At 42.1% G+C, this 115,343-nt stretch carries 86 protein-coding genes and 1 tRNA gene (1 of these 87 running past the window's edge); 36 read left to right on the top strand and 51 right to left on the bottom strand.

Going from position 1 to position 115,343, the window contains the following annotated elements; genetic code table 11:
• The 9 genes from kdsB to rsmG all read right to left on the bottom strand — a co-directional run.
• Positions 1-714, bottom strand: partial view of a 3-deoxy-manno-octulosonate cytidylyltransferase gene (gene kdsB, locus FW759_RS08005; RefSeq protein WP_443571569.1) — the 5' portion only. 102 nt of this gene lie to the left of the window's left edge; only the first 714 of its 816 coding nucleotides appear in the window; its start codon is at positions 712-714; the stop codon falls past the left edge of the window.
• 60 nt (positions 715-774) lie between these two features.
• On the bottom strand, positions 775-1,902 hold the full coding sequence (lpxK, locus tag FW759_RS08000) for a tetraacyldisaccharide 4'-kinase (protein WP_443571568.1): 1,128 nt from the start codon (positions 1,900-1,902) through the stop codon (positions 775-777).
• 92 nt (positions 1,903-1,994) lie between these two features.
• On the bottom strand, positions 1,995-3,773 hold the full coding sequence (gene msbA / locus FW759_RS07995; RefSeq protein ID WP_062844301.1) for a lipid A export permease/ATP-binding protein MsbA: 1,779 nt from the start codon (positions 3,771-3,773) through the stop codon (positions 1,995-1,997).
• Positions 3,774-3,871: 98 nt separating this feature from the next.
• The gene (locus FW759_RS07990) at positions 3,872-4,303 is read right to left on the bottom strand and encodes an ExbD/TolR family protein (protein WP_446442667.1); all 432 of its coding nucleotides are present in this window, start codon (positions 4,301-4,303) and stop codon (positions 3,872-3,874) included.
• 100 nt (positions 4,304-4,403) lie between these two features.
• On the bottom strand, positions 4,404-5,240 hold the full coding sequence (locus FW759_RS07985; RefSeq protein WP_446442666.1) for a sulfurtransferase: 837 nt from the start codon (positions 5,238-5,240) through the stop codon (positions 4,404-4,406).
• A gap of 73 nt (positions 5,241-5,313) precedes the next feature.
• Positions 5,314-6,024, bottom strand: coding sequence for a MotA/TolQ/ExbB proton channel family protein (locus FW759_RS07980; RefSeq protein WP_446442665.1), 711 nt, complete (start codon positions 6,022-6,024; stop codon positions 5,314-5,316).
• An 84-nt stretch (positions 6,025-6,108) separates the two neighbouring features.
• Positions 6,109-7,257 carry a ParB/RepB/Spo0J family partition protein gene (locus FW759_RS07975; RefSeq protein ID WP_446442664.1) on the bottom strand — a complete coding sequence of 383 codons (1,149 nt, stop codon included), beginning with the start codon at positions 7,255-7,257 and terminating at the stop codon, positions 6,109-6,111.
• Between the two features lie 158 nt (positions 7,258-7,415).
• Positions 7,416-8,195: a ParA family protein gene (locus FW759_RS07970; RefSeq protein ID WP_446442663.1), complete on the bottom strand. Its 780-nt coding sequence runs from the start codon at positions 8,193-8,195 to the stop codon at positions 7,416-7,418.
• Between the two features lie 261 nt (positions 8,196-8,456).
• Positions 8,457-9,173 carry a 16S rRNA (guanine(527)-N(7))-methyltransferase RsmG gene (gene rsmG, locus FW759_RS07965; protein ID WP_446442662.1) on the bottom strand — a complete coding sequence of 239 codons (717 nt, stop codon included), beginning with the start codon at positions 9,171-9,173 and terminating at the stop codon, positions 8,457-8,459.
• A 440-nt stretch (positions 9,174-9,613) separates the two neighbouring features.
• Between rsmG and FW759_RS07960 the strand changes: the two genes are divergently transcribed.
• From FW759_RS07960 to FW759_RS07950, 3 genes are all read left to right on the top strand, one after another.
• On the top strand, positions 9,614-12,376 hold the full coding sequence (locus FW759_RS07960; RefSeq protein WP_446442758.1) for an AAA family ATPase: 2,763 nt from the start codon (positions 9,614-9,616) through the stop codon (positions 12,374-12,376).
• A 187-nt stretch (positions 12,377-12,563) separates the two neighbouring features.
• Positions 12,564-13,685 carry a helix-turn-helix transcriptional regulator gene (locus tag FW759_RS07955; protein WP_446442661.1) on the top strand — a complete coding sequence of 374 codons (1,122 nt, stop codon included), beginning with the start codon at positions 12,564-12,566 and terminating at the stop codon, positions 13,683-13,685.
• 82 nt (positions 13,686-13,767) lie between these two features.
• A complete protein-coding gene (locus FW759_RS07950; protein WP_446442660.1) occupies positions 13,768-14,415 on the top strand; it encodes a TerD family protein in 648 nt (215 codons plus the stop codon).
• Positions 14,416-14,518: 103 nt separating this feature from the next.
• Here the strand turns inward: FW759_RS07950 and FW759_RS07945 are convergent, their stop codons facing one another.
• Entirely contained in the window at positions 14,519-15,502 is a 984-nt protein-coding gene (locus FW759_RS07945; RefSeq protein WP_062844295.1) for an ion transporter, read from the bottom strand.
• Positions 15,503-16,298: 796 nt separating this feature from the next.
• Between FW759_RS07945 and FW759_RS07940 the strand changes: the two genes are divergently transcribed.
• A complete protein-coding gene (locus FW759_RS07940; protein WP_443571562.1) occupies positions 16,299-16,940 on the top strand; it encodes an OmpW/AlkL family protein in 642 nt (213 codons plus the stop codon).
• 167 nt (positions 16,941-17,107) lie between these two features.
• Here FW759_RS07940 and FW759_RS07935 read toward each other — a convergent pair whose 3' ends face one another.
• Positions 17,108-18,796: a 2-oxo acid dehydrogenase subunit E2 gene (locus FW759_RS07935; RefSeq protein ID WP_446442659.1), complete on the bottom strand. Its 1,689-nt coding sequence runs from the start codon at positions 18,794-18,796 to the stop codon at positions 17,108-17,110.
• Positions 18,797-18,820: 24 nt separating this feature from the next.
• Positions 18,821-21,634 carry a pyruvate dehydrogenase (acetyl-transferring), homodimeric type gene (gene aceE / locus FW759_RS07930; RefSeq protein ID WP_084387268.1) on the bottom strand — a complete coding sequence of 938 codons (2,814 nt, stop codon included), beginning with the start codon at positions 21,632-21,634 and terminating at the stop codon, positions 18,821-18,823.
• Positions 21,635-22,246: 612 nt separating this feature from the next.
• On the opposite strand from aceE, the gene FW759_RS07925 reads away from it, so the two are divergent.
• From FW759_RS07925 to FW759_RS07905, 5 genes are all read left to right on the top strand, one after another.
• On the top strand, positions 22,247-24,280 hold the full coding sequence (locus FW759_RS07925) for a hypothetical protein (protein ID WP_446442658.1): 2,034 nt from the start codon (positions 22,247-22,249) through the stop codon (positions 24,278-24,280).
• A gap of 267 nt (positions 24,281-24,547) precedes the next feature.
• Complete coding sequence (locus FW759_RS07920) at positions 24,548-25,012, top strand: hypothetical protein (RefSeq protein WP_446442657.1); 465 nt, start codon at positions 24,548-24,550, stop codon at positions 25,010-25,012.
• A gap of 45 nt (positions 25,013-25,057) precedes the next feature.
• Positions 25,058-27,202: a beta strand repeat-containing protein gene (locus FW759_RS07915; RefSeq protein WP_446442656.1), complete on the top strand. Its 2,145-nt coding sequence runs from the start codon at positions 25,058-25,060 to the stop codon at positions 27,200-27,202.
• A 132-nt stretch (positions 27,203-27,334) separates the two neighbouring features.
• A complete protein-coding gene (locus FW759_RS07910) occupies positions 27,335-32,674 on the top strand; it encodes an SdrD B-like domain-containing protein (protein WP_446442655.1) in 5,340 nt (1,779 codons plus the stop codon).
• A gap of 145 nt (positions 32,675-32,819) precedes the next feature.
• Positions 32,820-33,608 (top strand): hypothetical protein, encoded by a 789-nt coding sequence (locus tag FW759_RS07905; RefSeq protein ID WP_446442654.1) that lies wholly within the window; start codon positions 32,820-32,822, stop codon positions 33,606-33,608.
• A gap of 63 nt (positions 33,609-33,671) precedes the next feature.
• On the opposite strand, the gene FW759_RS07900 is transcribed toward FW759_RS07905, so the two are convergent.
• The 4 genes from FW759_RS07900 to glpK all read right to left on the bottom strand — a co-directional run bounded on the left by FW759_RS07900 (position 33,672) and on the right by glpK (position 38,448).
• Positions 33,672-34,364 (bottom strand): TetR/AcrR family transcriptional regulator, encoded by a 693-nt coding sequence (locus FW759_RS07900; protein WP_062844286.1) that lies wholly within the window; start codon positions 34,362-34,364, stop codon positions 33,672-33,674.
• A gap of 253 nt (positions 34,365-34,617) precedes the next feature.
• Positions 34,618-35,643, bottom strand: coding sequence for an endonuclease/exonuclease/phosphatase family protein (locus FW759_RS07895; protein WP_131392244.1), 1,026 nt, complete (start codon positions 35,641-35,643; stop codon positions 34,618-34,620).
• A 259-nt stretch (positions 35,644-35,902) separates the two neighbouring features.
• Entirely contained in the window at positions 35,903-36,418 is a 516-nt protein-coding gene (locus tag FW759_RS07890; protein ID WP_446442757.1) for a hypothetical protein, read from the bottom strand.
• Positions 36,419-36,867: 449 nt separating this feature from the next.
• Positions 36,868-38,448 carry a glycerol kinase GlpK gene (gene glpK / locus FW759_RS07885; protein ID WP_446442653.1) on the bottom strand — a complete coding sequence of 527 codons (1,581 nt, stop codon included), beginning with the start codon at positions 38,446-38,448 and terminating at the stop codon, positions 36,868-36,870.
• A gap of 548 nt (positions 38,449-38,996) precedes the next feature.
• Between glpK and FW759_RS07880 the strand changes: the two genes are divergently transcribed.
• The 5 genes from FW759_RS07880 to FW759_RS07860 all read left to right on the top strand — a co-directional run bounded on the left by FW759_RS07880 (position 38,997) and on the right by FW759_RS07860 (position 45,297).
• Positions 38,997-40,649: a TolC family protein gene (locus FW759_RS07880; protein ID WP_446442652.1), complete on the top strand. Its 1,653-nt coding sequence runs from the start codon at positions 38,997-38,999 to the stop codon at positions 40,647-40,649.
• Between the two features lie 107 nt (positions 40,650-40,756).
• Complete coding sequence (locus tag FW759_RS07875; RefSeq protein ID WP_443531081.1) at positions 40,757-41,620, top strand: YihY/virulence factor BrkB family protein; 864 nt, start codon at positions 40,757-40,759, stop codon at positions 41,618-41,620.
• Positions 41,621-41,668: 48 nt separating this feature from the next.
• Entirely contained in the window at positions 41,669-42,868 is a 1,200-nt protein-coding gene (locus FW759_RS07870) for an HlyD family secretion protein (RefSeq protein ID WP_446442651.1), read from the top strand.
• Positions 42,869-42,871: 3 nt separating this feature from the next.
• Entirely contained in the window at positions 42,872-44,098 is a 1,227-nt protein-coding gene (locus FW759_RS07865; RefSeq protein WP_446442650.1) for an ABC transporter permease, read from the top strand.
• Positions 44,098-45,297, top strand: a complete 1,200-nt coding sequence (locus FW759_RS07860; protein ID WP_062844279.1) for an ABC transporter permease — start codon at positions 44,098-44,100, stop codon at positions 45,295-45,297. Before FW759_RS07865 ends, FW759_RS07860 begins: the two co-directional genes overlap by 1 nt.
• 142 nt (positions 45,298-45,439) lie before the next feature.
• Here the strand turns inward: FW759_RS07860 and sthA are convergent, their stop codons facing one another.
• The 3 genes from sthA to ppsR all read right to left on the bottom strand — a co-directional run bounded on the left by sthA (position 45,440) and on the right by ppsR (position 48,587).
• Positions 45,440-47,089, bottom strand: a complete 1,650-nt coding sequence (sthA, locus tag FW759_RS07855; protein WP_446442756.1) for a Si-specific NAD(P)(+) transhydrogenase — start codon at positions 47,087-47,089, stop codon at positions 45,440-45,442.
• A 112-nt stretch (positions 47,090-47,201) separates the two neighbouring features.
• Positions 47,202-47,606 (bottom strand): hypothetical protein, encoded by a 405-nt coding sequence (locus tag FW759_RS07850; RefSeq protein ID WP_062844277.1) that lies wholly within the window; start codon positions 47,604-47,606, stop codon positions 47,202-47,204.
• Between the two features lie 84 nt (positions 47,607-47,690).
• Positions 47,691-48,587 carry a posphoenolpyruvate synthetase regulatory kinase/phosphorylase PpsR gene (gene ppsR / locus FW759_RS07845; RefSeq protein WP_062844276.1) on the bottom strand — a complete coding sequence of 299 codons (897 nt, stop codon included), beginning with the start codon at positions 48,585-48,587 and terminating at the stop codon, positions 47,691-47,693.
• A gap of 434 nt (positions 48,588-49,021) precedes the next feature.
• On the opposite strand from ppsR, the gene ppsA reads away from it, so the two are divergent.
• The 6 genes from ppsA to FW759_RS07815 all read left to right on the top strand — a co-directional run bounded on the left by ppsA (position 49,022) and on the right by FW759_RS07815 (position 54,560).
• The gene (ppsA, locus tag FW759_RS07840) at positions 49,022-51,406 is read left to right on the top strand and encodes a phosphoenolpyruvate synthase (protein WP_446442649.1); all 2,385 of its coding nucleotides are present in this window, start codon (positions 49,022-49,024) and stop codon (positions 51,404-51,406) included.
• 139 nt (positions 51,407-51,545) lie between these two features.
• A complete protein-coding gene (locus tag FW759_RS07835; protein WP_446442648.1) occupies positions 51,546-52,535 on the top strand; it encodes an RDD family protein in 990 nt (329 codons plus the stop codon).
• Positions 52,536-52,826: 291 nt separating this feature from the next.
• The gene (gene rpsF / locus FW759_RS07830; RefSeq protein WP_062844273.1) at positions 52,827-53,231 is read left to right on the top strand and encodes a 30S ribosomal protein S6; all 405 of its coding nucleotides are present in this window, start codon (positions 52,827-52,829) and stop codon (positions 53,229-53,231) included.
• Between the two features lie 16 nt (positions 53,232-53,247).
• The gene (gene rpsR / locus FW759_RS07825; RefSeq protein ID WP_010198808.1) at positions 53,248-53,478 is read left to right on the top strand and encodes a 30S ribosomal protein S18; all 231 of its coding nucleotides are present in this window, start codon (positions 53,248-53,250) and stop codon (positions 53,476-53,478) included.
• A 20-nt stretch (positions 53,479-53,498) separates the two neighbouring features.
• Complete coding sequence (gene rplI / locus FW759_RS07820; protein ID WP_062844272.1) at positions 53,499-54,005, top strand: 50S ribosomal protein L9; 507 nt, start codon at positions 53,499-53,501, stop codon at positions 54,003-54,005.
• Positions 54,006-54,335: 330 nt separating this feature from the next.
• Positions 54,336-54,560: a hypothetical protein gene (locus FW759_RS07815; RefSeq protein ID WP_062844271.1), complete on the top strand. Its 225-nt coding sequence runs from the start codon at positions 54,336-54,338 to the stop codon at positions 54,558-54,560.
• A gap of 96 nt (positions 54,561-54,656) precedes the next feature.
• Here FW759_RS07815 and FW759_RS07810 read toward each other — a convergent pair whose 3' ends face one another.
• Genes FW759_RS07810 through cobT form a run of 3 tightly spaced genes read right to left on the bottom strand, consistent with a single transcriptional unit; the run spans position 54,657 to position 57,154 of the window.
• Positions 54,657-55,220, bottom strand: coding sequence for a histidine phosphatase family protein (locus FW759_RS07810; protein ID WP_446442647.1), 564 nt, complete (start codon positions 55,218-55,220; stop codon positions 54,657-54,659).
• Between the two features lie 27 nt (positions 55,221-55,247).
• Complete coding sequence (cobS, locus tag FW759_RS07805; RefSeq protein ID WP_446442646.1) at positions 55,248-56,102, bottom strand: adenosylcobinamide-GDP ribazoletransferase; 855 nt, start codon at positions 56,100-56,102, stop codon at positions 55,248-55,250.
• On the bottom strand, positions 56,102-57,154 hold the full coding sequence (gene cobT / locus FW759_RS07800; RefSeq protein ID WP_446442645.1) for a nicotinate-nucleotide--dimethylbenzimidazole phosphoribosyltransferase: 1,053 nt from the start codon (positions 57,152-57,154) through the stop codon (positions 56,102-56,104). The genes cobS and cobT overlap by 1 nt, the downstream gene beginning before the upstream one ends.
• Positions 57,155-57,366: 212 nt before the next feature.
• Here cobT and FW759_RS07795 point away from each other — a divergent pair, with 212 nt between their 5' ends.
• Complete coding sequence (locus FW759_RS07795; protein WP_446442644.1) at positions 57,367-58,725, top strand: GntP family permease; 1,359 nt, start codon at positions 57,367-57,369, stop codon at positions 58,723-58,725.
• Between the two features lie 109 nt (positions 58,726-58,834).
• Complete coding sequence (locus FW759_RS07790) at positions 58,835-59,971, top strand: glycerate kinase (protein ID WP_446442643.1); 1,137 nt, start codon at positions 58,835-58,837, stop codon at positions 59,969-59,971.
• An 80-nt stretch (positions 59,972-60,051) separates the two neighbouring features.
• On the opposite strand, the gene FW759_RS07785 is transcribed toward FW759_RS07790, so the two are convergent.
• From FW759_RS07785 to FW759_RS07775, 3 genes are all read right to left on the bottom strand, one after another.
• Positions 60,052-60,390, bottom strand: coding sequence for a RidA family protein (locus FW759_RS07785; RefSeq protein WP_062845869.1), 339 nt, complete (start codon positions 60,388-60,390; stop codon positions 60,052-60,054).
• Positions 60,391-60,449: 59 nt separating this feature from the next.
• On the bottom strand, positions 60,450-61,697 hold the full coding sequence (locus FW759_RS07780; protein ID WP_062844266.1) for an NAD(P)/FAD-dependent oxidoreductase: 1,248 nt from the start codon (positions 61,695-61,697) through the stop codon (positions 60,450-60,452).
• Positions 61,698-61,902: 205 nt separating this feature from the next.
• Positions 61,903-64,068, bottom strand: a complete 2,166-nt coding sequence (locus FW759_RS07775; protein ID WP_446442642.1) for an ATP-dependent helicase — start codon at positions 64,066-64,068, stop codon at positions 61,903-61,905.
• A 268-nt stretch (positions 64,069-64,336) separates the two neighbouring features.
• Between FW759_RS07775 and ychF the strand changes: the two genes are divergently transcribed.
• The 4 genes from ychF to FW759_RS07755 all read left to right on the top strand — a co-directional run bounded on the left by ychF (position 64,337) and on the right by FW759_RS07755 (position 68,461).
• A complete protein-coding gene (ychF, locus tag FW759_RS07770; RefSeq protein WP_131392265.1) occupies positions 64,337-65,428 on the top strand; it encodes a redox-regulated ATPase YchF in 1,092 nt (363 codons plus the stop codon).
• A 135-nt stretch (positions 65,429-65,563) separates the two neighbouring features.
• Positions 65,564-66,106, top strand: coding sequence for a hypothetical protein (locus FW759_RS07765; protein ID WP_095568648.1), 543 nt, complete (start codon positions 65,564-65,566; stop codon positions 66,104-66,106).
• 155 nt (positions 66,107-66,261) lie between these two features.
• On the top strand, positions 66,262-67,680 hold the full coding sequence (locus FW759_RS07760; RefSeq protein ID WP_443504862.1) for a deoxyguanosinetriphosphate triphosphohydrolase: 1,419 nt from the start codon (positions 66,262-66,264) through the stop codon (positions 67,678-67,680).
• 100 nt (positions 67,681-67,780) lie between these two features.
• Positions 67,781-68,461, top strand: a complete 681-nt coding sequence (locus FW759_RS07755; protein WP_062844261.1) for a TetR family transcriptional regulator — start codon at positions 67,781-67,783, stop codon at positions 68,459-68,461.
• Between the two features lie 21 nt (positions 68,462-68,482).
• Here the strand turns inward: FW759_RS07755 and gspK are convergent, their stop codons facing one another.
• The 8 genes from gspK to tsaA all read right to left on the bottom strand — a co-directional run bounded on the left by gspK (position 68,483) and on the right by tsaA (position 76,589).
• Positions 68,483-69,550 carry a type II secretion system minor pseudopilin GspK gene (gene gspK, locus FW759_RS07750; RefSeq protein ID WP_446442641.1) on the bottom strand — a complete coding sequence of 356 codons (1,068 nt, stop codon included), beginning with the start codon at positions 69,548-69,550 and terminating at the stop codon, positions 68,483-68,485.
• A gap of 69 nt (positions 69,551-69,619) precedes the next feature.
• On the bottom strand, positions 69,620-70,453 hold the full coding sequence (gene gspJ, locus FW759_RS07745) for a type II secretion system minor pseudopilin GspJ (RefSeq protein ID WP_446442640.1): 834 nt from the start codon (positions 70,451-70,453) through the stop codon (positions 69,620-69,622).
• Positions 70,450-70,953, bottom strand: a complete 504-nt coding sequence (gene gspI, locus FW759_RS07740; protein WP_446442639.1) for a type II secretion system minor pseudopilin GspI — start codon at positions 70,951-70,953, stop codon at positions 70,450-70,452. Before gspI ends, gspJ begins: the two co-directional genes overlap by 4 nt.
• Positions 70,954-70,956: 3 nt before the next feature.
• Positions 70,957-71,784, bottom strand: a complete 828-nt coding sequence (locus tag FW759_RS07735) for a prepilin-type N-terminal cleavage/methylation domain-containing protein (RefSeq protein ID WP_446442638.1) — start codon at positions 71,782-71,784, stop codon at positions 70,957-70,959.
• Positions 71,785-71,942: 158 nt separating this feature from the next.
• Positions 71,943-72,626, bottom strand: a complete 684-nt coding sequence (locus FW759_RS07730) for a TetR/AcrR family transcriptional regulator (RefSeq protein ID WP_062844258.1) — start codon at positions 72,624-72,626, stop codon at positions 71,943-71,945.
• A gap of 233 nt (positions 72,627-72,859) precedes the next feature.
• Complete coding sequence (locus FW759_RS07725) at positions 72,860-73,648, bottom strand: TatD family hydrolase (RefSeq protein WP_446442637.1); 789 nt, start codon at positions 73,646-73,648, stop codon at positions 72,860-72,862.
• Between the two features lie 161 nt (positions 73,649-73,809).
• Positions 73,810-75,597 (bottom strand): GspE/PulE family protein, encoded by a 1,788-nt coding sequence (locus tag FW759_RS07720; protein ID WP_446442636.1) that lies wholly within the window; start codon positions 75,595-75,597, stop codon positions 73,810-73,812.
• 143 nt (positions 75,598-75,740) lie between these two features.
• On the bottom strand, positions 75,741-76,589 hold the full coding sequence (gene tsaA, locus FW759_RS07715; protein ID WP_446442635.1) for a tRNA (N6-threonylcarbamoyladenosine(37)-N6)-methyltransferase TrmO: 849 nt from the start codon (positions 76,587-76,589) through the stop codon (positions 75,741-75,743).
• 445 nt (positions 76,590-77,034) lie between these two features.
• On the opposite strand from tsaA, the gene FW759_RS07710 reads away from it, so the two are divergent.
• The 3 genes from FW759_RS07710 (at position 77,035) to FW759_RS07700 (ending at position 79,502) form a co-directional block, all read left to right on the top strand.
• The gene (locus tag FW759_RS07710; protein ID WP_062844254.1) at positions 77,035-77,808 is read left to right on the top strand and encodes a ferredoxin--NADP reductase; all 774 of its coding nucleotides are present in this window, start codon (positions 77,035-77,037) and stop codon (positions 77,806-77,808) included.
• 147 nt (positions 77,809-77,955) lie between these two features.
• Positions 77,956-78,042: transfer RNA gene (locus FW759_RS07705), tRNA-Leu, on the top strand.
• Between the two features lie 182 nt (positions 78,043-78,224).
• Entirely contained in the window at positions 78,225-79,502 is a 1,278-nt protein-coding gene (locus FW759_RS07700; protein WP_201508720.1) for a tyrosine-type recombinase/integrase, read from the top strand.
• Between the two features lie 574 nt (positions 79,503-80,076).
• Here FW759_RS07700 and FW759_RS07695 read toward each other — a convergent pair.
• Both FW759_RS07695 and FW759_RS07690 read right to left on the bottom strand, forming a co-directional pair.
• Positions 80,077-81,291 (bottom strand): competence protein CoiA, encoded by a 1,215-nt coding sequence (locus tag FW759_RS07695; protein WP_201508719.1) that lies wholly within the window; start codon positions 81,289-81,291, stop codon positions 80,077-80,079.
• 494 nt (positions 81,292-81,785) lie between these two features.
• The gene (locus tag FW759_RS07690) at positions 81,786-82,265 is read right to left on the bottom strand and encodes a hypothetical protein (RefSeq protein WP_201508718.1); all 480 of its coding nucleotides are present in this window, start codon (positions 82,263-82,265) and stop codon (positions 81,786-81,788) included.
• A 166-nt stretch (positions 82,266-82,431) separates the two neighbouring features.
• Between FW759_RS07690 and FW759_RS07685 the strand changes: the two genes are divergently transcribed.
• The 3 genes from FW759_RS07685 to FW759_RS07675 all read left to right on the top strand — a co-directional run bounded on the left by FW759_RS07685 (position 82,432) and on the right by FW759_RS07675 (position 88,835).
• A complete protein-coding gene (locus FW759_RS07685; protein ID WP_446442634.1) occupies positions 82,432-85,218 on the top strand; it encodes a class I SAM-dependent DNA methyltransferase in 2,787 nt (928 codons plus the stop codon).
• Between the two features lie 70 nt (positions 85,219-85,288).
• Positions 85,289-87,490, top strand: a complete 2,202-nt coding sequence (locus FW759_RS07680) for a DEAD/DEAH box helicase (protein WP_446442633.1) — start codon at positions 85,289-85,291, stop codon at positions 87,488-87,490.
• A complete protein-coding gene (locus FW759_RS07675) occupies positions 87,444-88,835 on the top strand; it encodes a GIY-YIG nuclease family protein (protein WP_446442632.1) in 1,392 nt (463 codons plus the stop codon). The genes FW759_RS07680 and FW759_RS07675 overlap by 47 nt, the downstream gene beginning before the upstream one ends.
• 240 nt (positions 88,836-89,075) lie before the next feature.
• On the opposite strand, the gene FW759_RS07670 is transcribed toward FW759_RS07675, so the two are convergent.
• The 6 genes from FW759_RS07670 to FW759_RS07645 all read right to left on the bottom strand — a co-directional run bounded on the left by FW759_RS07670 (position 89,076) and on the right by FW759_RS07645 (position 96,280).
• Positions 89,076-90,104: a phosphorylase family protein gene (locus FW759_RS07670; RefSeq protein WP_289048631.1), complete on the bottom strand. Its 1,029-nt coding sequence runs from the start codon at positions 90,102-90,104 to the stop codon at positions 89,076-89,078.
• On the bottom strand, positions 90,101-92,590 hold the full coding sequence (locus FW759_RS07665) for a GAP1-N1 domain-containing protein (RefSeq protein WP_446442631.1): 2,490 nt from the start codon (positions 92,588-92,590) through the stop codon (positions 90,101-90,103). The genes FW759_RS07670 and FW759_RS07665 overlap by 4 nt, the downstream gene beginning before the upstream one ends.
• Positions 92,587-93,414: a TRAFAC clade GTPase domain-containing protein gene (locus FW759_RS07660; RefSeq protein WP_413501511.1), complete on the bottom strand. Its 828-nt coding sequence runs from the start codon at positions 93,412-93,414 to the stop codon at positions 92,587-92,589. The genes FW759_RS07665 and FW759_RS07660 overlap by 4 nt, the downstream gene beginning before the upstream one ends.
• Positions 93,401-94,384, bottom strand: coding sequence for a TRAFAC clade GTPase domain-containing protein (locus FW759_RS07655; protein WP_289048634.1), 984 nt, complete (start codon positions 94,382-94,384; stop codon positions 93,401-93,403). The genes FW759_RS07660 and FW759_RS07655 overlap by 14 nt, the downstream gene beginning before the upstream one ends.
• 8 nt (positions 94,385-94,392) lie before the next feature.
• Entirely contained in the window at positions 94,393-95,658 is a 1,266-nt protein-coding gene (locus tag FW759_RS07650; protein WP_289048635.1) for a GTPase-associated system all-helical protein GASH, read from the bottom strand.
• A 148-nt stretch (positions 95,659-95,806) separates the two neighbouring features.
• The gene (locus tag FW759_RS07645; protein WP_289048636.1) at positions 95,807-96,280 is read right to left on the bottom strand and encodes a RipA family octameric membrane protein; all 474 of its coding nucleotides are present in this window, start codon (positions 96,278-96,280) and stop codon (positions 95,807-95,809) included.
• A 295-nt stretch (positions 96,281-96,575) separates the two neighbouring features.
• On the opposite strand from FW759_RS07645, the gene FW759_RS07640 reads away from it, so the two are divergent.
• Entirely contained in the window at positions 96,576-96,734 is a 159-nt protein-coding gene (locus tag FW759_RS07640; protein ID WP_192520107.1) for a hypothetical protein, read from the top strand.
• A gap of 429 nt (positions 96,735-97,163) precedes the next feature.
• On the opposite strand, the gene FW759_RS07635 is transcribed toward FW759_RS07640, so the two are convergent.
• The 8 genes from FW759_RS07635 to FW759_RS07600 all read right to left on the bottom strand — a co-directional run bounded on the left by FW759_RS07635 (position 97,164) and on the right by FW759_RS07600 (position 108,300).
• A complete protein-coding gene (locus FW759_RS07635) occupies positions 97,164-100,004 on the bottom strand; it encodes a site-specific integrase (RefSeq protein WP_446442630.1) in 2,841 nt (946 codons plus the stop codon).
• Positions 99,997-101,352, bottom strand: coding sequence for a hypothetical protein (locus FW759_RS07630; protein ID WP_446442629.1), 1,356 nt, complete (start codon positions 101,350-101,352; stop codon positions 99,997-99,999). Before FW759_RS07630 ends, FW759_RS07635 begins: the two co-directional genes overlap by 8 nt.
• Positions 101,319-102,047: a hypothetical protein gene (locus FW759_RS07625; protein ID WP_446442628.1), complete on the bottom strand. Its 729-nt coding sequence runs from the start codon at positions 102,045-102,047 to the stop codon at positions 101,319-101,321. Before FW759_RS07625 ends, FW759_RS07630 begins: the two co-directional genes overlap by 34 nt.
• 12 nt (positions 102,048-102,059) lie before the next feature.
• Complete coding sequence (locus FW759_RS07620) at positions 102,060-102,302, bottom strand: hypothetical protein (RefSeq protein WP_446442627.1); 243 nt, start codon at positions 102,300-102,302, stop codon at positions 102,060-102,062.
• A complete protein-coding gene (locus FW759_RS07615; protein WP_446442626.1) occupies positions 102,289-102,855 on the bottom strand; it encodes a hypothetical protein in 567 nt (188 codons plus the stop codon). The genes FW759_RS07620 and FW759_RS07615 overlap by 14 nt, the downstream gene beginning before the upstream one ends.
• 427 nt (positions 102,856-103,282) lie before the next feature.
• Positions 103,283-104,452 carry an HlyD family efflux transporter periplasmic adaptor subunit gene (locus FW759_RS07610; RefSeq protein WP_102093440.1) on the bottom strand — a complete coding sequence of 390 codons (1,170 nt, stop codon included), beginning with the start codon at positions 104,450-104,452 and terminating at the stop codon, positions 103,283-103,285.
• The gene (locus tag FW759_RS07605; RefSeq protein WP_413501513.1) at positions 104,445-106,745 is read right to left on the bottom strand and encodes a type I secretion system permease/ATPase; all 2,301 of its coding nucleotides are present in this window, start codon (positions 106,743-106,745) and stop codon (positions 104,445-104,447) included. The genes FW759_RS07610 and FW759_RS07605 overlap by 8 nt, the downstream gene beginning before the upstream one ends.
• Before the next feature lie 106 nt (positions 106,746-106,851).
• Positions 106,852-108,300, bottom strand: a complete 1,449-nt coding sequence (locus FW759_RS07600) for a TolC family protein (protein WP_446442625.1) — start codon at positions 108,298-108,300, stop codon at positions 106,852-106,854.
• Between the two features lie 749 nt (positions 108,301-109,049).
• Between FW759_RS07600 and FW759_RS07595 the strand changes: the two genes are divergently transcribed.
• On the top strand, positions 109,050-109,685 hold the full coding sequence (locus FW759_RS07595) for a hypothetical protein (RefSeq protein WP_443509648.1): 636 nt from the start codon (positions 109,050-109,052) through the stop codon (positions 109,683-109,685).
• A 270-nt stretch (positions 109,686-109,955) separates the two neighbouring features.
• Here FW759_RS07595 and FW759_RS07590 read toward each other — a convergent pair whose 3' ends face one another.
• The gene (locus tag FW759_RS07590) at positions 109,956-110,966 is read right to left on the bottom strand and encodes an IS1595 family transposase (RefSeq protein ID WP_200662268.1); all 1,011 of its coding nucleotides are present in this window, start codon (positions 110,964-110,966) and stop codon (positions 109,956-109,958) included.
• A gap of 135 nt (positions 110,967-111,101) precedes the next feature.
• On the opposite strand from FW759_RS07590, the gene FW759_RS07585 reads away from it, so the two are divergent.
• Positions 111,102-111,752, top strand: coding sequence for an IS1595-like element ISPssp3 family transposase (locus FW759_RS07585; protein ID WP_201602994.1), 651 nt, complete (start codon positions 111,102-111,104; stop codon positions 111,750-111,752).
• Between the two features lie 74 nt (positions 111,753-111,826).
• The gene (locus tag FW759_RS07580; RefSeq protein WP_173240501.1) at positions 111,827-112,573 is read left to right on the top strand and encodes a hypothetical protein; all 747 of its coding nucleotides are present in this window, start codon (positions 111,827-111,829) and stop codon (positions 112,571-112,573) included.
• Between the two features lie 139 nt (positions 112,574-112,712).
• Here the strand turns inward: FW759_RS07580 and FW759_RS07575 are convergent.
• A partial coding sequence (locus FW759_RS07575; RefSeq protein ID WP_446442624.1) for an Ig-like domain-containing protein occupies positions 112,713-115,343 on the bottom strand: 2,631 nt, incomplete at its 5' end.

Here is a 115,343-nt window from a genome sequence, read left to right as displayed (position 1 = left end):
TGCGATTGCAATATGTCCGCCATTTTCTAAAATACGTAATTGTTCTAGGCTTTCAAGACTCTCAAGTGGTGTTTGGGGCCAGTGCACAAACTGCTGTAATAAGCTGACGCGATAAGCGTATAGACCCAGATGACGATAGGCATTTTTTGGTGCTTGCTTATCCTGATTATTGGCCAAAACCACATCACGGTCACAAGGAATTGATGCTCGGCTAAAGTAAAGCGCACGCTGTCTGTTATCGGACTGCTGACTGACTACTTTTACCACAGACGGACGATGAAACGTCTCATAATCCTCTATAGGCTCACATAAGGTTGCCATTACGCTCTCATTGTCTGCTACCAAAAGTGCCTTGACCTGCTCCAGCAATAATGGCGGCACCAAAGGCTCATCACCTTGCATATTGACCACAATATCATTATCTGACCAGCCTTTGATAGCCGCTACTTCTGCTAGGCGATCTGTGCCCGATGCATGCTCGCTACTGGTCATCACCACATCAAAACCAGCTTCTATACATACGTGAGCAATGCGCTCATCATCAGTTGCAATACACATATCATCAGCAAAATGTGCAGCCTGTGCTTTTTCGGCAACCCAAAGAATCATTGGCTTGCCATGAATCATTAATAATGGCTTGCCAGGCAATCTTGTGCTTTTAAAGCGGGCAGGAATGACAATGTGGGTTTTAGCGGGCGCAGCAATGGATGACATGATTTATTCCTATGGGGTTTTATATGGTTTGAAGTATCAGCCATTGTTGTTTGTGCCATCTTAATCGTTAATATGACTGTCGGCTTGATCGTTTTGTATAGTAATACCTAATTGACTCAACTGTCGATTTAGATGCGGATAGCAGTTGTTGGACAGTACAGCGCTGACTGGTAAGACCCATAAATTATTTGCAAGCTTTTCATAATCGTCCATTAATGCTTGCTGTGCAGTATGTTCCAACAATAGGGCTCTTATTTTTACTGCATCTTTAGTGGTCACCACAATTGGATAATCGCTGTATTCAGCCAGCTCAGCCAAACTAAACGCATAATGGTCAGGATACGGATGCGCAATGACCTGATAACCAAGCGAATCTAGCGTATCAAAAAAACGCTGTGGATAACCAATGCCGCTTACTGCGTGTACTTGGCTACCTTTTTCAGGCATTTCCCTACTCATTTTACTGTCAAAGGAGGATTGCCATAAGCGCTGCATATTATCCGCTTCTAGATGCATGGTCAGACGATTGACATGATGCTGGTCATTCTCTTTGTTATCATGGTTTGATGCATCAATTGCCCTTTCATGATAAATGACATCCGCCTCTTTTAAACGTGATATTGGCTCACGTAAAAATCCAGTGGGTAACAGTTGCTTATTACCAAAACCTCGTGCCGCGTCCACCACAATCCATTCGATATCGCGCTGTAATGCATAATGCTGCAAACCATCATCTGCAATAATTAATTGTAGGTCTGGATATGTCTCCAACAGCGTAGTGATCGCTTGCTCACGGTTTGGGCATACCACCATCGCCACACCTGTCGTATTCACAATCAGACAAGGCTCGTCTCCCACCACATTGGGCAGACTGGTCTTACCGACCAACGCTGGCATCTGACTGGTATCCCCGCCATAACCACGACTAATGACACCGACGTGAATCCCTTGTTTTTGAAAATAGTCGACTAAGGTAATAATCAGCGGAGTCTTGCCACTACCACCCACACTAATGTTGCCAATCACCATGACAGGAACAGGAGCACGATAGCTTGATAAGAGGCCACTTTTGTAAGCCTGATGACGAAGCATGGTAATAAGCCCATATAGCCAGCTAAAAGGCAGCAACAGCCATAACCAAGTGGCCTGACGTTGCCACGCACGCGTCACCGTCGTCTCAATACTCATTGTTAGCCATTTATCCCACTTATTCGCATTACTCAAGCGCAAGAATTGTTTTTAACTATTGCCTGATTGACTCACGTCCTGATTTGATTGAACTACGTAAAGTCTCGAGCATACATTTGCGCATAATGACCTTGCTGTTGTATCAACTCATCATGTGTACCCAGCTCAACTATCTGACCACCATCCATGACAGCAATACGGTCGGCAGATTCGATGGTCGTCAAACGATGAGCGATCACCAATGTTGTACGGTCTTTCATCACGTTATCTAGCGCCTGCTGAATATAATATTCTGATTCGTTATCAAGGGCACTGGTGGCTTCATCTAAAATTAAAATAGGCGCATCTTTTAATAAAGCACGAGCAATAGATAAGCGTTGACGCTGTCCGCCAGAGAGCTGCAAACCTTCAGCCCCGATTTCACTTTGGTAGCCATTTGGCATTTTTACAATAAAGTCATGAGCAAAGGCATCTTTTGCTGCTTTTTCGACTTCGGCTTGGGTTCTATTGGCTAAGCTACCATAAGCGATGTTATTAAATACGGTAGTATTAAAGAGTACCACTTGCTGATTGACCATCGCAATTTGAGAACGTAAGCTTTCTAACGTGATATCTTCAATAGGCATGCCGTCTAAAGTAATCTGCCCTGAAGTCGTCGATAAAGTGCGGGTCAGCAAATTCACCAAAGATGATTTACCAGCGCCACTGCGACCGACCAATGCTACTGTCTCGCCCGCTCGTACATCCAACGTAAAATCACGCAGTGCTATGGTTGAATCTGGATACACCAAACCAACATTATCTAAACGAATCTGTCCTGATAGCTCTGGGCTCAGCACGCCTGTGTCTTTTTCTTCTGGCTCATCCAATAAGGCAAATATCGACTCACCTGCAGCAATACCTTTTTGCAATTTTTGATTGATATCAGTCAATGACCGTACTGGCTTACTAAGTAAGCCTGCAGCGGCAATATAGGAGATAAAAGCGCCCGCCGAGATATTGTCTATCACTGCTGGACGCAAGGCAAGCCATACGACGATTGACATGGCTATTGCCATCAATAGCTGTACGGCTGGCGTATTAATGCTGTTGGTAACAACAACCTTCATCCCTTGACGTAGGTTCTTTTTTGAGGTTTTATCAAAACGCTTGGCTTCATAGGCTTGTCCACCATAATTTTTGACCACTTGGTAGCCGCCGATGACCTCATTAGTGATATGACTCACATCGCCCATTGTCTCTTGAATGCCTTTAGACAGCTTGAGATATCGTTTGGAAGCCAGACGAATTAGCCATAATATAGGCGGTAACACGACAAACAAAATCAAGGTCAAACGCCAGTTGCTATAAAGCAAAAACCCAATCAATGCTACGACCGTCAAACCATCACGCAGTAAGGTTTTCATAGAGTCAGTACTGGCGGCTGTTACCTGTTCAACATCAAAAATCAATTTGGATGATATGGTACCAGCTGGATTGGCTAAATAAAATGAGCTCGGCAAGCGTAGCAATTTATTAAAAACTTCTACTCTGAGCTCATAAACCAAGTTACGTGAGACTAATGCAGAATAGTAGTTACCTAAAAAACTGCCAACACCGCGAACAAAGAACAATGCAATGATTAATAACGGGAATAAGTCCTGTTGACTTTGATCATTTTGATTAATAGCATCAGTGATATATTGCAGCAGCTTGGCAATCCAAATCTCAGTACCAGCATTGATGGCAAATCCCAAAACCGTGAGCAATAATGCCCACCAGTATGGTTTTAAATAGCTCAAAAGGCGCAATAAGGTGGCATACCTAGACACACTTGCTGGTGCTACCTTAGCAGAAGTTTTGGCAGAATCAGATTGATAAGTTTGGCTCATAAAAGCCTCAATTCGGGTATCATCATATGAATGGACTGTGCTTAACACACAGCTTTACAGGAATAGTTTTAGCAAAAACTGGCTATATGCCATAGGCATTATTGCGGTAAAGGTTGCCCAAGTGGCACAACAGTACTGATATTAAGATTTAAAAAACCAAGTTTACCAGCGATATCCATTACCCGCACGACTGACTGATGGGTGGCATTGGCATCGGCAGCAATGACAAATAGCATATCACGATTACTGCCTGCTTCTTGTTGTAGCATACTGGTCAATTCTGCTTCATTGCTACTAGCTAGGGTAATACCATTAACCAAATAACTGCCATCTTCTTGCACTGCTACTTCAAGGCTATTTTTTTGCTCTGTCAATGCGACACCTTCAGCCTCAGGAAGAATGATATTCAGGCGACTAAAATGATTGAACGATGTTGCCAACAGCAAAAATACAATTAAAAATAGCAAGCAGTCGATCATCGGGGTTAAGTTAATTTCAAGTGGCTCAACCGTTGGTTTTCTAAAGCGCATATTACTCTCTTTAATCCGCGTAGTACTAATGTCCTTGAGACATGGTTGGTTAAGCGTTAATGACGGGATTCAAACCATTAAAATACATTACGGCTCAATCTTATATAACAATCTCATTCTTTTCATCTGCCGCCCATTCAGACCATGAACCGTCATATAGAGAAGTACTCTCAAAACCAGCTATTTTTGCAGCTACTAACACGATACACGCTGTTATTCCTGACCTGCAACTAAAAACGAGCGAATCAGACTTCGCAATTCCTTTTTTGGCAAAAACGTCATCAATCTGCTTTGCGTCCAAATAAAACGCTCCGTTCAGAACATTTGCGAACGGTATGTTTAAAGATTTCGGAATGCTTCCACTGCTTAAGCCTTTTCTCGGTTCAGGGTCAGTGCCTAAAAACCTACCAGAGCTACGGGCATCAATCAATGTAAACTGCTGACTGCTCAAATTGTCTCTGATTTCTTGCGTGTTTTTTACATTTGATATTGGGTTCACATTGGGACAAAACTTTAATGCGTCAGGCGCCAAGAAATTATCATCAATGCTATATCCACTTTCAACCCACGATTTTAGTCCACCATTCAATATTAGTACGTCTTTAAAACCAGATTCGGTTAACATCCAGTAAGCCCTTGGAGATGAGTAAATACCCTTATTGTCGTAGACAACAATAGAGTCCTCAATATCAAGTCCTAATTTTTGGCAGGACTCAGCGATCATATCTCTAGAAGGCAAAGTATGAGGAAAAACACTCAAACTGTCTGAGAAGCCCTCGTCAAGGTCAAACTTTAATGCGCGAGGAATGATTCCATTTGCCATTTCGTTTGCTGTATTTGAAACCGATGACCTTAAAGACGTATCTAAAATTTTTATTTTTTTACCCATTGCCATTTGGTTGGCAAGCTCTTGTGCTGAAATCAATATTTTTTTCATAAGCGCTATACTAAGAAAGAGCAGACTTTGCTTAGACCTTCCTCCATTACACTTTAATTGCTACCATTTTATTTCAGTTTGAAGCACTCATTGGACGCTCATGTTTCAAGCCTTCACCATTTACTACCGTATGGGTACGAGACTGATTAAAACCAGCAGCATGCGTATTTTCAAGTAACTGGTAATCGTATAGCTCTTGAATCATTAGCCCTGCTTGGGTCTCAAACTGCGCATTGATATCAATGATGCGGCGCTGAAAATAACGATAAGCAACCAGCGCTGGGATAGCGACAATCATACCCGCTGCTGTGGTAATCAATGCTTGTGACACACCCGCCGCAAGCATCGTCGGATCTTGCATCGCACCATCGGTAATCGCTAAAAACGAAGAAATAATACCCAATACTGTACCCAATAGTCCGAGCAGCGGTGCAATCGCCCCTATGGTACCGAGCATATTGATGTTCTTTTCTAATTGATGAATTTGCACGCTCGCACGATTCTGCATATGCATCGTCATTGACTCTAAGCCATACTGGCGGTAGAGCAAACCCGTTGCTAGAATATCGCCAAGCGCGGTTTTTTCTTTGACATTCATCAATTGTGTTCGACCAATATCACCGTTTTCACGCAAGCGAGTGATCAGCTGTTCGCGCAGCCTAGTGGGTACAATCTTGTTAAACTGTAAAGTATGGCTACGCTCAATAATAATAACCAATGCCAAAATCGAGCACAAAACAATAGGGGTCATTAACCAACCACCTGCTTTCACCAACTCCCACATATTGACTCTCTTCTATTTTTTCTAAAAACAGTGGTTACCAAGATGATTTAAATATGGATAGGCCGTGCAAACTTATTTTAATACTCAAGCCTGCGCTTCTATGTGCTTAATGAGCGCTGCAAGCTGGTCCTGACTATGGAAGAAAATCTCAACGCTGCCCTGCCCATCTTTTTTATGCTTGAGCTTTACTTGAGCGCCTAACATATCTGTGAGTCTTTGCGTCAATTGTTCAGCATCACGAGATTGGATTTGTTCGGCACGATTGGCTTTCGGAGCAGGCTGTAAAATGGATTTGACCAATTTTTCAGCCTCGCGTACTGTCATACCACCATCGATGATTTTTTGCGCAATGATTGGCTGCTGTTCTGACGATAATGCTAAAAGTGTACGCGCATGACCCATATCTAAGGTATTGTTCGCCAAATGGTCTTTTACTGTATCATGCAACTGATTCAAACGTAGTAAGTTTGACACCGTCGTACGCGCTTTACCCACAACCTCGGCAATCATGGCATGACTCATACCAAATTCTGTATGAAAGCGCTGCAAAGCCGCAGCCTGTTCAATCACAGACAAATCTTCCCGTTGAATATTTTCAATCAGTGCCAGTGCGATAGCCAACTCATCAGATAAAGCACGCTCAATCGCTGGGATTACTGATTTTCCGGCCATTTTTGCTGCACGCCAGCGGCGCTCACCAGCAATGATTTCGTGCGTCACAAATGCTTCGCTTTTATCCTCATTCGCCAGTAACGGACGAATCACGATAGGCTGCATCACACCATGTTGCTCGATAGAAGATGCCAGCTCAGCCAAGGCCGTTTCACTCATATCACGGCGCGGTTGATATTTACCGGCTTGTAAGCGCATCACATCGATTTGTACCAAGCTGATTTGGTCTTCTGTGGCACTAGCCTCTGTCCCATTAGTACGTGGCTTATTGGCTGCTGCTTTACTCGCTGTACGTGGCAAACGTGCTTTACGATTGCTCGTATCCGTGGTTTCAGAGCCAAGCGTTTTAGCATCCGTTGGCTTTGTAGACGGTTTGTCGCTAGCCTCAGGGCTACTTAGTTTATCTAATGCACTGGTATCTGGCGTCTCAACTGGCAAAGTATTGTCGCGCACAGCCATATCATCTTGCAAGGCAGAGGCGGCAATTTGCTTTTCTTTTTTGATTGACCCTAATAAGGCATCCAAGCCTCGATTGGCAGCCAATCCTCTTTTCTTTGCCATGATTACCTATCCTCTAACGCTAAAATAAAAGCCAAATAATGATTCATGCGGCTTACTAAAAATACAATGTTAAGTGTTTTGATGTCCCACTGGATATGCTCGCTTCTGACTGGTCGGTTTCATTGATGACCACCTATTGTCGCTTAAAAGCAAAACAATTAACGACTTTGTTTCATCACTTCTGCTGCCAATTTTTGGTAAGCACGCGCACCTTTCGACCATCTTTCGTACGCAATAACTGGCAAACCGTGCGCTGGTGCTTCTGCCAAGCGAATATTTCTTGGAATATGTGTGTTATACATGATATCGCCGAAATGTGACTCCAATTCGGCAGACACATCTCGCGCCAGTGTATTACGTGCATCGAATAACGTTCTCACAACGCCACGAATATAAAGGTTGGGATTGAGTTCAGTTAAACGCTCAATGGTTTGTGACAAGTCCGCAAGACCTTCTAATGCATAATACTCACACTGCATAGGAATGATTACCCCATCTGTCGCGACTAACGCATTAATGGTTAGTAGATTCAAACTGGGTGCACAATCGATAATGACATAATCATAAGCAGGCTTTTGAGCAGTGATTTGATCGTTTATCAAATCGGCCATTGCTGTTTTAAACAACTCATGACTATCGGTCTTGCTCATTAAAGTGATGTCCATGCCAGCCAAATCGCGATTGGCACCGATGACATCAAATCCTGCTGGGCTGGTGACAATAGCATCTGTCAGAGACACGCCATCAAGCAGCACATCGGCTATCGTCAACGCCAATTCATTTTTGTCTACACCAGTGCCACTGGTCGCATTGCCCTGTGGGTCTAAGTCAATCAGTAGTACATGCTTGTGCTTAGCAGCCAAGCTGGCGGTCAAATTTACCGCCGTTGTGGTTTTGCCCACGCCGCCTTTTTGATTCGCAATTGCTATGATTTCCATACACTCACTCAATTTTATTAGGGTCTATTACCGTTATTCTTGTTTGTTATCTACTTCGTCATTGCCTGCGCCAAGACTGTATCGTCACCATGCCTCAAAGCGCATGCATCATACTTGGATATTGAAGCGACATAAACCATTCATTAGATAAATAGCGCACTTTTTTCAGCGCATTTTCCATACTATGCCATTTAAATACAGGCGTAAACTATGTTTCACAAAAAAATCATTGCTGTTTCATGGTCAAAAGCTATTGGTAGCTTAGACATTTTTGATAGATAATTCAATTAAATGACGGCTATCGTGTAAATATGGCACATGAAGTTTGATGGTCTTGATGTTCCACTCACTCTCAAGCGCTTGCAGCTCTTCCTCGCTTGGCGCTTTCCCTTTCATAGCACACAGATAACCATTATCTGCCAGTCTAGGTTGTGCCACTTCAACAAAATCTATCAAGCTGGCAAATGCTCTTGAGGTGACCACGTCATAGCTGGCCTCATGAGCTTCAATGCGAGAAGCAATCGGCTGCATATTACTCAAATCAAGCTCACTACTGATTTGCTTAATAAAACGGATTTTTTTCTGGTTACTATCAAGTGCCGTACACTGACGTTCTGGCTGACAAATAGCAATAATAACAGCAGGTAAACCCGCGCCAGTACCAATATCGAGCAAAGATCCTGCTGGTAAATGCGTTATAATAGCCAAACAATCAATCACATGCTTGATCAAGGCTTCTTCTGGATCAGTGATTGCGGTCAGATTATACGCTTTATTCCATAATAAGAGCTGGTCTAAGTACAATAATAACGTGCGTTGCTGCATCTCGCTTAGAGGTAGATTCAGCTTGTCTACTGCTTGCGACAAAGTCTTAGCAAGTGCTGGTAATTGTGAACCAAGCTTTACAAAGCCAGTCGAATCCATATGTACACTACCTGTACTAGCAGAAGATAAAGAGGTTTTAGCGGAAGCTGACATACAACAAGTTATCCAGTTTTGACATGTGAACCGTCTATTTTATCATGCAGCCTGCTCATTGAATAGTTGCAGATTGCGCCAATGTGAGACATCTTATACTATCTTCCCCTATATGAAGTGCGTTATTCTTCTTTAATGACTTTAAATTGACTATTCTTTTATACCTATTTCTTTCATTTTACTTACCCATTTACTTTATCATGATACAAAACTGCATTTAATGACTTGTCTCAAGTGCAGCCATATCTTGTAATATGCTTTAGCGGTTTGTCAAAATGGTATGAAAAAATCAGGCTTATAAAAACAAATACAGAAAATAAGAACCTAGCTAAACATTAAAAAATCAATAATGATTCAACGCTTTTAAGACGATCTATCATACGCTTATGACTGAACAACTTCACAACCTTCATTATCAAGTACTAAAAGACACCAATAATATGGCAACATCCCTCTCTGAGTTAAAAGATACCGAGCAAACAGCACCAACTACCCCGCATCCTGTTTTTATTGAGGTCGAGCAACGTTGCCTGATCAGCGCCGAGCAACTCAAGCGTTATAGCAATCCCGATGAGCTACCGACTGACACGCGCACAGCGCCTGACTTAGATGTTGGCTTTGGTCAACAGCGTGCCCTCAAAGCTTTGCAAACGGCCCTAGATATCAAAGCCAGTGGCTATCATGTATTTGCCGCTGGAGAAAATGGTTTAGGCAAGCGCACGATTATCAGCCGTTTGCTCACGCGCATCGCATCTGATGCACAGACACCAGATGATTGGGTATACATACATAATTTTACTGATCCTCGTACCCCTTTGGCTTTGCGACTGCCAGCAGGTCATGCGGATCTTTTACAGCAGCAAGTCAATCATCTGTGGCAACAAGCCAAAAAACGTTTGAGTCAGCGTTTTCGTAGCGATCAATATCAAAGCAAAATCGAAGCCATCAAAAACAATACGCATCAAAAAGAAAGTCAAGCGTATGAAGTACTAAATGCTGAAGGTAAGCAATATGACTTGGCGCTGACGTTTCGATCGTTTGATAATAAAGCCGTTTTTGTGCATCCTAGCCAGCTACAAACTGACAATGAAGATAATGAAAACACCGATCAGCCCGTAAATAACGCCAATAAAAAAGTAGACGTAGAAGATAGCAAAGAAACTTCTGTTAATGGTGCAGAAGACAACGATACTGAATACGGTAATAGTGAATACGAGACTGAACTGAATAATTTTGTACAAAAGAACCATATGCAAAAAAGGCTCAGTCAGTTGACCATCGCTTTGGAGCAGTTGGAAGACGAAGCCAACGATGCGATAGAAGCGCTGCATAGAAACATTGCACAGCGAGCATTACAGCCTTTGTTTGCCCCTGTTTATGAACAATTTACCGCTCACCCACTTGTCGTTGATTATCTCAAAGCGGTGTTTGCCGACATGGTCACTCATGTAGAACGCATCGTCAATGGGGACGATGAAGAATTCGTGACAGCAGTTTTGGCCACCACGCCAAGTCGTTATGCGGTCAATGTGATTGTCAGTCATGCACCTGACAGTGGTGCGCCAGTTATCTTCGAAGACCTACCAACTCATTTAAACTTATTGGGTCATGTTGAGCAGATCACACAGTTGGGCACAGTGACCACCGACGTCAGCATGATTCGAGCAGGCGCGCTACACCGTGCCAACGGTGGCTATTTACTATTAGAAGCCAGTCACTTACTAGAGCACCCTTATGCTTGGCAAGGGCTCAAGCGAGCCTTGCAATCTCGCAAAATCAAGCTCTCAAGCCTTGAGCAGATGCTGACCTTAACAGGTAGCTTATCGTTATCACCTGCACCCATTGATTTGGACATCAAGGTTATCTTGTTGGGCGAAGCAGACTTGTATTATGAGCTGCTGGAGCTTGAACCTGAGTTTGACGCGGTTTTTAAGGTTCGCGCTGACTTTCATGACGACGTGGTTCGTACCAGCGAGCATGAACTAGCACTGGTCGCGAAGATGGCTGACATCATCGACTATGCCAACCTTTATCCCTTCGATCGTCACGCCCAAGCCACTTTGCTTGAGCATTTGAGCTTACAAGCGGAAGAACAAGACCGCTTGAGCCTACATAGCGATCTTTTAATCAAACTGCTTCATGAATCAAACCGCCATGCACGCTTGGATGATGAAAACATTGTTACTGCCACGCATGTTACTCAAGCCATTAGTGATATGGATGAGCGCTCAGGATACTTAAGAGATCTGTATTGGGATGAGCTGAAAAACGGTCAGCAATTGATTCAAACACAAGGGCACGCCGTCGGACAGGTAAATGCTTTAACGGTGGTTAGCTATGCGGATAGTGAGTTTGGCATGCCAGCACGTCTCACCGCAGTCATCCAACCAAATATAGGCGCTGGGGAAATTCTAGATATTGAGCGCGACGTGGATTTAGGCGGTAGCTTACATGCCAAAGGTATGCTTATCATGACCAGCTACTTACGGGCACTTTTTAGTCAGCATCATGCCTTAAACTTTAGCGCGTCACTCGCTTTTGAACAAAGCTACGCCCACATAGATGGCGATAGTGCCACCGTCAGCGAAGGTTGCGCCCTATTGTCCGCACTAGCCAACGTACCTATTGACCAATCTTTTGCCATCACAGGCTCCATGAATCAGCTCGGCGAAGTACAGGCCGTGGGCGGTATCAATGCAAAAATCGCAGGTTTTTTTGATGCGTGCCGTGAGCAAGAATTGACAGGGCAGCAAGGCGTTGTGATCCCTATGGCCAATGTCAAACAACTGATGCTACGCGACGATATTATTGAAGCCGTCAAAGCTGGCAGTTTTCATATTTATGGTGTTCATACATTAAGCGAAGCCCTAACACTGATGACAGGCCTTCCTATCGATACCATGAATAAAAAGGGCCGCTACCGCAAAGACACTCTATTTGGCAAAGTATTGAGTCGTCTGATGCTATGGGATGAGAATCAGAACGAAGAAGAGGATATTGACGATAAGAAGTCAAAAAAGAAGGACAAGAAAAAGCGGAAAGCTAAACGTCAAAAAAAAGAAGACCCTAGAAGAAAAGACACTGCTAAACATCAAAGAAATGAGAGTGAAGTGGTGGACACAATGAATGGTCGTAAAGAGGTTATTGATGACGAAAAGAGCATCGATAGTGATGAAAATGCAAAACCACTTGATAGTATTTAATACAAATTATAGTAGGGTGTAATAACGTGATGCTTCACTATATGCGGTATTGGCTTAGCAACACTTGGCGGACGTACACAGTGGCGAACGTCCCTAGACGCTACGATATTTTTCTGCGATGATAAATAGCTCTTGGTGCGCTAACACGTATAAAAACTGACTATAACTTTATAAAGGTTATCTCTTAATGACTGTACATCCTACTGATGCTAACTCTCTTCAAAGACAGACAGATTCTGATGAGCAGACTAACATACCAGTCGCAACGGACAGTCAGGTCTTGAACGATACAAGCGACAATCGCCACGGCGCAGCCACAACAGCGCGGCAATGGCAAGTGCTATCTCAGCTACAGCGTAATCGCTGGGTAGGCACAACCCATATATTTGAACAGCTTATCATGGCAGGTTTTGACATCAGTCTGCGTACTGTGCAGCGTGATTTAAATGCACTGGCCAAACGCTTTCCTATTGAAAAAAACAATGCCAATCCACAAGGTTGGCGCTGGTGCGATGACGCACCATTGCAGAGTTTGCCACATATGAATCTATCGCAAGCCGTTGCTTTTAATATGGTAGAAGCCAATCTGACTCAGCTACTGCCCCCTGTTATTTTGGATGAATTGTTTCCTTGGTTTGACTTGGCCAGACGACAATTAAAAAACAGCAAAGTCACGCATTCATGGATAGATAGAGTCCGTATTGAACCTGCAACTCAGCCCTTGATTGCGCCACATATCAACTTAGAAAGTAAAGACAACATTTATCATGCTTTGTTTTATCAATTACAAATCAAAGCCAGCTATACTCGTGGTGATAAATCTCAGGCCAGTGAATATACTCTAAATCCAATTGCTATTATTCAACGCGGTGTCATCATATATTTGGTCGCCACTCGTACCGACGACACAGAATCCATCATTCGTACGTTTGCTTTGCACCGTTTTGCCAGTGTCGAAATTCTCGACAGCACCGCAAAAACGCCAGAGAATTTCCAGCTTGATACGTATTTGGACGCAGGTGGCATGGGCTTTAGTCACCCATTATTTAGCGAGCTGCCCAACCGTGGTAAAAATACATCCATTGAGCTACAATTTACCAAGCAAGCCGGTAAAAGCCTAACCGAAAGTAAGCTGAGCGATGATCAAATTGTCATGTCAAACGACGATGACACCTTGACCATCCAAGCCACTGTAAATCTGACGTCACAGCTGGTTTGGTGGTTGCGCGGTTTTGGCAATGGTTTATTAAATGCCAAACCTGAGCTGCTATATCAAGCTGTATTAGATAAATCGCTAAATAATGAATAATGCCTAACTATAACAACACTCAAATTTAACTGTATTTACATGGATACAGGCATTTAAAAACTAAGAATTAAAAAGGAATGTTATGTCGACCACTGCCCCATCACCACTACTTTCAGAAAGCTTAAAAGGGCTGGGCATAGATGCGGGAACCTTGTTTTTTGCACTAAATTATGACTTTACTAAAATTGAATCAAAAGGTTTACTCAAACGCTTTAAGAAGAATAAAGAAGCAATTGATATCGATTTGGCGTGCGTCCTATATGATACTCATTGCACCATTCACGACATTGTTTGGTTCAAACAGTTGCGTGATAGAGCTGAGTCGGTCAAACATCAAGGTGATAGCTTAAATGGTAAAGATCGTGGCGAACAAGCCATGTATTTGGCGCCACTTGACCAAGAGCAAATCAGACTATCCTTAGAAAAAGTGCCACTCAATGTTACCCATATTGCCCTGATTGCCAACTCTTATCATGGCCATCCGTTTTCTAGAGTGAAAAAAGGCGAGATTCATCTTAGTGATGATGAAGGCAATCGGTGCTTTGAGGTCAACTTAAAGCAGCTTCCGCGTGATTGCACCACGCTTTGGGTAGCGCATTTGCGCCGAGAAATAGAGGACTGGCATTTAACATTACATAATTTACCACTTTCTGCCGAAGACATGGTGGAAGCAGCGCAAGGCGTGTCCCATGAACTTGCACGCGCGCTTCCTATTCCACAAGGCATATAGAACTCTCACAACACCTATTCAATTGCTATATAAAAAGGGGCTACGTTATCAAAACGCAGCCCCTTTTTTAGCTTTATACTCGCCGTTTTTACTGTTTTGTTTTCTATAATGCCTCGCCGCAGTTCGGACAAAAATTCTTTTGTTTGACTTCCACTTCTCTCTCGCGGCGCTCAAGTTCTTGTTCACGTAATACTTGTAGCACGATGCCTTGCGCCTGCTCTTTATCCAAACCAAGCTCACGTCGAATCTTATCTATCATTATCTGATTCTGTATCAAATCAAAATCGCTATCAATCAGTTGCTCTCGAAAATGCTGCTCTAGCTCTTCACGACGCTGAGCAAGCTCATTTGCCAACCCTGTCGCCAAAATACCAGCTGGTAACGCTGCCAGCCCGACACCTAATATCGTGATAATTGCACCCAGTATCTTGCCAGCAGTTGTAATTGGTATGACGTCGCCATAACCAACCGTAGTTAGCGTAACCACCGCCCACCACATAGCTTTGGGTATCGACTCAAACACCTGTGGCTGGGCATGGTTTTCAACCAAATAAATACCACTAGAAGCAGTGACAATCATAATGATCAAAATAAAAATCACCGCTTGAAATGAGCCTTTTTCTTTATTAATGACCACCAGTAGAATACGTAAAGAGGCGAAATATCGTGTCAATTTGAGGATACGGAATAGACGCAAAATGCGTAAGAAGCGCAAATCAATATTCACAAAGAAGTTAAGAAACGCAGGTGCTATCGCCACCAAGTCTATCAACGCTGAAGGACTTTTTAACCATTGCCAACGTTGATGCCAAGTCGTGTTCGTTGGCTTCGCCTCAGCCACACTCCACAATCGCAGCAAATACTCGATAGAAAATATCACAATAGAGAAATTCTCAAACCAAGTAAAATAGGTTTGATAGCCGTAATACCATTGATCAACAGACTCTGCAATGACCGCTGCTACATTGGTCATAATCAAAAATATTAAAAAATAATCAACGCAGCGGCTAAAGAACGTGTCATGGTCATCGTTCTGCAAGATATTGTAGACAAAAAGACGCAAGCGCCGTATAGATTGGAGTAGCATGACGTCCCTAATTGGTAAAACACTGGTCTTATATTAATAAAACATACATCGTAAATATATTTTTTGGATTTTAGCGCAGTCATCGCTGATGACAAGTATTCGGTACTACGTTAAAGAACGTTAGTGACACATAGCTCTATTTACTTGAGCCAAACGTCATTGATTATACAAAATTTGAATAATAAATATAGGCAGATGTGAGTAATATAAATGTGATGAGCAAAATAGCAAACTGTAACACCTTTTCCTCTAAGCGTAATTGCTGGCTTATATTTTGAGCAGGCAGTAAAAATAGATGACATTCAGGACAACACGAATCTACCTGATTCAATGTTTCCATAGAACGTGCTTTTGCACAGCGTAGAGGAGAATTACTACAGTAGCCGAGCATAATATATACGCCTTTTTTATAACATGATTATCAATCCAAAAAGTGTTAGGTAAATATGACCAAATTTGAAATCAGGACTTTAGTTTTGAGGTTTTATAGATAAAGCATATATGAAGACAGTTTTATTTCATGTGGTCACGATATAAAAAACGACTATCATCTCATCATGATAACCAATTCTCTCAAAACTCCCAATTTTTTGACTAAAACGTTAGTTGTCATAATCTATCGTATAAAACCGTCTCATATACATTTAAAAAACCTTACAGTTAGCATGGTTTTATACTATAATATAATCTCAATGTTACTCTTTAGTGAATAATCATAACATTGTGTATCGGTAGCTAATGTCATCCCTCATTAGATCTCTACCAAAAACCATCTATCATGTTGAGGAATAAAACGATGAAACTACAATCCCTAGTTTTAGCTGCTATCACTGCATTGACTGTGAATACTGCTTTTGCAGTCCCTGCAGGTACTTGGTCAGTTGCTGCTGGTGCCCATATGGTCGATCCTAAGAATAACAATGGCACCCTTGCAAATGGAGCGATAGATGTTGATGTAGATAGTGATATCCGTCCAACCATCAGTGGCGAGTACTTCATTGCCGACAACGTAGGAGTCGAGCTATTAGCAGCAATTCCTTTTCATCATGACATCACTTTAACAGCTGGTGACACCACAATTGATGCAAAGACTCAGCATCTACCGCCTACCCTATCTCTACAATATCACTTTGACGGCTACAATATGCCTATGAATGTAAAACCTTTTATTGGCGTAGGTGTGAACTACACAACCTTTTTTAAAGAAAAAATTTATAGCGATACATACGAAAACTTAAAGCTGGATGACAGTGTTGGCGTTGCTGGTCATATCGGGCTTGATATTCCTTTTACCCCCACTGAATACTTTCGTATCGATGCTCGCTATATGGACATCAAGACCGACGCAAGTGTAGACGTTGCTGGTAAAACGCTAGATATTGGTGAAGTTGATATCAGCCCTTGGGTATATGGCGTGGCATTTGTTAAACAATTCTAATATATCAAAGATAGCACAGATGAAATAGCGTAAATAAAGAAGTCAGTTTGATAACTGACTTTTTTATTGCTGGTAATGATTGTTTTCCAAAAACTTCCAAGCATAAAAAAGACCATCCGTAGACAGTCTTTTTTTAAATCAATTATGTTAAGAGCTGATAATCAAACCTAGAGTAAAATACGGCGTGGATCAGCCAATAAGGTAGCGACATAGCGGGTAAATACCGCTGCATCAGCACCGTTGATGACACGGTGGTCATAAGACAATGAAAGTGGCAGCATTAAGCGCGGCTCAAAAGTCTGCTTTGCAGCATTCCAAACAGGCTGCATGGTCGCTTCTGATGCTCCCAAGATACCTACTTGTGGCCAGTTAACAAGTGGTGTAAACGCCGTACCGCCTAAGATACCTTGACTTGAGATAGTAAAACTTGCACCTTGCATGTCTTTCGTGGTGAGCTTTTTATCACGTGCCTTGCCTGCTAACTCACCGATTTCGATGGCGATCTGCTTGATGCCTTTATCCTGTGCGTTTTTGATCACTGGCACCACTAGACCGTCATCAGTCGCAACCGCAATACCCATATTGACGCTCTTACGCAAAATCACTTGGGTGTTGTCATCACTTAAATGACTGTTAAAACGTGGGTGCTGTGTGAGGGCATATGCCGTTGCCTTAACAATGAAGGCCAAGATAGTCAGGCCAATACCTTCAGCTTTCATACCGCCTTTTAGCTCACCGCGCAGTTTTTCAGTCTCGGTGATGTCTGACAAATCAAACTGAGTAACCTGTGGCAATAACGTATTATAGTTAAGCTGAGGTATCGAGACCTTTTGGAGACGGCTGAGGTCTTGCGTTTCCGTCTCACCCCAAATCTCAGTTTTACTCATGTCAGGTAGCTTTGGCAGTCCTGAGCTAACAGCGCCCTGAGCAGCTGACGCGGCTTGCTGGGTGGTCAAACGGTTTTTGACATGCGCAAACAGATCTTCTTTTAGAATACGATCGTTTAGTGCTGAGCCATTTACCTGTGTAATATCAACACCTAGTTGACGCGCCAGTTTACGTACAGCAGGGCCTGCGTATACATCTGCAAGCTTTTCATTGACTTGTGCTTCGGTCAATTTTTTATCCGTAGAGACCGCAGTTGAGGTCGGCGCAGGTGCTTGCTTTGGCTCGCCTGTTGGAGCTGGCTGCGGTTTATCTCCAGCTTTTGGTGCAGGCTTATCCGCTTTTGGTGCAGTATCCGCTTTTGGTTTTGCTTTAGAACTACCTACCGCTTTAATGACGATAAAGTCTTGCCCATTAGCAACAGTGTCACCAGCATTTACCAAGATTTTTTCGACCACACCGGCTTCTGGTGCAGGCACTTCAACTGAGGCTTTATCTGACTCAATCAGTAAGATAGACTCATCAGCACTGACCGTATCACCTACACTCACCATAATTTCAGCCACTTGCGCTTCGTCAACGCCTATATCTGGTAGTGCATGGGTGGTCGATGCGCCTTCACTAGTATCCTCAGTCGATTCTTCTACGTCTGTATCCTCTTCAGCAGGTGCGTCTTCAGTACTCTCGTCTGCTTGTTCTGAATCAGTTACTTCTTCGGCATTGTCGTCAGCATCGTCACTTGCCTCAGCACTCTCTAGTTCAATCAATACCATGCCTTCGCTGACTTGATCACCAACAGCAACACTGATTTTGGTGACTTTACCAGCGGCAGAGCTTGGTACTTCAACTGAGGCTTTGTCTGACTCTAGCAAAACGATGTTGTCATCTTTTTCGATAACATCACCCACTGCTACCATAATCTCGCTGACTTCGGCGCTATCGACACCCAAATCGGGGGCTTTAATATCCATGTTTATCTCCTAGTCTTATGATTATTATTCTTTGACATCACCGTCATTGAGTAAAGTTGCATCTGCTTGATCTTCAGCACGACCTTCATTGCTGATTTCTTCATCGTCTTCAGCGACAAACTCAGGTACAGGGCTTGGGTTTACTTTGCCTGGTGCTGGTGCATCTGGAGAATGATCATAATAAGACTGTTGGTGCCATGCAGGTGGCTGATCCACATCGATACCTAAACTTGAAATAGCATCTTTAACCAAACGCATTTCCACTTCGCCTTCATCTGCTAAGCGCTTAAGCGTTGCAACAACGATGTGAGCTGCATCAACATTGAAGAAACTACGTAAGTTTTCACGAGTATCAGAACGGCCATAACCATCCGTTCCTAAAGTGGTATAAGGACGGTTGTCCGGTAACCAAGCACGGATTTGTTCTGAGTAGTTACGCATATAATCGGTTGCTGCTACTACAATACCTTCGTGCGGTGCTAATTGCTCAGTAACCCATGGCACTTTCTCTTCATCCATTGGGTGTAGACGGTTGTAGTCGTCACAAACCATACCATCACGAGTCAACTCGTTAAAGCTAGTAACACTCCAAACGTTTGAGGTGATATTAAACTCATCTTTTAGGATCTTAGCGGCTTTTTGTACTTCACGTAAGATCACACCTGAGCCCAATAGCTGCACCTGAGTTGAACCATTGTCTTCAAGCAGATACATACCACGCTTGATACCTTCTTCGGCACCTTCAGGCATAGCAGGTTGATCGTAGTTTTCGTTCATCAAAGTCAAGTAATAATAAACGCGCTCACCTTCTCCATACATACGGCGTAGGCCATCATGTACGACAACTGCTAGCTCATAACCATAGCAAGGATCATAAGTCACGCAGTTTGGTACGACGTTAAATAAAATTTGTGAATGACCATCTTGATGCTGCAAACCTTCACCATTCAAAGTCGTACGACCCGCAGTGGCACCTAGTAAGAAGCCTTGTGCTTGACAGTCGCCTGCCGCCCAAGCCAAGTCACCGATGCGCTGGAAACCGAACATTGAGTAGTATATGTACATCGGAATCATTGGTAGCGCGTTCACAGAATAACTGGTTGCTAAGGCAATCCATGTACTCATTGCACCCGCTTCGTTGATACCTTCTTCTAACATATGACCATCGATGGCTTCTTTATAGCCCATCAAGGCTTCGCTATCTTCTGGCGTATATTTTTGACCAACCGCAGAGTAAATGCCGAGTTGACGGAACATACCTTCCAAACCAAAAGTACGCGCTTCGTCTGGTACGATTGGCACGACGCGATCTTGGATGTCTTTATTTTTCAGCATGGCTGATAGTAGACGTACAAATACCATCGTCGTTGATTGCTCTTTACCATTACTACCTTTCAACACTCGATCGAATATTGACAGTTCAGGAATATTCAATGGAATGTGACCACTGCGACGATTTGGTAGGTGACCGCCTAATGCTTCGCGGCGACCTTTCAAGTATTTCATTTCTGCCGAATCTTCTTCAGGACGGTAGAACGGTAGCGTTTCTAGCTGCTCATCGGTAAATGGCAAATCAAAACGATCACGGAAATAGACGAGCGCCTCTTGATCAAGTTTCTTGATTTGATGCGATTTATTGACCGCTTGTGTTGTGCTGGACAAACCATAGCCTTTAACAGTTTTGACCAGTACGACCGTTGGCTGACCTTTGGTTTTCATCGCTTCGCTAAACGCAGCATACACTTTTTGTGGATCATGACCACCACGGTTTAGACGGGCAATATCCTCATCAGTCAATGCATCTGCCATTTCTTTTAATTCAGGATATTTACCAAAGAACTCTTTGCGAGTAAATTCAGGCGTACGCGCTTCGTATAGCTGGTACTCACCATCGACCACTTCTTCCATACGATGTTTGAGAACGCCAGTATCATCATTGGCAAGCAGGCTATCCCATTTACCACCCCAGATAACCTTAATCACACGCCAGCCCGCACCGCGGAATACCGACTCTAGCTCTTGGATAATTTTACCATTACCACGTACTGGACCATCAAGACGCTGTAAGTTACAGTTAACAACCCAAATCAGATTGTCTAACTTCTCACGACCAGCAAGAGAGATTGCACCCAAGCTTTCTGGCTCATCCGTCTCACCATCACCTAAGAATGCCCAAATTTTACGACCTTCTTTCTCTAACAGTTTGCGGTTTTCCATGTAGCGATGCACATGAGCATGATAGATCGACATGATCGGACCTAGGCCCATTGAAACGGTTGGGAATTGCCAATAATCAGGCATCAGGTACGGATGCGGATAACTTGATAAGCCTTTACCACCGACTTCACGGCGGAAGTTATCAAGCTGATCTTCAGTCAAACGACCTTCTAAATAAGAGCGCGCGTAGATACCTGGTGCTGAGTGACCTTGATAATAAATCATGTCACCACCGAAGTGATCACTTGCCGCGCGGAAAAAATGGTTAAAACCCGTTTCATAAAGCGTTGCGCTAGAAGCAAATGAAGCTAGGTGACCACCCAAATCATCATCATTTTTATTAGCACGCATGACCATCGCCAAAGCGTTATAGCGAATCAACGCACGGATCTTACGCTCCATACCCAAATCACCTGGGTACATTGGCTCATCTTCAACAGCAATACTATTGATATAGGCTGTATCGAGGCGGTTAAATGGTAACCCCTCTTGAACCGCCATGTTGTATAGCGCTTTTAATAAAAACTGAGCACGATCCTTGTCTGCATGCTTGAGAACAGACTCAAAGGCTTGAAGCCATTCTTGGGTTTCGGTGCTATCAGCATCCTTATAATAATTCATCATTACTGTCCTTTTCTGTCAGTCAGCCCTGCCTAAAAACAGGATGTTGTTAAGTCAAAGTATTGTTCAATACTGTCTTAAGGGAATGGTTTGCTCAATGACTTCCTTGTTAATTCAAGAAATTACATTCAGTATTCTGCATGTATACGGCTGCATTTGATCATTTCATAATCTTGGGCATCCAACGTAATTAAAGTAGAAACGGTACTACTGTGCATCTATATATCGTATGCTAACTGAATAATCAGATAGTAAAATACGCTCTCAGCCTAGCTCCTATAATCAACCATCAAACGATAATAACCCTTTATTATAGGCGTTTATGCCACAGTTGTTTATAGCTATAAAGAAATGGTGATATGACAAGTATTTTTGAAATAAATATTGATTAGTGATTAGGTAAATATTTACAGTCTTACCAAATTATTTTAGTTTTTCATTATAATGGAATTGATAATCATATGGTTACTCATCGCACTAAATGAACCTTTCATCCTCTTTAAAAAGCTTTTAGTAATGATCTTAGATATATTGAGTTAATAAAAATTACTAATCTTTACTTTTCTTACACAGTAATTTTCATTTGATACAAACTTGGATCGAGGTGGTTAGATGTGTATCGATAGATATCCAATCTTGGGTAAATACCTTAACGTCAGTCAAATGCTAAATTTTATTATATCTGCTCTATTCTTGAGTTTGATACTTACTATTAATAGTGCTCGTGCTGATTTTGTATCAAATGAAACCTCTACGACTGGTATGTGTCCTGCCAATCATAAAATGTACTATATTGGTGCCAATCCTCCTGCTTCTACTTCGTCGTCTCTTGTCGTTTCCCAGACGTTGACCTGGACAGCTGGACAAACAACCAAAAGTTTTACTTTCACAGAGGCATCTGGAAATAAAACATTTACGATTGCCTTTTCTAACATACTAGACAAAACCACTACTGCCATTAGCACACCGTCAAATGCTGAATCCCCTTTTTACGATAGCTTGAGCGGTGTAACCACTTCAGCTATAAACTTGGTTCATAACTCTCCTGTGTCAGCAACCTCTAAAACCAACCATGTTTTAGATGTCAAAGTGAGTCAATCTACGAGTAAAACTGGATATAAAATTCAAGATCTAGACTCAACTGGCGCTACTGGGCAAGTACCTTATATTGAACAAGTGGATGTCTCTTCTAGCAAAGGACAACTAACCGCTAATAATAACTTCCATACAATAAATGCTTCTCGCGATATTGTAACAGCTCGTTCAGGGCTGAATTGTGGTGCCGGAGGATGTACTATAGATGCCGCTTGGAACTACAATATTGCAAATATTGCTCTAAACCTTAAGCACAACAATACACTTTCACAAGTAAATAGCCCACACGCTGTAGGCTACTCTGACTTTTATTTTTGCTTAGCACCGCCTAAACTGATAATCAAAAAGGCACTCAATGGCAACCGCGTGAATGACAGTGACACTAAACGAGATCAATTTGAGATAACTGCTACTGGAGGCTCAATAGCGACAAACAGCTTTACCACAACTGGCACAGGCTCAACCATTACAAACGGTACTAGCGCTACACTGACCTTAGCGGAGAACACAAGCTATACCATTACAGAACGAGCCATCAATGGTACAGCACTTGGTGATATAGCGAGCTACAACGCTACCTATACCTGCACCAACGCCACGACTGGTAGCACCACCGTTATGCCGACTGCTGCAATGACTTACAACGCCACCGCTAAAACTCGCTCGTTTACACTTACTAATACGACATATGGCGATGAGATAACTTGTACTATCACTAACTCGATAAACAATTATAACTTCTCTGGCACTGTGTTCAATGACAATGGCGGCATCACTAGTGCCAATGCCTCTAATGCCGATATTGCGACTGGTCCTTACGCCAATAATGCTAATTACTTTAATGGCGTATTCGATAACACTGCACCCAATGCCGAAACTGTTATTTCCGATAACGATAGTACGGTCGAGCTGACCAATTGCTCAGGGACAATTATTGCTTCACAACCAGTCGCAGTTAATGGATTGTATTCGATCAATGTTTCTGCAGCACAATTGGCAGGATATTCCAATCTATGTTTAGTGGAAAAAAGAAAGGAAGGTTCTACTTCTTTTCCAATACGCACTACTTTAGGCAGTAGGTCCATTAATTTTCAATCGTCTACTTATAACTATCCAAACAATAACTTTGGTAGAGTTATTGTTGAGAACTCAGCTTTAGTACTAGAAAAAGAACAAGCAGCAAATAAGTGCGACATCATCTCCTTTACAGATACCTCGCTCAAATACAGCAAAGACGCTTTGAATGAAAAAGGTGACAACCCAGATATACGTCCAGGTCAATGCATTGCTTATAGAATTACAGCGACCAATCGCGCCAATATCCCTATTGATAATTTTATCATGCAAGACATTTTACAGAAAAAAGGGGTCAATAATGCGACTGTAACTTCAGTCTTGACTACCCCTACTCGTGAAGCAAATGTATTTAACGATGGCCTGAACAATGGACAAAATGGCACGATTAGAACCATATCTCAAACATTGCCTAAAAGGGATAAACGCATATTTTATTTCAACACTAAATACGGTACTACCGTAGACACTCAGTAGCGATCAATCATTACTTCTCACCTACTCTACTAGCCTTCCTTTTTACGCTAAAAAGCCCTATCTGCCAAGATAGGGCTTTTGCCGTTTGGTCACCTTAATAAACCCTTTGTCGTCTTTATAGTGATTATTTGTATCGTTTACGTGAAAATTAACAAAGAGGAAACTACCTATTTTTTATGCGTACTTTCTATAACAGATTCAGGTTAATTATTCCGCGATTTGTAAGTTAACACCTTATTAGCATTACGATCGAGACAAGGATTCTATATGAAACGATTTAAGCTTGTACCCAATATTTTATTAGTAGCATTGGCTTCTACCTGTCTATTAGGTACCGCTCATGCTGATGATGCATTGAAAATGGATTTAACTGCTAATCAAGTTATCAAAAATGCAGAAGGTAAAACGGTTTATTCGCCAGTACGCACAGCACCAAAGGGTACTGTTATTCAATACAAAGCAACTTATACCAATACTATCAATAAAGATATTAACGACTTGATGGTAGCACTACCAATTCCTACCAACATGGTATTTACAGGTGACGCCATGCCTGCCAGCGCTCAAGCCAGTACTGATGGTCAGAACTATGCTGACATGCCTTTGATGCGTAAAGTAAACGGCAAAGTAGTAAAAGTGCCATTTTCTGAATACCGTAGCCTTCGTTGGAATATCAAGCTACTACCAGCCATGAAATCCGCCACCGTATCACTCAACACGGTAGTCAACTAATACTTACACAATGCTTTTATCTTAAACCTTCTGGAGATTGACCGCATGAAACCTAATTTATTCCAATACTCAGTGTTGACCGTTGGTGTCGTTGCTGCTATGGGTATTACTACTGCCAATGCAGCTACCCCAACAGGTGGTACGTCCGGCTCATTTAATGTAAATAACAAAGCGACAGCTTCTTATACTGTCGCTGGTAATACGACTGTTCAAACTGCTGAATCAAATGTCGTCACCGTTAATGTTTCTGAGACGGGTTCTTTTAGTTTGATTTCTACTGTTGTTGATGCCAATCCTAACGATGATTTTGGTAGAGATCGCGCTATTAATGCACAAGCCGTTTCGACCGTAGATTTTACCCATACCTTGGCTAACGCCGGTAACATTAATGATACTTATACCGTCAATATTGCCAATGCCACTGGCGATGATTTTGATTACAACCTAGGTAGTAGTGTTATTAAGTACCAAAAAGTCGATGCTAGCGGCGCTAATACTGGTGGTTTGGTGACCATTGCTAACGGCGGTACGATTGCATTAGCACCAGGCGAAAAAGCGTTAATCACTGTGACAGCCCAAGCCGATACTAAACGGGTTGCAGATGCTAATGGTATCCTAACCGTAACTGCTCAAAGTGCCTACCTAAAATCGAAACCTAGCAACAGCGCTGTTGCTACTTATACTGCTACTAACACTGATAATGCGTTAACCAAAACGCCACTTTACGCTATCACAAAATCGGCTATTACCAATCTTGGTAATAGTAATTTAGATTTAAATAGTAGCACTGCTTATGTCGATTATACGATTACCGTAAAAAACGAAGGTAATATCGCTGGTACTGCAATCAGTATCTCAGATGATCTACCATCAGGCTTGGTAGCAATAGCGTCAGGAGAAGCTAACTATGTAGCGCCTACTGTTACTGCCTCTAATGGTAGTGCAACAGGTACAGCTGTACTATCAGCCGCTAACAAAACCATCACGGTAGCTGGTCAAAATATCAAAGTTGGCGAAACGATCACCGTCACTTTCCGTGCCAAAAAAGCAACTGGCGCAACCGCTACTAGCTCATTCGTCAACTATGCAGTCGTCAGAGACAATACCAAAGACGATGCTACTGCGAATACGCCTGATATCATCGATAGATCTGATAATGGCACTAATCCAGGCGGTCCTACTGAAAGCACTTATGAAGATCCTGCTAAACCTCTAGTAGGTAAAGACGATAATACCAATGCAACCGTAAACACGACCAATCAAACGCGTGCTATTGCCATCACTCCTGGTGCCAATAAAGAAATTGCGCTTGTTACCCCTAACACTATTAATGACGTGACTAACAATTACACTTATACCATCACTAACAATGGTACTGACGTTATAGAAGCAGAAGGAACAGGCAATAATGCCAGTGCTGTCAAACTGTCTATAAAACCAACGGCTACTCAAGATAACGGCATCATTGATAATCCTAATATCAGTATTGCACGTGTCTATGTAGACGCTAACAACAATGGTAAGTTTGACACTGGTGAAATTGAACTTACTGGTGTAAATGGTATCTACGATCTTAATGCTGCCACTCCTTTTGTAACAGGTAGTACGACCACTCGCAAAGGGTTAGCGCCTGGCGAGAGCGTCAAAATTGGCGTACAGGTTGCTTCAACAGGTAAAGGTAGCAACGATCCAAACTCTACAACAGATAATGTAAACAACATAGGTGACTTTGAGACTTTAACAGTCGCTGTACAGCCTAATGGTGCCGTTAGCGGTACTGCCGCGCCTACTAGCACTGCTGGCAACCCATTATCTACAACCTCTACGACGACCTTGCAAGGTATTAATCTGAAGAAATACCAAATAGCGGCTAATTGTGACGCTGATCCTACTGTTACTGCTGCTGCGTGGTCGACTGGTAATGTAACTGCTAATGCTGATCAATGTGTCTTCTATAAATTAGAAGCTAAAAACACATTCATGGATGTGGCCAAAATTGTTAACAACCTTGTGGTTTCAGATACGTTAGACAGCAAACTTACTTATCAAACCAATAGCTTCTCAGCGTCCCCAACAGCAACGACTCAAACGCTCGGTCAGTCAATCCAAGTGACATTTGCGAGTATCGCTGCTAATACGACAGCCAACGTTGTGTTTGCTGCAAAACCTTCGCAAACAGGCACTAATTGATAATCAAGTAACCTATAAGCGCCATAAGGTGCTTATAGAACAAATCTCTAGCTTGAACAGTTAAAAATGATTGGTTCAAGCTAGAGATGTTCCACCCTGTTACCTCTTTATGTTTTATTGGATAAGCGACATATGACTCTATCTATCATGACACCGTCTAATCGTACCGCATTGTGTACAGCGAAGATCTCGGCGCTGTCATTGGCAATGTTGCTTATGCAATCAAATATGGCATTCGCTGCGCCTGAATCACTTGTGCAGATAATCAACAATACTGCTCAAGCCACCTACAATGTCAACAAACAAAATGACATAGCTATTACTAGTGCCTCAAACAAAGTACAAGTTAAAGTCTCAAACCTACCGGAATACGGTATCAGCTTGACTCAGCAGCCATTACTTACTGTCATGCCAAATGCCTTGGTAAACTGGGTCAATGTTCTCACCAATACCAGCTACAGCGATGAGACGGTCAAGCTGACATTAGACGTATCGCCAACGCTATCGAACTTAAAGGTTTATCAAGACCTTAATAAAAACGGCATTGTTGACAGTGCTGATAGTGAAATACTTTTTGATAACTTAAGCGCCCAGATCAAGCTTGGGCATAACGAAAGCCTTCAGCTTATTGTGCAAGCTTTGTCAGATGCAAATGGTAAAAGCGGCGATACGGCTGATATCAAAATTGGCGCGGTGGTCTTAGAAGATCCGTCTGTATCAAAAGCTCATGCTACTGATGAGTTAATCATTGTTGAGCCTGATATAGCTTTTACTACTCCTAAGTTCGATGAAAACAAAACCACCTCTCAGCTCAATGAAAACATCTATATCGATGCCAGCTACGCCCAGTGTAATGTTCAGCCTGAAAAACCAGATCAAGTATGGGTGACAATTATATCTTCACTAACAGGTGACAAATACTCATTAAAAGCGATTGAGACAGGCAATAACACAGGTAAATACCAGCTGTCGGCACCAACGCAAAACAATGCCAATGCTATTGATGACAAAATTATTCAGACATTAGTAAACGATACCTTAACTGCCAGCTTAGACGCTTGTATTGCTCCTTCTGTCGGTACGGGTGTAAATGAGCTACCAAATGATAGCGACTTTACGGTACGTATTGACGACTTAGATACGCAAATCAATATTATCGATGATACTCCAAGCCTTATTGTGACCAAAGAGAGTGATGTCAAAAGTGCCGAGCTTGGTGATTACGTCAGTTACACCATCAATGTCACCAATAGCAGCACCTCTACCGCTTTTGACGTGCAGCTAAAAGATGCGTTGCCGCGTGGTTTTGATTACGTTAATGGTAGCGTGCGCGTTGGCCAAAGCGCTGAGATCAATAAAGCACAAACGACCGAATTTAAGACTGACGGCAAGTATCAGGTGCTAAGCTTGGGTAACATGCCAAGCGGTGAAAGTAAAAAAATCACTTACCGTGTGTTAGTCGGTGCAGCCTCATTGGGCGGTGATGGTATCAATCGTGCGACGGCGGTAGCGAATAACGGCCAAGGTCAAAGCGTGTCGTCAAGAGAAGCACAATGGAAAATTGAGGTAGAGCGCGGCACAATAAACACCGATGGTATCATTGTAGGCAAGGTCTACCATGATATTAATCGTGATGGTATTCAACAAAAAGAAGATGGCGAGCTGGGTGTCGCAGGCGTACGTATTTACATGGAAAATGGCAATTTTGTCGTAACCGATCCTGAAGGTAAATATAATTTTTATGGTGTGAGTGCCAAGACTCATGTTTTAAAAGTTGATCGTACAACGCTTCCTAACGCAACTGAAATGGTCACTCAAAGCAATCGTAATGCTGGTGATGCGGGTAGCCGATTTGTTGATTTAAAATATGGTGAATTGCATCGTGCTGACTTCGGTATCGTAGGCGGTATGGATGATAGTACTGATCGCTTAAACGCAGAGCTGGTAGCTCGTAGCAAATCAGTGGGCACTAAAAACGATGCCCTTGAGCAAGCCGTAAAAACAGAACTGACGTTAGACCCTGACTACAATCGCAGCTACAAAGATAATATTCAAGCCAGCGGCTGTAACATCAATGGCGAACTAGACTTAGGCAGTAACTGCGACTCCGCTATCGTCAATGACATGGTTCATCCAGTAGCCAGTCGTGTAGATATGGCGGTTACTACTATAGCGCCACCAGCAGAAAAAGAGCTAGAAGAATATTTAAAAGAAGTGGCAAACAATGAGGTTGGTTTTATCAATCTCAACGAAGGCCAACAGCTCAGTACTTATAAGCAAATGGTACAAGTCCAAGCACCGCTTGGCTCATTATTTACCTTATACGCCAATGGCAAAGCGGTATCAGAACAACAAATTGGTAAAACTGCTGAACAGAAAAAACAAAGTGTCGTAGCATTTGATTATTACGCGGTTGACTTACAACGCGGTGGCAATACCTTACGCGGCGTGGCGACCGATGTGAATGGTAAGGTTATTTCTGAGCAAACCATCAAGGTATGGACACCAGAAAAACTACAAACGATTGATTATCGCACTCAAGAGCAAATGGTTACCGCTGATGGTATAAGTGAATATCAAGTCGTTATCAGCCTAAAAGATCGTGATGGTCGTCCTTATATTGCTTCAACGCCAGTCACTATCGATACCAACATTGGCCGTATCAATCTTAGTGATAGCAGCAAAGATCAAGCGGGCACTCAAGTCGTCTTATCAGGTGGCGAGCTGTTGATACCAGTCACCGCGCCGAGCGTACCAGGTAAAGGTGAGCTGGTAATCGATACTGGTAGCAGCAAACAGACCATTCCATTACAGTTCACAGCCAAACTGCGTCCACTGATTGCCGTTGGTATCGTCGAAGGTGCTATTTCGCTCAAAGACTTTGATGGTAGTAGTATCACTGATGCTCAAGGTGCATTTGAGCAAGAGCTGAATGATTTTGCTGGAAACGACGACTATACCGCATCAGGTCGTGCAGCCATGTTCCTCAAAGGCAAAGTACGCGGCGACTATTTATTGACCCTAGCTTACGATAGTGACAAAAAAGGCGAGCGCCTTTTCCGTGATATTGATCCTGGTGAGTACTATCCGGTCTATGGCGATTCATCTGCAAAAGGCTTTGATGCGCAATCAACTAGCAAGCTCTATGTGCGTCTGGACAAAGGCCGCTCGTTTGCTATGTATGGCGATCTAAAAACCCAAATTGACAATGATGAAGGTATCAAACTTGGACAGTACAACCGTACGTTGACTGGTCTAAAAGCGCAGTTTGAAGACAATAATACTCGCGTAACTGCATTTTTGGCAGAGACCAGCACTAGCCAGCGTGTGAACGAGACTCGCGGTTTGGGTATTTCTGGGCCATATCCACTTGCTGAAGATTTTGATGCGGTACTAGAAAATTCTGAAACGGTTGAAGTAATCACCCGTGACGCCAATAACCCTGGACTCATCATTAATCGTGAAACTCTGACTCGCTTTGCTGATTATGAAATTGACCCGATTAGCCGTAGCTTATTTTTAAAATCACCAATTGCCAGCCAAGATATTGAAGGCAATCCTATTTATATTCGTGTCACTGTAGAAGTGGATGAAGGTGGTGAGGACTATTTAGTTGGCGGTATCGCTGCTAAACAACAGCTTACTAACAAAATCTCTATCGGTGGTAGCTATATCAATAGCGATGACCCACTGAACAAAGAAGAGCTTGCTAGTATCAATAGCGTTATCAAATTCAATGACAAATTAAAGCTGGTTGCTGAATACGCGATGAATAAAGCTGAGAACCCAAATTTTCAGGCAAGCAATCAGATCAATACGACAGAGTTAGACGACAACAATGTGAAAGGTGATGCATTACGTGTCGAGCTTGACTTTGACAATAAGAAAAACACGCGTGCCAAGGCTTATTATAATGATGCTGACGAAGGGTTTGTCACTGGTGCGTCACCGCTTACCGCTGGACGTACGGAGTCTGGCGTAGAAGTTATCCATAAGCTAAACAATAAAAAAACTGCCCTGAAGTTAGAAGGTATATATACCGAAGACCATACTACCAAAGCGAGTCGTGAAGGCGTACAAGCCAGTATCGAGCAACGCCTGAGCGAAAATGTCGTTGGCGAAATCGGTGTCCGCTACTATAAGCAAGACGCCACTGCTGCCTCGCGTAATACGCAAGCCGCCACAGATGTTGTAGATATCACTGATGACACACTGTTTAACGATGACATTATCAACCAGTCTGCATTAAGTAGCGTGAGTAATGCTGATAAAGACATCGAAGGCACGACCGTTCGTGCTCGTGTTACCTCTCGCCTGCCTAAGTTAAATAATAGCTTAGTATTTGCAGAATATGAGCAGGATATCGACCACAGCTCACGCAACGCCACCTCTATCGGCGGCGAAACGCCTATTGGAAACTTAGGTCGATTGTACGCGCGTCATGACTTGATCAATAGCCTATCTGGCACTTATGGTCTTGATGATACGGATGAGCGTCAACGCACCGTGGTTGGTTTTGATGCCAACTATATGAAAGATGGTAAAGTCTATAGCGAATATCGTATGCGTGATGCTATTAGCGCACGTGAAGCTGAAGCCGCTCTCGGTCTAAAAAACAAATGGTATGTACAAGAAGGTTTGACGGTAAACACGTTACTTGAGCGTGTTGAATCACTCGAAGGTGAAGAAAACAACACCGCAACAGCGGCAGGTTTTGGCGTCGAATACCTTGCCAAGCAAAATTACAAAGCGTCAGGTCGTGTCGAAAAACGTTGGGGTGAAACGAGCGACACGTTACTTGGTAGCGCCGGCATTGCTTATCGTTATACTGATGAGATTACCTTACTTGCCAAAGATACCTATTCACGCATTGACTATAATGATGGCGATCGCACAATCAATCGCTTCCAATTAGGCGCGGCTTATCGTGATTACGATAGCAATCAGCTAGACATGCTTGCAAAGCTTGAGTATCGCTTGGATGATAATAATACGGGTGATGACAATTATCAAAAAGACACGACCGTTTGGTCATGGAATGGTAACTATCATCCAACGCGTCCGCTGACACTGTCTGGTCGCTACGCCGGTAAATATACAGAATACGAGGCAGATGGTCTGACCAGTGATAACACAGCTCATGCTGTTTACGGTCGTGGACTGTATGACATCAGCGAGCGCTGGGATGTTGGGTTGCAAGCTGGCACGTACTGGAACAATCAAGCAAATGACTTGGCTTATATGCTTGGCGCTGAAGTTGGCTATAGCCCAATGACCAATCTTTGGTTGTCTCTTGGCTACAACTTTATGGGATTCGAGGACGAAGACATTGCTTATGATGATAGTACGCAAGAAGGTGCTTACTTTAGACTGCGCTTCAAGTTTGATGAAAACCTATTCAAACGTGAAGACCCACGCAAAAACAAGCGTCTAAGTAGTGACTCTACTCAAATCAGCGATATTAGCTTATAGTGTTGCTGATGATGCCTTAAATCATGCCTGATAACAATGTCACCCTGATGGTTTTGGCATTATGATTTGCTAGACCAGAGACAACAAAATCAGCGCTAATAATGGTAAATACCAACACTTATTACCTTCACATAAGGTTTGCATCATGCTTAAAGCTGCCATTAATACCATTGCCCATACCCAACCAATACGGGCTACGCTCTCAGCATTATTACTTTTGAGTGTGGCCTCACTTGCGTCAGCGGCAGATAACATCGCTACCGATACGGTTCAAACCGTTAACACAAAGAGTACTGTAGACTGTCGCACTGATATCGAGACACACACCCCTTCTTATAAATACAAAAGTGAGCAGCAACGTGTGCTTAACTGTATGATAAAGCAGCTACAGCCCTATCAGCAAAAAGACAAAACAGCGCGTCAGCAATATCTGGCCTATAAAGCGCAAGCATGGCTGAATTATGCGATTCATCAAGACAGTATGAATAGCCGCTCACCTGCTGGCTCTGTGGCGGTAGACATGGCAGAGTCTATATTGCACGCGCTAAAAAATGATACCGCACAAGACATTACTCTACAGCAAGACATTCCGACTACCTCTGCTCTAATGCGTCCCGATTTATGGGCAACGCTGAGCGCGCTCAAAGACAGTGATGGTATAGAGTCAGCACCACGTAAGATGGCCTTTAGCGAAGTGGCTTTGATTTGGGCTGCAACCAATCAGTGCGAGCGAGGTTGGCGCGAGTCCGGTATACATTTTCGTATGGCAGATCGCTGGCTTGAGCAAGCACGCGAAGCTTATATCAATGTCCATGATTCTCAGACTAACGTCGCTTTGGAAAAACGAATCGTCGATTACTATAAGCAGTATGCACCTTTAGATGCCAGCGATGACGTCTGCCGTGGACAAATATTGACGCCCTCGGGACAATAACAAAAAAGCCGACATTTAATGTCGGCTTTTTTATCGCTATTCAATAGTATTTAACCAGCTGTCTTAGCGATTTTTACGCGGTAACTTCTCTGGCAAGTAACAACGTAAATAAGCAATGAACGCTGTATTCGCTTCTTGGATGTATTCATCCGTAATACTCTGATGACGACGATAAGACAACGTGAATATCGCATTCACAATGCTATAAGCAATTAACAGGGTATCTTGCACGTCTTCAAAGTTTGGCATCTCATAACGCTCTGACAAACGCTTATAAACCAAATCGACGATTTGATGATCCATGTCTTCACCAAAACTGTCACCTTCAAAATCAGGTGTATTGGTATCATAAATAAGCTTGGCTTTGGTCTTGTCGTTATGGAAGATCATCACACATTGGTCAATCAGAGCCGTTAAATACCCCTGCCATCTGTCGTAATTTCCCACATCAACCGTTTCTACGATTTCTAATATCTCGATCGCATTCAAAAAACGCAATGCTAAAAAGATTGCTTCGATATTAGGGAAGAAATGATAGGCAGAAGCTCTTGGAATACCTGCCTCTTCACACACAGCCGCCAACGTAATATCGTTAATCGCTTGTGTTTCACTTAACTTCTTGGCACCCGCCAAAAGTTTTTGACGACGTGCACGGCCTTGCTGGCTGGTAAACTTGAACTTATTTGGAACAAGTTTTTTTGCCAGTTCCGAATCTACCAACACATCTTCAATTTTTTCGTCTTTGTTTTCGCTCATTGTAAGTCTCTTAAAATTACACCCTAATTTATAAAAGTAGTCTTCATTGGAAGATATTCCTCCTAATTAAAGAAATATTTCCTATCAGTCAATAATATAATGCTAGTATCAGCGCTATAAGACTCATTGGAAAGGCATCATAAACGCTTGTACACTATCAAGCAAGGGAGATGAATGGGTTAAAATAATGTACAGATCAACAATTTAGTCAAGCTGACCATGAATTGTAATAAAATTAATCGTTCAATTAAAACTAATCATTAAGTTTGATTTTCGCCCTTATAATACCATGATCAATGACTCTATCTGCATAATCCCACTTCAAATGGTCATTAAAATAGTCTACTCGCTCCACTTGACCAAGTGAAAACTTGCTATCAGGCAAAAACTCTTCTGATACAAACAATTGATCGATTACTTCGGGCATACCCTGATATATATGAGTATAGGCCACATCTCTCATCCAATCATAGCGTGACTGAATGCGAGCTGCATCAAATAAGGCAACATCACGCATACTCTTATCATAGTTAACTTCGCCAGTCTCAGCCATTAACTGCGTGGTAACGCTACCAGTGACATCGTTCATGTCCCCTAACAAGATTAGCGGCTCGCGAGTATGGTGTAAGCGCTCTATGATAGACATACGAATAGAGGCTGCCTCTGCAGCACGCATACATAAACTACGAAGTTTGGCACGGACTCGAATATTTGGATCATCCGTATCTTCTAATAAATGACCATTTTCATCACGCAAGAAAAAAGCACGTTTACTTTTTAAATGGGTCGTCACAATCGTTATTGGCTGACCATATGCATTGACACGTAACATCAGTGGTGGACGATTAAAACGTTTATATAGTCCAATGTCAGGTATATCAATCACAGCTTTTGGCAAAATGTCTTCTAGTAAACTGCATTCTAATTGCTCGAAACGACTGATAATACCAACAGCAGGCGTATTTTGTGCTCCTCTACCTTGAGTATATGCACTGGCACTATCATTACTCGCCAGTGGTGCTACAACATGCTTAGGCTCAAACCCTAAAGATACAGCCAGCTCTTCAAGTGCCTGACTGTCCCATACCTCTTGTACTGCAATAATATCGGCATGCGCCTTTGCTAGTAAATCAGTAATACCGCGCAATTTATGCTGATATTGGCGCTGACTATAGGCGGGCGCATTTTCATAATAAATACGATCAGGATTGGCAAAATTGAGTAAATTGGCTGTCGCAATATAAAACTGTTTCTGACCACTATCTTCCATATTACTCATCCTAAATGATCTATTATATTTATTGAAAACTTATATTGTAGAGTTTAATTTATTACAAATTTATTTGCAGCAAAAAAGCCTCCAAAGATTACTTTGGAAGCTTTAAATTAGCACAAATCTCACTGGTTTTGTTTGGTAAAAGAACCAACTCTACAATCAAACTAACTCTTGTTATATGAGAGTAATATAATAGGTTGTTCAATTACGCAAGGTAGTTAAGCGCCTAAAAATATTATCCTTTTTCGAATCTGTAATGATATTAGGAAATACGGTTCCAAGCATCAGCTGATGCTCTACGGGCTTCATTCCATTCCATACGAGACTCACCCTTTACTTCATGCCATGAGCGTTCTAAATCTGCTTCGTGATCTTCAAAACGAGCATCGGCAGGATAACGGGCGCGGTTAGCATAACCTACTGCGTATGCTGGGTGTAAATCGCGGTCAAAATCATAACCTTCTTTATAATAATCTGCATTTGCATGCTCAGCGCGCCAGTAGGCTTCTTCATGCGTTGGGTCAATGGCTTCTGCTGCTGCATGTCCTGCACCGCCACCAACGATAGCACCAATAGCACCACCAATTAGAGTACCTAATGGACCTGCCATCGTACCAATAGCTGCACCTGCTGCTGCTCCGCCTACGCCACCAATACCTGTACCCACTGGATGAGAACCTGGTTCACCTGTGATGATATCAGCATTTAGGTCTTTTTTTGTCTCTTTAGACATGTGTTTTACTTCGCTACTATCGATAGCGTCATGATTGTCTATCATATTGTCATTGTCATGTAAGACACCTCTATTACCGTCTAACATAGGATCAGCACCAGCTACTCTACGCTGATTGTCATCAATAATTCGTTCTCTATCACCGACTTCTAAGTAATCATCATCAGCAACTACACGGTTATTAGGGTCTGTAATGCGGCCATCGTTATTCATAATATCTTCCTTAAATTCGTTTTTATATATTAGTATTTATTGGTTACTAACTTATCTTCAAATAATAAATTAGTGGTCTTACTTAATTCTTCTAAAGTATAGAAACTTATAGGGGAAGACAGATAGACGGATTATGTAAACTATGTCCTACTTGCGATTGTCTTGCGTTACAGCCTGTATCTTTATAACTATTTTGTAGAGTGGCAGAGCACTTTACGTAATATCTCATTATCTAGTTATTGTGTTTTCATGTATACAGTCGTTCATTGATAGAGTATTTTTTATAAGACAATCAACGCTCTATCAATGGCTTGCTGCCATTTGCTTAGATGTTGCTCACGCATATCGTTCGACATCTGAGGTTCAAAAATTCGATCAACTTGCCAAGAAGCTTGTATCGTAGCTTCATCGTACAAGCCAGTTTTTAGACCAGCAAGTAACGCTACACCTTTAGCCGTGACCTCTGTGTCTTTTGGACGTAATACTGGTACATTAAGCAAATCTGCTTGAAACTGCATTAACAAGTCATTATTCGCGGCCCCACCATCTACTCTTAATTCAGTAAGCGGATGAGGACTGTCTTTTTGCATTGCTATCAGCACGTCGTAAGTTTGATAAGCGACTGCTTCTAATGCTGCACGTGCGATATGGGCCTTGGTCGTACCGCGACTAATTCCAGTAATGCTAGCACTGACATCTGAACGCCAGTAGGGTGCACCAAGTCCCGTAAAAGCTGGTAATAACACCACATCTTCACTACTATCGACCTGCCTTGCCAACTGCTCAATCTCATCACTTTTTTGAATCATACCCAGATTATCACGCAGCCATTGGACGATTGCCCCTGCCATAAACACACTGCCTTCGAGCGCATAAGTGACTTCTTTTTTGGGCGGTTGCAACATGCGTCGGCCTGACTTTACAATTTGCTCAAGTGATAGACTGTCAGAGCGAAACGATGCCGATTTTTTTTGCCAAGCAATGGTAGTCAATAGCTTATGTTCACTAAGCTTAGGTTTTGTCCCAATGTTCATTAATAAAAAACACCCTGTACCATACGTATTTTTTGCCATGCCAGCATCTAGGCAGCCTTGTCCAAAAAGTGCGGCATGCTGGTCACCCAACACTGCGTGTATAGGGATTTGTTTGGCAAAGAGGCCTTTTTTAGTTTTACCGAAGTCACCATCAGATGGCAAAACTTTGGGCAACAAATTCATAGGTATGGCAAAACGTGCACACAACTCCTCTGACCACTCCATTTTATTGATGTCATATAGTAGAGTGCGAGAAGCGTTGGTGACATCAATGACATGCTCACCGCCTGTTAGCTTATATATGAGCCAACTGTCTATCGTACCGACAGCTATTTCGTCGTTGTCAATGCGCGCCCGCCATTTAGGATTGTGCTCTAACAGCCAAGCAATCTTACTGGCGCTAAAATACGGATCCAAGCGCAGGCCTGTTATACGTTGCACATCGCTTGATATATCGCTTTGGCTATCATGAGAGGTGTTAGTAGTCAGCTTTTTGCAATAGCTTGCTGTACGTCTGTCTTGCCAAATAATTGCTGGCGCTAATGGTTTACCAGTTTTTTTGTCCCAAACCACGATAGACTCGCGCTGATTGGTAATCGCAATACTGGTGACATCAGTGGCAAGCAGTCCTGCCTGATTGATAACATCATGCGCGCAACTAATTTGCGTCTGCCAGATTTGTTGTGCATCTTGTTCAACAAATCCTGCCTGCGGCGTTTTAAGGATCGTTGGCTGCTGTACCATTTTGATTGGACGCGCATGATCGTCGTACAATATTGCCCGACTTGAGGTTGTCCCTTGATCTAAAGCCAAAATATATCCTGACATCACTCACACCCTATCTTATCTCAGTCATTTATCATTGATATTTTATAGTCATTTATCTGTTACTTGCACATATTTATAGTCTTTCACATGATCAGTCATTAAAATATGGTTAGTTAAGCATGAAGGCTCTTAGCGGTTATATGTGGTAGTCAGACAAATAATTCAGATTTTTGGAATATAACATACATCAGCACCGGCGACGCTTAATAGCTCTTTAATCGACACACAATAATATGAACGCCTCTGCAACTTATCCCTTAACTGTTTGATAAACCTTTTATTGTGGTTAAATAAGCGATGTGGTTGCCTTTTTTGAACTCAAACAGCTAACATAAAACCATTGTGCATTCAACGCAAAATAGACAAATACTGAGCATTGACCCGTCACCATTGTGCCACTACAGTGTACGTTTTATCATGAGTAACAAAATTCTAGTTTCTGATACTGGTTTTCATTGATGATCTTTAGCACTCCTTGCTTTTGATAATATTCATGCTTTACACAATTTTAAAATATCTTGCTTTCTAATTAATGGCTTACATGACTTATGAAATTTGCCTTATCGATGCTGTCTACTGCTGTGATAACGACTATGCTGATGGGTTTGGCTACTCCAGCCATCGCGCAAGCTCAAGACACTGATCTTGCGCAACAAGATGACGTCATGCCAATCACTGTGACCCAAATTGTTGACGCTGATGATCCAAGCAATGTCCAAAATGAAAAAGCCACCGTTACGAATAGTAAGCCGTATCCAGTAGAACCACCGACTGGCTTGACCACCCTTATCGATCCTATTACTCATAAAAGCGTTGATAACAGCTATCCATTAGAAGTGTCTAGCTTATTGAGCCTTGAACAAGCTCAAAATATTCTATTGCAAGTTTCACCAAAAATTGCCGCCAATCAAGCAGCGATTGCCGCTAGTGAGTATCAAACGGACGCGCTTAAAACCATAGACAACCCTTTGGTGTTTGCGCGAGTATCAGCCAGTGCTTATAACTTGGATACAGATCTTGATTTATCCACGCTAAAAAGTGGCCTTATCAATGAGGTGAATGACGGTGTTACCCCTTCTCTTCCTACGCTACCTGACTTGCCAAATTTTGGAGAGTTAATCGGTGAACGTATCCCTGATTCATACGAATTAAAGCGCTCAGGTTCAACAACAGGAGCAGGCCTTGGCGTTGTATGGCCAATTTATACTGCTGGACGTACCGCGGCGTTAACAGGGGCATCTGATGCTCGAACCCAAGAAGCGCGAGCAGACAGTTTGTTAGATAAAAACGAGCTGTATAACACGTTAATTGAGCGTTATTTTAAGGCACAGCTGGCCATTATTGCTGCCTACTTACGTGACGATGCTTATGACACATTGCAGAAGACCGACCATATGGCGCAGCGACTTTTTGAAGAAGGGTTTATCTCACGCGTTGATCGCTTAGAAGCACAGTCAGCACTAGCGGATGCACAAAGTGAATCCGTCAATGCCAACAATGACGCAAGGCTTGCCATGATGGCTTTACAGCGTCTGTTGCGTACTGACTATCGTATCAAACCCTCAACACCACTATTTGTCTCCAGCCGACCTTTGCGAGACGTTACCTATTTTCAGGATTTGGCGCTTAATAATCATCCAGGTCTACAAAAAGTGGCTGCCAAACGCGCACAGGCGCAGCAATTACATGCGTTATCAGATACAGGTTATAAACCCACTGTTTTACTATATGGTTATGGGCAAGTTGAAAAAGATCCCAGCTGGGTCGCTGGGGTTTCTGCAAGCTGGAAACTGTGGGGTGGACTCGATAAAACCGCTTCATTGGCATCCAGCAATGCCAAAATACGTCAAGCAGATTTGTCCGAGATTGAAGTCAGTGACAATCTGTTGTTATTGGTCGAAAAGAACTGGCACGATGTCAACAATGCCCAATCACGTTATCAGGCACTACAAAGTAATGTTGATTTGGCCGCTGAGGTCTTGCGTCTACGACAATTGGGACTCCAAGAAGGCGTGAATACACCTATCGACGTCGTGCAAGCACAGACGCAGTCACTCAAAGCACGTACGGAACAAGCACAAGCAGCAAACAGTTATGTACAATCATTGGCGGCGCTGATGCAAAGCTGCGGCACGCCGCTGGCTTTCAATACTTATCTCAATGCCGCCGACATTCAATTGCCGACTTTGTATACTGAATGATGATTTTATATTAAAAATCGTAGGGTACGTAGATAAGCGCTTATACTGACTATCATACAACCACTCATCACCCTACTATTATTAATCTTATTGCGAATAACTGTCTTATGAAAAAAATAACTTCCAACTTGACCAGTGGACTGCACCCTTTATTAGAAACATGGCGTATTGCGAATAACTCCAATATTTGGGCACATTGTGCGAGTGTCGGGTATTTTGGCTTTTTGTCTATTTTTCCAGTCATGGCGGTATTTGTACTGATTTATGGTCTTGCGTTTTCGCCCGCTGAGATGCAAGAACAAATCTCACTGTTGCGTGCCTTTATACCAGATACTGTCTATGACGTTCTTAATATGCGCTTGAGTGAGTTGGTCTCTAACACCACGTCCACACTAACTTTTAGTCTTTTATTATCGAGCTTTCTCGCCCTTTATGCAGGCTCAAAAGGCATAAAATCTTTGATTATTTTGATCAATCTTGCCTTTCATATCACCCAAGAACGCAGTTTCATTCAGGGTACGATTCGAGCGGTTGGTTTAACTTTCGGGGCAGTAGTAGTCTTGATTATAGCCATCTCCTCTATCGCTATCATTCCTTTGGGGGCAGACTATTTTCCCTTCCCTCAAGTAGCTAAGACCATTGCGCTTTGGAGCAGATGGCCGATATTGGCTGGTATTATTTTCTTAAGCTTTTTAGGCCTATATCGCCTAGCCCCAAATCGTGACGCTATCGTGCTAAAACAGTTGATGCCAGGAGCGGCTTTGGCGACTGTGCTTTGGATCGTATTGTCTCTGCTGTTTTCGGTTTATGTGCAAAACTTTAATAACTATAGCGCTGAGTTTGGTGCCCTATCAGCGGCTGTGGTCATTATGCTATGGCTTTATTACTCAGCATTTATCATCGCCTTTGGTGCTATTTTTAACTCTCAAGTCATAGAAAACGGCAAACCTTATGCCATTCGTGTGTATTAATTATAAAACCTTTACTCTCAATCTTGTCGCTTTAGGAACCCTTCTGTCATGACTGAATTACCACACGAATCAGACAACTCACACAAACCAACTGATTCGACCGAGTCAGTGACCTCTCAAAATGAGCAAGCTTCAATGGATTCGACAGAAGATGTGCTTGAAGCTAAAGCCGATCAGCCCACACCCGCCTATAATCGTAGTAACGCCAAATCCAAAAGAGCTGCCTTGATAAAAAAAGGCATTCTCGCTTTAGTGTTTTTGATAGTAGTGGGCGTCATTGCTTACGGTTTGTATAAGAGCAATCAGCACAGCAAGCCTGAAATTGTCACCTTACAAGGTCAGATGCAAATGCAGCAAACCTCCATTGCAGCAAAAGTATCTGGACGTATTGCTCAAATATTAGTGACAGAGGGCGATACTGTGACGGTGGGTCAGCAGCTAATTGAAATGGATTCACCTGAGATTAATGCCAAAATCAACCAAGCACGCGCTGGCAAACAGATGGCACAAAGTCAGTTAGATAAAGCAGAAAACGGGGCGCGTCCACAAGAAATCGCTCAAGCAAAAGCAGCATGGCAGGCCAATAAAGCTGCTTCTGATTTGGCAGAAAATACGTATCAGCGTGTCAATCGCCTGTATGAAGAAGGGCTCATGGCGCGGCAAAAACGCGACGAAGCCTATGCACAATATTTGGCCACTCAAGACCAGACCGAAGCGTCGCGCTTACAATACGATTTGGCGATGGAAGGCACACGCAGTGAAGACAAGTCTGCTGCCAGCGCGCAAGTCGCCCAAGTCGATGCTCAACTAGACGAAGCTTTAGTCGCAAAAGAAGAGGCGAATCTAAAAAGTCCCATTTCTGGTATCGTCGATAATATTATTGTCAATGCGGGTGAAGTTATTGGGCAAGGCGTGCCAATCTTAACGCTCGTTAATACCAACGATCAGTGGGTAGTACTCAACGTCACCGAAGCGCATTTGAATCAGTTTGCGATTGGTCAGCAATTTAACGGTACGATTCCAGCACTATCATCAACCAATAAGCCTTATACCAAGCAGTTTACGGTTTATGCCACTTCGACGTTATCTGACTTTGCCACTTGGCGCTCAACCAATAATGATGATGGCTTTGATGTGCGTACGTTTGAAGTGAAAGCACGTCCGAGCACGCCTGACGCCCGTATACGCTCAGGTATGAGCGTTGTGGTACGTATTGATCCTACTACTGTTCGTCAGACCCAAGAGTAAGTCATGAGTTTAACTAAGCTGAATGGGGCTTTTATACGCAGCGCTGCCTATGAACGGCGGTTTTTAACCAAAAACCCATGGGATCTTAGTATGGTGGTTTGGCTACCGCTAATAACCGTACTCATGATCTGGTGGATATTCTCACAGACTCAGATTACCGACTTGCCCATTGGCGTGATGGATCAAGACAATGGCCCTGTTGCCAATACTGCTGTACGTTATTTGGAAGCCAGTCCTACTTTGACCGTAAGACAGCTTTATTACTCAGATACTGAGGCACAGGCGGCAATCTTACAGCGCGATGTGTATGCCACCGTGGTTATTCCTGAGAACTTTTCTCGCAATATTTTGTCTGGTAAGTCGGCTCCGCTAATATTGCATGTCAATGCGCAGTATGGCACGCATTCAGGCATTATTCAGACCAGTGTTCAGGCGGTTGCTGGTACGTTATCAGCAGGGGTTGAGATACAGCGTTTGGTCAAAAAAGGCATGTCACCAGCACAAGCAGCCATTGCCTACTCGCCTATTAAAATACAGCGTATCAGCTTGTTTAACGCCGCCACCAATTACCAACAGTTTTTGGCATCAACCGTTATCCCTGCTTTATTACATATTTTGGCGATGGTCATTGGTGCAACCACGATTGGTCGTGAATTACGCGATAAAAACCTTGGTCATTGGTATCATTTTATCAATAAGCATCAGCTAGGCCATAAAATCGATGAACCAGCCAGCGTTTTGGTCATATTATTTGGGTTGTTGGGCAAATATTTCTGGCCTACAGTGGCGTATAGTGTTTGGGCAATGCTGGCATTATGGCTCGCCACACCTCAAACATCGGTCGCCATTGACTCAATTGTTATCACTTACATCGGTTTGATACTACTGATGATGCTGTCTTTTTGGCTGGGCGCTATCTTTACCTTGGGTGCATTCTCATTGCGTATGGGATTGTCTTCTACTGCCTTTATCTCAGCACCTTCATACGCTTTTGCTGGGGTGACTTTTCCTTATATTGCCATTAGTGAGAGTGCCAAACATTGGTCAGATGCATTGCCACTCACTCATTATTTAAAGTTGCACATTGCGCAATTACAGATGCAGGCGCCTGTAGCCGTGTCGCTACCGATTGTTTATGGCCTGACCCTTGCCACAGTGATTGCTATGGTTTTAACTGCGCTACTGACCAAACGTGCGCTTGCGCATCCTGAGCGTTGGGGAGCACGCTAATGTCATTAACATCGAAAAACCACTCATCTACCACGGCAGATGATTCCAGCGAGTACTCCTCACAACATTTTTTAGGCAGTTTTTTACAGACGCTTAAAGACGTATTTTCTGATAAGGGGGTGCTTTTATTACTCATGATTGCGCCAATTATTTATGGATTCTTTTATCCTTGGCCTTATTCAACAGAGGTGGTTAATCATGTGCCTGTGGGTATCGTTGATAACGACAACAGCAACTTATCACGAACCATCGTTCGTTATGCAAGCGCCAGCCCGCAACTAGATACACAGCGTTTTCTTAGTGAACAAGAAGCCAAAGCGGCTATGTGGTCAGATGACATTGCTGGCTATATGGTGATTCCCAGTGGACTTGAGCAGCAGGTAATGTCCGGAAAAGAAGCCAGTGTCAGTGTTCTGGGTAATGGTGGTTACTTTTTATTGAATAAAAACGTACAAACTGGATTTTTAAAAGCCGTTAGCACGGTGTCTGCTGGCATTGAAATCAAAAAAAATGTGGCTCAAGGCGCTTATCTCGCAACTGCTGCCGCTAATACCCAAGCGGTACCATTAAAAATCATCCCTTTATACAATCAAACTGAAGGTTATGGCGCTTACGTTGTGCCAGCAGTGTCTATTCTTATTTTGCAACAGACGCTTTTAATGTCAACCGCTATGCTGGTCGGTACGTGGTATGAACAGCGACGTCATAGAGCCAGTGTAAGGGGCTGGCTTGGTCGTATTGCAGCTCTAAGCACTTTTGGTTTTATGACTGGCTGCTTTTATTATGGTTGGGCCTTTGAGCTACATCATTATGCGCGCGGACAGAATATGATCGGTAGCCTGCTATTTTTACTACTATTTTGTCCTACAGTGGCGACGCTTGGCTGTGTGCTTGGACTGTGGTTCCGTCAACGTGAGCGCAGTATGCAGCTTTTGATTTTTAGCTCACTACCGATGTTCTTTGTCAGCGGCTACCCTTGGCCTGCCTATCAACTTCCAGAGTTTTTACAAATCATCCGCTGGCTCATACCAACCACGCCTGCCATCAATACTTCTGTCCAGCTGAACCAAATGGGCGCCAGTCTCTCTCAAGTTGCACTGGGATTCTATGCATTGGCAGGACTGTGGGTACTTTATTTTATGTTGCTGATGCTGATACGTTGGTACGACTGCGTACAGCAGCGTAAAGCTCTGCTATAACCTATCCTACCCTTTATAAACAGTGAAGCTGCTTTTTAATTAATGCTTTTATTAATACAAAGATGAAAAAAAGCGCCTACTTGTTCGGTAGACGCTTTTTTATTTGTACTATTTGCAAGACCTTACGATCAATAACGACACATTAAAAGATTCGATTCAAACCATTCAATGCTGCAACGCGATAGGCTTCTGCCATCGTTGGATAGTTAAAGGTAGTATTTACAAAGTACTCAAGCGTGTTATTGCTCTTACACTTCATAACAGCTTGACCGATATGGATAATCTCTGAAGCATGGTTGCCATAGCAATGAATACCAAGAATCTCTAACGTCTCACGGTGGAACAATATCTTGAGTACCCCACTACGCTCCCCGATGATTTGTGCGCGTGCTAAGTGCTTAAAGAAGGCCTGTCCTACTTCATAAGGCACTTTTTCATCCGTCAGCTCTTGTTCTGTTTTACCAATACATGAGACTTCAGGAATCGTATAAATCCCTGTTGGGACACTAGATACTGGTTCAGCATCACTATCACCAACCATAAAGGCTGCCGCACAGCGGCCTTGGTCATAAGCCGCAGAAGCCAGCGATGGCCAACCGATGACATCACCAGCTGCATAGATGTTTTTGACTTCGGTACAATAGGTATCGTCAACTTTTAATTGGCCGCGACTGTTGGCTTTGAGGCCAATGGCTTCCAAATTCAGACCCTCTGTATTACCCGAACGTCCGTTTGACCATAGAATGGCATCAGATTTGATTTTTTTACCACTTTTTAAGTGTAAAATCACACAGTCATCGTGCGTTTCTAAATGGTCAATTTCTTCATTACTACGAATAAGCACGCCGAACTGTCTAAAATCGTGTGCGATAGCATCACTAATTTCGCTATCCAAATAGCTGAGTAATTGATCTTGGTTATTAATCAAATCAACTTTATAGCCAAGACCGGTAAAGATAGAGGCGTACTCACAGCCAATAACACCTGCGCCATAGATAATGATTTTTTTGACGATATAATCCATTTGTAAAATTTTATCAGAGTCAAAAACCCGTGGATGATTAAAATCTAGAATGTCTGGACGATATGGACGGCTACCAACAGTCACGATGGCTTTATTAAAGGTAATGGTCTCAAACATATTGTCATCAATTTCGATGCGCAACGTATGGGTGTCAACAAAACTTGCCCAACCTTGAATCACTTCAATGCGGTTACGCTCATAAAACCGTGTGTGCGTATTTACCTGACGACGTATGACTTGACGAGCATTAGCCAGTACGCTATTTAAAGGTACCTGCTTGTACTCCATCGCCTTAGTAAACATAGGGTCACGGCGAAAGTTAATTAAGTTGAATACCGATTGACGTAAGGCTTTACTTGGAATCGTGCCCACATGAGTAGAGTTGCCACCCACTTGGTCACGCGGGTCTACAACCACCACTTTTTTGCCTGATTTTGTCAGCTTCATAGCAGCCGCTTCACCAGCTGGCCCTGCTCCTAAAATGACCACATCGTATTCATACTCATGATCATCGCCTTTTATGCGATTCAAATCTTTGGCAAAACCAGATTTGATATCAATACGCGTGTCATCGAGTGGGTTCACAAGATGCGGATGGTGCATGATATCATCCGTCACCTGCTCGTGGGTCTGCTCAATCTTTTGTTTTTTATCTTTACCTTCTGTATGTTCAGAATCAGGAGTAAGGTTGCTTTCTTTGTTTGAGACTTCAGTCTGAGTATCTTCGCCGACTTCATTGGTCGCGTCGTTTGCTTTTTTACTTACCATCATGTCCTCTTCATATTTACTTATTTATGTGGTGGTTAGACCATGAGTAAATCAATACTTGGTTGAGTCAAGTTCATCGTACCAAGCTCAAATACTGCATCAAGCTCAAGTGCTAAGGCATGGTCACCATACGTTGTGACACTATATTTTGCAATGTCCAATACCCCGTCGGGCTTTGTTTGGCTTGATCAATCTGTGGGCGGGCACTGATCACATACTCTGTGCCAAGGGTTGGTTTGAAGTCATCAACCCAGTCATAAGGAATTTGAAACACGCTGCCATCTTTATTTGATTTGGCGAGTAAGCATTGCATGGGTAAGGCTGAGGCGCAGGCAACTCGGTTTGGCATAATGGTTAGCGTTTGTGCTTCGCCCAAGACTATGGTTGGGATATAACGCGGCTCAGGAACTGGCTCACGTGAGAATGGTGATGTTTGACAGGCACTTAGCAAGGTCGCCACACTCAGTAAACTGGTCAATAATAAAGGCGTTTTACTCGATTTATAGGATGAGATCATAATATTCTCTGTATGATAATGACATTATAGTGAATGGCGTATACTAATAATTTTTTAGCGCTTATTTTTATAATACCTATGGCATCAGCCAATGCGGCGTTTAAGACCAGTCATCTGCAAAATACGGGTGGCAATCTCTTCCACAGACATCTCAGACACATCTAAGCTTGGGATACCATGAGTAATATAGATGCCTTGTATCGCACGTTGTTCTTGCTGGCATTGTTGATAGCTAGAATAACGACTACCCGCACGACGTTCTTGGCGGATTTTTACTAAACGGTCAGTATCGATTAATAGGCCAAATAGCTTGTCTTTGTGATCACGTAAGGCTTTTGGTAATTGATTGTCATACAGGTCATCCTCAGTCAAAGGATAGTTAGCAGCGCGAATACCAAACTGTAAAGCTAGGTATAGTGACGTTGGTGTTTTGCCTGAACGTGATACCCCAATCAGAATAATATCAGCGGCATTATAATGACGAGTACGTGCGCCATCGTCATTGTCTAAGGCAAAGTGAACCGCATCAATGCGTTCTTTATAAGTCTCAGAGTCCACATCGTCATGGGCATGACCTGAATGTCCATCTGGCTCTACCCCTGTTTCTTCAGCAACGCGTCCAATTAGCCCTTCATACATGTCCAGATTACAGCTTTCGGCGGCGTTGATTTTTTCACGTATCTCAGGATTTACAATCGTATCAAACACTAATGGTAACAAACCATCTCGTTGATAGGCCATATTGATTTGTTCAACCGCATCATCAGCGCGCTCTAAGCTATCTACGTAAGGCAATACTCGCGTCTCAAAAGGTACCGAGGCAAATTGACTCAAAATAGCACGTCCCAGCGTCTCAGCAGTAATCGCTGTACCATCTGAGATAAAAAATGCCGTTCTAACGGCTTGTGAGCTGTCTAAATTTAGCGCATTTCGATTTTGAATAGTGGGTTTCACTTGTTCAGCGGGATTGCTTGAGTACATAACGTTGGCACCTCGATTGATAACACAATAGTAACCTTCATGTAGCGCTTGATTCTCATCTGTCTTCGACTGCTCTGATATAGCACGTAATTCGGTACTTGATATTGAACACCTATATAATGATAAGCCTCTACTATTTATGCTCTCCATTATACGCATATTAAAGAACTAATAGAAATCAATGTTACAGGCGTTCACTTAGAAACCAACATCACTTCCAGTCTTTGAAGGCAGATACTACCTCATTTTTTTCTAAAAGTTTTTAGCCCGATTATTAGCAAAAGCTCGGAGCAACATCGGAAATTATGTAGTAAACCTGACAATTTGTATTTTTTTACCAAGTTTTTTAATTTACCCCCTCGAAATTCTCAGAATATAGCGGTATAATCCACCATTATAATCTTTACTAAATAACCTTATTTTCTGGAGTTATCATGGCAGCTCAATCTACAGCACTTGTAATCAATCTTGATCAGCTAGGAAAAGACGACATTGAAGTGGTCGGTGGTAAGAATGCCTCACTTGGCGAGATGATCAGCCATCTTTCTGATTTGGGTGTCAGTGTTCCAGGCGGTTTTGCCACAACTTCAAATGCGTTTAATCGTTTTTTGACAGAAACAGGCTTGCTGGACAAAATCAATGATGAGCTAAAAACATTAGACGTCAATGATGTCAACAAACTTGCTGCTACTGGTAAAAAAATCCGTACGTGGATTATTGAGCAAGAGCTGCCAAAAGATCTTGAGCAAGAAGTTCGCCTAGCATTTGAAACCATGAGTGGCGGCGAAGACATCGCGGTTGCGGTACGCTCTTCTGCCACTGCTGAAGATTTGCCAGATGCGTCATTTGCTGGTCAGCAAGAAACTTTCCTAAACATTCGCGGCATCGATAATATCCTTATTGCTATTAAAGAAGTATTCGCTTCTCTTTATAATGACCGTGCTATCTCTTACCGTGTACACAAAGGTTTTGAGCACGAGGGCGTTGCTTTATCTGCTGCCGTACAGCGTATGGTACGTTCAGAGACTGGCGCAGCTGGCGTTATGTTCACGCTAGATACAGAAAGTGGCTTTGATCAAGTGGTGTTTATCACATCAAGCTATGGTCTTGGCGAAATGGTTGTACAGGGTGCGGTAAACCCAGACGAATTCTACATCTCAAAACGCTTGCTAGAAAATGGTAAGCCTGCGGTTATTCGCCGTAACCTTGGTAGCAAGCACAAGAAAATGATCTACGGTGATGAAGGCAGTACGGCAAAATCAGTCAAAACCGTTGATGTTGAAAAACAAGATCGTATGCAGTTCTCATTATCTACAGAAGAGCTAACCTCACTTGCCAAGCAAGCCATGACCATCGAAAAGCATTATGGTCAAGCGATGGATATCGAGTGGGCAAAAGACGGTGACACTAACGAGATCTTTATCGTTCAGGCGCGTCCTGAAACTGTTAAGAGTCGTCAAGACAGCAACGTTATGGAACGTTACATCATTGATACGAGTAATGCCAAAATATTGTGTGAAGGTCGTTCAATCGGTCAACGTATTGGTTCAGGTAAAGTCCGTATCGTGACCAACCTAAACGAGATGGACAAAGTAGAAGAAGGCGATGTATTGGTATCAGATATGACTGATCCTGATTGGGAGCCGGTCATGAAGCGTGCTTCTGCCATCATCACCAACCGTGGTGGTCGTACGTGTCACGCTGCTATTATTGCACGCGAGCTTGGTGTACCAGCCATCGTTGGTTGTGGTAATGCCACTGAATTATTAGTCGATGGTCAAGAAGTGACTGCTTCTTGTGCCGAAGGTGACACAGGATTCATTTATGAAAGCCAAATTGATTTTGAAGTCCAGACCAACTCTGTCGAGTCTATGCCAGAGCTTGCATTCAAAGTAATGATGAACGTCGGTAACCCAGATCGCGCCTTCTCATTCACCCAAATGCCAAACGAAGGTATTGGTCTTGCGCGTCTTGAATTCATCATCAACCGTATGATTGGTGTGCATCCAAAAGCACTGCTAAACATGAACAGCTTGCCACGTGAAATCTCACAAGCAATCCAAGAGCGTATTGCAGGTTATGCCTCACCTGTTGACTTCTATGTTGATAAATTGGTTGAAGGTATTTCAACCCTAGCCGTTGCTTTCATGGATCAGCCAGTGATCGTTCGTATGTCAGATTTTAAATCAAACGAATATGCTAACCTGCTTGGTGGTAAGTTATACGAGCCATCAGAAGAGAACCCAATGCTTGGTTTCCGCGGTGCTAGTCGCTATGTGTCTGACAACTTCCGTGATTGCTTTGAGCTTGAGTGTAAAGCGCTAAAGCGTGTACGTGACGAGATGGGCTTGACCAATGTTGAGATTATGATTCCATTCGTTCGTACCACGGGCGAAGCGGCACAAGTCATTGAACTGCTTGAGAAAAACGGTCTAAAACGTGGTGAGAATGGTCTACGCGTCATCATGATGTGTGAACTACCAACCAACGCGCTACTGGCAGAAGAATTCCTAGAATATTTCGACGGTTTCTCAATCGGCTCTAACGATTTGACTCAGCTAACATTAGGTCTCGATCGTGACTCAGGTATCGTCTCACATCTATTTGATGAGCGTGACCCTGCTGTTAAGAAATTGTTAACTATGGCAATCGACGCCTGTCGTAAGCAAAACAAATACGTTGGTATCTGTGGTCAGGGCCCATCAGACCATCCAGATCTAGCATTCTGGCTCATGGAGCAAGGTATTAGCTCTGTGTCATTGAACCCAGACTCAGTACTTGATACTTGGTTCTTCTTAGCGGGTGAAGAAGCAAAATAAGCCATCACGTTAAGTCACAACATTAAGTTACTATGTTAAATTACTACGGTAATTCACACAGTCATTAAAGATATAGCATCTAGGGTCTATTTGATTTTTTCAGATAGACCCTAATATAATGACTTAGATATGACTAACTATGCAGGCAATTATGCAGATTTTCCTTGCTCGAAATAACGTACAAGCTGGCCCATACACGTTGGAGCAGCTCAATATCATGTTGGCATCTGGTGAAGTATTACTGGATGACTTGATATGGCATGAAGGCTTAGATCAATGGCAACGTGTTGGTAACCTAACCAACAATCAAACTGTTTATAGAACCAATAATGTCCCTACTTCAGATGTTAACGATTCTATTGTCAATAACGTCACCATCTTTCCTGAAAACAATGCCAATAATGCTCAAGGTGATAAGTCCGTATCGTTAGACAGATTATATGGCAAGCCTGAACGTTCAAAAGACTCAAGCAAAAATGCAAAGATGGACATGACAGCCAACCGTCATCAAACACCGCATCATAATGTGTCTTTGAATAAGTCTGCCCTTAACAAATCTAGCAAAGACAAAGTCGTCGGTGACCTTGTGCTTGCGCCTATTATGTCGCGTATATTAGCGACGGCCATTAATGGTCTGCTGTATATATTGGCTATTATTCCACTTGTCTTGGCTTTGACTAAGATGGATGTGGATTATAGTAAATTCCAAAATATTCAAAACATGGATGTTGCTTATCAATATTCAATGACGTTGATGGAAAGTCTTCCCAGCAGCACATTGATGATGTCGCAAGTCATGGTTTTTGGATTATTTGCCTTACAATTGATCTTTATCACACTACGTGGTCAGTCACTTGGTAAATTGCTAACGGGTATTCGTGTGGTAGATCAGACCACGCATCGTTTGCCATCATTTACCAAACTGGTTGGTATGCGTACGCTGTTTTTGTTTATCATATATAATCTGTTGTTTTCATTCACCAGCTTCTTAGGTTTTGTCATTGTTGCTATCCACTATTATATGGCAGCGAAAAGCCCTGAAAACATTGGTTGGCACGACAAACTTGCCAAAACATTAGTGGTAAAAGCAGATAGTAGTCAATTGGTAAAAGAACCTAAGATCAAATAGTCAATTTTTGAGTCAGTGGTTTTTGGTTCAAGCTCAACTACCGATTTTATTAGTTAGATAAAAAAGCAACGTCTTACCGTTGCTTTTTTGTTGATGGAAAAAGAGTCATTTTTATATCTTATTCTTAGTGCTAAGCGATTAACCTTTGTGTTAATGCTGAAGTACTGTTATAATACGGCGCTTTATAAACTAAGCTTATTCCTTACCGTATTGGCTAAGAGTCAGGCTTACTTTATAAATCTCCTTGCTATTAACATAGGGTTAATAGCTACTAATCCGTAAGGAGTCATAATGCGACATTACGAACTGGTGTTACTTGTACACCCAGACCAAAGCGACCAAGTGGTTGGCATGGTTGAGCGTTACATCAAGTTAGTTCAAGACAACAATGGTGTTATCCATCGTTTAGAAGATTGGGGCCGTCGTCAACTGGCTTACCCAATCAACAAGATTCACAAAGCTCATTACGTTCTTTTCAACATTGAAACTGACGGTGAAACTTTGGCTGAACTTGAAGAATTATTCCGTTATAACGACGCGATCATTCGTAGTCTAGTTATGCGCCGTGACGAAGCTGTCACTGAAGAGTCGCAGTTAGCCAAGAATGCCGATGAAAAACGCGCACGCAAAGCAACTACTCGTCGTCCAGACAATCGTGAAAACGATCATGACGACAACGACAACAGTGAAGACTAATTAAAGGAGAATACTCATGGCACGTTTCTATCGCCGTCGCAAATTCTGCCGTTTCACTGCTGAAGGCATCACTCACATCGACTATAAAGATGTTGAATTGCTAAAACAGTACATCAGTGATAATGGTAAAATCGTACCAAGCCGCATTACCGGTACATCTACTAAATATCAGCGTCAGTTGGCCACTGCTATCAAGCAAGCTCGCTATCTTTCGCTACTTCCATACACTGATAACCATCAAGGTTAACCGTTAACTAGGAATGACTCATGCAAATTATTTTGTTACAGCGTATCGTCAACCTTGGTAAACTCGGTGAGACTGTCGATGTAAAACCAGGTTACGGACGTAACTTTCTTATCCCTCAGGGCAAAGCACTACCTGCTACTAAAGCTAACATTGAAAAGTTCGAAGCACGTCGTGCTGAACTTGAAGCTGAAGAAGCAAAAGAAGTAGCGGTTGCTCAAGAACGTGCTGATGCGTTAACTGACGTTAATGTTATCATGCGTGCTAAATCAGGTGATGAAGGCAAGCTATTTGGCTCTATCGGTACTCGCGATATCGCTGAAGCATTGACTAACTCAGGTCTAGAAGTAGACCGTGCTGAAATCAAGCTTCCTGAAGGCACTTTACGTCAAGTTGGCGAATATAATGTTGATATTCAGCTACATCACGACGTTACTGCTAGCATCTTAGTTACTATCCTATCTGAAGATGGTAATGACGAAGAGCAAGAAGAAGCTGCAGACGAGAGCGAAGACTATTCTGAAGAGTAATCTTTTGAATATCTAAGTTCAGTTTACACGAAAACCAGTGGCGTTAAGTCACTGGTTTTTTTATATCTGTATTTTGGCAGAGTGCCACTACGTTAATGAAATAAATATATTGAGCAACGACAGTTTTGACTGTATGCGGCACTGTATACTCTACGCAAGTTTGCTACTATCTCATTATTTTCTTTTCTAACGCACCCTAGCAATTACTTGCAATAAATCTGTTAAAAAACTTATACTTAATAATAAGATTATGTATATAAAGTCATCTACAAGGTTACTTAGTAAGTTGATATTCTACGTGCCTCTTAATTACTGACAAGGTGTACTAATATGATAAACACTGATGATAAATTATTATGTATACGGGGTAATGATTTTTACTCAGAAGGTGAGATTTACACAGTCGGTAGAATTGTGAATAATAAATACTTCCAGCTATTAACTGGCAATAATGAAGATCATTGGTACGCTACTCTGGATGATCAAGGTATCTATGTGAGCTTTGATTCTATTACCGCCAAAAACAGTAAAGCTTGGTTCGACAAAATCGCTTAGCTCTTAGCTGACTATTGGTAGTAGCGCGCTCTACAATAAATATTAGTACGTCTTATTTTTGAAATGAATGGTCATGATAATTGGCTATTTTTTTGGTCAAAAATCCAGTTGGCTATGCTCTAGATAATCTACAGGACGTAGCCACTCATTGGCTGTAGTTGGCACACTCTTTCCTTCAGCAATCATTTTTGCTGCGTTAATCCAGCCTGCATGCCCGACAGCCATTATCGGTACGCTAGCACCGCTAATACCTTTCTCAATAGTCATGGTATTCAGCCAACGCTCGATCCGTACAAATAGTTGATACAAGCTTTCACCGTCAGTAGGAGAAAAATGTGCAAAATCATTGCACCAGTTATCAATGTCTTGCTTAGCAATCTGCTCCCAAGAGCGACCTTCCCAGATACCAAAATCAATCTCAGCAAGCTCCGGTACAATGTAATACTGGAAACCACGCTCCTCCAATATCTGTCCCACAGCTAGAGAGCGCCTTAATGGACTTACTAAAATGACTTTGGGCAATTGATGCAAACGAACAAAACGCTCAATTTTGTTCGCAAGACGTTTTATTTTACGCACATCTACCGCTATGTCTGTCTGCCCAATGCACAAACCTTTTGCCTCGATGGGTTTAGGGTGACGCCAAATATAGAGAATCATAAACGGTTATTTTAATGAGTTTGAGTATTAGATAAATGGCATAGATGCTGCCAGCCCTATATAGATTGCCACTTCGCTCACCTGTTGCGTCGCGCCTAATCCATCACCTGTATAGCCTTCTAGTCGCCTATACAGCAATCGTCGCATATAATCTGTTGCAATCAAAGCCAATAATAATGTCAGCAGCCATTGACCAAGACCAATTTGATGCATCGTATTAGGAAAGATGATAGTGACTAATACGCCAGCTAATATCAACCAACCACTACTGAGCATTCCTTGTAATGGTGTTAATTGTTGTGCCATCGGTTTGGCTTTGGCATGCTCAATCTCACCACCATAGGGCAATAAAGCGAGTAAGCTGATGCATAGCAAGCGCGAAGCCGTATGACCGATAATGAGGGCAATAATGGCAACTGACAGTGGCATAGATGCCAATAAGGTAACTTTTAGCAGCAGTGCTGACACCAAGCCCAGAACACCGTAAGTCCCTAAGCGCGAGTCTTTCATAATGGTTAGTGTGCGCTCGCGTGTCAGACCGCCGCCCAAACCATCACAACTGTCAGCCAAACCGTCTTCATGAAAACCACCAGTAAGTCTAATACCAAATACTGTGCTTATTACCGCAGCCACCAGCGGTGTAAATAAAATGCTGCCGAGCCAAAACACACCTGCACAAAGCAATCCAACCAGTAATCCTACAGCCGGAAAATGACGACTGCTCTGATGCAACCATTGCGGATTGTAATAAGCAAATGGCGGTACTGGCAATCGCGTCAAAAACTGTATAGCAACTAGCAATAGTCGGTATTCATAACTTATAAATTGTATGACAGTAGGTCTAGATGAAGACGGCTTTGGATGTTTTAATGGTGATAGCATCAGCTGTTTTGCTCACTAATACCTGCTTCACTAAAACTCGCCATCTCATTAATAATGGCACAAGCTGATTGTAGTAGCGGATAGGCAAGCGCAGCACCGCTTCCTTCTCCTAAGCGCATACCCATATCAAGTAATGGTTGCGCATTCAATAACTTTAACAAATGTATATGACCTGGCTCAACTGAATGATGGGCGAATATAGCATATTGTATGACACCAGGCGCTAAGTGCTCAGCTACCAGTAGAGCGCTACTGGCAATAAAACCATCGATTAGGAGAATACGACGCTCGCTAGCTGCTTGAATCAACGCGCCTGCCATCATAGCAACTTCCAAACCACCTAAGGCAGCAAGTGCGGATAAAGGCTCTTTTGCGTCTTTATGTCGTGTTAACACTTGCTTTAAAATCTCTGTCTTATGCTGTAATCCTTTATCATTCAGCCCCGTGCCACGACCAATACAATCAGCAATTGGTACATTACCTAACCTTGCTAATAACAAACTGGCGGCTGAGGTATTACCAATACCCATCTCTCCTACAATCAGTAAGTTACCGGGTAACTCTCTAACCACTGTCATACCGCGTTCTAACGCTGCCAAGCACTCCTCTTCTGTCATGGCAGGCTCTACGAGCGCATCACGACTACCATGACGGATTTTATGATTCAGCAATTGTGGATGTGGCTCAAAATCTGTATCCACGCCCGCATCAACTACCTTTAACTCGATATTATGTTGACGTGCCAATACATTAATCGCGGCCCCACCTTGCAAAAAGTTATATACCATTTGTGCAGTCACAGCACTCGGATAAGCGGATGTACCGTGCTTGGTTAAACCATGGTCGGCTGCAAATACTCGAATTTGTGGTTGCTCAATCTGCGGCTTGGTGGTGCCTTGAATCATACCCAATTGCAATGCCAATGTCTCTAATCGTCCTAGTGCACCAAGTGGCTTAGTTTTCAGATCTATAATCTGCTGGAGTTGCTGTCGAAGTACCTTGTTTTCTATACTGGCTATCGTAGGCGCGGTGAATGTGGTCAAAGCAAGCATCCTGATGTTGTGACATATAAAATAAAAAACCAATATTAGCAGAATACGAAATTTTTACCATTAACAACGTCATATCTGCGTTGAATAGATTTCCTAGGAGCGCGTATTTAAGATAGAATATGCCCCTTTAAAAACACATATCGCTATTGATGCCCAGCTCAGTGACAGCTGCATGGATAATTCACAAAGATATCAACTATATAGAGGCTGTAATGATCGTATTTTGGCTGGTGCTGACCATTCTTTTTATTATTTTTGCCACAGCAAAATTAAAGTGGCATCCTTTTTTAGTGTTAATATTATCAGCTTTTTTGGTCGCACTTTTTTACCAAGTACCGCTTAACACTGTCGCTAAGACGATCTCCGATGGCTTTGGTGGTATCTTAGGTTACATTGGTCTGGTCATTGTATTCGGTACTATTATCGGTTTAATTCTTGAAAAAACCGGCGCTGCCATTGTGATGGCAGAGTTTGTGATCAAAGTATTGGGGCCACGCTTCCCTACTTTAACCATGTCTATCGTTGGTGCTGTGGTATCAGTCCCTGTCTTTTGTGACTCAGGCTACATTATTTTGAACTCTTTAAAAGAGTCTTTGGCCGAGCGCTTAAAGGTATCGAGCGTGGCGATGAGTATTGCATTGGCAACAGGTCTATATGCAACCCACACCTTTGTACCACCAACACCTGGTCCGATTGCTGCCGCAGGAAACTTAGGACTGGAGTCAAATCTAGGCTTGGTTATTATGGTTGGTGTGGTTGTGACAGCAGTTGCCGTATTGGCAGGCTGGTGGTGGTCGAACCGTTTTCTTAATGCCACGCCTGACAACATAGATGCCGCAGACGCGCCTGCAGCGGTAATGCCTGATGGCATGAAAACGCGCGATGACTATAGTCAGCTGCCTTCAGCAACGATGGCATTTTTACCTATTATTGTCCCTATTTTACTCATCTGCTTGTCGTCTGTTGCCAATCTTCCAAGCACCCCTTTTGGTAGTGGCATGTTGACAGATATTCTCATATTTATTGGCAATCCTTTAACTGCCCTACTCATTGGTTTATTTTTGTCATTTTTACTTATCAATACTGACCAAAAAACGCAGCAGATTAGTGACAGCATCTCTCAAGGCTTGGTAGTGGCGGCACCTATTCTATTAATCACGGGTGCTGGTGGTGCGTTTGGTGCCATGCTAAAAGTGACGCCTATCGGTGACTATTTGGGTACAACGTTATCCGCATTGGGTTTAGGCGTCTTTATGCCGTTTATCGTTTCTGCTGCGCTAAAAACAGCACAAGGCTCAACCACGGTTGCTTTGGTTACCACCTCTGCAATGGTTGCGCCTTTACTGGATCAAATTGGTCTTGATAGTGAGCTTGGTCGTGTATTCTGTGTGATGGCTATTGGTGCAGGCGCAATGACCGTTTCACATGCTAATGACAGTTTCTTCTGGATTGTCAGTCAGTTTAGCCGTATGAGTGTGGCTCAGGCTTACAAAGCGCATTCGATGGCCACTGGTATTCAGGGTGTCACCAGTATCGTATTTATCTGGCTATTAACCTTGGTATTTATTTAACATATTAGATTCGACTTGCAATGACAAATGCACCAAAAGGTAATTGGTCGATGATTGTATTTGGCCAATCTTGCCTAAATGCCTTTACTGAAATACTCAAAGGATTTTCATGAAAATTTTAATCGCCCCCGACTCGTTCAAAGAAAGCTTAGAGGCATTGGATGTTTGCCATGCCATTCAGTCTGGATTTAGTCAGGTGTTTCCAGACGCTGATTATACGTTGCTGCCTATGGCTGATGGCGGTGAAGGCACGTCAGCGGTGTTGTCATACGTATTGGGCGGACGATGGAAAGAAGTGCGTGTACATGATCCTCTGATGAGACCCATTACCGCAAAATACTTGCTATTACCAGATGCAACTGCAGTGATTGAAATTGCTCAGGCTTGCGGATTACATCTACTAACTGTCGCGGAGCGAAATCCTGTTATTGCCAGTAGTTATGGTGTTGGTGAGCTGATTGCAGATGCTTTGGGTGAAGGTTCCAAACGCATTATCATCGGTTTGGGCGGTAGTGCGACCAATGATGCAGGACTTGGTATGCTAACCGCGCTCGGTATGACGTTTCATGGCGCTAATGACAATGTACTGGGTCAAGGTGGCGGTGAGCTTGCCAACTTACAGCGACTGGATAATACTCGTTTTCATGCAGACATCTTAAACACGGTGTTTGAAGTGGCTTGTGATGTGACCAATCCTTTATGTGGTGAATCTGGTGCCAGTGCTATTTTTGGCCCTCAAAAAGGCGCTTGTCCTCAGCAAGTCATCGACTTAGACAATGCGCTTGGTCATTTTGCCACTATATGTAATGAACATGGCTATGAGAGATGTCAAGAAGTTGCTGGTGCTGGTGCCGCTGGTGGGCTTGGGTATGCGTTGATGAGCTTTTGCCGCGCTCAATTAAAATCAGGTTTTGATACGGTAGCAGAAGTTGCCAACTTATCACAGCATATCGCTGATGCTGATCTTGTCATCACAGGCGAAGGTAAGCTTGATGAGCAAACAGCCATGGGTAAAGTCGCGGGCGGTATCAGCCAACTTGCCAAAGCCACTCATACGCCAGTTATCGCTATTTGCGGTAGTGTTGATGGGCTAAAACCTGCTCAAACCACTCAGTTCGATGTGGTTATGCCTAGTATTCAAAGGATAGACTCCATTGACAATGTGTTAAGTGCCGCTTACCACAATATTGAAACCACCGCTGTCAATATTGCCGCAGCCATGCGATTGGGTCAAAGTGTGAAATAACTGATTTTAATGATTTAAAAAAAGGACATGATATCGATATCATGTCCTTTTTTGTTTAATACAGGTACTACAATCCGCTATTATTCAGCAGCGATGGCAATCATCTCAACCAATAATTCAGGACGTGCCAATGCAGACTCACCACACGCACGCGCTGGCGGCTCTATGCCTTCAAACCATTTGTCATAGACTTCATTCATAGCGGCAAAGTCTGCCATATCTTTGATCCAAACCGTGACAGATAATAGCTTCGACTTATCGCTACCCACTTCTTCTAATAACGTTTGGATTTTTTCCAAACAAGTCAATGTTTGCGCTTTGATATCGTCTTCTGCATTACCGACCTGACCACATAAGTATACGGTCTTGTTATGGACGACAATTCTGCTCATGCGTGGAGTACTATGTAGCTTTTTTATCATGTCATATACCTTCAATTTATAAATTTAAGTCTGTGCTAAATATGCTGAACGCGCGTTTAGTTAGAAAAACGCTGGGCACTAAATGGTGCAAGATCGACCAGTAAAGGCTTCTCATGAATCATCTCTTCAACAAGACGCCCTGTCATCGGCCCTAAAGTGAAGCCTTGATGACTGTGACCAAATGCAAACCAGAGCTTGTCATGCTTATCAGCAGGACCAATGACTGGCTTCATATCCGGCATACAAGGACGTGATCCTGCCCATGCTTCACTCTCGACCGCATCTTCTAGCGGCAAGATTTTTTTGGCAAGCTTCAATACGGTTTGTAATTGACCAAAGTTCTTTGGTGCATTCATGGTGGTCATCTCAGCACCCGTCGTAATACGGATACCTTGCTGCATTGGACCCATCACAAACCCTTTGTCCATATCAAACATACTATGATGGATGGTATTTTTTTCCGTCACTTTGAAATGCTGATGATAGCCACGCATTGGGAACAATGGCAGATTATAACCAAGTGGTTTGATCAAATCATTAGACCATGGGCCTGCAGCGATGACCAATTTATCACTATAATAAGTATCTTTATCAGTGATGATTTTCCAGCCTTCTGCATCTTGAACGATTTCTTTGACATCAGTCTCTTTGATCGTGCCCTGCATCTCTTGGAAGTTTTTCGCATAGGCTTTTACAAGCGAGCTTGGGTTTGATACTTGCCATGAATTCAACCAATGGATAGCACCAACGAAACCGTCAAAGTTGGCGCGCGGCTCCATGGCTTTTAGCTGTTCGAGATTGAGTACATTATGCTCAACGCCTTGGTTACGAGCATCAATGGCTGATGCTTGTGCTTCTTTAAACGTCTCTTCCGAGCGATGTAGTTGCAACCAACCATCGCGAGTAATCAGCTCATCAGCACCAGATGCACTAATCATGGTCTGATGCTCACTGGTACAATGCTCAATCAACGTTTGCCACTCAGATTCAATTTTTTTAACTGATGCAGGCGTCGAGTATTTCCAGTACTGAAGCAGCGCTTGGTGATAACGCAAAATGGCTGGAATACGATAGCGAATATCCGTACCTTGATTGGGCAATACTCGAATCATCTCAGTCAGCTGACGGGGAAAAGGATGCGTATGAATGGCTTCACGCTGAATCAATCCAGCATTACCATATGACGTCTCTGATCCTGGTAGCTTCTTATCTAATAACAATACGTTTGAATTGTTTTTTTGCAAATGCCACGCAATTGAGGTACCAACCATACCTGCACCGATAACGATCACTTCATAGCGCATAATCTGTCCTTCTCATAGGATATTAATACAGTGTGTCAAAATATAGGAGTGTAAAAATAGAGGGTCTAAATTATAAGGTGGTAATATAACGCATTGCGCTGAATATTAAACCCTTATCTAAAAAATATTTTCACGACGACATATCTTTGGTTATACATTTAACAAAAAGCCATTTTTAAACGGAATAAGATTGCTGAATCAATACTCACCACCACACTGGCTCATCACTTTCTATCACTGGCTGTTTCATCGTTTCTACCTTGACCTTGTCTATGGACAGCTCAGCGATAAACCGTGAGGCTTTGTCAAAGTATCCTGAGTAACTCGAAAAATAATCCGGCGCGGTTAAAAACAATCGATGCTTGGCACGACTACAAGCAACATAAAACAATTTACGCTCCTCCTCCAACTCTGCAAAATCACTCAATGAGCGGTAATGTGGCGTAATACCATCAACCAATGCATTCACAAATACCACAGGCCATTCCAGCCCCTTAGCACTATGAATCGTAGAGATGGTTAGTTTATCAGTGTCCGCATCGCCTTGTTCAAACTTGCCTGCGATGGCAACTGAGTCATTGGGTGGATCGAGTGCAAGATTTTCTAAAAAACTATCAAGACTGTCATGCTCATTCGCTAAGTTTGTGAGGACACGGAAATCCTCACTACGCTCCCGCCAATTGTCTTCATTGATTTTTAAGACAGGTATATAAAATTCAAGAATCAGCGTAATAATTTTTTCAACTGAGTCCGCTTGATTGGCTTGGCTTAGCATCTTGTATAATGGCATCAGTTGATCGCTCTTTTTGGCAAATCTTGCGGTCAGTAATGGCTCAAAAGAATTGTTATCCGCTGTGATTGCTTGGGTTAGACGCGTTGCAGTGACTGATCCAACCCCTTTAAACAAGGTCAAGATACGATGCCAAGATATGGTATCGTTGGGGTTATAGAGGATTTTGACAAATGCCAGTACATCTTTGATATGACGCCTCTCAATGAACTTAATACCGCCGACGACAATGAATGGAATATGACGATCCATAAATTCCAGCTGTATATAATTAGACTGAAAAGACGTTCGGCACAATACCGCAAAATCTTGATAATCATATTCTGACTTTAGCGCGATGATTTTATCAGCGATATATTTGGCTTCTTTGGTTTCGTTACTCAAGCGGCAAAAAACAGGCTTCACCCCCTCTACTTGAGAGCCTGAATACAGCTGTTTTTGATAGCCTAATGTAATTTCATCTGATAAGGCATTAATATAATTTAAGACAGCAGGCGTACTACGATAATTCTGCTCAAGCTTAATAAGCTTGGCATCAGGATACGTCTCACCAAATAAAAGAATATTCTCATAATTGGCACCGCGAAAGGCGTAGATGCTTTGGTTATCATCACCGACCACCATCAGTGAAACCGATTCAGGAGTACAAATAAGATCAATCAGCTCTTTTTGCGGAATATTGGTGTCTTGATATTCATCAACCATAACATAACGATAATGCGTTTGGAGCAGCTGACGGAATTTGTCATTGGTTTTTAGATGACGTACCACTTGGCCGATAATGTCATCGAAGTCGTATAAATGATTGGCGCGTTTGTATTCGTGAAAGTCAATCGCCAATTGTTCTATAGCAGAAATATGGGTAGCAATATCGGGATAGCCACTTTCAATTAATTCACGGATATGGATACGCCGATTTCTAGACGTGGAAAATATTTTTTGCAACGTCTTTTTGCGCGGAAAAGCTTGGCTAGTGATATTGGTTGCGTATTTTTTCTCTTTATTAATCAAGTCGATTGCATCTTCGCTATCGCCTGTATCCAAAATGGTAAACCTTGGATTGATACCAAGCAGTCCTGAATATTGGCGCAGCAGAAGGATACAAAATGAGTGAAAAGTACCGCTGGTAATCGCATTGAGCGCTTGACTGTCTTTTTGATTCTCACCATCACCCGTGAGGCTACTTGCCAGCAAGGTCTTGGCGCGACCTTTGATTTCATTGGCGGCTTTACGGGTAAAGGTTAGTAGCAAAATCTCTTTGGGCGACACGCCATTTTCTATCAAATAACTGGTTCTATAAGTGAGTGTTTTGGTTTTACCAGAGCCTGCACCCGCGATAACCAAAACCTTCCCTTCAATGGTCGTGGCAGCCAAGAGCTGATTAGCGTTTAGCTCACTGGCATAGTCAATCTCTAGTCCTAAATCATCGGCAAGCCGTTGCTGCAACAAGTCAGTATCTGCGGTCATCAAGTTGGCTTCAAGCTTCTCAATCGCTTTTTTAAGACGCGCAAGCTTGGGTTTCATCTCAATGAAGTTTTGTGGATAGTTATAATGATGTGTGTCAAAAATCGTGGGTTTCATGATACGGTCTTGCCTTTGATGGGGTTTGCAGCGCGCTCGATAGTTAGAGTAACGCCACTGAATAATCGTTTAACGTAAGCAATAAGTCCTAGCTTATCATAATAGTGCGAGTAGCTAACCTGACAGATGCTGTGTCATGAAAATCCATTTATCCAATATAACAACCTCACCCCTATTGAGTGAAATTTGCTACAATATGCGCAATTTTGATTTACTATTTGAGCAAGTTGTACATCAACTGATTTTATTAATACAATGAGAGAACGTTATGGGTTTTAATTGCGGCATCGTCGGCCTACCAAACGTGGGTAAATCCACCCTGTTTAATGCCTTGACCAAAGCGGGTATCGCCGCTGAAAACTTTCCATTTTGTACCAAAGATCCCAACACAGGTATCGTACCTGTACCAGACCCACGTCTAAAAAAACTGGCTGACATCGTCAATCCTGAGCGTGTATTGCCAACGACGATGGAGTTTGTGGATATCGCAGGTTTGGTCGCGGGCGCGTCTAAAGGCGAAGGCATGGGCAACCAGTTCCTAGCCAATATTCGTGAGACCGATGCGATTGCCCATGTGGTACGCTGTTTTGATGACGACAACGTCGTGCACGTTGATGGCCGTGTCAGCCCGATTGATGATATCGAAACCATCAATACCGAATTGGCATTGGCAGATTTGGAAGCCGTTGAGCGTGCAATCCACAACCAAACTAAAAAAGCTAAAGGTGGTGATAAAGACGCGCAAGCATTGCTTGATGTATTTAAAAAAGTTGAGCCATTATTAGCAGAAGGTAAAGCAGCACGCGCGGCAAACCTTGATAGCGATGAGAAGAAACTCATCAGAAGCTATGGCTTGATTACGCTAAAGCCAACCATGTACATCGCCAACGTCTCTGAAGATGGCTTTGAAAATAATCCATATCTAGATGCCGTCCGTAACTATGCCACGGGTGAAGACTCTATTGTCATCGCTCTATGTAATCAAATTGAATCTGAAATTGCCCAACTCGACGAAGACGACAAAAAAGACTTCTTGGCTGAGATGGACATGGAAGAGGCTGGCCTTGATCAAGTAATTCGTGGCGGCTATGACCTGCTTGATATGCAGACTTATTTTACCGCTGGTGTCAAAGAAGTACGCGCGTGGACAGTAGCCGTAGGTGCCACAGCGCCGCAAGCCGCTGGCGTAATTCATACGGACTTTGAGCGCGGATTCATTCGTGCTGAAGTCATTGCTTATGATGACTTTATTGAATATAACGGTGAAAAAGGTGCGGCTGCCGCTGGTAAGTCACGCCTAGAAGGCAAAACCTATATCGTACAAGATGGTGATGTGATGCACTTTAGATTTAACGTGTAATATACCTTGTCTTAAACGTAAAAACCAATGTAGAGCAATCTATGTTGGTTTTTTTTATGGTTTATATGTTATATTATAACGTAACAAACTAGTAACTTTCATCCACCTACTTTTATATCTGTAAAGGCATTTTCCATGATAGCGCTTACCCCTACTCACTCTAAAACGGCTCTACTTTGCGTGGCTTTTCTATTGGCAGGCGCAGGCTGTGAACAAAAGACCGAGTCTTCGCAAGCTCCTAGTGAAGCGACAACGACAGAGGACGTCCATGCTGAGCACGAAGACCACGACCATGAAGAGCATGATCACGAACACAGCCACGACGAGCACGATCATGCAGGACATCATCATGACCATGCAGACATGACAACCTATAACTGCCAGCCTGAACAAACCATTGAAGCTCACTACGATCCTGAAGATAGTGCACAGCCTGCCACCAGCGCCCACTTATTGATCGATGGGGTTGAGTACGATCTAACCGCAATGACCTTACCTCAAAATAATAGTACTGGTGCTGCGTATGAGACCGATATTGGTATTGCGAATGATGCTGGTATGACATGGCAGTTGAATGCTGACGCCACCAAAGCGGTATTGAGAAATAAAACGTTGGATGGCAGTGTCGCTACAGAGGCTGAAGCCGTGTTGTTTGATTGCCAAAAAGCAGACAGCTAAGGTGTATTCTTAAACATATAGAACTAAACCCTTAAAATGCGTCGTTGTCTGGTTAAAATCAGGCAGCGACAACAGATGAACCCGTGCGACTATTTTGCTATGCTAAGAAGCAATAGAACAAATACTGTCCGTTCATCACTGGGATTATAATAATAATGTCTAACCACCTATCGTTCTCATCTACCACCACACAATGGTCACACTTACTCAGCGCTCAACGACTTGGTTCAACCAAAACGCCTAAAGCTGGTGAAACCACCCGCTCCCACTTTCATAAAGATTACGACAGACTGGTTTTTTCTCACTCTTTTCGCCAGCTCAATCAAAAAACCCAAGTTCATCCATTGACCAATCAGCTTGGCATTCATACTCGCTTGACCCATTCACTTGAAGTCTCTTGTATCGGACGCTCTTTAGGTATGATGGCGGCAGAAAAACTACATGACCAATTAAGCAGTGGTCTCCCTGCTGGAGTCTCCCCTGCTGACGTTGGCGTTATTGTACAAGCCGCCTGTCTTGCTCACGACATCGGTAACCCGCCCTTTGGTCATGCGGGAGAATACGCCATTCGTGATTGGTTTCGACAACCCAATCCTCAAGCCATTTTGCAAAACCTAAGCACAAATGAGCAACTGGATCTATTGGCATACGAAGGCAATGCACAGGGGTTTCGACTATTGGTGCGCAACGAGCATCATCCTGATAAAGATGGCATGCGGCTGACTTGTGCCACACTAGGTGCTTTTATGAAGTACCCTTGGCTTGCCACTCACAGCAACGATGTTAATAACCCCAATATGGCCAGTAACGTACAAAAATTTGGCTGTTTTAATAGCGAGTCAGCACAGTTAGAAGTACTGGCTGCAACGTTACACTTACCTCGCTCAGAGCAGCACGATGGCTTTGCCCGTCATCCGCTGGCGTATTTGCTAGAAGCAGCTGATGATATTTGTTACGCCTTGATTGATTTAGAAGATGGCATCAATTTGAATATGCTCACCTATACCGATGTGGCCAGTATCTTTTATGAGTTAATCGGCGAACGCCCTAGCGATATTCAACTACCAGCCCATATGTCGGTCAGACAAAGTTTGGCTTCATTACGTGCGCGCGCCATGATGCGTCTGGTCAATACCGTGACCGATGCTTTTGTCGATAATAATGACGCTTTGCTCGCTGGCAAGCTGCACGGTAGTTTGTTCGATCATTGTGAAGCAAGCGTGCAAAATGGCATCCATCAAGCCAAACAACTGGCACGTGAGCAGATATTTAATCACCCAAGCAAAGTCAGAATGGAGTTAATGGCAAATAAATGCTTACATCGTCTACTAGATGCCTTTATGCCACTTGCTTGGACAAGCAATCAAACGGCACCCACATCATTCTCTATGTCCTTTGAACAACAGCGCCTACTTAGATTACTCCAACCCCATCTTGATGAGCATCACCGCGAACTTACAGACAATCATTATCATAATATCTTAAATATATTGGATTTTGTTACAGGTATGAATGATCATGAAGCGTATCGTTTGGCGCAAGAGCTACAAGGGCATTGGGGAACCATGGTGTAGTGCGTACCAGTTGAACGGATTAAAACAATTTGCGTATTTCAGTCGTATTTGTGCGCTGAAATGAGTATGATAAACCCCTATCGGATAATTTTGAACCATTATGAGCAGTCGCGAACAAAAGAAACTTCAGACTCGGCACGCCTTTTTTAATGCAGTGCTCGATCTGTGTATGACAGGACAGTCTTTTAGCTCTATTAGCCTCAGGCAGGTAACCCGTGAGGTAGGGGTTGTGCCAACTGCATTTTATCGACATTTTGATGATATGGAGTCGCTAGGTCGTGCGCTTGTGGTAGAAGAGCTGGGCGGTACGTTGGCCATATTGAGCGACAGCTTACAAATAGGCCGCAAACGCAGCTTTGATCGCCAAATTGCAAAAAGTATTCAGCTGTTTTTGTATATGGTCAGCGATCAGCCTTATTACTGGCAATTTTTAGTCAGTGAGCGTTATGGCGGCTCAGAAGCCGTGCGCAAAGCCATCAATGAGCTGGTTAAAAAACACGCACACAGTTTAGCGGAAGATTTGGCGCTGCAGCCAGCCTTTACTCACATCAATGGGTATGACCGTCGCTTATTGGCTGAAGCGGGTGTCAATATGTTCTTTTCTTGGATCATCGACTGGCTAGAGCTGACCTATACAGAAGATCATGACGATGAGGTCGATTTGAATGAGATTGAAGAGAATAAGCATCTCATGCTACATAACTGTACTCGCCAAGCGCAGATGCTGTTTTATGGTGCTTATAACTGGAAGTCGAGTGAAGAGACTCGTTTGAAAGATTAATCATTGGCTTTTTGATACCTGTCAAAAACTGGGTCTAAAAGCCCAAAGGCGCTGTGTCACTATCTCAATGGTCTTGGCTTTTTCCTTGTTATCAGTACCACTATTATTATTAGCGCTATCGGCACCGCCATTATTAGCATTGCCATTACTACTTTCTGCAGCGCTGACGTCAGTTGGCGTTTTGCTAATCAGTACGGTTGCGAAGCGTTGTCTGGTTTGACCGATACTGCCACTATCGGTGGCCGTAATCAGCGCCAAAAATGCCTGACTGTCTACTGCTAATAAGGTCGAAAGATCTTTACGCTGCGCGTCATCCAAACTGCTCAACACGGGTAATTGCCACAGATCATCGATGGTTGCGATTGCCTGCTTCGATCTCATATCGACCAGCCCTTGCATCTGCTCACTTGTGCCACCGTCCATTAAGGCAGCTAGCAACACAGGGTTGGCTGTATTCACATTCACTGGTACAAAGTAAGGTACCGCCGTAATATACGGACGCAGTGTCTTTAATGCCTCAGCGGTGACGCCTCGTACCTCTTGCAACTGATCGATACTTACAAAAGACTGATTTGGTAAGGTCATATTCGATTGCTGCGTATACACCGCATCCTCAGCACCGCCATCTTTATATACCTCACTGTCGCTGTCTTGATAATCAAGTACCGCAATAGCAATATCAGGCTCTAGATTTAATTGAGTCAACAGTCTTTGAAACATGGCGACAGCAGCTGTATCAACCGCGCCATTTTGATACAAATTATTAATATTAAAGCGGCTGGCCTCATCACGCACTTCAATACCAATACTATGACCACCCAAGGCGTATGGCGGTATCGGCTGTGCCCAAATGTCCTGTGCGCTGTCCGTATCATTCAGCTTATTATCAGCACGAATCATGGTAAGCGCTAATTGCTGACCAGCACTAATGTCTTGTAGTAATTGATTTTGATCAAACAACAAACCACTGCGCCTAATAGCAATTTTTTGACTGGCAAGCATGGCACCTGCGACCACAGTGATACTGACGACCAATAGTAAGATAGTCAAGAGCGCTACGCCGCGCTGAGAATGCGCTGTCATTGACATAAGTGGTCGCCTTGGTTATTGATCCTGTGGTACATTTTTAACGTTACCTTCTCAATTGATATTATCTTCTCAATCACTGTTCTCTACGCCATCGTTGGAGCCACTTTGAGCGTCGTTGCCAGTACGGTCGCTGTTATTATTTTGGTCGTCAGGAAGGTTTTGGTCATTAGAAGGGTTTTGATTGTTACTGGCACTTTTATAACTACGTGGTATCGGCTGAGGGGCAAGCGCCCATTGCCAAGTGATTGGCATATCTTGATAAGTGAAACTAACAGCCGTGCCTTTTGGTAGTAAAGGCAATTCAGACTTCGCGCTGCCATCAGTATTTATCTGCGTAGCACTACTATTCACACTACTATTACTGTTGTTTTCATTAGGGAATTTGGTGCTTAACTCTGGTACATAGGCTTGCCAACGTCCATCAGTCACGCCTTCAAGCAACACGCTATCTAAGCTGATACTGTCACGTTCACCGCCTAGGCTGGTGTATTGACGGCGAATCAAGCGCTCATCTACAAAAACGTATTCGACATGCTGGATACTGGCACTACTTTGATAACGCGGATCAGGATCGGCATAGCGTACAAAGCTGACATGCTCACCATCCAAACTCATAAAAGGCTCTGGCGCTTTCTCGTTGGCTTGGCTATCCGCGTTGAGACTGTTATTTGCAATATTATCTGATTGAGTATCAACTGCTTGGTAAGGGATGATCTGACTCATGTCTTGCTGCAACTGCAAATAGGCATATTGCAACACAGCCAAATTATCGGCATGAAATTGTGCCCGCTCACGAGCGCGATTGACACTACTAAACACTTGCCATCCTGCTACCGCTAGCATGGCAAATATAGCCATAGCAACCATGAGCTCAAGCAGAGTGAATCCATGCTGATGCTTCATAGGCTGTCCCCTATTTGTCCTGACGTACCTGCGCTCTGACTACTCATATTACCCAGATCCAAACTGCCCATGTCTTGCTCAGGATTGCTTAAGATCACATCAATATCTGTCACGACGTTACGCGTCTGTCCTTCCACCATAGGGGCAACAGCAATATTTACTTTTTTTAATGCAGGCGTGATGGCATTACTGACTGTCATCACCACTTGCCAATCACGACCTTGAGCATTGATTATCTGTGTACGATTTGCGGTTAGCCATGTCTTTTGAATATGTAAATCGGCCGCAGCATTTTGTGCGACGAAGTGGGCCAGCGTGCGAGTACGCAATGTATCGACAGAGCTGAGATACGCACTACTTGCACGGCTCGCAGCAACAGCAACCACTGCCAAAATGGCTAAGGCAACCATGACTTCGATCAAAGTAAAGCCATGCTCGTGTTTGGATTTAGAAGATGCTTTCTTGATAACAGCAGGAGATGATTTGGATAAAGGAGACATCAATTATAACTCCTGCCCGATCATCATACTACCATCAGGCATAATCGTAATCACCTCCCCCACCAAGCGCGAATTATGAATCACTTCAATGGTCACTGGTGTCGCTTGCCCAGTACCAAACCATAATATCTGTGGTACGGCTTGACTGGCAAACCAAGGTTGTAGTGTCTGATTTTGATTCGTATTTGGTACGTTACCAGAGTCCAAACTCTGTATCCGCAGACTGACGCCAGTAGGCAACTCAGGCAAGCTGACCTCTGGCTCAACTTCCCAGCTTGGCGTAGGCTGTTGTTCACCAGTCGTACCAGACATACCTGTCAGGTACGACGATAACTCCATTGCGTTTTTAGGACGACTGTCCATACTATTGGAGGTGATTTCAGGTGTTTGATAAGCAATATAAGCGTTTGATAAAGTGACAATCACAGGCGCAACCTGACCTTGCTTATCAGCTTGCAAGCTTAGACCCATTGGTTGCATACGCTCCGCCGATAACAGTCGAACATAGCTTAATGAATCGGTAAGATGTTCATAAAATGCGCGGTTTTTGCGAGATTCACTACTACCAACGGATAAGCTCATCATGCCAGCAAAGATGGATAAAATAACGACGACAACGACAATCTCAACCAAAGTAAACCCTGATTGTGAACGTGGCAAGTAAAGCATGTGAGTGGTGGGTGAAACAAGATTTTTTAGCGAAGCGTGTTCATTAAGATGAGGGTAATCCAACGCATTGATACCTGTTGTATCATATGACAGACTTTCATGGATTAAGGCAGTATAGTCACTGGTCGCTGAGCTGGACTGGGTCTTGGCAGTGACCGTCATATTGCACCTATAAGCCCATAATAAGCAGGTTGTTGTGTATACAATGGTATGAGTAGCAGTACGCTAAAAGAACAAGGTAGCAGGTGTCGCCATAGCCTGTACGACGACACAGATTCTTGCACGCGCTCATTTATATGATTAACGCGTTGAAAAAGATATTAGTAACTGGTGTTGCGGTGCTCTTCTGACTCAGTATCGATTTGCTCTACCAGCTCTTGCATGTCCTCATCCATCACTTCATCCTCATGAGCAGGATAGTGGCTCGGCAGTTCAAGCATTTGCTGCACAAAAGCATAACGTAGGGTATCACGGCGACCCAAATAGCGCTGATAGAAGCTCGAGTTCAACAATCCTGCCCCACCTTGACCCATTGCCCAAATAGAAGATAAATAATCACGAGTACTTAGGCTACTGTGTTCGTCTTTTAGATAAGCACTAATGATGTCAATCAAACGCTTCATACGTTGACGACGAATATCATATAACTCGCCAAACAAGCGATTGAGACCCGTCACCGATGCCGCCAAGCGTTCTTCAATTTGATTGAGTAACATCGCTTTTTGTGGATTAAATAGCTGCTGAAAAATCATTCGTGCTACGCCTGCCGATGGACAGTCGTCAATACGGTTAATCGCAAACAGCTGCTCCTCATAACGAATAATAATACGCAAATAAAGCTCATCTTTACTGGAAAAATGCTTATATAGTGTGCCTTTAGCCAAATCAAGCTGGTCTGCCAAACTGTCTAAAGTGATATCACCATCGCCCGACTCAAGTAGCAGTTGCTCTGCCATCGCTAAGATATTCTCTTCTCGTGCTTTGAATTGGTGCTGACGACTCATAACATCTCCTAAAACCTGACAAGATTGGACATACGACCGTTGTGTGGATTAGAGCATGGGCAATGCAAGTATGAATCCATGCAAAAACGGCTCAAAAACGACAACAGAGGATATGCTTATATTTGCGAAATAGTGACTAACAACCATAGGGTTATACTTGTCATTTGAATGGCTTAGCACTTGAGGTTTCAAGGCTAGCTGATAAATGACTGATTGGTCATAGCATAACGATTTTAATGATACTGTGCCAGTAAATTTTCAAAGTTTTTTGCAGTTAGTTTGCCTACCTCTTCGGCACTACAGCCATACATATCTGCGATATAAGCTGCCACATAGGGTACATAAGCGGGTTCATTCGGTCTACCACGTTTGGGTACGGGCGCTAGATAAGGGCTGTCCGTTTCGATAAGTACTCTGTCTTTAGGCATTTTTCGTGCCGCGTCTTGAATCATTTGAGCACTCTTAAAGCTTACAATACCTGAAAATGAGATATAAAACCCCAAATCCAATGCCTGTTTTGCGGTTTCCCAATCTTCAGTAAAGCAGTGAATAATGCCATGTTCAGCGCCCTCACTTTTTAGGATATCGATGGTGTCTTCTTTGGCATCACGCATATGTATCACGAGTGGTTTCTTTAAATGTTGGCTGGCATGAATATGACGAGCAAGGCTGGCTTGTTGCTCTTTTTTGTTTTCAATCGACCAGTAATAATCGAGCCCTGTCTCTCCTATAGCCCATACGTAATCGTTGCTGGCCGTCTCTATCAATCGCTCAACGGTCGCTGATTGCAAGACCTGAATATCTTCACAAGGATGGATACCCACACTCATACCCAGATTGAGCGTCTCATTGTTATAGGTGCTAACAATCTTGGCAATATCTTCATATTCATTAAAATCACACATGATCGCCATCGCACGAGTGACATTAGCGGCTTTCATCGCATCTATTGCGCCAGACAATTGACCATCGTATTTGGTTAAATCTAAACGATTCAGATGGCAATGGGTATCAGTAAACATATACTCTCTCGTTAATAAAAATGGATAAATAGCAAAATTGAGTTAAAAATTAAAAATGTTATGGGTATGTATTGCCCTAAAGACGGCTGTTTTCAAGTAAATTAAAAGTACCTTATTTATCAAGCCTATTTATAACTACTTAAATTCATAACTACTTGAAATCAGTGCAATGGTACGACGCGCATCACCTCTTCTATGGTGGTCACTCCTTCGCTAATACGTTTTGCGCCAGACAAACGCAGTGGTTGTACGCCTTCTCGGTAGGCTTGCTGTTTGAGTACGTCTAAATTGGCATCAGCCGCGACCAGTTTTTTTAACTCATTGGATAAGGGCATGATTTCGTACAGACCCACACGACCCTGATAACCGGTGTGACGGCAGTGCTCGCAACCTTGCGCCGTATAGATTTGAGTAGGTAATGACGAACGCCAAGGCTGAACTAACTCTTGCCACTGAATGGCAATCTCGCTATCAGGCGCCACGTCTACTGCTTGCTTACAGTGTGGACATAGCGTCCGTAATAAACGCTGAGCCATCACTCCTAAAATAGTCGCTGACGTTAAAAACGGCTGGATGCCCAAATCGTGTAGACGAGTAATCGAGCTTGGCGCATCATTGGTATGTAATGTCGATAGTACCAAATGACCAGTCAGAGAGGCTTGTACTGCCATATTTGCCGTTTCGGCATCACGAATCTCACCCACCATAATGATATCAGGATCTTGACGCATTAATGATCGAATACCATCTGCAAAATGCAACTCGACGCCAGGATTGACCTGCATTTGGTTAAAGGCTGGTTCAATCATCTCAATCGGGTCTTCAATTGTACAGACGTTGACTTGCTCAGTGGCTAGCTGCTTGAGCGTACTGTATAAAGTGGTGGTTTTTCCTGAGCCTGTCGGACCTGTAACCAAGATAATACCGTTAGGATTGGCAGTCAACTCATGCCATGTTTCAAGCTGCTTGCCAGATAACCCAAGCTGAGCAAATGAGCGTACCAATACTTCAGGATCAAACACGCGCATGACCAGTTTTTCACCGAAAGCTGTTGGCATGGTCGATAAACGTAGCTCAGTCTCCAACCCCTTTGGTGTACGGGTTTTAAGGCGACCATCTTGCGGTTTACGCTTTTCAGCAACATTAAGTCGCCCTAAGATTTTAATACGTGCTGTCACTGCCACTATAATTGCCAGCGGCATCTCATAAACGGTATGTAGCACACCATCAATACGAAAACGTACCTTACCTGTCTCACGACGCGGCTCTAGATGAATATCACTGGCGCGTTGCTCAAAAGCGTACTGCAATAGCCAATCAACCACTCTAACGATATGCTGATCATTGGCATCGGGGTTGGTGTTGTCACCCAGTTGCAATAATGCCTCGACATTGGTGACGTCCGCTGCCGCCCGTTTATGGACACTATTTGCCCCTGCAATCGCTTGGGTTACTTGATAGAACTCTCGTCGATAGCGATGAATCTGGTCAGGACTGATATAAACCGTGCGATAGTTTCTAGACTTAACGAGCTTTTCAATATTTGCTTGCCAGTCCGTATAAAATGGCTGATCTGTCCCAATGACCACTTCATCATTCTTCACTTCAATCGGTAAGATATGCTGCGAGCGTGCATATTCAAAGGACATCAACTGAGTCGCAGCAGGAACATCCACTTTTAAGGGATCAATACGAACCAGTGTCATACCTGCTTTGCTGGCCAACCACTGATTCAACCACGCAAGGGTCAATTTGGTCTCAGCGTTTGGTTCAAGGGCATGACCATTTGGTAAACCAAACTCACTGATGGTAATCAATGGATGCTGCGCTTTATCACGACGACTGGTAATAACTAGGTTGTAACCGCGCTGATCAATGACTTTATCTGCCAACAACTCATCGAGACACCAACGCAGATCAATCACTATCGAATAATTTTGAACAGACATATTTTTCTTCTTGTATTATTAGCAACGAATTTCGGTAAAGATATGAATGTAATTAGAGACAAATGTCAGTTTAAATCTTTATCAATCACTACTCTATCATTCACAAGCGACTAATAAGTAAGTGCGACGAGTCGATTCTAGCGCTACACACTCACCTCTACCACATCAGTTATTTGTAAATGCTTTGATTCTATCAACCGAAACATCACATCGATAGACTTATAACGCATCACAAACGCCGTTTTTGTATCATCACGGCGGTAGGCTGGACGTGGGTCTTGAGCGATAAGCGCTTTAATCGCATCCATATCAGAGACCAGCAACTGGTTCTGTATTTGATGAATATGCGCGGCGACTGTATTAAGCTCTGCCCCAGTGGCGTTATCGGTACATTGTTTGTTCTGCTCGATATTCACCAAACCCATGAACTGCTCGTGAGCAGATTCAGTGATCATCACTTCCGACAGTATAGGGGCTGATGGGGCAAAGCCACTTTCTGCGTGAACAATGGTATCACTATAAGCGACATAAGGTTTGATATCGATGATTGGCGTGGCATCGATCATATCGGCTCCGCTAATAACCAGTAATACGCGTCCTTCTACGATCTCAATACGTTCAAGCTTCACCACAGACAATCCTAAGGCAGAAGGCCGATACATACTACGACTGGCGAATACACCTATTTTTTGATTACCACCGAGCCTAGGAGGACGTACTTGCGGGCGAAAACGGGTGTCTGTTTTATCACGACTATTGTTTTTATTAATATAGTTGTGATGAAAATGCCAACTGATCCAAATATGACTAAACGCCTCCATACCAATAAAAGCGGCCGGATCATCATAAGGCGCTAACATTTCAATAATACTGGTCAGTGCTACCAAGTTTGGCTGTCTTGGCGCACCAAATTTTTGCGGCAGCGGCGCACGATGATAGCCAATAATTGGTGCGTGATAACCATCACTTTGAGACGCATTTTCACTAGACATAAACCTCCTCCGTAAATAACCGTGCTCTTTTATCAAGCAAAACTGCCCAATCTTACAAAATTACTCGCTAACGATATTCCATTTTATCATGCTGCATTGCTGCTACTGGACGGATTTTTATTTTAAAGTTTGGTATTATGAGCGAGCGCTTCGATGACAGCCGTTTAATTGCTTACCTTTCTATAGACCTTCAAGCCACCTCTACATACTGACAACATCACATAAAATGTTAGAATAGCGCTCAGATTTTGGTCAATGAATATGTGATATTAGTGAACGCTTGCAAAATTGATGTTTTAAAAACAACAATTTATACCGTCATCAAGGCTCGATACCTTTTTATCATTTTAATATCATTTATCATTTTTAATGTAACATTGAAAAAAATACATTTCATACTCATTTAATTTAACGACACAGATAGCAACTTATTGACGAGGACTTTATGTCAAAACTTCGCACCGAAACGGTCACTGAGGTTCATCATTGGAATGACTCTCTATTTAGTATCAAAACCACTCGTGACGACGGCTTACGTTTTCGTAATGGCGAGTTTGCGATGATTGGAATCGTTGTCGATGGCAGACCGCTATTACGCGCTTACTCAATTGCCAGCCCTAACTACGAAGATCATTTGGAATTCTTTTCTATTAAGGTTCCAGACGGCCCTCTGACCTCACGCTTACAGCATATCAAGGTTGGCGATGAGTTATTGGTCAGTAAAAAGCCGACAGGTACGCTGGTACTAGACGATTTGCTACCTGGCAAACACTTATACATGCTTTCAACAGGAACGGGCATGGCACCGTTTTTAGCATTGGCGCGTGATCCTGAAGTCTATGAGCGTTTTGAAAAAATAATTTTGGTACATGGGGTACGTAACGCAGAAGACTTGGCTTATCGCGACATGTTCGAAAACGAGCTTCCTAATGACGAAATCTTTGGCGAATGGTATCGCGAAAAATTCATCTACTACCCTACCGTTACTCGTGAAGAATTTAGAAATCAAGGTCGTGTGACGGATTTGATGAAATCAGGCAAGCTTTTTGAAGATATTGGATTGCCACCAATCAATAAAGAGGATGACCGTGTTTTGATATGCGGCAGCATGCCATTTAACGCAGATGTTTCAACCATTTTGGATGATTTTGGTTTGACCGTATCACCACGTATGGGTGTACAAGCAGACTATGCTGTTGAACGTGCGTTTGTTGGATAATAGGTATTTTGGTAAATCAGTCGAAAATAATTTAAAATAATTCTTGACGGCTAAAAATAGGCTGCTATAATACGCAGCCTATACAGAGTTAACCCTGTAACCCAATTCGATAATCTCTATTCTACATTAGATGTTATCTCCTTATATGCCAGTGTGATGGAATTGGTAGACATGACGGATTCAAAATCCGTTGCCTTTAAAAGCGTGTCGGTTCGAGTCCGACCACTGGTACCAATATACGAAACCCTTACAGTCTATGGATTGTGAGGGTTTTTTATTGCGTGAATTATTTATAAATTATTCGAGTAATAATAGTATCAAATAAAATTTTGATACTATCTTGATACTTTGATGCATCTGTTATTTAACGTATTATAGTATTATTAACACGATAAATAATGCGGTACGGATGAGATATGAAAGTTAAGCTTAGTAAGAAGTTTGTTGATTCAGTAGCATACACCTCAAGCGGCACAGATATTTACATGGATGAAGTATTAACAGGCTTCGCACTTCGTGTGGGTAAACAATCTAAGCGATACACACTTCACAAACGCATTAACGGTAAGCTCTATCGTGACGAAGTTGAAGAAACACACCTTATCACTTTGACTGAAGCTCGTGAAAAAGCCAGCACAATGATGGTCAACATAAAGAAGGGACTTGATGTATATGATAGCTATCACGCTACTCCAAAAATAAAAGATACACCAGATTTTAACGTGCCAACACTAAATGAAGCTTATATCTACTTTAAATCTATGAAACCTAATCTTGCCAGCCGTACTGTTGAGACTTACGACCAACAGATACTTGGTCGACTTGATGATTGGCTTGAAGTGTCTTTAAACGATATAACTAAAACTATGATAAGTGAAAAACATAAGCAAATAAGTAAGTCTAGTCCAGCTCAGGCAAATGCCACTATGCGAGCTCTTCGATCAGTATGGAATTATTGTCAAGATAGCTTCTTAGATGATGATGAAGAGTACATAATAAAGGACCAACCCATTCGAATACTGAATGCCAAAAATGATTGGAACAAAATTAAACCTCGTACTCACCATGTTGAGGAGGAATATTTGGGAGTATATTTTAAAACTTTGATAGAGCACCGAGACGGTAGTTCATTTAAACAAGCACCTTATAGTAATAACGCTCGCGATATTTTATTGCTTTTTATGTTTGCTGGTGTTCGTTTAAATGAAGCGCAATCACTAAGATGGGAAGATGTAGACCTTGACGCTGCTCGCATTGTCTTTAAAGCCACTAAAAATGGTTCTGATTACCATATGCCAACTGGAAAAATACTTCAAGCCATACTCAGTGAACGATTTAGATTGAGCTATGGAGAGCATTGGGTATTTCCGAGTGATTTGCAGAGAAATGATGACCATGTCAAGGATTTGAGCGGTAGTTACCGTTCGATATCAAATAAGGCTAGCATGCATATTACCCCTCACGATTTACGCCGTACATTTGGCACTGTCGCCAATAGTCTCAATGTAAGCTACCCTGTGCTCAAGAGACTGCTAAATCATCGTGAGGCTAAATCTAGTGATGATGTGACATTACAATACATACAAGTATCACAGCGACAATTGCGTGAAGCTTTAGACGAGATTGAAGATTCTTATTGCAAGCGTATTGGAATGACTCAAGATGAGGTAATTAAGAGCCTCTTGCAGACATAACTTCATATAATTTTTTAAAGTTCTGTACAACTAACTAATCGATAGAACATATAACGACATTTTGATTAGGAGATATATTATGGGTATTAAGCTTGAACTGAGTATGACACAGAATATTAGAGACGAAAGAATCTGTGTCGACTATTGGGCATATGATCATAAGGAGGATTATCTTGAACATGTACGAATGCTATGTCATAAATATAGAATCAGCTCAAATCTATTGTTTGAGACGATTGCTCAATGTTACGCTTGTTTAGATGATGTGCTCTGTGAGTACTGCGCAAGTGCTTGCCCGGTAGAGATGCCAGCAGATATCCTATATATGCGTGCTCAAGATAGTTGGTGTTGTATGGTTTGCAAAGACGCAGTATGGCAAAAGGATTACGTTTGATTGCTTTCAAACTTATATAGTAGATCTCTTGCAAAAGTACCAGTTCATTGACTTCCACTGACGGAGTTACGAAGGCTAGCAATGACTTATGCAAGAGATCTAGTAATTATTGCAAAATCTACAGTAGTAAATTACATTTTATGATTTTTTATAAACAATCATATATGCCAATTATCCTGATTAAACTGGTTCACTATCTCTAGTAACCCATTTACCAAACTCAAAACTCTCGTTATATTTGATTTTAAAACTGTTGTTTACACGGTAGACACATTCCGTATTAAGAGTTGTATTCGAAGTATAGAATTTTTCTGTATTAAGACCTAAATGCTTTATAAAAAGCGGCTTAGTGAAATTTTTTTTTAAATAGGTACTATACTGACCATCTCTATCTATGACAAAACCACATTCAACACAAGTGTTGACTATAAAAACTTTGTTCAGTATTTCACTACGCACCTTTTTTATGGGTGAAAAAACATAATGCTTAGAAAAATGCGTATTAATAATTCTAAGCTCTTTATCGCTACAATTTTTTATTTTCTTAGAACGTACTTTATAGTCTTCTTTATATCTCACCTCAGAAATTATCGGATTGGAGTAACCACATTTAGCGCAAGAGTCTTTACTCACCCCTAAAGTCATCTCAGTGATACCATTGGATTTAAATCTAAACTTTGTAGAGGTGAATCGCTCATAAGGTATAAAAACTAGGCCTTGTGACACCAATCTTTGTATAAAACTCTCTAATGGTAGCGTAATAGGCTTAAATGAACGGTGGTTGTACCGACTACTGTTGCTGTCTAGCCTATTCACGTTATAGATCATATAAGCTTGATTGTCCTGCGTCTTATTTCTATAAATAGAGAATACAGGTATGTCTTTCGTACTATAGGCATAATCGCCTGTAATTGCATTAGTATCTTTAACTGAGCCACTTCTAAGCAACCACGCACACCTTACGCCTGATTGAGCATATTTTTCTTGTCTGCGTTTTGTTTCTATAAAAGCTTGAGGGCTCCATTGCACTTCAATGGCAATCTTAGCTTTGCCTTTCTCTGCATAAATATCAGCAATCCACTCCTCACCACTTGGGGTAAGCCCCGCTTTTTCAACTTCTACAACCCAACCGTTTCTATCCAATTCTTTCATAACAAGATATTTGATATGCATGTGTTCGGCAGTTTCACCACCAGTCGAGCAGTTAGAGTCTTTAGGTTTTGCCTTATGAGCGAAGAACTTCGTACCTAGCTTACTTGTCTTTAGTATTGCCTGATTACCACAGCAAGCCATATTGAAACTGGACGATTTATCTTCTTTTAAAACTATCCAATCTTTTAAGCTATATATAAAACTATAGATTTTTTCATCATTTTTTATGCAAATAAAAGCCATGTTGACCCTTAATTATTTTGACTCTTGAGCTAGCAATTCATTCTTACATATGCTCATGCTTTCTATAGTGAATACGCTTTAAAAATAACATAGCGCTACTGGGATGAATTTTGCGCAGCCTCTAGGAACGCAGCACGCAAGTAAAATTTATACCAGTAGCGTGTCTAAACTTATAACAGTTTTATTTTCAGAGGACTATAAGATAATTGCACGTAATTAGGGTTTATCTTCTCCTAAGCCTTCATCTGATTTAGTATTTTACTTAGGTAACGTTGTGAATACTGGGGTTTGATCTCAAAGCGTTTCTGTTAATGCTTTTCTTGCAATAACTTGTATTTTTAGTAGCGACTCAATAGATGCGGTATTGTAACTATTACTTATAGCTTATCCAATTGAAGACACGCTAGCCCTAGACTAAAGATGAAAAAATAGTTTATAAAACTAATAAATATGAACTAAAAGTTAGTATATGATTTTAACGGATAAACACTTATCTATTCTAATTCAGGATATAGAATCTTGGTTAATCTATAAATCTCGTCCTCTGCATCTGATCCCTTGGGATTAGGATTAGGATAGGCAGCAGCGGTAAGTATCAATCTAGGTAGCTCTAAATGATTAGCAAATACTTTCGCCAGCTCTCTTCTTAGAAAGTCAAACCAAAAAGTAGTAATTTCTGCGGGTGTATGAGGATCGGGTATCACATAAGTGAATAAATCTGCATTAAGACAATACTCCATACGGAACGCGGCTGCCATACGGTCATGAAGCCACTGCAGAGGCCTATGATCATTAAAACTACTAGGTTCATCACGTAAGTCGCTCAGTTCAGTGCGAACAGCAACTACCCTTTCAGCTTCACGATGTTTTTGAACAGAAAAATTAAATATGACACGCAATGCTTCTCCATAGCAATCATGCTGAATCTTTGCAATACGAGTAGAATCACCCTGAAACTTAGTACCAACTATCATCATTAACCCTTGTTAATAAGCTTGTAGCGTATCGACTACATAAGCAATAAGATACTATATACCCCCTATTTTTCAGAACACTTAAGCCTTCAAATACGATAAGATAGCGCTATAATTGCACATTAGCCCACTTATTTAAACTAGTAATTTATCTACAGAGATTTCCATGGCATTTAACCAAACTCAGTTTTTTGAAGGTTTAGAAAAATTAACCACCAAAGTCATTGATAAGAATAAAAAAGACGACTTTATATATGATTTTCTAATGCTGCTAGATGTTTCAAAATCTACGATAACCTCACTTAAAAAGAATGACGGTCGTTTTAACGTCGCAGCCAATCCTGAGGCTGGCGAGGTTGCCAATAAGCATCGTATCTACTTTAAGCCTGTAGAGGAAGGTCAAGACCTTGCTAAAGCACTAAGTGAGGTAATGAACAGCCCAATCATCAATCAGCACAAAATCCGTATGGTGATGGTAACGGACTTCAACACCGTACTGATTAACGATACTAAATATGATGAGACGCTTGACTGCGACTTTACCGATCTTTATAAGAACTACCACTTCCTATTGCCACTTGCCGGCCTAGAGCGTGCGCGCGAGTATTCAGAGCACCCTGCTGATGTACAAGCGTCAGAGAAAATGGGTCGCTTGTTTGACCACATCCGCAAGCTCAATGAGTTTAATACTGCTGATGACTTACATGCGCTCAATATATTTTTAACACGATTACTATTTTGCTTTTATGCCGAAGATACTGGTATTTTTAAAGCAGATCAGTTCTATGATGTGATTGATAGAACCACCAATATAGATGGCAGTGACGTCGATAGCGTCTTGTATGAGCTGTTTGAGGTTTTAGACTTACCTGAGTCTAGTGCAGAACGTCATGCCAAGCCCACTCATCTAAGTGCATTCCCCTATGTGAACGGCAGCTTATTTGAATATCAGTTCGCCATCCCGGAGTTTGATGCGCGTACCCGCCGTATCTTGCTTGAGTGCGCACGTTTGAGCTGGGCCGAGATTAACCCCGATATTTTCGGCTCGATGTTTCAAGCGGTGATTGACCCTGAGCAGCGTGGCAGCTTAGGACAGCATTACACCAGCGTTAGTAATATTATGAAGGTCATACAGCCATTATTCTTAGATGAGCTACATGAAGAGCTAGATACAGTCATAGCATTGAGTCATGACAATCGCCATAAGAATAATAAAGCCGAACGCCTAGATGCCCTGCTTACCCGTATCAGCCAAATCAAAGTATTTGACCCGGCTTGCGGTTCAGGCAACTTTCTGATCATTGCGTATAAAGAGCTACGTAAGCTAGAAATCGATATATTAAAGGCACAACGCGATTTACTAGGCTCTAATGACAATCTATTAGGTCTAGGCTTTCAAAGCGCGATCAGCTTAGATAACCTGTACGGTATTGAGTATGACGACTTTGCCAGTCAAATAGCGCGTTTGTCACTATGGCTCGCTGAGCATCAAATGAATGTGCTGTGCGAGCAGGAGTTCGGTGTATCCCAGCCAATGCTGCCGCTGAAAGACAGTGGGCATATCATTCATGGCAATAGCTTACGTATTGATTGGAATGAGGTCTGTCCAAATAACGGCAGTGATGAGATTTATATTATTGGTAATCCGCCGTTTGGTGGTACTGGGAGTCGTAATGATGAACAGTCAAAAGATATGGAAAAGGTGTTTGAAGAGCTTAAAAACTTTAAATCGCTTGACTATGTGACTTCATGGTTTTGGAAAGGCTCACAATATATTGCTAACTCTAATGCTGAGCTTGCCTTGGTATCAACCAACTCAATTGCGCAAGGTGAGCAAGTGGCAATGTTATTTCCATATATATTTGATTTGGGCATTCATATTAGCTTTGCTTATCAAACATTTCCATGGCGTAATAACGCCAAACATAATGCGGCTGTACACGTAGTGATTATTGGCTTATCCGCAAAACCTAATAGCAAAAAATTAATCTTTAAATTAATTGATAAAACTTGGCATAGTGAAGTTGTTTCTAATATTAGCCCTTATTTAATTAAAGGGTCAAATATCGCTGTTCAAAGCCAACGAGCTCCCATCCATGATGGTTCAAAAATGGTTTATGGTAATAAGCCAGTTGATGGAGGAAATTTAATATTAAGTTCTGAAGAAAAAGATGAATTAATCAGTAAAGAACCAGCATCTGAAAAATGGATAAAAAAGCTACTTGGCTCTGCTGAGTTTTTAAATGCTAAAGAACGTTATTGCCTTTGGTTAGTTAATATATCAGACGAAGAACTAGATAATTTACCACTGGTGAAAAACAGAGTGAATAAAACCGAGGAAATGCGCCTAGCAAGCAAGGATGGAGGGGCAAATAAACTGGCTGAAAGACCTCACGAGTTTAGAGATACAAGAAATCCTAAAAACTATATTCTTGTTCCTAGAGTATCCTCAGAACGCCGACGTTATATTCCTGTTGGCTTTCTTAATAAATCCACAATATCCTCTGATGGAAATCAGATAATTCCTGATGGCAATATTTTTGATTTCGGTATGCTCACTTCGTTAGCACATAACGACTGGATGCGCCTAGTTGCTGGCCGCCTAAAAAGCGACTATAGATACTCTGGAACCATCGTCTACAATACCTTCCCTTTCCCTGATGCGACTGACGAACAGAAACAGCACATTGAAAGTCTTGCCGAAGAAATCCTACTTGCTCGAGCCAGCAATGCTGGCATGACTTTAGCTGAGTTGTACGATCCAGATAAGATGCCAGAAGATTTAAAGCAAGCGCATAGCAATCTCGATGAAGCAGTGGACAAGCTGTATCGCCCGCAAGGCTTTGCCAATACCGAAGAGCGCTTGGCACATTTGCTGGCACGTTATGAGCAGCTAATCGAAGCTGAAAAGCAGAGTAAGGGTAAAAAGAAAACCCAAAAGAAAGTTAAGTAGCTTTTAGCTTATAAACCATAGCAGTAAAACCCAAAATTAAGCTTTTTGCATATAGTAAGTAGAGTAAACCATGTCTCAAACGGTCAATATTTTAAACCAAAATTACGCTCGTACTGGTCAAAGTAAAAAGAACAACGAGCTTGGCATGCGTGAGATGCAGGCACGTGCGTTCGAGAAGCGTAATAGCCAGTATTTGCTGATAAAGTCGCCACCCGCCTCTGGTAAGTCACGTGCCATGATGTTTTTGGCACTCGACAAGCTAATCAATCAAGGTATCAAAAAGGTCATTATTGCCGTCCCAGAGATGAGTATCGGTAAATCCTTTAAATCAACGCCGCTGAGCGACTTTGGTTTCTTTGCCGATTGGGAGGTGGCAGACCGCTATAACTTATGCTTAAGTCTTGCTCAAAGTGATACGCGCAAGACTGCGATATTCTCAGAGTTTATCAACGGGAATAGCGATCACGACTCCCTACCCCAAGTATTAGTCTGTACCCATCATAGCTTTCGATATGGCTTTGATAAGGTTATCGAAGATGGCGGCAGTATTGAGCTATTTAACGATGTACTTATCGGTATTGATGAATTCCATCACGTCTCTGCAGATGACTCAAATCGCTTGGGTGCCATACTCGATGGCATTATGACGCAATCAAGCGCACACATTGTGGCGATGACTGGTTCTTATTTCCGTGGCGACTCCGTACCTATCTTGTCAGATAGCGATGAAGAAAAGTTCGATAAAGTCACTTATACCTACTATGAACAGCTAAACGGTTATGAACACTTAAAGTCACTGGGACTTGGCTATCACTTTTATAAAAAATCCTTCTTTGATGCCTTAGATGAATGCTTGGACACCAGTAAAAAGACCATTATTCATATCCCGAACGTCAATAGCTTAACTGCTGAGACAGACAAGTATGAAACTGTTGGCCGCATTATCGACATCATAGGTGAGGTTGAGTCTCGCGATGAAGAGACTGGGGTCATCACCGTACGCACACATGATAATAAGCAATTACTACTCGCAGACTTAGTCACTGATGATGCCATAAGGGTCAATACACAGGCTTACTTAGCGGATATTACCTCTCGTGATCAGATGGATATCATCATCGCTCTTGGTATGGCAAAAGAAGGCTTTGACTGGGAATATTGTGAGCATGTATTAACGATTGGCTATCGCGGTTCCTTAACTGAGGTGGTGCAGATCATTGGGCGCTCAACACGCGATAGCGCGGGCAAACACCATGCCCAATTTACCAACCTGATCGCTGAACCGGAAGCGGATAAGTCAACCGTGACAAGCTCTGTTAATGACTTATTAAAAGCCATTACTCTATCGCTACTCATGGAGCAAGTGCTCAAACCTAACATCAACTTTAAACGCCGCAGTGAGATAGATCTATTAGGGACGCAGGACTTGCCGGCAGGTACGGTTATCATTGATGACAGCGTAAACCCTCCTTCTGATCGAGTCATGGATATACTAAACCAAGACCGCGATGAGATATTGGCCCAGCTCACTCAGAACACTGAGACAGTCAAAAAGTATATTGCCGCCGAAACCAATAATGTCGAGACTGAAGCGGTATCAGACTCCGTCATCCCTAGTATTATTCGTAGTAAGTATCCAGCGCTAGACACTGATGAGGTACGGCAAGTACAAGAAGGCGTCATGCAGTATATGGCCATCAACCGCCAAGGCGGCTTGGTTGAAGGTAAGGATATTCCTGAAGATGCCATCATCGAAAATGAACGCTGTTTCATTAAGCAAGGCACTGAGTATGTAGATATCGCTACTCTAAATGCTGAACGAAAAAGTCAGCTCAATGAAAACGACATTATTAAAGAGCGCCACCTGCCAGCTGACGCAAAAATATATAACCCTAAAACCAAATCAAGCAGTAGCAATGACTCAAATCCTAGCAACGGCTTTGTGAAGGTTGGCAGTAAGTTTGTCAATGTAAACAACCTTCCCATTGATCTTGTTAAATCGGTTAACCCCTTTCATGATGCTTATGAAGTTCTCTCTAGAACCGTCGATAAAGAAGTCTTACAGACCATCAATGACGTCGTGCATGCCAGCCGTTCTACCGTAACCGAGGCCGAAGCGGTACTAATGTGGCCAAAGATAGTTGCGTTTATCAAGAATAAAGGACGTGAGCCTAATAGAAACTCAGAGGATGCTATCGAACGACGCATGACTGAAGTTATCTCCTATGTCAGAAACCAAAAAGCCAAGCGAGAAGCCAATAGTCATGATTAAACTTGATGAGATCTATCAAAGTCGTGAGTACAAGACACTAGAAGATATCTTTTCTAATGACAGTACTGGCCTACTAGATGATATAAAGCCTGTCACCAAAAGCTCGGCGAATAACAGCGTTTTAGCGCAGCAGTTTGACACTATCAACCTTTTTATCGATCAACAGGGACGCGTGCCTAGTAGCAGTGCCAACGATATCAGTGAAAAGATAAATGCTCGCCTCCTAGCTACCATACAAACCAACCACGCAAAATCGCAAGAACTGCTAGCTTTAGATAAGCATGATTTACTAGCTACTCAAAGTACGGCGTCTACCCTATCTGACGACAAACCGACACTCTCAGACAAAAGCGTGAGCAATAAGGAGGATGGGTCTGAAAACGCAATCAGCGATAGCACTAAAGAAGCTGAACCGGTAACCGAGGCTGTTAGCGAGCCAGCTGTTATTAATAGTCTAGATGATATTTTCAACAGTGATGACCTAGGGATTTTTGACAACATTCATTCTGAAATCTTAGTCAGTGATAGTCAGCTCAATTCTCGCAATACTTATGACCAGTACGATGATGAAGAAATAGCAACTCGCTTTGAATGTAAGGACTTTTATAAGTTTGAGGCAACCTTTGAGCGTATATCTCAAGCCATTCAAACGGGGTCTTTTACTAAAACCAACTTTTCATCAGTGAAAGATATCAATATTGGCAGCGTCTTCGTTTTAAATGGGATTTTGTGTTATGTGGCGGATATATACCAAGCAGAGAACCGAAAGAATGAGCGTAACCAGCAGCGACTTCGTCTGGTGTTTGCTAACGGTACTGAGTCGAACATGCTCATTCGCTCTTTAGCTACTGCTCAATATAAATATGAAAACAGCTATCAGTTGCTAATTACTGATCCTGACTGGATGGATGATGAATTGGCCAAAAACTTCGGAGATGATCGACAGCTTACTGGTGTCATTTATGTTGCTAAGCTGACTGATACGCCAAACAACTTAGCGCACTATAAACACCTGCATAAAGTTGGTTTCTCAACACTTACAGGAGAGGCGCGTACTAAGCACTCGATTAGAGATACTGCCTTCTTGCAACAGCCCGTAGATATCATTGCTGAGTGGCAGGTATATGATGCTAATGCTCGTAGTGTGGAAGGTGTACTGCATGCCTTCTTCTATGATCAAAGAGTCAAAGTATCCTTAAAAGCAGCAAACGATAATCTCTACAAGGCAACAGAGTGGTTCAACGTTCCCCTTGATGAGATTGAGAAAGCCATTAACCTGGTCATCGCCGGGGACATTAAAAACTATCGAATGGATGGTGCGGCTGGCAAGGTGGTTTTGAAGTAATGAGCGTTTTTAGAATTAACTTACATCCATAACTCAAAATTGTTAGATGTGATTTCCTATAACATTGCGGGTCTGCAAATCGCATTTATAGATGTACTGATTACTTACCAAAATGTGAAAATGCTATATCACTAGTTCATCTGAGCCTTTCCATACAAGGATTTCACTACAAATGGCTAATAATAAGATTTCTCAGGTGGCTTTGTTAAGCTCGGGGTTTGTGGAATACTTCGGTCTAAGCTACAGTAATTCTTTAACATCTTTATTATCTCTATATTCTTCTGCAACATTTTTAATCAAACTTTCCATATTCACTTTACCTCCCCCACCTAACTTTAATGTTCGAATCGCTTCAACCCATTGTCCTCTGCCTGATTGGCCTAGATTAACTAAAGATAAATCACCACCTGCTGCTATCCAGATTTGGTTGTCTCTCAATCCCGCTGGATAAAGCTTACACATAATTTCAACTAGCTTTTGCTCTCGAGTTAGTTCGGTTGTTATATCTGAAAAATCCAGTTGTTCCAGTAGACCAAACAAAAAGGCAGCTACGTTTGCAGAAGCGTAGAACTGAGATCCCTTACCGTCCATATCACTTTTGCCATCTACTAGGTCGGAGATGCTGCGAAGCAGTAAGGTTTTGATAAGCGGGCGCATGCGACAGACTTCCAGAAAGCCGAGGCCTTCCATTTCTATACCAAGGGCATGACTAGCGTTTTGTTTAAGAAACTTATGAAGATCTGAATTAATGGAGGCATCTATCTTTTCACCTGAAGCAATCGTTCCGGTGAAAGTTCGAATGACGGGAGCAAAATTCGAGTTCAGTAGATTTTCAACTTGTTGATTCCAAGCAGTACTTTTTGCGTACTGACTGGCCAACCGCTCCAGAGCATATGAAGAAGCACCAAACTGTGGACGTGGTTTAAAATTGTTATCACCTGTCTTTCCTCGCTCAAAACCGTAAACGTCCCGACCAATAATAATATCTCCAACTTCTACATCTTTCAGACCACCTGCCACACCTGCGAAAAAGACATATTCCGGTTCGAAATGAGCTATGGCACGTTCAGTTTCTATAGCTGCATTAACGTTGGTTTGATCAGTACGTGCAACGATCACATCAAGGTTTCGATCGTTACAGCGGTAGGTGCCTTTGGTGTAGTCGGTGCCAATTGTAGGATGTAGTATAGGCTCGATGTCTTTTAAATGCTGTTCGACTGCCGATCTCTCTACTTCAAGAGCAGTGAGAATTAAAATAGGTTTGTTCATAAAGTCTCTTGTAGTTTTCCGAGTATTTCGTTATCAGTATAAATAGCGCTCATCTTACTTAGAAGTTTCTTTACTTTTGGTTTTCCATTGTTACGTAAGATTTGTACAGCAAAACTCCACTTTTCCCGGCCCGTACCTGTTGTTTGAAGTTGTGACAAGTCACCCCCCGAACTAACCCACAATCCATTTTCATCTGGCCCGCTTGGGAATAGCACAAGTGTGGTTCTTAAAAACTCATCCCACCATTCCTCTGAACTGATTGCATCTACTTTTAATCCACTGGAAGAAAGTGCAAAGCGTTGCCAAAGCCCAAGTAAGTGGCTGCTTCGTAATAAAGTCGGTAACAGATCGTTTCTATGAATGCGATTATCATACAGCTCTTCAACTACCGCTATCCAACGGTTTTTAGAAATAAGCCGACCAAATTCTTCAGCTTCTGCTGGTAAAAAGTGATTATTCCGTATCAACTGCTGTGCGTGGTGTTCTCCCAAACCCGGTAACATATCGAACAGGTTTAGTTTCTTGGCAAGAGGAATGGTTTTACTACTCATGACAAAATTTTGCAATTTTTGCGATTGTAACTCCTTCTTTAACTCAGATTCGAGATCTTTATAGTTAAATTTGCTGGTAGCACACTCAATGATTAGCTCGACAAGCGTTGTACTAACGAACTCTGAACGTGCTTTTTCAGGCAGTACAGGCCAGATAGATGCCCGCTGTGGATAGTCCTTTAGACTATTAAACTTTCCAATACTTATTGCATTTAATAGAGTTTTGTTAAACGAATTTCCGGCCAGCATATGATCAAGAATTTCGAATAAGATGTACTGTGGATTGGAAATACCTAGCCAAACTTCACTGCCTTGCTCAATAGCGGCTTGCCAACAATTCTGCCAACCTTCACTGGTAATATCGATACCTTTCATTAAATTGCTGTTTTCGGTAATTAACTTTCCAGCGATGTGGTGCAAGCGAGCATCGGTGTGACCGGCAGCTTCGGATACAAATGAGCTACTCTTGATACATTCGGAAAGAGCTTGGAACGCTCGAGTATGATTTTCATCAGTATCGATACGCAACTGAACCTCGATAGCGTTTTTTGCAGAATAAAGCTGTGCAGCCACTTTTGCGTGTAACACAAGCCAGTCCTTTTGTTCAGCCATATTCAAGACCGCTTCCGCAACAGCTGTTTCTAACTGTGGAAGTTTTTTGATCAGTTCGCTTTCAGCATCATTTGGCAACCAGTAAGTGTGTTGGGCAATCAACGTAGGTTCTTTTCCAATCCATTGCCAAAAAATTTGGGCATCGCTAGATTGTCTTTTTTTTAGACGGTTGCGTGTATAGCCCAAAACCGTGCTGGCCCACCAGTTTGTCGAATCAGCTTCCAGTGCACTTACCAACACCGCTCCATACTCCTTTGCTTTCTTGCCTTTAAGAAGGTGGTGGTTGAGCAAATCGTTCAGTGCATCCGTAATAGGACGTATTGCATTTGGAAAGCCTGCCCAATTCTGGTATTGGAGAGCTATGATCAAATTTATAGGTGCATTGGGAATTGCTTGAATAATAGCATTCATTAGCTTATTTTTTCCTTTGACCCCAACCTTTTCACTGAGACTAACTTTCGAAATAAAATTAGCCAAGACCAATAAACGGTTAAGTTCAGGGTCACTATCAAGCTTATGGTAGACTTCACCATAATAGGCAAGTCTATTGAGCGCTTCTATGGAATCAATTTTTGGACTGAAATCATCGAATAACATTTCAAAGGAAGCTGTATTTTCAGCATCTTCTACCAGCCAGCTTGCGGCTAAGGATTGTAGGCTTTGTGATTCATGTTTATCTATTACACGAAAAGAATTCCTTTCCCATAAAGTTTCGGCATCTTCTGGAATGTATAGTAGATTGAGGCAGTCGTTTTTCACATAAGAAGGGCCAAATGCCGCTCCAATTTTTAGGTTTTGCTTTTCTCTGGTTGGTAACTTATCCCAAATTCGGTCTATCCATTCCCAGTAACCTTCCTCACCTAGCCAAACAAATGGCTGATTTTCCAACAAAGCATTGGTGGCGGCGGTTTCCCTTCCGTCCACGGTTTTCATAATCGTATTAGCTTCTTGCGAGACGTATTCAAATGAGTGCATTTTCACTTCTTTTTGAATACTATTTAGGTGGTATTTAAAAAGGTTACTGAGATTACTTACTTGATGCAGGTCTGTTTTTGGTATGAATAGAGCATGCGAAAAAACTCGTCCAGAACGCAGCCCAGGGCTTCTATCGGGAAACGTCTTAATCAGCAGAAAGTGATCTTCAACAAATAAACCACGTACCACAAAGCTGGATAAAACTCCGTCTTCAGGTCGATCGGCCAGATCAGTGTAGCCGCTTGCCCGACTGAATAGTTTATTTTTTTCATCGGATGCAGCCAACAAACCATGCCCGGAGGTTTTCCCTAGCACTTCTCCGTATATAGCTTGGTGGATAATACTCATAAGGTCAGAGCTTTTTCGATGAGGCGGGTCAGATCTTTTTCCCTCGGGTTGTCGTCCAACACCAGATAACCGAAATTTTCAGGCATATCGTCCAAGTATTTGTCGCGGTCCTCTTCCGTTTTCAGCGGAAATTCCTGTGCGGATACACCCATGATATTGAAGGCTCTTGGCAACCAGTTAGCCACAATGAACTGCGTGAACAGCGGCATCTTCTGCTGCAAGATTTCTTCTGGTGTCAAATCAGTCCCCAGCTCGTCCCAGCAGGTCAATGCAATAACCAACCGGGGTGTATCAATAGGATCTTTCATTCCTGTGCGACGTGCATGCAGTAGTATCTGCACTAGCTCGATGAATTGGGATTGATTGGAAGTACCGAGTACTGATAAATCCGATTCTTTCTGATTTTTTTCGGCATACCCCTTCTTACTTAAGTCGAAGCGTTGTTCAATTTCTGAGGGGCGAATAAAGAGAATCCAACGGTCGTTTGTTTTCGCTCGCTCAATCCATGTTTTGTCATACTCCATTAATGCTACGAGGTCACGTACCTGTTCCCCACCATAATCTTTGCAATGTAACACGAACTCCTGCCTTTCGTATATGACAGGTATTTTGACCTCCAAGTTATCTGTTGATGGAGTTGGCTCTGTTTCTTTCCCATCAGCAAGTTTATTATAAGCACTTTTTATACCATCTATATTCTCAGGTGCTGAAGCCAATTGTAGCTTTCCTTTCTTCTCCAATAATCGACCGTATAGTTGTGCTAGGAAGGTAGTTTTTCCTGTTCCAGGCGGCCCAATAATCAATATTTCGTTATTTACTGCCATAGCTGCCTCGATATAAAAAGAAAAAATCATTTGTTTGAATAGATGCAGGTGCGATACGCAGTGGTTGCGGGTTGGTCAGTAGGTTAAGCACCGTCTCTGCAACGCTTATATTATTAACATGGCATAACTGGTCGGAGTCAGATTTCGAATAATTACTAATTTCCAGTGAGGTAGCCTCAGGAAAGGTTTCGGACAGGCTTTGTTCAATGGCATCTACAATATTTTCACGCATATTCTTGGCTAGGTCAGCTTTCGACCATATGATCACCACTGGCCTACCTCGAACCCTGCTTTTGACCTGTTCCGCTAATTGAATGATGTCACGTTTCGCCTTACCCCGCTGCTCAACAATTGCCTCGCAATCAACAAAAAACAGGAAGGCATGAGCGTTACCATAAATCCAACGGGCATTTTCAGCAGCAGGGTCGTTCACATTATCTGCCCATTTTGAAAATACTTCGCCTGATGAGTCAGCAAACAAGATATCGTGTAAAAAACCATCGTGGCGTAGTGCCAGGTGGTAGAGGCTGTAGAAATCTTTATTGGAAGGCGTGGCATCTGGATTTCGAACCGTGCCATCTTCCTGAACTTGCAATGTTTTAGCCTGTAATTCCCACCCGTTCAGCGTATAGCTACCGGCAAAGTCCCAGTTTTCAATGAGCTTACCGTTGAATAGCAGCGAATACAGCATGGCCAGGTAGGTAGTTTTACCTGCCCCAGACGATCCTACCAAACCAATAATCTTGGGTTTTCCCCTATGTGCTAGAAGGTCGAGTTGTTCAGGATGCAACCATTCTCCCGTCCATGGAATGGATGTAGCAGCAACCGTACTTTTTATAGTTTTAGCTGATATTTCCGTGACTTCTTCTTTTAGGAAAAACTCACATAGTTCGTGCAGAGGGCCCGCGAGTTCAATACATATATCGTCAGGTGCATAGCAACCTTTTTTAGTACATCTCCGCTTTGCCATGTCTCGCCTTATTTATCTGTTGCCAATTTTTGCGCTTGTAACCCATGAAACAACCACACTGCTAGATCGGACGCCGTCAGTTTGGCATCTTCGTCAATACCAGTTTCTGTAAAAAAATGAGAAGTTTCATTGGAATATAAAACATTGGCCCATGCGTTAAGCAAGGGCTTGCGTTGTTCCTCTTGTGCTGTATATATTTTCAATGCTGATTGGATTTCCTCGTGCAGGTTAAGGCTATCTTCTAACCAGTCTATAAGTGGGCGTTCTTCGGCTACCTGCTCTCTGTGAACATCTTTCAGCGTTTCTCGCAGTAAATAATCTAAGCTTTCTGGGTAAATAGGCTCCACTTGTTCGGCAAGATCGTACGCCATGCAAACGGTTGCGTTTAACAGATCAAGGCTACGGTAACTAGCATTCAAAGAACGGGAATAAAGCGATTGTTTCCACCACAGAAGCTCACTACGCTTGTTGTTGGCGGTGATGTTGTTGACGATAGAATTATCCAACTCTTCGAAAAACGGTTTGAGTTGGACAAAAAGGGATTGGGCTTGTTGGGATAAAGCTGAATTAACAACTTGAATAATTCCTGTAGCTGAGTGTTCAGCCATAAACTTAGGCCATTCCCAGGAATTTTGACCATGATGGTGAGGGTTCTTTCCTCCTCCAGCTTGCTGACTCCATGCTGAATGGACCATCGCATCGAGTAACTGTTCCTTTAGAGACTTCTCATCTATTTCAGTCGCTTTAACTGCTGGAATAGAAATCTCAACTTCATTAAATTCTCTGACCTGAAGCTTATGACCGACTCCCCATCTCGCTTGCCCGCTCTCCTCCGCTCGGTCGGCCAACTCCTGAAAAAGCCCACGAATCGAACTCTCCTCCGCACCAAGCTGGTAATGCTCGATCACATCACGGACGGTTAGCCAAACTAACGTAGCCGTAGCTGAATCCTTTCTCGATAGCTGGGATAGCGCTTCTAGAATCACTGCCCGTACGTAGGTGGTGGATGTATCATTAGTAGCTGTCACACCATTCTTAAAAGTAGGCCACTTTTTAATAATAATCTTTTCCACTTGTTGCACTACCGGATCGTTGCCTTTTACCTTTGGGTCGAGCGCAACTAGGGTATACGGAATGATATCCGATTTTACTTTTTTCCTTGTTAGGTTTTTTTCAAGTTCTTTTACCGCCTTCTTCAGGTTTTCAATGTTTTCCGTAACATCAGTTTTGATATGCTGTTCGTTAAGATAGGTTTGAAGTATTGACTCAGTCATTCAAATTGTCCTTTTTTCTTGTTCAATAAATAGAACATCAAAGATTACTATATATTTTAACCGCTTACTTTGTCCCATTTTAGTGGTTTATAACACCCCAAGTATGAAGTTTAATCTTCCCGAGTGAATTTGTTAATATTGCGGTTTGTTAAGTCAAGCAGCCTAATATTTTTATTACGAATAGAATAACCAAACCAATTCCTACAAAACTTGTAACCCTAAAGGTAAATCTGAATACAGCTCCATAAGTTAATATTTTGCTAAAATGATTTCGATTCTTATTTTCTTCAATTAAGTTTGCATTCTCATTTATGAATATACCAATGGCGCTGTCTGAATTATTTTCTAGTGTTTCTAATATTGACTCTGACTGCTTAATTAAAAATGAAGTTCTCTGGTCTAGCTTCCAAAAAACAATAGATACTAAAACAACGAATATACTTAAAAATGTACCCATGTACAGAAGATCATTGGACGCTTGAAGAGTTGCTCCAATACCCGCACCCAAACCCGCTATAATAAATAAAAAATAATTAAATAAAGTTGTTCTTTGGCTAGAATGCAATTCAAAATACTTCCATGCGTGCTCAAAAGCTTGCTCAGAACTTATCCTATTGGTCATAGATATCTCTACTTTATAGTTCTTGATTTAATCATAAAACAGGCTAATTACTTATCTACAGTGTGATTTTACTCTAAGCTATGTCTTATAGACTCCTTCAATATGTATGTATGCTAATCTAAATAAGGTTAGCCCTGTTTAAAGCAGCTCTATTTTAACAAAATATGACAATAAGTTCTCAAGTAAAGCTCACCGTTTATTAGTAATTTATCTAAGCACTATCCTAATATTTTTTGTTGGTATAATAAAAAATATATTTAAATAAATTATTCTAAATCAATAATTTAAGATTAATATGTGGTTTATACTGGGCCCAGCACACATTGCAAAAAACAAAAACCCTTACAGTAATTACAGTATGCTTTATTATGTGGCGGATATCTATCATGCGGAGCAGCGCGAAAATGAGCGTAACCAGCAGCGACTACGCTTAATATTTGCTAACGGTATTTAGTCCAATATGCTTATTCGCTCTTTAGCTACTGCTCAATATAAATATGAAAACAGCTACCAGCTAATTATTACTGATCTTGACTGGATGAATGATGAGCTCGCCAAAAAACTTGGAGACGAGCGACAACCTATATAAGGTGATAGAGTGGTTCAAAGTTCCCTTTGATGAAATAGAAAAAGTCATTAATCTGGTTATCACTGGGGACATTTAAAACTATCGCATGAATGGTGCGGCTGGCAAGGTGGTTATGAGATAGTAAGCTTTTGCAAACGAAATTCATATCTATATTTTAAAATAGTTAGATGTGATTACCTATAATATTGCGGGTTTGCAAATCGCATTTATAGAAATACTTATTATCAGCCAAAACTTGAATATGCTATAGCGATATTTCATCTAAGCTAGGATTGATAAGGCCTACACTATAAATTATGAATAATAAGATTTGTCAGGTGGCTTTGTGAAAGTCGGGGTTTCTACAAATGATTCAAGTCTAACAGGGTCATCAATTGACATCTGATACGCGCGATCAAATGCTTTAACTAAAATTTCTTGATTTTTATGTCCCGTTGTCGCACCTAAAAGTAACTTGCCATTGGCAGAAAACTGACTGGCTCTATCATAAATCTGTCTAGCGTTATTAACAGTAATACCATGCCGAAGTGCGACCTCTGCCAAATGTCCTGCTCGTTTATTAATATTTAATGTCTGTAGTTCCTCTAGTAGCGCAATCACATCGTACATTTTTGGATGAATAAATATAGATGGCTGAGTATCTACCGCATCATTTTTTATGTTTTGCGGGCAAGTTGCATTAACTGATGTGCTGTTATCGATAAATAGAGACTCTTTGCTTGCAACTTTGCCAATTAAATAGCCACGCACCTTATTCAGACAAACCTGTTTAGTAATAGCATCATACGCCATGCCATCTTGTCTATTTATCGTTTGATAACCAATACCTGTCAACATCTCAAATACAGTTATAGGCATACTAATTTTAGCTTGACTCATCTGCCAACCCGCCAGCAGATGTGCGGTATGAATATAATGCTCAAACGTAGTATCTGGCGTTAGATGCCCTGCAAGGCTTGCCAGCCCAAACCACATCCCTTTTTCTTTATTATTAGCAAGGAGCGCTTTAACAATAGCATCGCTATGGGCTGTATCATAATCTGTCATCACCTGCGCAAGTGGTGAGCCGCTTAACACCAATGCCAGCTGACTAATCGCAGTATGCCGAAAGCTGTGAAAGGTAAAGTCATGGGTAATTAGCAATCGATCCCATATTATTTTCATCATATTACTGAAAAACACAGATGGTAGTGGTTGATCGCCTGACCCTTGTGAGAATAAATAACGGCGCTTTAACCTTTTTTGTTGATAATAGAGTGCGATGAAGGGCTTTAACTCATCATCCTTGAAAAGACTATCTATCGGTATCACCCGTTTGGCACTACTGCTTTTGAGCCTACGATAGCGATTGGGTTTGAGGATTATTTTAGGCACTTCAATCACTTGACCATTGATAACACCTATATCTGTAATGTCTTTAACCTTAATACCAATGATCTCATTAATACGCATGCCAGTGCGATAAGCGAGTGTTAATACAATCAAGCAAAGCCGCTTTTGATCAACCTCCAACTCTGATAACTGCACATACTCTTTCATCGCATGATAGACACGCGGTGATATCATATTGGCTTTAACGACTTGCCTATTACTACCCCATGGAAAATAGACATAAGGAGCATCAAAGTGCATACGCTGATGATCGTGAAAAGCCTTTAGGCGACCATAAGTAAATTTCTGACTGTCTTTTAGGCGATCAAGATAGGAGAGCTGTTGACCAGCATTATTATCATTATCTATACCACTAGAAATATCATCATCAAACTCTGATAACTTGCTCAGCACAGATACCCTGCGGCCATCTTTTACCTTACTTTGAATAACCTGCTCGTAAACTTCCTCAAAGTCACTACCCTCCCACTGATCAATGTCCTCATCCATTGTCAGCATCAGCCAGTCGCGGCCAATGCAGCCGATATATTTACTGATGGTATTGAGCCGAAGGCTATGATCATCCAGTAATGATAACACCCAACTAAGCAAGCGTTGTGCATTAGGCTGGCTAGCATCTGTTTTTAATATTGTGATAGTGGAAATAGCGGTGTTTCTGGTCAGTTTGAGCGTATCTTGCAGCTCTTTGATTAGATTTTTACTAAAACTAGGATAGTTTATGGTACTACTTTGGCTATTCGATTTTATCGATGATTGATAGCTGGCATCAAACAGCTCAAACCACCCTAACGGCTCAGGGTTTTGATTGATGAGCTCTCGGTTATAATGGATTAGCTTATCCGTAGACAAACCAGTGGTTTTAATATCACCTTGCTTCACCACAGAGAGCGCCCCATCAATCAGGCTACTCTCTAGCTGTCGCCATTGGTAGTTGGCATATTTGATAAGCAGTGAATGCTGCGGGCGATCGATATCTTTATTGGTAAGTTTAAGTGTTTTTGAGATATCGTTGATGATGGTATTAAATGGCTTTATCTTGGCAGTGTTTAACTCTTTATCCTTTAGAGCATATAGAAAACACAGGCCCATATCATCGGGAACATAATCAACAAAACGGTATAAGCTTTCGCTGTCATCTAGCGTAGTTCCATAATTATCATCACGCACTCTAAGCGGTATTACGGCTAACTGCTCTACACAACTCTTTTCATTATTTTCCGCCATGTTAATTTTATACATACGGCGCTCACCAAACAGCCAATCATAGAGCGCTCTTAGCACCTCAATGTCGTTAATACCGCCATACATGATGCTGCAATACAGTAATCCCTCAACCAAGTCATTGACTGAGAAACGCCGTTTTCGTTGCCAAACCTCTATCATTGTCGCGCTACTGTCTGCTACAGCGCGTCCATTGACGAACCAGTCATAGTTAATGGTCAAGCGCTCACGAGTCGCCAGTATTGGTACCACAGGCTCATTAAGGTATATCTGGTGAGCTTTATTATAATCACGAACAAACTCTAAAAACCCGCGCCGCGCCAATTGAAAGTTTTGAGCGGTGTCGAACTCCTCTTCTAGCAATTGGTTAATTGCTTCGTAATGATGCTGCAGCTCACAAGGCGATTGCATAGGATATTGATTGATATATTCTTTAATTAGGGCTTTAGCATCATGCTTGATACTTTTTTTAGATTCTTCTCTATTCAGCTGTCGCAGTTTATGAGCGCTAATATTATCCATATAGACGAACCTCAATTTGTTTTAAGTGAAGGTCTGTAGCAATCGCATCTAAATGGGGACTGAGCTGGTGCAGCTGATTGATAGAGCTTGATGACATCGGATGCATAAATTCTTGATCAGGATGCTCATGACCGTAAAGCGCGCAAATCAGATAGTCAGACACGCGCCCTGTGAGCATAGACCTCAGCTGATGACGCAGCCAGTTATACTGATGACTAAAAAAGTCTTGCAACTGGTAGCGAACTTGGCTTGGCGTAATGCTAGTAAAGCCCTTTGGGTTCTTTTTATAGAGCTGAATTAGAGGACGCTCAGATTGCAAGATGTCATTAATGGGATAAGACGCTGCTGGACATAATGGATTATAGATGGCGGCAAATTGCTCAATATAGGTCATATAGTTTTGTATAGCCGTTATCAAAAACTTGCTAAGAGGAATGAGCCTGCCATCAGATTGGCCATGACGTTCTTCTTTGTCAGACACCCATAATGTACGCCGCTTAAAATCAAACTGGTGCAGCAACCCTGGTGCGTGCTTGACTGGGCGGATACCCGTTTGGATCATGACAATATGCCACAACCAAATACTATAGCTATTAAACTGTGCAATATAGCGATCCATGTGGGACTTTAGCTTGCCATTAAAGCTCTCGGCACTGAAAGCCAGTTGATTAAAGAACTGCTGGCACATTGTGGTCTTTAGTGCCATATCACTACCAATATGGCTTCTATGCCCGTTAATCGGTACGCTACACTCATCTATTAAAAGCGCTTTTTTCTCGTCATTGCAGTATTCAGTTATCAGCTCTACCGCTTTTATATAGGTTTTCTCTAGCTCTACCGTTTTAGTGCTGGTGTAATACAGCGCAGAGCTATGCCTTACATCAACGCCTGTGATCAGGTCGGCATGTAAGGGCTTATTAAGTTCGTTTTTGATAAGTATAAATAGCCCTGCTTCAATATGCTGGGGACTCAATGCTGGCAGGTTCAATATATTTTTAGCGTCAGAGATAGCGGATTTAACAGTATCGGATGAAACGGTAATTTTATCCTCAAGCATAATCTGTAAAGCTTCAGGCAGTGCGCGATAAAAGGTACTGCCATAGCTTTGTCTGTGCGCAAGCAGATGACTTCGAGTATTGGTGGTCACATTAATCGTGATAGCGATACTACTGATTTTACGAACACGGTCATAGACCAAATACTGCCGTTGACTGCGACTGCATTGCCAATCAGCAATGATGCTATCAACGCTAAGTCCACTTAACAGTGACAGTAGCAGTACTGCATACCCAGTGCTACTCTCTTTATCAACACTCATAAAGCGTTGCCAAAGCGTGGCAAATAGCATCTGGTAATGCTTAGCTGACGATGATTGGTTGGGAAATGAAATTGATTACGGCGGGCGTGTTGATGGTTGTTGTTTAATTGCCATTGCTGCAGCTCAGAGGATTTAGCAATTTGTGTAGCTGGCTTAAAGTCATTGTCTAGCAATGGTACTTCGTCGTCATCGGCAATATTTTCAGCGATTGCCACGTTACTGTGCTTTTTTGATTGTTTCGTACCAAACACTATTCTTTGTAGTGGCTCATTATCAGTACTCACCACTATCTTGATTACTGTTTTTGTCGGCTTTAAGCGTTTAGTATTTTCAGTATAGGTTTTACTAATAAAAGTTTTATTATGAATCGCTACCTCATAAGCCAACCTAATTTGACCGATTTTACTACCAAGATATTGGTTCGCTGTTTCACCTGTTGCCTCTTCCTGTTTGACGCTCGCTTCATATTGTCTGATATAAGGTAAACATGAGGACAAGCTATCACACTGAGCGTGAATGCTAATTAACTGGTCGAGAATGCCACGTTGTGGATCAGTAGGTCTTAGCGCCATACGAACACGCACACCAAGCTTATCAATTTTGGCAAAGTGTTTGTCGTGGCGTACTGTGATCATAATCATCACTTTTAAGTAACCGCTCATAAACCGCCAAGCATTATCATTGATATCAACTTCGCCATACATCTGATAAAAGACCATTAGCATATAGCTGACCGCCTACTCTACTGTTTTACCTTGTCGAATAGTTTGTTCAATCGCATCTTCACAGTCTATCCCAGTAAAGTCTACAGAATTAGATTCTAGTATTGAGTGTAATAAATCAATATCACCATCTGGCACTAGACTGATTACATCAATCACGAGCTGACGCATTTGTATGTGGTGTGGTGAATCTATTGGGATAAGCTTATCCAAAGCTCGTTTGTCGATCACATCATTAAGTAACTTAGTGTGACCCATAAGATGTGTCCATCCAATTCAGGTTTTTGGGCAGCCCCAGCATCGCCTCATCATTGGCTACCTTACACTGCTGATACTCATAAGCACTTTGGTTGATACCAGCGAACTGACAATAACTGGCGACCGTTAAGCGGTTCACGCCCATTAGCTCACATATAAGCTGCTTTGGCGAATTCTGATATATCGCTTTAAACAGCATGGGATGATCCACACCATTAAATCTAGATAAACTAAGCACCTCACACCATGCTAGCCGTTTAATGTCATGACTGCTCTCAGGTGCAATTAAGCATGGCTGTCGATATCTAGTCTCGAGCTTCATTACCTCATCAATACGCGCAAAGGTATTAAAAAACTGATAGCTATCTTCTACAGCACACAATCGTAGTGGTTGACGATAATAGTCATCTAAACTTGCCAGCTGTGGTCGCAGTAGAGGTAATCGATGCTGCTGCCAAACCATAAAGGCAGATTTTGCACCAGGATGAACCCGTAGATTTTGTGAGGTAAGCACTACCAATTTTTGGGTCGCTTTAAGGCTTTTATTTTTCATTATAGAACGCCATAACAATTATCATGTTTTTTATGATACGTTATAACATAACAATTATCAAGTGGCTGATTTTATTAAATAATTAGTTGTTGAGGCAATAGACAACAAGAATAAAAAGCCCTAAATATATGAGTATTAAAGTCACTTATTTAGAGCTTAAAACGTACTCACTCTAACTTAATCAGAGTGCAAAACTTAAATTCTACTCATAAAGAACAAGTATCCTGACGACATAGCTCTTACTTCTTAGGTAGCAATACCATGGTTATTAAGGGTCTAGTATTATCAACGATAAGCATTGCAAATATTAGAGTAATGAGCTGCCTTGCGTATAAAAGACCCGCTAAGCTTTTGCTGGCATGTCTTAGCAAGTTCTTACTGCTTTTAGGAGTACTCAGGTGGCTTGATTGATATCGGGGTTTGAACGCTAACGCTCACCTAGTCCTTCAGAGAAAGTCTTAGTAATGGGCTTAGTTAAGTATGATAGTACCGAGCGCTGCTGTGCCTTAATATCGACGGAAGCTGTCATCCCAGGCTTAATGACAATCTCATCACTGCGCCCAGAAAATTCAGCACCAGTAATTTTTATCTGTACACGATAATAGGGCTCTTCCCCTTTCGGAGTTTGCTCCATTAATGTGTCTGGACTAATATAGATCACAGTACCATTCATAGCACCAAAGATAGAATAATCATAAGCATCAAGCTTTACAGTGGCATCCTGCTGCTCTTTGACATAAGCAATGTCTACGGGCTTTATTTTAGCCTCGACGATCAAATCACTACTGGTTGGCAATATTTTCATGATGATTTCGCCAGGCTTAACCACGCCGCCGATAGTAGTCACTAGGATATTGTTTACTTTACCGTCTGTTGGCGCAAATAGATTTTTTTCTTCTAATACTTGTGAGTGATCGCGTAATTGTTCAAGTTCAGTATCTAAATCTTCTTGCGCTTTGGTCATCTCTGACTGTGCTTCTTCAAAATACTTATTACGCTTGTTAGTAATTTGAGCTTGAATTTCAGCAACTTGCCGACGCAACTTGATGATATCAGCCTGACTCACATCACCATACGATAATAACGGCTCATTCATACTCAGCTCTTGCTGGGCTAATACCATCATCTTTTGTAGTGAGCTGACATCTTGGTCAATTGCTTGCTTACGACGATTATAGAGTTGGGTTTGATTTTCTATATATTCACTATAGTTTTTGATGCCTTCTGGAAACACCAATGGTCGCTCAAATATCTCCGCCTCTAGGCGTGCAATCTTAGCTTTGAGTGCTGCTATTTTGGAGCCTGAGTTGGCGACCGCTGCTTGCGCACGTTCTTCCTCTAAAGTAACTATTAACTGTCCTTTAGTGACATCCTCGCCTTCTTTGACCAATATCTCGGTCAAGACGCCACCCTCTACGGCTTGTATATCTTGTGTACGAGCGCTAGCAATGATAGTTCCCGTCGCTCGCGTGACTTGATCAATTTGGGCAAAATAAGCCCAGACAACGAGTGCAATTATTCCGACCAATGAGCCCCAAATGATAATGCGCGTGCGCCCCACTTTAGGATCATGAAACTTATGTTTATAATTATCCATTATCCTGCCCTGAATTATCACGTTTATCGTCGTTTTTTGGTGAGATACTCGAAGTCTTATTACTAATTACTGTCACTCTAGGCGAGCTTACTTTAATTGATGGTTTGCTAGCTTTTTTCTGATCATCATTGCCTTTTAATTGCTCAAGAACTTGTGCCTTCGGACCATCCATTACGATTTTTTGATTGTCCATAATAATGATGCGATCGACCAGTTGTAGGAGTGGCATTTTATGAGTGGACACAATAAGCGTTTGCCCTTGTCCAAACTCTTTTTTGAGTACGTCAATACATTGTAGTTCTTGCCGATTATCCATAGAAGCGGTTGGCTCATCCATCAATAATATGGAAGGTTTTGTCAGCAGCAACCGAGTAAATGCTACCAGTTGTTTTTGACCCCCTGATAATCCTTTACCTCCCTCACTAATTGGCAAATCCAAACCACTAGAATGACTGGCTACCAATTTAATCAGTCCCGTCTTAACGAGGGCGTCGCGCATTACATCATCACTGGGCGCTGGTAGACCAATCAATAAGTTTTCTCGCAGTGTGCCTTCGAACAAACGATGGTCTTGTTGCAGATAGCCGACTTGCTCACTCATAGATTCACGACTAATCTGCTGAATATCTAATCCATCTAATAATATCCGGCCTTGGGTAGGAGCATACAGCCCTGACAGTACTTTTAATAAAGTCGATTTACCTGAGCCAATAGGGCCCAATACTGCAATACGCTCACCTGCTGTTATATTCAGACTACTAATTGCCAATGCGGGTTGATCATTATTTTGGTAATTAAAAATAACTTTGTCTACATTAAAATTACCAGCGATTTTGCTAGGCGACAAGGGATGACTGACACCATGATTGTCTTGTTCTAATGAGAATAGTTTTTCGATATTTAGCTTAGCAGCTTTGGCATGTGAATGTTGTACTAACAGGTTAGGAATACCCATTATTGGCGCTAAGATACGACCACCTAGGATTGAGCATGCAATAAGTCCACCCATTGTCATATCACCTGACATCACTACAAACGAGCCAATAATTACGATGCCAACATAGCTGGTCTGCTGAATCATTTGCGACAGATAGCTCAAATTGTCATTGGCATGTTTCATATCAAGATCATTCTTAGTGGTGATGCTCATCACATCGAGCCAACGTGATAAGAACTTCCAATTCCCTGATCCTGCTTTGATAGTCTCAACACCTTCCACAGTCTCCACAAGGATACCTGTTTTGCGATAAGACGCTGCTGCTCCAATTGCCGCAATACTGTCGATTTTTCTACGTGCGCCGAACCCAAGTATGATGGCTATAACGGCGGCCACAATAGGTACCAAAGCCACTAAAGGATTACCAATGATGACAATCAGGGTTACAAATATAATAGCCATTGGAATGTCAACAAGACCGAATAGCGTACTTGCAGTATAAAAACCGCGAACTTGCTCATAACCACGTAGCTGCGCTGCCATCGAACCGACTGATCCTGGCATTTGATCAATGCGCACGTTTAGCAGACGCTGGAAAACTTCACGCGATAAATATTGATCAAGATTGACCACTACTTTATCCATAATCTTGGAGCGGGCGAACTTCATAAAAGTTTCAAATAAAATGACCAGTCCCACACCACTTGCCAGAATAATCAGCGTGTATTCGCTACGCGTTGGGATGACACGGTCATAAACTTGCATTGAGAATAGTGACACAGCAAGTGCTAACATATTAATCAAAAATGAGGCGACTACGGCCTCAACGACGATACCTCGATAGTTCCTTAAGTCCTTTTTGAGCAGTTGATCGAACGAGAACTGTCTACGCTTGCTTGGCTCATCCCCTAAGCGCACGCGCAATAGGTGTAAAAACGCGTCACTACGGTGAGCACTCGTCTGTCCTAGTTGACTGAACTGCCATAATCCTTGCGGATTTTGTTGATTGATCACACCCCAACCCTGCGTAGGATGCAAAGCCAATAAGGGTAAAAATGCAGCATCTGGTGCCGGTAACACTTCTGGTAGTTGCTCAATCCCTAATTGATTAAGCACACCAATAATACTAGGCAGTGCTAGTAAATCCTGCTGCTGATAAATCACGCCATTGAGCCGCACATTATCAATAGGATACCCTTGCTCAGTTAGCAGGGTGTGAAGCGCCGCTGCTAGTTGGACCGCTTGCTCATTGGGTAGTTCATCTGATTCCGACATCATCAACGGTTGTAAATTAGAACTCACTACCAACTCACCGTCAGATGTGCGGATATTTAGATCTGGAACAGGTGTACTCATGATGGACATATCCTACTGATTAGCCATATTGTAATAATCACACAACGTGAATAAGAATATAACTTTATATTTACAATGATGTATTCATATTTACTTGACTGTATATTTAAGGTTCGTCTGATAATAATAAGTCATTATCATAGCTAGTCCCAGTAACGTCATAGCTAGTATCAGTAATGTCATAGCTAACACCCTCATTAATAGGATATGTATTCATGTCGTTATCTTGACTAACTACCGTTTGTGGTCTAGCATCACTTTGGTTATTCAACCAGTTTTTGACGGGATCTAGCGGACGAAAGAGTTGAGTTGGCTGACGACTTTTATCGAACTGTTGCCACGACATCATGCCAAAATCAACTTGCAGCTTATAGTAGGCTGCAATAACGGCGGTTCGACTCTCGACCAGCTGTATCTCATATTGTGAATGCTCACGTACGGCATTAAGTACTTCAAGCCAAGATTTACGCCCAGCAATGAACTGACGGCGATAGGAGCTGACGACAATCTGAGCTCCTGCAACTGCGGCAATCAATGAACGCTCTTGGTCTTGAGCGCTAGCAAATTGCTGATACTGCGTTTGTATGGTTTCAAGTACCAGACGTCTTGAGGCTTCTTTTGATTGTACTAAGCTATTAACGCGTGACTCTGATGCCTTTGCTAACGCTAAATTAGAAAGCCCTGCACCTGGGTCGTAGCTAAGCCCTACTGAGAAACCACTACCATTGTCATTGTTATTCTTGTCATCATAATAATAGTCATATTCGTATTGCGCGTACAAAGTTGGATAGCGCGATGACTGTATCGATTTAACCTCTTGTTTGGCGGCTTCAACACGATAATGCTCTTTTACCACTGTAGGGTTATAAAAGCTGGCTTGGTCAAATGCCATTTTCTCAAAGGCTTTTGAGTAGCCTTTAGCACGATTGACGATTTCGCTCAAGTTGGGTGCTGGTAACTCAGCCGCTGTTATCCGACGTCCAGCAATCTGTTCTAGGCGAGCAATAGCAATACGCTGCTGTTCAACAGCCCCTTGATAAGCGTTTTGCTCCTGCAAAATGCGGTTGGTGACTAGGTCTAATTCGATACGAGCGGATACGCCTTGATTCACACGGCGCTGCATCATCGATTCAAACTCTGCTAGCAGTTGCAAATTATCGTAATAGACACTTTGTTTAGACACAGCGGTAATATAGCTTTGCCACGCTTCAATGGTGGTTTTGGCCACTTGATTTTGTTGCTCATAGACATATTCTGTCGCTGCTTTGTCATCAAATATGGCTTGATTCACATTTGCCGTCAACTTACCGCCAGTCCACAGCGACTGCCTAATCTGTAGCTGTGATACCATACCATCCTCTGGATCATAGCCTGTAGACAGTGTAGGAGCCGGTAGCATATTAAGCTTAGCAGCTCGAATGCTTTCAGTAGTAGCCTGTTGTTCTGCTCGCGCTGAACCAACCAAAGGATGGCTTTGAATCGCTTGGTTAATAAGCGTATTCATATAAGTGTCCGCATTGGCAAATGCTGTACCTGATGATGCTATGAATAGCATACTCCAAGCTATGCTATGCCACGCTCGCTTCGTAGCGAACAATTTATTCAGTGACCTTTTTATGGGTAAATTGTACTGGTAAACATTCATTCAGTTCGGCTCAGTTATGCTTTAAACAAAGGGAAAATACAAATACTATAAAACAAGCTACCTATAAAAATAAGGTTCATATGACTGTCTCGTTGAAAATTTTTGATAAAAATGCGAGTCTGTTACTTGTTATATAGGCCAATACTTAAACTTTTTACGTTTGAAACTTTATTTACCGCCTAAAATTAATACTCTAAGAGGCATAATAGTAGAATAACAATATACAGTACAGCAAGGAATTATAATAATTATTGGCTGTGTTTTAATAATGTGTTGATAAAAGCATGGCCAAGTTTTAAACTTGAGCCTAGTGACTAGGCTAATTGACTGTCTGTAATATCACCATAACAACCGTCTGTTTTTTACGTGGGTTTGAAATAATAAGTATGGGTTTTTCTGATATACGATAAGAATAGCTTGTATTAAAGTCTTAATAATCGGGTAAATATCTAATGTAAGGTTTATATTGAACAACTAATACGATAAGATAAACTCAAGCAACAAAACTATTTAATCTGATCTCCATCTTAGGGTATAAAAACTCATGATTAGTTTTAATAAAATTATCGCTTTGACTACTGTAACCTTCTAAGCTTTCTCGACAGCTAAAATTACTTTTTAAGGAGCTAACAATCATTAATTTTTTTAAAAAACCTCTTATGACTTTAATTGCACTGGGGTTACCACTTGGTGCGATTGCAACTCCATATAATAATGCAGCCACTGAACTTGCTATGGCACAACTAGAGATAGAAAGAGCATCATCTCAAACACCGCCTGTATCTGAAAAGCTGGAAGTACTTCGTCAAGCCAAAAACTATGCGAAATCCACAGCCTGTATTACTACTTTCGAACGTGACAGCGAAGATAACCGTACTGATGTAACTGACGTTCATTTAGTTGAGTCACAATCTTCATTTGACAGTAACAATATATTTGGCACTAGATATATTGTTTATTGGCGCGGAGATAACGCTTGTGCTGGTGGTAGTGGTACATACATGGGCTTCATAACTTCTTTTGAAAGAGATAGGGAGAAAGGTGAGTTTGTTGCTCGTGAGCGCGATATTGTAGACACTATAGATTCTGGTAATAATAACTATGATATAAACTCACGTTTCATGGAAGCTGTTTCTTACAATGATGGCATTCTGTCTGTTATATCATCTGACTACGGTAATGACGGTAGTAATTCTCCACGCTACAAGTATCTTTATACCGTTGTATATAAGGACTTTGGTTGGCAGCTTGTTGGCAGAGAAATGATCGCTGATCTTTATGAAGAATATCGTTAACTTTCTATACCAGATAGCTATTTAATAATCTAAGTAATCTCTGATTAGACGCTTGCAAAACTGTGAAGCGTCTTTTTTAAGATGGTTAATCACCTCAAACTCCCATCCTGACTGCGACTATCCAGCAGCGCTTACTAAATGAGGTGGTGTTCTAAAAAGTACGCTGGCATCAGGCACAGCCATAATCGACATAAAAGAACACCACCAAAAAATCTTCTGCACCATCAATCCGACTAATGCTATTAACCACAACAAGGGTAAAAACTAAAGTTATAATGGAATAACTGGTCGAGTAGATATATCAATCGTTTTGCTCGTACATAGAGTATTGCGAATAAAATCAAGCAATATAGACTCTTTACTCTCTGATGAACCTTTAGCAAAGTTGACAAAATTATGGTACACAAGGTAGTTATTCAAATACTTGGTAGCCACACCCTTAAAACGGTGGGTTATAAGGTCCTTAAGTCTACGGTGATAGCTATTGACAGTCTGAATGTTAAACAAGCCATTGCTACGTTTCTTAGTGGTAATACGGATATGATTTAACTCCATATCCAGTGATAGTTTTTGATAAGGACATAATGAGTCGGTAACAAATACTGAGTTTTTAGATATATTACCATTCAATACTTTTTGCAAATTCTTTAGTGATGGTTTGCCTAGGTTTGATATTTTAGCAACGGATAGACCGTCTAAATTGACCGCACAAGGAATACAAACCTTTTCTGTTGATAAGCCACGCTTACTCGCCTTAGTTCCTCTCTTGTAGGCTGTACGTGGCAACTTAAAAGACTTATGATTGCCTTTGTATGATACGGCTGTAAAAGTTTCATCAGCTTGCACAACACCATCAAGTTCAACATCAGTCATCATGCTTTGTAGCGCATCGAGTATCTTGTGTCTCCATGCAAATGCAGTGGCTAAGTTGATACCGCATATTTTGGCACATTTGCGTAAGGGGTACTTCTCAATCATACAGTGGATATACTTTTCCCAAACCTCAATGCCTTTTTGCGAGTTGTATAATATAGTGCCTGTTTGCTCAACAAATGATTTTTTGCAGTCACGGCACAAGTAGCGTTGGTTGTTGCATTTAGTGCCATTTTTGACGAAATTGGTAGAGTCGCAATGAGGGCATTTTGATACCTCTTTAGGTGCAATAACTTTTTCAAGAGAATTTTGACCTGAAATATCACCAAGAAAGAGCTGTTTTTCTTTCTCAGAGAGGTTGTTGAATAACTGTTTGAGGATATCGATATTTTTTGTAGTGGTTGACATGGTTAAGCCCTTACAGATTAAAGCTTGTAGAGTTATTTTACCATTTACTAAGAAACCCTATCAACACATTATTAAAACACAGCCTAATTATTTAAGGGGCTGTCCTAGATAAGTAAAATTATTTAGGATAGTACTATGAGAAAGAGTAAACTAAGTTGGTATAAACAAAACAGACTCATCGAGTTATTTGTTGCCGGTTCTACCGCCAGAACAGCAGCAAGCCTAATTGGTGTTAATAAAACCACAGCCAGTTATTACTTTCATAGGCTACGAGTGCTTATTTACGAGAATAGTCAAGACCCTGGTCTATTTGAAGGCGAAATCGAAGTAGACGAATCATACTTTGGTGGCACTCGTAAAGGCAAGCGAGGGCGAGGTGCTGGTAGCAAAGTGCCCGTGTTTGGCCTATTAAAGCGTAATGGCAAGGTTTACGCTTGTATTATACCCAATGCTAAAGCAGATACTTTGATCCCCATCATAAGAGAAAAAGTGAAGCCTGATAGCATTGTTTATACTGACTCATTTAAAAGCTATAACGCATTAGATGTCAGTGAGTTTACTCATTATCGTATCAACCACTCTAAAACCTTTGTTAATGACAAGAATCACATTAACGGTATAGAGAACTTTTGGAACCAAGCTAAACGGCATCTACGTAAGTTTAACGGAGTTCCAAAAGAGCATTTTCACCTCTATTTAAAGGAATGTGAGTGGCGTTTTAATCACAGTGACCCAAAGTCGCAATTACTACAATTAAAACAATGGGTTAAACAGGGTTTGAACTAGTTATCTAGGACAGCCCCTTATTTAATATAAACTGCCTATTAAATCCCTATTTTTGACGTATGGATCATAACCTTATGACTCAACTCTTACCACCCTCTAATCGCCTAAAAAAATCAAAAGACCGATCATCAATAGCTATTATACTGGCAGTGTCAATTCATGTTTTGGTTGCAGTGGTCATCTATTTTACGGTCTTTAATGATAAAAAATCATCAACAGAAGAACCACTACTTAATAACAATGGCTTAATATCAGCTTCTGTTATAGAAGAGAACGAGCTAACACCATTAGATAGTGAAAAAGACATGGCTACCCAATCCAGTGACCTGCAAAAGGATGGGACGAATACTGCTGACATTAATATGACCGCCAATACTGAAAAAAACTTAGCAGATAAGAATGTGGTCACCACTCAAAAGACAAAGTCCATTGTTCAAAACGAAGGACAAAAAGATAGCAGTGCCTCAATTGAGCAAGCATCAAGACTTAATGCTAACAACAATCTAAAACCCAATACCGATTTAGTCCTCGATACTCAACAAGAGCCGCCTGAGTATACCCTTAAACAGACTAAAGAATATCAACAATTAGATGCTGACATCGATAAGGATGCTGATCAACTTTCTAAACTCATCGGCGAAGTTAAAAAATACAATCAAAGCCAGATACAACAGTATCAAACAGACACACCTTCCAATAAGAGTGCAACGGCAACGCCTTCAGTAAAATATGACTATCCTATAACTCCTATAACATCTCCGCCTTCCTCATCTGCAAATAAAAATCAGACGATACCTGAGTCATCAGAAAGTGATAGATAACCGCTATACTTAAACTATTGTCATAACTTATTAATCAAAAAGCCACAACAAGTTATGGCTTTTTGAATGACGATAGCTGTATTTGTTAGTTGGTATAAGATGCGCTATAGCAGCCGCATCTCATCCTTATTGAATACTACTAAATAACATTATCAATGATATCAGTTTGGATGTATAACTGCGCTATACTACCGGCGTCTTGGTACAGATCATAACCTGCTTGATCAGAAGTACCAGACTTAGTCATACCAGATACATTGACGGTATCAACGCTATCACCTTTGATAAATAACTGATTATTACCATCAGTCATACTAATAACATCACTCAAGTTTAGATTTAGTGTTTGAGCAGTATTATTCGTCAAATCAAGAGTTTCAAAGTTAGTAACGTTATTCATATCATTGCTAGCAATAATACTCGTGTCGGTAATCACTAAGGTGTCATTCTCTTGACTACCGTCTAAGTTTGTGCCGCCATCAATAGAAACATCATTTTTATCAAATACTATAGTATCGCTACCCTCGCCGCCTAGCAAAGTATCTGCACCGCTCAGACCAACTAAAGTATCATTTCCTGCACCGCCGTTCAATGTTTCCGCTTGGTTTGTACCTAATAAGTAATCATTATTATCAGTGCCACGTGGAGCAAGATTATCTATTGAGTTAGGATTTTGAGGCGTTGCATACTCATTATAGTTCAGTGTCACTGTTGAGGTGGCCGTATCACCATCAGCATCTTTATATGTAAAGGAGAACACATCAATATCATCTTGACCAGGCGACACAATCTCTGAGATATTTTTAGCTGCACTGAATTTATAACTACCATTGGCATAACCAACAAACACACCATAGTCTGTTTTGAACTCATAGTTAGTCATATCACTATCTGTATCGATAATGGCTATTCCATTAGCACCAGTGGTCGATGTGCCTGACCAGACAATACCAGTGCCAGTCGGGTTAGTGTAATCAACAGCATCTGCACCCACCGCTACTTGTCCTGTAATCACAACGTTATCGGCTAATTCAGGCAATGGATTTAACGGCGTTAGCTTACCAATGATGTCATAAGTATTTTCCTTACCTTCTTCACTGTTTACCACAAAGGTACCTTCATCGTCCAATGCTGGATCGTAAGAACCATTAATTTTAGTTTGATAAGCTTTCAGGAACGTTTTGTTTCTATCAGAGTCAACAGCTGCATTTGGATCTTTATTTACAAGCTCCAAATCAAGCTTATATTGCTGACCAGCAATCGTTATAACTCGGGATGCATTCGGTATGATGATGAAGTCACTAGCCACAAAGGTAGCATCATATTCTGCTGAAGTTAAACCATAAAACTCAGCCGTATTACCATTGGGAGTTTCATTATGCTTAAGCAAATAATCAACTGAAATTGGCTCAGAATTGCCATTCACATCAATTGTAAAGTCGACGTTAAGACTCGTCTCAATCAACGTACCGCCATCTCCATAGATACCAAAGTTGATATGTGAAAAATTACCTAAATCAATATCAGTCTCGAACTTAACTCCTTGACCAGCACCTTGATAGTTGGTATTTTCATAAGTGGTATACCCTGCAGGAGGAGTCGTTCCTGCTGGTCTACCCCAATAAATACCCTCATCCAAAGAGTCTACATAAGTGTTACCATCACCTGCTTGGTACGTAGCATCTTGCTCAGCAGACAATATTCCAATTGTACCGCCATAGTTCCGTGATTCAACAGTGGTTCCTGTGCTACCAGCAGCGACATTATCTGCATCAGCAATCAAATAGCCTGCACGTGTTGGTCGAGTGAACAATGTCTCATCGAAACCTGTTTGTAAGCCATTGATAGTGATGGTCTCTTGCTGAACATCAATATTCCAAACCACAGGTTGAGGTAAAGGAGAGTCGTCTTCAACTATCACTAGTAACTCATCAGATTTAGCTAATGACTCAGTGGCAGTAGCATTTTCAAAGACTTCGATACCAAAACTAACAGGTAATACACCTTCAGTATTGTCACCTAGTATGTGGTCTACAGGCGCGCCTAATACCACATCATATCCAAACTGATAACCATCAGTTATGGCTTCTTTATTACCATTTAAACTTATAGTCAGAACATTCTGAACTTGAGGAGCACCAGCACTGTCTGTATAGGTATATTCACCAACAATATTACCTGTCGCCGAATCAATACGGAAATCTACTGGATTGCCTTGGCTAGTAATGTTCTGTACAGCAGTTGGTAGGACAAAGTTGACCACCGAATTTGACAAATCTGTATCAGTATCAGTTACTCTAATCCAATTATTATCAGTATCCGTTGCTGAATCAGTGGTATCTAAAGTTGAATCTGGATTGGTATCTGGATTACCTCCAGCCAAACCTTCTTCAGAAACACGGGCAGGCGACGATACTGAGATGTTAGTTGGTTGATCGTAATCGATGGTGACAGTCGCTTCATTCGAGGTCTTACCTGTAAGGTCATCAACGGTATAGCTGATTGGCGTTGGATCACCTGTGAAGCCTGTCTCTGGGGTAAAGGTGATGTCACCAGTGGTTGGATTAACTGTCCAAACGCCTTCGCCTGATACGTCAACCGATTTGCCATCAGCAGCAATGGTGCTACCTGCTGGTGACACAGTGATCATGACAGTGGTCGGATCTAGGTCGCCTTCAGCATCGGTGTCATTGCCAACCACAGCCACAGTCACAGGAGAACCTACTAAACCTGTTTCGAGGTCATCGACAGCAACTGGCGCGGTTGAACG

The sequence above is a fragment of the Psychrobacter sp. 1176_08 genome (assembly GCF_052850615.1).
Note: the sequence above shows the minus strand (reverse complement) of the source record. Positions and strands in the feature narration are given on the sequence as shown.

Bases quoted from the DNA above. Each gene is read 5' to 3' on its own strand.
- FW759_RS07700 (WP_201508720.1), top strand. From the start codon at position 78,225: ATGAAAGTTAAGCTTAGTAAGAAGTTTGTTGATTCAGTAGCATACACC.
- FW759_RS07945 (WP_062844295.1), bottom strand. From the start codon at position 15,502: ATGCTACTCCAATCTATACGGCGCTTGCGTCTTTTTGTCTACAATATC.
- gspK (WP_446442641.1), bottom strand. From the start codon at position 69,550: ATGTCAATGACAGCGCATTCTCAGCGCGGCGTAGCGCTCTTGACTATC.
- FW759_RS07680 (WP_446442633.1), top strand. From the start codon at position 85,289: ATGTCTCAAACGGTCAATATTTTAAACCAAAATTACGCTCGTACTGGT.
- FW759_RS07720 (WP_446442636.1), bottom strand. From the start codon at position 75,597: ATGTCTGTTCAAAATTATTCGATAGTGATTGATCTGCGTTGGTGTCTC.
- FW759_RS07835 (WP_446442648.1), top strand. From the start codon at position 51,546: ATGCAGGCAATTATGCAGATTTTCCTTGCTCGAAATAACGTACAAGCT.
- FW759_RS07865 (WP_446442650.1), top strand. From the start codon at position 42,872: ATGAGTTTAACTAAGCTGAATGGGGCTTTTATACGCAGCGCTGCCTAT.
- rplI (WP_062844272.1), top strand. From the start codon at position 53,499: ATGCAAATTATTTTGTTACAGCGTATCGTCAACCTTGGTAAACTCGGT.
- FW759_RS07780 (WP_062844266.1), bottom strand. From the start codon at position 61,697: ATGCGCTATGAAGTGATCGTTATCGGTGCAGGTATGGTTGGTACCTCA.
- cobT (WP_446442645.1), bottom strand. From the start codon at position 57,154: ATGCTTGCTTTGACCACATTCACCGCGCCTACGATAGCCAGTATAGAA.
- FW759_RS07640 (WP_192520107.1), top strand. From the start codon at position 96,576: ATGTGGTTTATACTGGGCCCAGCACACATTGCAAAAAACAAAAACCCT.
- FW759_RS07620 (WP_446442627.1), bottom strand. From the start codon at position 102,302: ATGGGTCACACTAAGTTACTTAATGATGTGATCGACAAACGAGCTTTG.
- FW759_RS07790 (WP_446442643.1), top strand. From the start codon at position 58,835: ATGAAAATTTTAATCGCCCCCGACTCGTTCAAAGAAAGCTTAGAGGCA.
- sthA (WP_446442756.1), bottom strand. From the start codon at position 47,089: ATGGTAAGTAAAAAAGCAAACGACGCGACCAATGAAGTCGGCGAAGAT.
- FW759_RS07975 (WP_446442664.1), bottom strand. From the start codon at position 7,257: ATGGCAAAGAAAAGAGGATTGGCTGCCAATCGAGGCTTGGATGCCTTA.
- FW759_RS07940 (WP_443571562.1), top strand. From the start codon at position 16,299: ATGAAACTACAATCCCTAGTTTTAGCTGCTATCACTGCATTGACTGTG.
- FW759_RS07660 (WP_413501511.1), bottom strand. From the start codon at position 93,414: ATGGCAGTAAATAACGAAATATTGATTATTGGGCCGCCTGGAACAGGA.
- FW759_RS07815 (WP_062844271.1), top strand. From the start codon at position 54,336: ATGATAAACACTGATGATAAATTATTATGTATACGGGGTAATGATTTT.
- tsaA (WP_446442635.1), bottom strand. From the start codon at position 76,589: ATGTCTAGTGAAAATGCGTCTCAAAGTGATGGTTATCACGCACCAATT.
- FW759_RS07895 (WP_131392244.1), bottom strand. From the start codon at position 35,643: ATGAGTAATATGGAAGATAGTGGTCAGAAACAGTTTTATATTGCGACA.
- FW759_RS07755 (WP_062844261.1), top strand. From the start codon at position 67,781: ATGAGCAGTCGCGAACAAAAGAAACTTCAGACTCGGCACGCCTTTTTT.
- FW759_RS07795 (WP_446442644.1), top strand. From the start codon at position 57,367: ATGATCGTATTTTGGCTGGTGCTGACCATTCTTTTTATTATTTTTGCC.
- FW759_RS07595 (WP_443509648.1), top strand. From the start codon at position 109,050: ATGACTTTAATTGCACTGGGGTTACCACTTGGTGCGATTGCAACTCCA.
- FW759_RS07950 (WP_446442660.1), top strand. From the start codon at position 13,768: ATGTCGACCACTGCCCCATCACCACTACTTTCAGAAAGCTTAAAAGGG.
- FW759_RS07645 (WP_289048636.1), bottom strand. From the start codon at position 96,280: ATGACCAATAGGATAAGTTCTGAGCAAGCTTTTGAGCACGCATGGAAG.
- FW759_RS07605 (WP_413501513.1), bottom strand. From the start codon at position 106,745: ATGAGTACACCTGTTCCAGATCTAAATATCCGCACATCTGACGGTGAG.
- ppsA (WP_446442649.1), top strand. From the start codon at position 49,022: ATGGCAGCTCAATCTACAGCACTTGTAATCAATCTTGATCAGCTAGGA.
- FW759_RS07970 (WP_446442663.1), bottom strand. From the start codon at position 8,195: ATGGAAATCATAGCAATTGCGAATCAAAAAGGCGGCGTGGGCAAAACC.
- glpK (WP_446442653.1), bottom strand. From the start codon at position 38,448: ATGTCAGGATATATTTTGGCTTTAGATCAAGGGACAACCTCAAGTCGG.
- FW759_RS07615 (WP_446442626.1), bottom strand. From the start codon at position 102,855: ATGAAAAATAAAAGCCTTAAAGCGACCCAAAAATTGGTAGTGCTTACC.
- FW759_RS07655 (WP_289048634.1), bottom strand. From the start codon at position 94,384: ATGGCAAAGCGGAGATGTACTAAAAAAGGTTGCTATGCACCTGACGAT.
- gspJ (WP_446442640.1), bottom strand. From the start codon at position 70,453: ATGAAGCATCAGCATGGATTCACTCTGCTTGAGCTCATGGTTGCTATG.
- FW759_RS07685 (WP_446442634.1), top strand. From the start codon at position 82,432: ATGGCATTTAACCAAACTCAGTTTTTTGAAGGTTTAGAAAAATTAACC.
- FW759_RS07690 (WP_201508718.1), bottom strand. From the start codon at position 82,265: ATGATAGTTGGTACTAAGTTTCAGGGTGATTCTACTCGTATTGCAAAG.
- FW759_RS07775 (WP_446442642.1), bottom strand. From the start codon at position 64,068: ATGAAACCCACGATTTTTGACACACATCATTATAACTATCCACAAAAC.
- FW759_RS07670 (WP_289048631.1), bottom strand. From the start codon at position 90,104: ATGAACAAACCTATTTTAATTCTCACTGCTCTTGAAGTAGAGAGATCG.
- FW759_RS07985 (WP_446442666.1), bottom strand. From the start codon at position 5,240: ATGAAAAAAATATTGATTTCAGCACAAGAGCTTGCCAACCAAATGGCA.
- ppsR (WP_062844276.1), bottom strand. From the start codon at position 48,587: ATGTACTCAAGCAATCCCGCTGAACAAGTGAAACCCACTATTCAAAAT.
- cobS (WP_446442646.1), bottom strand. From the start codon at position 56,102: ATGCTATCACCATTAAAACATCCAAAGCCGTCTTCATCTAGACCTACT.
- FW759_RS07960 (WP_446442758.1), top strand. From the start codon at position 9,614: ATGGCAACATCCCTCTCTGAGTTAAAAGATACCGAGCAAACAGCACCA.
- lpxK (WP_443571568.1), bottom strand. From the start codon at position 1,902: ATGAGTATTGAGACGACGGTGACGCGTGCGTGGCAACGTCAGGCCACT.
- rpsF (WP_062844273.1), top strand. From the start codon at position 52,827: ATGCGACATTACGAACTGGTGTTACTTGTACACCCAGACCAAAGCGAC.
- FW759_RS07955 (WP_446442661.1), top strand. From the start codon at position 12,564: ATGACTGTACATCCTACTGATGCTAACTCTCTTCAAAGACAGACAGAT.
- FW759_RS07875 (WP_443531081.1), top strand. From the start codon at position 40,757: ATGAAAAAAATAACTTCCAACTTGACCAGTGGACTGCACCCTTTATTA.
- FW759_RS07935 (WP_446442659.1), bottom strand. From the start codon at position 18,796: ATGGATATTAAAGCCCCCGATTTGGGTGTCGATAGCGCCGAAGTCAGC.
- FW759_RS07990 (WP_446442667.1), bottom strand. From the start codon at position 4,303: ATGCGCTTTAGAAAACCAACGGTTGAGCCACTTGAAATTAACTTAACC.
- FW759_RS07760 (WP_443504862.1), top strand. From the start codon at position 66,262: ATGTCTAACCACCTATCGTTCTCATCTACCACCACACAATGGTCACAC.
- FW759_RS07890 (WP_446442757.1), bottom strand. From the start codon at position 36,418: ATGATAGACAATCATGACGCTATCGATAGTAGCGAAGTAAAACACATG.
- FW759_RS07610 (WP_102093440.1), bottom strand. From the start codon at position 104,452: ATGGATAATTATAAACATAAGTTTCATGATCCTAAAGTGGGGCGCACG.
- FW759_RS07630 (WP_446442629.1), bottom strand. From the start codon at position 101,352: ATGCTATTTGCCACGCTTTGGCAACGCTTTATGAGTGTTGATAAAGAG.
- FW759_RS07870 (WP_446442651.1), top strand. From the start codon at position 41,669: ATGACTGAATTACCACACGAATCAGACAACTCACACAAACCAACTGAT.
- FW759_RS07910 (WP_446442655.1), top strand. From the start codon at position 27,335: ATGACTCTATCTATCATGACACCGTCTAATCGTACCGCATTGTGTACA.
- FW759_RS07860 (WP_062844279.1), top strand. From the start codon at position 44,098: ATGTCATTAACATCGAAAAACCACTCATCTACCACGGCAGATGATTCC.
- FW759_RS07580 (WP_173240501.1), top strand. From the start codon at position 111,827: ATGACTCAACTCTTACCACCCTCTAATCGCCTAAAAAAATCAAAAGAC.
- FW759_RS07710 (WP_062844254.1), top strand. From the start codon at position 77,035: ATGTCAAAACTTCGCACCGAAACGGTCACTGAGGTTCATCATTGGAAT.
- FW759_RS07850 (WP_062844277.1), bottom strand. From the start codon at position 47,606: ATGATCTCATCCTATAAATCGAGTAAAACGCCTTTATTATTGACCAGT.
- gspI (WP_446442639.1), bottom strand. From the start codon at position 70,953: ATGTCTCCTTTATCCAAATCATCTCCTGCTGTTATCAAGAAAGCATCT.
- FW759_RS07600 (WP_446442625.1), bottom strand. From the start codon at position 108,300: ATGCTATTCATAGCATCATCAGGTACAGCATTTGCCAATGCGGACACT.
- FW759_RS07650 (WP_289048635.1), bottom strand. From the start codon at position 95,658: ATGACTGAGTCAATACTTCAAACCTATCTTAACGAACAGCATATCAAA.
- FW759_RS07725 (WP_446442637.1), bottom strand. From the start codon at position 73,648: ATGTTTACTGATACCCATTGCCATCTGAATCGTTTAGATTTAACCAAA.
- FW759_RS07585 (WP_201602994.1), top strand. From the start codon at position 111,102: ATGAGAAAGAGTAAACTAAGTTGGTATAAACAAAACAGACTCATCGAG.
- FW759_RS07925 (WP_446442658.1), top strand. From the start codon at position 22,247: ATGTGTATCGATAGATATCCAATCTTGGGTAAATACCTTAACGTCAGT.
- FW759_RS07625 (WP_446442628.1), bottom strand. From the start codon at position 102,047: ATGCTAATGGTCTTTTATCAGATGTATGGCGAAGTTGATATCAATGAT.
- FW759_RS07905 (WP_446442654.1), top strand. From the start codon at position 32,820: ATGCTTAAAGCTGCCATTAATACCATTGCCCATACCCAACCAATACGG.
- FW759_RS07735 (WP_446442638.1), bottom strand. From the start codon at position 71,784: ATGACGGTCACTGCCAAGACCCAGTCCAGCTCAGCGACCAGTGACTAT.
- FW759_RS07730 (WP_062844258.1), bottom strand. From the start codon at position 72,626: ATGAGTCGTCAGCACCAATTCAAAGCACGAGAAGAGAATATCTTAGCG.
- rpsR (WP_010198808.1), top strand. From the start codon at position 53,248: ATGGCACGTTTCTATCGCCGTCGCAAATTCTGCCGTTTCACTGCTGAA.
- FW759_RS07810 (WP_446442647.1), bottom strand. From the start codon at position 55,220: ATGATTCTCTATATTTGGCGTCACCCTAAACCCATCGAGGCAAAAGGT.
- FW759_RS07980 (WP_446442665.1), bottom strand. From the start codon at position 6,024: ATGTGGGAGTTGGTGAAAGCAGGTGGTTGGTTAATGACCCCTATTGTT.
- FW759_RS07765 (WP_095568648.1), top strand. From the start codon at position 65,564: ATGATAGCGCTTACCCCTACTCACTCTAAAACGGCTCTACTTTGCGTG.
- FW759_RS07920 (WP_446442657.1), top strand. From the start codon at position 24,548: ATGAAACGATTTAAGCTTGTACCCAATATTTTATTAGTAGCATTGGCT.
- FW759_RS07665 (WP_446442631.1), bottom strand. From the start codon at position 92,590: ATGAGTATTATCCACCAAGCTATATACGGAGAAGTGCTAGGGAAAACC.
- msbA (WP_062844301.1), bottom strand. From the start codon at position 3,773: ATGAGCCAAACTTATCAATCTGATTCTGCCAAAACTTCTGCTAAGGTA.
- FW759_RS07695 (WP_201508719.1), bottom strand. From the start codon at position 81,291: ATGGCTTTTATTTGCATAAAAAATGATGAAAAAATCTATAGTTTTATA.
- FW759_RS07675 (WP_446442632.1), top strand. From the start codon at position 87,444: ATGTCAGAAACCAAAAAGCCAAGCGAGAAGCCAATAGTCATGATTAAA.
- ychF (WP_131392265.1), top strand. From the start codon at position 64,337: ATGGGTTTTAATTGCGGCATCGTCGGCCTACCAAACGTGGGTAAATCC.
- FW759_RS07900 (WP_062844286.1), bottom strand. From the start codon at position 34,364: ATGAGCGAAAACAAAGACGAAAAAATTGAAGATGTGTTGGTAGATTCG.
- FW759_RS07880 (WP_446442652.1), top strand. From the start codon at position 38,997: ATGAAATTTGCCTTATCGATGCTGTCTACTGCTGTGATAACGACTATG.
- FW759_RS07590 (WP_200662268.1), bottom strand. From the start codon at position 110,966: ATGTCAACCACTACAAAAAATATCGATATCCTCAAACAGTTATTCAAC.
- aceE (WP_084387268.1), bottom strand. From the start codon at position 21,634: ATGAATTATTATAAGGATGCTGATAGCACCGAAACCCAAGAATGGCTT.
- FW759_RS07635 (WP_446442630.1), bottom strand. From the start codon at position 100,004: ATGGATAATATTAGCGCTCATAAACTGCGACAGCTGAATAGAGAAGAA.
- rsmG (WP_446442662.1), bottom strand. From the start codon at position 9,173: ATGTCAGCTTCCGCTAAAACCTCTTTATCTTCTGCTAGTACAGGTAGT.
- FW759_RS07915 (WP_446442656.1), top strand. From the start codon at position 25,058: ATGAAACCTAATTTATTCCAATACTCAGTGTTGACCGTTGGTGTCGTT.